Here is a 97,542-nt window from a genome sequence, read left to right on the forward strand (position 1 = left end):
ATGCCGCCTTCACCTTAAAACAGGAAAGTGTTCAAGTAACCAATGAAAAGATTTCATTGAGTAAATTCACCGTTTTAGATGCCAACAACAATCCTTTAATCCTAACTGGAGATATTCTTACTGAAAATACTTTAAATCCTTCTTTCAACCTTCAAATTCAAGCAACAAACTTTCAGCTTTTAAATGCTTCTGTTGATGACAATGATTTTGTTTATGGTAAAGCTGTTTTTGATGCCACCGCAAGTTTAACCGGAAATCTTCAAATACCTAAATTGGATGTAGATGCAACTGTTGGTAATGAGACCGACATTTCATATATCATGCCTTCGGCTTCTGTCAACATGGAGCAACGAGATGGAGTCGTTATTTTTGTAAACAAGGATCATCCAGATGCTATTCTTACACAAACTGAAGAAACAACTTCCACACTTAAAGGTTTTGATATTAATGCTCGCGTTAAGGTAAAACCAGAGGCAGCGGTGACTATTATTATCAATGAGAAAACCAATGATAATTTTAAAGTTTCAGGAGAAGGAGATTTTGTATTCAACATGAAACCCAATGGACAAATGACTCTTTCTGGAGTTTATGATGTTACGGATGGTCATTATGAGATGAGTTTATACAATCTAGTAAACCGTCGATTTGATTTAAGTCCCGGTAGTAGAGTAACCTGGTCTGGAGATCCGTTTGATGCCGCCCTTGACATCAAAGCCCTTTATGAAGTTAAAGCTTCGGCTTCGGCTTTAATGGCAACCCAAACTTCAGGATCTGACCCTTCTCTGCGTAATAAATTTAGACAGGTATTACCCTTTGAGGTGTATCTTAATATTGATGGGGAACTCATGCAACCTGTTATCTCTTTTAATATTGACATGCCAGAAAATGAACGCGGTGCTATCAATGGTCAAGTCTATGGTCGTGTACAGCAATTGAATCAACAGGAAGAAGAATTGAACAAACAAGTTTTTTCCCTGTTGGTGCTGAACCGTTTTTATCCCGAACCGGGCAGTGATGGTAGTAAAGGTGGTATGGCCTCAGTGGCCCGTGACAACCTCAATGACGCTGTTTCTGATCAACTTAATATGTTTTCTGATAAACTACTAGGAAAAACAGGCTTTGAATTGGATTTCGGACTCGATAGTTTTACCGATTATCAAGGAAATACCCCTCAAGACCGAACCCAGCTTGAGGTCGCTGCTAAGAAAAAACTGTTTAACGATCGTTTGACCGTTAGTGTTGGAAGTGAAGTGGACATTCAGGGAAGCAATCAAACAGAGGAAGAAACTCCGGTTATAGGAAACGTTACATTAGAGTATTTATTGACCAAAAATGGGAGGTATCGTATCAAGGGATTTAGAAGAAATGAATTTGAAAATGTTATTGATGGCCAAACAATGGTCAGTGGTATTGCTCTAATTTTCACCATGGAATTTAATAAATTTAGTGAGTTTTGGCATGCTATATTTCATCCTGAAGATGACACGCAAGAAAATGAATCGCAGCAAAATCAAGTAAAAGAACAGGAGGCAGATGAGAATAACTAATAATTCATACAACATATATTTTAGATGTCTCAATCTTGTGATTCTATTGCTTATTACCTCTTGTGGTGTGGAAAAATTTATCCCAGAGGATGAACGCCTTTATACTGGGGCAACATTGAGCATGTCCTCAGATACGACCATTGTTAATAAGGATTTATTAAAAAATGAATTGGAGCAGGTCTTAATGCCAGAACCCAATTCTAAATTCTTAGGAATGTACGTGGGGCTATATTATTATTATAAAAATCAGAAAAAACATCCTGGATTTATTAATAAATGGCTCTATAAAAATTTGGGGGAAGAACCTGTTTATCAATCAGATGTTGAACCACATGAAGTGAGGGATCTTTTGGTCAACAGACTTGAAAACAGAGGTTTTTTTTACAGTACATCTGGTTCGCAGGTAAATGAAAAGGACAAAGAAGCATCGGTTGATTATACCGTAAATATTACGAGTCCCTATACCATGGCTACCTACCAATTAGACTCCATTCCAAGTCCATTTTATCAGGAAGTGAAAACAAGTCTTGAGGAAACACCATTTAAGGAAGGCATGCGCTTTGATTTGGGAAATTTTGAATTGGAACGCCAGCGTATTGAACGTCAGCTAAAACTAAAAGGTTACTTTAATTTCAACAATCAGTTTTTAATTTTTGAAGCCGATACCAACAGATATAAAAACAAGCGCTATGATCTATATTTAAGCTTGAAGTCCCACGTGCCGAACAAAGCCTTAATTCCCTATAAAATTGCAAAAGTTAATGTGTATTCCAATTACGAATTGAATCAAGATTCACTTCAAATTCAAACCACACGATACAATGAAAAAAACTATCTAGAAGAGCAACCTTTTTTTAAACCTAAGTATTTAGATCCCTTCATTCTGATTAAAGAAGGTGAATTCTACCATCCTGAAAAATCTAGAAATACCGCTCGACGTCTATCTTCCATTGGGTCCTATAAATACGTGAATATTCAATATAAGGAGTTGGATACCCTGGAAAATGACAATTTGGGATTGTTGCAGGCAGATATTTACCTATCGCCTTTAAATAAACGCTCATTAAGAACCGAACTACAGGCGGTATCCAAATCCAACAATTTTGCTGGACCAGCTTTAGGGGTTACTTATACCAACCGCAACTTATTTGGTGGAGGTGAATCCTTTAGTGTAGGAGCTAAAGTAGGTTATGAAAAGCAAATTGCTAGTGGTAGCAGTAGTTCTTTGAGCAGTACCCAATTGGGTTTAGAAACGGAACTATTGGTTCCTAGAATGGTTTTTCCAATTAAGTTTGATAATGATTATTTTGAATATGCTATTCCTAAAACCAAAATTGGTTTCGGTATTGACTATTTAAATCGTACCCAGCTGTATGCCCTACTTTCTGGAAACGCCAAGTATGGTTATGTTTGGAATGCCAATAGGTATGTCACTCATGAGATCAATCCAGTAACGATCACTTATACCCAACTAACCAATACCACACCTGAATTTGAACAAATTCTTGATGACAACCCTTATTTGAGAGAAAGTTTTGAACAAGAATTCATTGCTGGACTCACTTATTCTTTTACTTATAACGGCATGGTAGATGCAGCTAACACTCACCAATTCTATTTTAATACCACCTTTGATATGGCGGGTAACATCATTAGCTTGTTTGGAAAAGAGCAAGAGCCTGGACAACCCGAAAGCTTTTTAGGTTTAGAATATGCACAATATGCCAAATTGGATGTGGATTTCCATTATCATTTTAATTTTGGAAAAGAACAAAAAATCGCCACGAGGCTTTTTGCTGGATACGGACTACCCTATGGTAATTCAAACGTTCTACCTTTTGTAAAACAATATTATGCAGGTGGACCATATAGTGTAAGAGCCTTTAGAATTCGTTCCTTAGGTCCCGGTACCTTTCAACAAGAAACTGACAATGACGATATTTACTTTGACCAAAGTGGAAACATCAGGTTAGAAGCCAATATTGAATACCGCTTCCCTATTGTTTCATTTTTAAAAGGAGCCCTTTTTGTAGATGCTGGGAATATTTGGAACAGTAAATCCAATGAAATTCTACCAGGCGGCACCTTTAGTAGCAATTTTTATAAAGAATTAGGAATGGGTGCTGGTGTGGGTGCTCGTGTTGATGTTCAAGGATTTGTCATTCGTTTTGATTTTGCCACCCCATTTCATGATCCGTCTTTACCTGAAGGCGAACGCTACAACTTTGATGTCAATGACACCATTTTTAATTTTGCTATTGGCTATCCGTTTTAGTACTTAATTCTTGACACTTTCAAATATGACATTGAATTGCCTATATTAGTTCCCAATAAGAATATATCATAAAAGCATTCATGAGACATTGTCTTACCTTAGACCTAAAACCAGACTTAGAACTTATTCAGAAATATGAAGATTGGCATCAAACTAACAACATTCCGATGGACATTCCAAAAGGCATAAAGGCCATTGGTATTTTAAACATGGAAATCTTTAGATGGGAAAACCGGTTATTTATGATTGTTGATACGGAAGATTCGTTTGATTGGGATGTTCAAATGTCTAAACTAGGTGATATGCCCGGGCAAAAAGAATGGGAACTACTTATGGATGCCTACCAACAAAGACTGGACTCCTCTTCAGACAAGTGGAAGAAAATGGAGCGTATCTTTTCACTTTCTGATTGCTTCTAATTCTATGAATACTAACATAAGTCACTCAATATTACCCAAGAAAAACAGATTCGTATTTTTTCTTCTGGCCCTATGTTTTATGGGATGGGGATTAGCAAACAACATTACGGATCCGCTAGTGAAGGTCTTTAAAAATGTCTTCGGCGAACTAAGCACCTTTCAAGCATCTTTAATTCAATTTACATTTTACTTTGGCTATTTTTGTATGGCTATACCAGGAGCACTGATATCGAAGAGGTATTCTTTTAAAATAGGTGTATTAGTCGGTTTAGGTCTTTACATCGCTGGGTGCTTTTTACTGTATCCTGCTACCCTCGCCCAAAACTTCCTTTACTTTTGTCTATCCTTTTACATTCTTGCCTGTGGTTTGGGTATTTTAGAAACAAATGCCAACCCTTTTGTTTTGCTTCTTGGCCCAAAAGAAACAGCAACAGAGCGATTGAATTTAGCCCAGTCCTTCAACCCTGTGGGTTCCATCTTAGGTGTGTTTATGTGTCAAATTCTAATTATGGCCCAGTTACCTACCAATACCCAAGGAGATTTAGCCATCCCTGCTCATGAAATAAAAGAAACACTCGGTGTTATTATTTATCCTTATTTAATTGTTGGTAGTGTGCTCATATTGGTTTGGGTATTAATTGCTATTACAAAAATGCCTGATTTAAAAAAAGCGACAACGGCTTTAAATATGAAGCAAACGGTTGGTCAATTGTTGCGTAAAAGTAATTACCGCTTTGCCGTATTGGCCCAATTTTTTTATGTAGGGGCACAGATTTCTGTTTGGACATACACTAATTTCTATCTACCCGAACAGATAGGTGCTTCACAGGAATTAACCTTACAATATCATACCGTTGCCTTGATTTGCTTTGGTATATTTCGATGGATTTTCACTTCGTTAATGCATAAAATTGCTGCTAGTAAACTCTTGTTTGTAGTGGCTATAGTGGCTATTTTACTCAGTTTGAATGTTATTCTAATTGGAGGCATGGTAGGTGCAATCTCATTAATTGCCATTTCAGCCTGCATGTCTTTAATGTTCCCTACTATATTCGGAATGGGCTGTGAAGAATTAAACGAAGAAGAGACCAAAGTAGGAGCTTCTGGTCTTATAATGGCCATCCTTGGTGGTGCTATACTAACACCGCTGCAAGGTTCATTAATAGATTTTAAAAATGTGTCTTTTTCATATGTAGTTCCTCTGATATGTTTTTTAGTTATAGCCCTTTATGCTGCTTACCATAAGAAACTTCTAAAAAAGAATGTATTATAGGTGGGAATCTTTCCTTCTGATATGGATTCGCATGGTTCCGGGTATGGGTTCCTTAGATACCATTATCAAATACCCACCACCGCCCGCACCGGCCAGTTTCCAAGCTAAGGCTTGATCTTTATACTTGGCAATCTCTTGTTCGATACGTTCATTCAACATGTTAGGAAACATCGTAGTTTGGGCTTTAAAGGAATCTAAAAATCCTTGAGCAAACCTATCTAAATCTTGAGCTAATATGGCATCCCAAACTTGATCTGCAGCCTGTGCTAATGCCTTCACATTGGTTTCGTTGATATAGGTGTCTGACAGAAGATCTAATCCCTTTTCTCGCGGCCATAATAAGGTCATGCAAAGGTGAGCTTCCAACCAAGACAAAATAGATTCTGAGTGAATGGATTGAAATTTCTTGGGCCAATAATCATTGTCATAGTAATGCCTAACCAATCCAGGCATGCATATACCAATTGCATCCTGAGCCCCTGATATGATGGAAGACCCGGGATCATTCTCAAACTTAAACAGGATTTCAGCTAACTTTTCTGGTTTTTCCAAAGGAAGATAATATGGCCATATATTTTTGGCCGCATTTCTTGTGGAGGTTGACATGCCGCACCTCTCATTGTATTCTATGGTAGGTTCCAGTGAAATTGTAAGTGCCCATCCTGGGTGAAATTTTGAGACATAAGGTTGATCGATCCATGTGCCTGCCAAATCTATTCGGTAAGGCAACGTACAATTTCCCTCAGTTCTAATGGCGGTGGTAGAACGCTCTGGTAAGCCGGCATCAGGTATACGCTTTAAAACTTTAAAATCAATACCTAAAGAATCACAAAGCTCTTTTTTTGCAGGTGAATAGCCATCTTCATTTACCACAAAAATATCTGGTTGCAGGTCCTTTAAATCCTCATCAAAATCCAAAATACCTGAACCTTTATTGACAAAGACTTTTTTGACGTGCTTGATGGCATCTATAACATACATTCTTTCTTGTTCAGAATTAATAGTATGTCTGCCCTTAAGTTCCAAAACGGTGGCATCTGAACCGATACCAACATATAGATCTCCATAAGAAGCAGCCTCTTTAAAGAAAGCGATGTGTCCGCTATGCAACATATCAAAACAACCTGATACAAATACTTTTTTTGCCATGTACTGAATTTAAAACCGTGAAGATATTCGTTTTTTGGTTCAATGCCAACCCTAGAACGTAATTGTTATAGTAAGTATCAAGGGATATTTTGAAAAATAGGAAAGTCCTTTTAGCGAATTATATTTTTTTAAATTGGACATGATAACCATGGCTAATTTATAATTCAATTTAATTCACCTACTAGCTTTATTATTATTTGTGTGACCACTTCTAAAAAAAACTATTGTAACAAATTGTAGGACTTATCGTCTCATTTTTAAAGTAAGTAATTACATACCAAAGTCTTTCCAATTATTTATCAGACTTCCCATAAATTACTTGACGACATAACCTTAAAATATATACGGATGAGATACCTAAACGCTTTAATTTTTTTATTGATACTTACAACCTGTCAGGCACAGGAAACCAATCTTCTCTTAAAACAGAACTTAATTTCTGACTTCTCCCAAACACCTATTTATTCAAGGCTTACCGAGAACATCAACGGAAAAACAGAATGGAAAGAAGCTTTTAAATACATTGATAGTATTGATATTTATAGTATTACTTACCTAAGTGACGGTCTAAAAGTAAACGGCCTATTAGTAAAGCCCAAAAAACAAGGAAATTATCCTTGTGTAATCTATAATCGAGGTGGAAACAGGGATTTTGGTTCTTTAGTATTAGCACATGGAATTATGACATTAGGCCAAATCGCCAGGGAAGGTTACGTGGTCATTGCAAGTCAGTACAGAGGTAACGGCGGTAGCGAGGGACAAGAAGAATTTGGCGGCAGTGATGTCAACGACATCACCATTTTACCCGAAGTATTAAAAGAAGTTGAAGGGGCCGATATTGAGAATATTGGCATGTATGGCTGGAGTCGAGGTGGTATGATGACCTACATAGCCCTTACCAAAATGAACAATATAAAGGCGGCAGCCGTTGGAGGGGCTGTTTCCAATAACTTCTCCACCATAAAGGACAGACCAGACATGGAGTCTGGAGTTTTAGCTGAATTGATACCAAACTATAAAACTAATAAAGAGGCCGAGTTAGAAAAACGATCAGCTGTTAAGTGGGCTGACAAATTCTCTAAAGAAGTCCCTATTTTAATGCTACATGGTAATGCCGATTGGCGTGTCAAGCCAGAACAAAGCCTCATGCTTGCCTTAGAATTTGAAAAATATCGCATCCCCTACAGATTGATTATGTTTGAGGGAGGTGACCACGGTATCTCAGAACATAGAGATGAAGTCAACGAACAAGTTTTAAGTTGGTTTGATACTTATTTAAAGAATCATACTCCTCTACCAAACATGGAATACCATGGAAAATAATCCTAAAATTTAATCCAAGGATTTCAACAATTTGATAGTCATTTCCTAACTTTCGTGAAAAAGTAAATAACATGAAACGAGTGTCTGTATTTTGTGGTTCCAGTTTAGGAAATGATGCCATTTATAAACAAGAAGCCTTCCAATTAGGTAAAACCCTCGCCCAAAAAGGGATTGGTTTAGTCTATGGTGGTGCCCATATCGGATTAATGGGAGCCGTTGCAGATGGTGCGCTTTCTGAAAGCGGCGAAGTCATTGGGGTGATTCCAAATTTTTTGAGATCTAAAGAAATTGCTCATGAGGGTATTTCAGAATTGATCTTAACCGATACTATGCACCAAAGAAAATCGAAAATGAATGATTTATGTGATGGTGTTATTGTCTTGCCAGGAGGTTTCGGAACTTTGGACGAATACTTTGAAATGCTCACTTGGGGCCAATTAGGACTTCATCAAAAACCTTTAGGTATTTTAAATACCAATGGCTATTACAATCACTTAATAAACCATGTAGAAACCATGGCTCAAGAGGGTTTTCTATCTGAAGACAATAAATCTATGGTGATAATTGAAAGTGAAATCAACATGTTACTTGAAACCATGGCTTCATACCAATCTCCAAAAACTGGCAAATGGGTTGATGAACAAAAAATTTAGATTTCAATGGTTTTCAAATCAATTTAAAACTATTTAAAGAGGGAAATTATTTTTACGTATCTTCAAGAACCTAAAAACCAACCATCTATGAAGATTCAAGTTTATATTTCCCTGCTCCTAGGCATCAGTCTCCTGTCCTGTCAACAAGAAAAACAAAATGCTATAACCTCTCTTTCCAACCATCAAGGAAACGAAGCTTATTCCGTCATAAATTACGGCGCCAAAATTGGATATTTAAAAACCGAGACTTTGGGCGATACCATCCATGTTGATTTTGACTATAAAAATAATGGTCGTGGACCCTCTCTCAAAGAATCCCTTATTTTAAATACCGAAGGCCTACCTCTTTCTTGGCATATTGAAGGTAATACCACCTTTGGCAATCAGGTAAATGAGCAGTTTGAGTATGAAAATAAATGGGCCAGATGGACAGACGCCACTGGTTCAGATAGCTTGAAAACGACTTCTCCACCATTCTATTCAAATCAAAATGGCAGCCCCTACTCCATGCTTTTGATGGCAAGACATCTATTACGTCAAAAAGATCAAAAAGCACCTGTCTTACCCCAAGGTACAATTTCTCTCCAAAAAATAGAACCCATTCAATTGGAAGGAGATACCACACACTTAAAATTGGCGTCCTATTCCATTTCAGGAAACAGCATGAACCCAAGTTATTTTGTGATGGATGACCAACAAAATTTATTTGCTACTATTTCTTCCCATACGGTCATCATTAAAAAAGGCTATGAGGACTACACACAAAAAATGATTGATCTTTCAGAAACCTACGAAGCCCAACGGTTTACAGATTTACAAAAATCTTACGCCCATAACTATCCTAAAAAGGTTAGGATTAAACAAGTGAAGATTTTTGATCCGCAAACTTTAAATTTATCCAATTTAGTGTCGGTTGTAGTTGATGGTGACAAAATCTTGAGTATTGATGCTCCTGATACAGTTAGGGAAAATGAAGTTGTTATAGATGGTAATGGTGGAACCCTCATTCCCGGTATGTATGACATGCATGCCCACACAGGTGAAAGACAAGGCCTTCTTAACCTATTGGCAGGCGTGACTTCCTTTAGAGATATGGGAAACCATAATGACGTTCTTACAAATTTGATGGTAAAAATTGATTCTGGATTATTGGCCGGACCAAGAATTCACAGATTGGGTTTTATTGAAGGTAAAAGTCCTTATAATAGTAATGGGGGAATTTTGGTATCTTCTTTGGAAGAAGCCTTGGAGGCTATTGATACCTATCACAACCAAGGGTTTTACGGTATCAAATTATACAACAGTATGAATGGTGATTGGGCGCCAGAATTAGTTAAAAAAGCCCATGAATATGACATGTTTGTATGCGGTCACGTCCCAGCGTTCTCAAATGCCAACGCTATGCTTAATGCAGGTTTTGATGAAATGACCCATATCAACCAAACCATGTTAGGTTGGGTTTTAGAACCAGATGAGGACACACGAACGTTACTCAGGCTCACCGCTATGAAGCGATTTCCGCAAATTGATTTAAACAGTGAGCAAGTGCGAGAAACCATCGGCTTGTTTATCAAAAACAATACAGCCATAGATCCTACTTTGGCTATTCATGAAGCCTTACTACTGGGAAGAAATGGTTCCATCTCTCCTGGTACCGTTGACTTTATATCTCATTTACCTCCAGCAGAACAAAGAAGCTATAAAGTTGCTTGGTCTGAAGTTGCCAACAGCGAGGATGATGAAGCTTATAAAGGGGCGTTCAAAAAAATTATTGAGACCCTTACTCTTATGAAAGATAAAGGCATACAAATAATACCTGGAACAGACATGGGTGGCTCTTTCTTTTTCCATCGGGAATTGGAATTATACCAACAGTTAGGGTTTACACCAGCCGAATTGTTAAAACTAGCAACTTATGACATGGCTGCATATCTGGGTGATAAAAATCTGGGAAGTATTAAACCAGGATATTTGGCAGACTTCTTTTTGGTTCCCGGTAATCCTGTAGAAGACCTTAAAGCCATTAAAACTGTTTCAATGGTATCAAAAGGTGGGACTTTCTATTATCCGAAAGAAATATACCCTTCTTTTGGTATTGAACCATTTACAGACATGCCTTCGGTTAAAGAATAATTTTTAATTATTTCAAGTATCTTTTTTAGTCTAAAGGTTTTAAATTTATAGGGACACTTAATACGTCTTAAATGAAAACCGAGAAAGAAAAAATGATGGCTGGTGAGCCATATGATGCACATTGTGAGGAAATGATTAGCATTAGAACCAAGGTAAAAAGGATTTTACACAAGCTGAATGTCACCGAATATTATACCGATAGATTTCAAGAAACCATTCATGAATTATGTCCAAACTCAGCTAAAAACATTCATTTAGAACCTCCTTTTTATTGCGATTATGGAGATAACATTTTTGCTAAGGAAGGTGTTTTTATCAATTTTGGAGCGGTTATTTTAGATGGTGCACGGGTAACCATAGGCAGAAAAACACTGATTGCCCCAGGAGTTCATATTTATACCGCAAGACATCCTTTAGATATTAAAGAACGTAGAGTTTGGGAAGATTGCAGCCCTGTGACCATAGGAGAAGAATGTTGGATAGGTGGGCACGCAACCCTTTGTCCTGGTGTGACAATTGGAGACCGCTCGGTTATAGGTGCTGGTTCTGTCGTAACCAAAGACATTCCCGCAGATTCTTTAGCTGTAGGTAACCCAGCAAGAGTGGTAAAAAAACTAAATTTAAAAGAATAGAAAACTTCAAATTGACATCTTAGAGAGATTCATAGAGTCCAAAAATAATTCCAGTCATTTTTTAAATTTTATTTCATATTCATTTCTTTATCTTAGTTGCATAAATACCCTATATGAAAAGATTTTTGGTTAAGTATCGAAGAAGTGCGTTCAGTCGTTTTATACAAAGGCACCAAAAATCAGCTCCCGTCATTTTCTTTATAGGTGGTTTTATATTTGACTCGCTTACATTGGGTCGTATTGACCGACTTTATGATATGATTGTTTTATGCTCCCATATGACTTTGGTGAGCATAACACTTTATCTTTTTAACGTTGCAGATGATGGCAAGTGGAAAGGTACATTTTTAGAACGTTTTGAAACCTACTTACCTTTGGCCATTCAATTTTTCTTTGGAGCGCTTTCTAGTGCCTATGTAATTTATTTTTCAAGAAGTGTCTCCCTATCAAAAACGACATCATTCTTTATTATATTAGTCATTCTACTATTTGCCAATGAGTTTTTAAAGCAACGTATTTCCAATAAAAATTTACAGTTTAGTGTTTATTTCTTTATAAGCTTTACATTCTTTACCTTCATGGTTCCCGTGTTTATCAAAGAGATGAATCCAAATGTTTTTTTGATTTCGGGAGCCATGAGTTTGGGATGCACCTTATTTCTCATTCTTTTCATTTATAAAGTTAGTCCCACCACCCGCGCCGAAGTCAAACTACCTAGATTATTGGTGTTAATTTTTGGGATTTACATAACCATCAATATCTTTTATTATTTTAAATTAATTCCACCAGTACCTTTGGCCCTAAATCATGGAATTGTAGCTCACAACATAGAAAATAAGGACCATAAGTATTTTGTGACATTCGAAAAAAGGAAAGCCCAACACATCTTTTGGCGAGAACACCGCTTGACTTATGCTCATAGGCCGGGTGAACGAGTTTACGTGTTTTCATCTGTTTTTGCACCAACCGAATTGGAAAAATATATTATCCACCGCTGGAAGTGGTACAATCCCAAAACTGAGGAATGGGAAATTGTAGAAGATATTGGATATGATATCCAAGGAGGGCGTGATGAAGGCTTTAGAGGTTATACCTACAAAGCCAATGTAAAAGAAGGAGAATGGAAAGTGGAAGTGATCACAAATGAAGAATTGATCTTAGGTGTCATCGATTTTGTTATTGTTAATGATGGATCTCAACCCAAACATTTAGTCACCAAAAAGTTTTAAAAAAAGCGACCCGAGGGTCGCTTTTCAATTAAGATTCAAATTTTTTAAGAGTTTCAATAATAATACTAACGCAATCCAATAATTGCTCTTCCGTCATAACTAACGGAGGTGCAAAACGAATAATATTACCATGGGTAGGTTTAGCCAGAAGTCCGTTATCACGAAGTTTCAAACAAATGTTCCATGCTGTCTCGCTTTCCTCATCATCATTGATGACAATTGCGTTTAACAACCCTTTACCTCTAACCAAATTCACAATTTGACTGGTTTGAATGTATTTGTCTAATTCACTTCTGAACAAATCACCCAAGCGTTCAGCATTCTCTGCCAATTGTTCATCCTGAACAACTTCCAAGGCAGCCATGGCTACAGCAGCAGCCAAAGGATTCCCTCCAAAAGTACTTCCGTGAGTTCCCGGCTTAATTACTTTCATAACGTCATCATTAGCCAAAACAGCACTCACAGGATAGACACCACCGCTCATAGCTTTCCCCAAAATCAAGATATCTGGGGTAACATTCTCATGATTTACAGCCAATAATTTCCCAGTACGGGCAACTCCTGTCTGCACCTCATCAGCTATAAACAAAACACCATATGCTTCACAAAGAGCTTTAGCTTTACTTAAATAACCTTCTGATGGTACATAAACGCCTGCTTCACCTTGAATAGGTTCTACCAAAAATCCAGCAACCTTAGGATTTGACTTTAAAGTTTCTTCTAGTGCTTCCAGATTATCATAATCTATTTTGATAAATCCGTCCGTATAAGGTCCAAAGTTTTTTCTAGCTACAGGGTCGTTTGAAAAGGATATAATCGTTGTGGTACGTCCGTGAAAATTGTTTTTACAAACTACAATTTCTGCTTCATTCTCAGCAATACCCTTAACCTCATAAGCCCATTTTCTACATATTTTAAGGGCCGTTTCAACAGCTTCGGCACCGGTATTCATCGGTAATAATTTATCAAAACCGAAATAATTGCAAGCAAACTCTTCATAACGTCCTAACATGTCATTATAGAAAGCCCTTGAAGTTAAGGTTAGCTTCTGTGCTTGCTCGGTTAAAGCTCCTACAATACGTGGGTGACAATGCCCCTGATTTACGGCCGAATAGGCACTTAAAAAATCATAATACTTTTTACCTTCTACGTCCCAAACATATACCCCTTCTCCTCTACTTAATACTACAGGTAGCGGATGGTAATTGTGGGCGCCGTATTGGTCTTCTAATGCTATCGCTTGTTGCGAAGTCAATTGGTCTAAAACAGCCATTTTAATAAAATTTTAGTATGAAAAAAATAACCATTCCTTCTCTACCTTTATTCCTTCGAAGTTTCGAAAATTCAGCGTGGGAGAGAAATCATCCCTAAGAGGTTCGCAAATTAAGGAATCTTGAATGATTTTTAGAGAAAATCCTATCAATTATTCTATTTTTGCCCCATGGCCAGAAAAAACAAAAGACACATATTTACTGAAGTTGAAGTAATTGATGCAGGAGCCAAAGGTAAGGCTGTCGCTAAAGCTTCAGACGGAAAGGTGATTTTCCTTTCAAATGCGGTTCCCGGTGATGTGGTAGACATCCAAACTTTTAAAAAACGTCGTGCCTATTACGAGGGTAAGGCCATCCATTTTCATAAATATTCGCCTAAACGCACCGAACCCGTTTGTGAGCATTTTGGTGTTTGTGGCGGTTGTAAATGGCAAAACATGGATTACCAATACCAACTGGAATTCAAACAAAATGAGGTGGAAAACAACCTCAAAAGAATCGGTCATCTCGAATTACCCGAAACTACCAAAATATTAGGCTCTAAGGACGTCTATTTTTATAGAAATAAAATGGAATTTTCATTCAGTGATAGTCGCTGGCTAACTGAAAAAGAAATCAATTCTGAAAAGGATTTTGACAATAAAAATGCTTTAGGTTTTCATATCCCAGGTATGTGGGACAAGATTTTGGATATCAAAAAATGTTGGCTTCAAGAAGATCCCTCCAATGATATAAGAAACAGTATCAAATCCTTTGCAACTGAGCATGGATTGGAATTTTTCAATACTCGAAACCAAACCGGACTGCTTAGAACATTAATGATCAGAACTTCTTCCATAGGAGAAATTATGGTGCTTGTTCAATTCTTTGAGGACCAAAAAGAACAAAGAGAAGCATTGCTAAACCATATAGCAGCAAGCTTTCCACAGATTACATCATTGCTCTATGTGATAAACCAAAAAGCTAACGACACCCTTTACGATCAAAAAGTCATTTGCTACCAAGGTAGAGATCATATTTTTGAGGAAATGGAAGGGCTACGGTTTAAAATTAATGCAAAATCCTTTTACCAAACCAATTCCAATCAGGCCTACGAGCTTTATAAAGTAACCCGAGACTTTGCACAACTAACGGGAGAAGAATTGGTTTATGATTTATACACAGGAACCGGAACTATTGCTCAGTTTGTAGCTAAACAAGCTAAAAAAGTTATTGGTGTTGAAGCGGTACCAGATGCTATAACTGCAGCTAAAGCCAATGCACAATTTAACGGCATAGAAAACGTTGACTTTTTTGTTGGCGATATGAAGGAGGTATTCAACGCCCAATTTTTTAAAACCCATGGCAAGCCTGATGTCATCATAACCGATCCTCCTAGAGACGGGATGCACAAAGATGTGGTTGCCCAAATTTTAAAAATAGCACCCAAACGCGTCGTGTATGTAAGTTGCAACAGTGCTACACAGGCAAGAGATTTGGCTCTTATGGCTGAAGATTATAAAGTGATCAAGGTACAACCAGTAGATATGTTTCCTCAAACACATCACGTTGAAAATGTCGTACTTTTAGAACGAATAAAATAACTATGAAAAAACTCTTTTTACTTCTTCTTTTGATGGTGGTTTCGTCTAATTGCGAGCGAGATGACATCTGTGATGAAGGCAAAGTAACTACTCCAAGGCTTTATATAGGTTTTTACGATATCGATTTGATCAACTCCGATACGCCAAAAAATGTTGTTGGGTTGCGCGTTCAAGGTATTGGCAATGATGATTATTTGGCAACCTATTCAGGAAGTAGTCCACTAAACGAAATTTACCTTCCCTTGAAAACCACAGAGGATCAAACGCAATATAGTTTGATCAGGGATTACTCGGTAAATGATAATGATACACCTGATGACCCTAGTGATGATTTCATTGAGGGAAATGAAGACATTATTACTATTTCCTACCAAAGAGAAACAGAATATGTTTCAAGGGCTTGTGGCTATAAAACCAATTTTGCCTTTTTGACTGTAACCCCTGTAAGCGATGGGGATAACTGGATACAAGCCATCCAATATGCCGAGGACAATATGACAATAGAAAACGAACAAGACATTCATGTTAAGATATATCACTAATATTTTTTGTATTGCTTTAGCTTCATTTTCAATGTTTGCGCAAAATGACAGTCTAGTCGGACAACAAGTTCAAGGAAATGTTTTGATTGTCGAGGAGCCCAAATCTGATTCGCTTAAGATAAAAGAAACTTATGGGTTGCGATTGGGAGTTGATGTAAGCAAGTTTATAAGACCATTTGTTGAGGATGACTACACTGGTTTTGAGGTTATGGGAGATTACCGACTTACCAGAAAATGGTACTTGGCAGGAGAAATAGGCGCTGAAGACAAGCGTACCCAAGACAATGATTATTTAGATGTCACGACTCAAGGGACCTATTTTAAAGCTGGAGCCGACTGGAATGCCTACGAGAATTGGTATGGCATGGAAAACATGATTTACCTTGGCTTTCGTGTTGGAGCTAGTTCATTTAGACAAACGCTACATTCTTATGGGGTGTATTCCACAGATCAATATTGGCAACCTCAATTTACCAATAATGAAGAACAAGAGTTCAAGGGACTTTCTGCTATTTGGGGAGAAGTTATTGCAGGACTTAAAGTAGAAGTGTTTAATAACATCTATATGGGCGTCAATGTACAATTCAAATATCTGGTTACCCAAGATGAGCCATCTGGTTTTGAAAACCTATACATTCCGGGATATCAGCGTACTTATGACAGTAGTAACTTCGGGTTTGGTTTTGGGTACAACGTATCGTATCTCATACCTTTCTTTAAAAAAGACAAAAAGAAAGTAGCCGAAGAGGAATAGTTGTATATTATCGGGAACATTTTGCGTCGAGATACATGCTCAAGCTTCCCATTCTGGATTGCCAAATTACCATGATAATTTACAACTAAGAACCGAATTGCAGTCTTTTAACTTAAAGAATGATTAATCTTGGTATTTTGCCTTTTTACTGCCCTCGTAGATTTCATATTTCACCAATTTCGACTCCAGTTTGGCATTAAAAACCTTAATCTTTCTTGATGGTCTTAACCCAACATGTTTTAAAGCATCTAAGTTGGAGGTTATGAACCAAGCTTCTGTACCAGGATAACTTTGTTTAAGGGTATCACCAATATTCTTGTAGAAATTTTCCATGTCGATATCCAAACGTTCTCCATAAGGCGGATTAAAAACCATATGAAGTTTTCCATCCATAGGTTTTTCAGTTTTGAAAAAATCTTGGTGTTCAATGGTTATAAACTCATCCAGATGGGCATTTTTAATATTATCGATAGCCTTTCTAACTGCTGAAGGCGATTTATCATACCCAATCATTTTATGGTGAAAATCTCTTGTTTTCTTTAATAAGGACTCTTCAATCATTTCAAACAAATCAACATCCCAATCCTGCCAACGTTCAAAAGCAAATTCCTTACGCATTAAATTTGGGGGAATGTTACAAGCAATCATAGCCGCTTCTGCCAACATGGTTCCACTTCCACACATGGGGTCCATAAAATTGGATTGTCCATCCCAACCAGACATCATAATCAGTCCAGCAGCCAAAACTTCATTGATGGGTGCAATGTTAGTAGCTGTTTTATATCCTCTTCTATGTAACGATTCCCCGGAAGAATCTAAAGAAATGGTACAAAGGTTTCTGTCAATATGAACATTAATTTTTAAATCAGGGAATCTTAAATCGATATTGGGTCTATCCCCAGATTGGTTTCTAAATCGATCCACAATAGCATCTTTGGTTTTAAGCGCTATAAATTTGGAATGCGTAAAAACTTTAGAGTGTACTGTTGCATCAATAGCCAAAGTTCCCGTCGGCTTTAAATAGCGTTCCCAGGGCATTTTATATACCGCATCATAAAGATCCTGTTCACTTCTTATGTGAAATGTCTTTAGGGGTTTTAATATTTTGATAGCGGTTCTAAGCGCCAAGTTCGCCTTATACATAAAGCCCTTGTCCCCTACAAAGCTTACATTCCTCACACCCTTCTCAATATCCATCGCTCCTAACTGCAGTAACTCTTTGGCTAGTAAATCTTCAAAACCAAATAAGGTTTTGGCCACCATTTTAAAATTATTATCCATATTGGGTTTTTAATTGCTAGCAAAAATACCATATTTTTGTGGCTTAGTTAATCTTTTTTAGTCGGGTTAAGGATTGAACACTTGTTGGAGCTTTTTTTTGGCGGAATTTCTGCCTAAAAAAGCGACTTGTGAAAGCCTGATTCAAAATTCTTTAGAATTTTGAAAACCCCATTATACTATGGCAGAACATACACAACAATGGTACGCTTCTTGGTTTGACACCCCATTCTACCACATACTCTATAAAGATAGGGATCATCATGAGGCTCAGCTTTTTATGGATAATCTTACCGGATACCTTAATTTACCGGAGCAAGCAGATATTTTGGATTTGGCCTGCGGACGTGGAAGGCATTCAGTGTATTTGAATAATTTAGGATATCAAGTAACGGGAATTGACTTATCTGAAAAAAGTATTGCTTATGCCAAACAGTTTGAAACGGACTCTTTGAAGTTTGAAGTTCATGATATGTGTGACCCTTATCCTAAAAAATTTGATGCTGTTTTTAATTTATTTACAAGCTTTGGGTATTTTGATCAGGAAGAGGACAATCTTAAAACCATCAAAGCCATCAAGCAAGATTTAAACGACTATGGTTTTGGTGTGATTGATTTCATGAATGTTTCTTTTGTTGCAAATCATTTAATTACTGAAGACAAAAAAACGGTTAATGGTATTGATTTTTATCTAAAAAGATATGTCAAGGACGGACATATTTTCAAAGACATTGAATTTGAATTTGAAAATAAGAACTACCATTTCCAGGAACGCGTCAAGGCCCTTACACTAAAGGATTTTGAAGCCCTATTTGAAGAAGCTGGTTGTTATTTATTGGATGTTTTTGGTGATTATAAACTAAGAAAGTACTATGAAGCTAGCTCTGAACGACTAATCATGATATTTAAATGATAGAATATTTTTTACCCATTTTGGCCGTTTTTATGGGCGTAGGTATTGTATTGGCTACCAATCATAAAAAAACAACATTCTCAAAATTATTGTTGTCTTTTAGTGGTGCCTTTTTATTGGCTGTCACTTTGTTCAACTTGTTACCCGAGGTTTATGAGCATTTAGATAAGGTCGTGGTAGGAACTTGTATTATGGGAGGGATTTTGATTCAGATCATTTTAGAATTTTTCTCAAAAGGTGCCGAACATGGACATATCCACCTACATGGTGATCATCACCAATTTCCATGGATGCTCTTTTTAAGTTTGTGTTTGCATAGCTTTTTGGAAGGCTTTCCCATTCACCATCATGAAACCATGGTCTATGGGGTATTTATCCATAAAATACCTATCGCCATGTTGATTACAACCTTTTTGTTGCATGCAGAATACAGTCGTTTCCAAATTATTATTTTTCTAAGTGTTTTTGCCGTCATGACACCTCTTGGAACCCTTGTATCATATAGTGGTTTGATTCCTCTTGGAGCCATCAATTATATTAATGCCCTAGTGATTGGTATCTTCCTTCATATCTCAACGACTATTTTGTTTGAAAGCAATCAAGGCCATTCTTTTAATCTTACTAAATTGTTATCCATTATCTTTGGATTTGCTATAGCTTATTTTGTGTAATGTTCAGTAAAGAAGAATCCAGATATTTAAGAGAAACCTTTTGGACCAGTTTTGGAAAGTCCTTCCCTAGAAAATGGATTTTGTACAATACCAAAATTAAAGGATTGAGTTTTAAATTCTATTTTGATACCAAATCAGCATTTGTTTCCCTGGATTTGGAAGATGATTTGGAAAACCGAATTGAATGCTGGGAGAAACTAGTCGCTCTAAAGAGTATCTTAACAGAAGATTATCTACCCGATGCCATATATGAAGAGGTCTTTTATCTTGAAAACGGAAAAGAAATATCTCGGATTTATGTTCCTCTGGAAGCTAAAGTTTCGATTCACAATAAAAATACTTGGCAACAGGTGATGGAATTTTTCAATGAAAAAATGACTTTGTTTGAAGCCTTTTTTGAAGAGTATAAAGACGTGATAAAACCTTAAATCGCGTATAACAATATCATGAAGTAATGGCTTATAGCCCCACCCAGAACAAACAAATGCCAAATCACATGGTTGTATGGTATTTTCTCTATGGCATAAAACACGATTCCAACGGTATAAAACAGACCTCCTGAAAATAAAAGCAATAATCCATTATAGCTTAGAGCCTCCGATAAAAAACCATAGTCCAATACAACAAGCCACCCCATAACTAAATATAAAATGAGTGAAATCGCTTCATACTTTCCAGTGAAGAAGATTTTTAAGATGCTCCCGAGAGCCACTATGATCCATTCTATGATAAAAAGAGTCCAGCCTTTACTCGTTTCCAAAGTAATCAAACAAATGGGCGTATAAGTACCTGCAATCAAAAGGTAGATACTTATATGGTCTAAAATGCGATAATAATGCTTTTTGGATTCATGCTGAACGGCATGATACAAAGTTGATGAAGAAAATAAAACAATGAGGGTGATGCCATAAACAATCACACTAAACAAACTATATTCTGTTTTGTGGTTATCAAAAACTATGAGCAATATCAAACCGACTATTCCCAGTAAAGCTCCTATTCCATGAGTATAGGCATTGAACTTTTCTTCTAATGGAGATTGGATACGCATGCTTATTTGGTCGCCTTTTTAACCCATTTATTTGTTAGTTCAAAATAATCAAAATCCAAAGCAGACTCTTGATATTCTAACACCCCATTTTGAAAACTACGTTGCAAAATATCCTCAATATAGTAGTCTTCTTTACTATCTACAGGATTAAACTCTTCCTTCAAAGAAATACTAAACAAATTGGCTGTGCTGTTATACCAAAAGGCTCTCCAACCACTTCGCAAACTCTTTACCAACTCAAACGTCGTTTCTCCTGTTTGCCGATGAATTAGCTTTACTAAAATTTGACCTTCTGTACGGGTAAGGTTTTTTAATTCTTCGGTAAATTCCTCCTCGAGATATTTTTGAATAAGCTTGGTATACTTTCTCTTGTCCTTTTTGGAAGTCATCATTTCCAAGCGTTCATTGAGTGTTTGTAACCTTTCAGAAGCCATTTTGGCATATGGATAGACCTTTATGGTTTTTCTTCTAAGTATCAAATAAGCCCGTCTGTCTTCCCTACTATCAAATTTCAATTTTTGAAGTAAAAGAACTTCCTCCAAATCTATGGCTGTTCTAGGAATGGAATCCCCCTGAATAATAATGTATTCTACCTCCTCAGAATCCTTATCATCAGAAAGTTCTTGGGCGTGTAACCATATTGGTAAAAACAAACAAATTAGGGGCCATTTTTTCATAACTGAAGGTTTATCTAAAACCGTTCCAAACATAGGTAAAATTAAGAATTTACTCTTCCAATCCCCTTAAAAATCTTATAATATTATTATTTTAGTGCAAAACTTAAAACCGTATGGCAAAGAAGCAAGTTCTCAATAAAAAATCATTAGATTTTCTTGAAAAATACTTAAATAATGCCGCTCCTACTGGCTATGAATGGGACGGACAAAAACTGTGGATGGAATACGTAAAACCCTATGTGGATACGTTTATTACTGATACTTACGGCACCGCTGTTGGTGTCATTAATCCAGATGCTAAATACAAAGTCGTGATTGAAGGTCATGCTGATGAAATTTCTTGGTATGTCAATTACATCACAGACAATGGTCTTATCTATGTCATAAGAAATGGCGGAAGTGATCACCAAATTGCCCCAAGTAAAATCGTAAATATTCACACCAAAAAAGGCATTGTAAAAGGTGTTTTTGGTTGGCCTGCTATTCATACTAGGGATAAATCAAAAGAACAAACTCCTAGCCTAGAAAACATCTTTATTGATGTAGGAGCCAAAGATAAAGCAGAGGTGGAAAAAATGGGTGTTCACGTAGGTTGCGTTATCACCTATCCTGATGAATTTCATATCTTAAATGGTGACAAATTTGTTTGTAGAGCCCTTGACAACCGTATGGGTGGTTTTATGATTGCTGAAGTTGCTAGATTACTTCATGAAAATAAAAAGAAATTACCTTTTGGTTTATACATTACCAATTCAGTACAAGAGGAAATTGGTCTACGTGGTGCTGAAATGATTACCCAAACGATTAAACCCAATGTGGCAATTGTTACAGATGTAACCCATGACACCACCACCCCAATGATTGAAAAGAAAAAAGAAGGTCATTTGGAGTTGGGTCTTGGCCCAGTGGTAGCCTATGCTCCTGCTGTTCAGCAAAAATTACGTGATCTAATTACTGATACTGCTGAAGAAAATAAAATTCCTTTTCAACGTTCTGCCCTTTCAAGAGCAACCGGAACAGACACAGATGCCTTTGCATATAGTAATGGCGGAGTTGCTTCTGCCCTAATTTCATTGCCATTAAGGTATATGCATACTACGGTAGAAATGGTACATAAAGAGGATGTAGAAAATGTTATCCGATTGATTTATGAAAGCCTTTTGAAAATAAAGGATGGCGAATCTTTTAGTTACTTTGATTAAATATTAACAAGTCCGCTTTACATTTTCAGAATGCTAAAGCGGCTTTTTTTTTATGACAGACGAATTCATAGATATTGTTACCCAAGATGGCAAGCCTACTGGTAAAAAAGCCCTAAAATCTGAAATCCATGCCAAAGGTTTTTACCACAACACGGCACATGTATGGTTATACAATGAAAATCATGAAATTTTACTACAACAAAGGTCTGTGCAAAAAGTTATTTGTCCAGGTATGTGGGACGTTTCTGTAGCAGGCCATGTAGACGCGGGTGAAACACTCACCGAAGGAGCTGTGCGGGAAACTAAAGAAGAACTTGGGTTGAATCTCCATGAAAGTGACCTAAAAAAAATTGGTGTTTTTGAATGCTTTCAAGCGTATGATAATGGTATAAAGGATAATGAATTTCATCACACTTTTATAGCCAAATTAAACGCAAAACTTCAAGATTTAACTCCGCAAATTGAAGAAGTAGAAGCTTTAAAATTGGTTACTTTTGATGAATTTGAATCGCTTCTTAAAGAAAGCGGGACTAATGATCATTTTGTGCCCACTAATAGAGCTTATTACCAAAAAGTACTTCAAGCTATTAAACAGGAAACAGCCAACTCTTGAGTATTTTAAATTTGATACTAGCTGCATTAGCCCCTGTGGTGGCTATTATCGTCTATATTTATGCCAAAGACAAGCATGAAAAGGAGCCTAGGCGTTTAATGTTTTATACATTTCTATTTGGTGCTTTTCTGAGTATTTTTATTACTACCGTTCTGTATGTGATTTTTGATTATATACTTCCCATAAACAAAGACACGGTACTTCAACAATTTATAAAGGCCTTTTTTATAGTAGGACTTACCGAGGAATTCAGTAAGTATATCATTGTAAGATATTATTCCCAACGTCGATCAGAATTTAATGAGCCATTTGACGGTATTGTCTATGCCGTTATGGTTTCCATGGGCTTTGCCGCTACTGAAAATATCCTGTATGTTTTAGAAGGCGGATATGAAGTGGCCCTCCTGAGAGCTTTCACAGCAATTCCAGCTCATGCCACCTTCGCCGTAATCATGGGCTTCTTTATGGGGCGAGCTAAATTTTCAAAAAATAGAATTAAATGGAACTTAATTGGCTTATTAGGAGCCATTATTTTTCATGGCGCCTATGATTTTTTCCTTTTCATCCACTTTATTCCAGGAATTTGGATTGGTGCTTTTGCCTCTTTAATCCTTGGTCTATTCTTATCCTTAAAAGCGATTAAAATTCATCAAGAAGGTTCTTTTTTTAAAAACACCTAATCCATTTCTTAATAGCCTAGGATTGCTTAAATTAGCATAGATAAATACTTCTTGATACCATGAAGAATACTATTGCTGAACGGATTGCTGACTTTATAAAGCGCTTTCCTCCTTTCGACCTATTAAGAAAACCCCAACTTCAAGAAATTTCGCAACAGGTAAAAATTATCTATTTAGAAAAAGGCGAAACCATATATAAAGAACATGATCCGCCACAAGATCGTTTTTACATCATCCATAAAGGAGCGGTTTCCCTCATGAAAAAAATGGATCAAGACAAAGAGGAAGTGATCGATAAATTTGATGAAGGTGATGTTTTTGGTTTAAGACCCTTGTTTGCTCATGAGAACTATGCCATTACCGCTGTAACCGCCGAAGAATGCATTTTATATGGTATTCCCATTGACATTTTTCAACCAATGGCTTCCAAAAACAAGAACATAGGAAATTATTTGATTGAAAGCTTCGCTTCAAATACCGAAAATCCGTTTACCAAAGAACATCACGTTCAGTTCTTTTCTGATGCTGAAATCATTTTAAATCCAACGGATAACCACTTTGAATTACAACCTGTCAACTATATTAAAAAGATTATTCTTGCCGAACCAAGCTCCAAAATAAGAACCATTGCCAAGACAATGAGTGAAAAAAACATTGGTTCTATTATTATAGCTGATTTGGAAGATAAAATTCCAATAGGGATTGTGACAGATAAAGATCTACGGAATAAAGTGGCCACTGGGCTTCATTCCATCAACGAGCAAGTCACCAAAATCATGAGCAGTCCGGTGTTGTGTTATCCCAAAAACATTACCATCGCCCAAGCCCAAATAACCATGTTAAAACATAAAATTGGGCATTTGTGCATCACACAAGATGGGACACCCAATAGCCGAATAATTGGTTTGGCTTCAGAACACGACCTCATTGTCATGAAAGGGACCAACCCTTCTGTGTTGATGAAAGCCATTAAAAGAAGCAATACCACTAAGGATCTCAAACGAATTAGAGAAAAAATCATGGTGCTTCTTAAGGGCTATATCATGCAAAATATCCCGCTTACCCATACCAGCAAGATTATTTTTGAACTTAATGATGCCACTGTAAAAAGAGTCGTCGAACGCTGCTTGGTGAAGATGAAAGAAGATCCGCCAGTCAATTTTGCTTGGATGTCACTAGGAAGCCAAGGAAGAAAAGAGCAATTACTGCATACCGATCAAGATAATGCCATAGTTTTTGAAAATGTTCCCCCTGAAAAACTGGAAGAAACTCGAGCCTATTTTTTAAAACTGGCAAAAAAAATAAATAAGAGACTCAACACCATTGGTTTTGACTACTGTCCTGCCGATATGATGGCCAAAAACCCTCGATGGTGTCTAAGCTTGGATGAATGGAAAGACCAGTTTAAACATTGGACTACCAATACCGGCAACGACGAGCTGCTTTTATGTAATATCTTTTTTGATTTTGACATTAGTTATGGCGATTCTAGACTAACAAACGAATTGGCAGATCATGTACTTCATATTGTAAAAGATAATACCATTTTCCTATCCAAACTCGCGGCAAATGCGCTTAGCAACGCCTCCCCTTTAGGCTTCTTTAGGCAATTTTTGGTGGAATCTAATGGTGAGCATAAAGATCAATTTGATTTGAAAAAACGAGCATTAATGCCCATAGTGGACGCGGGAAGATTACTAACCTTGAAATTTCAAGTCAAAAATATAAATAATACCGCTGAGCGCTTTGAAAAGTTAGCCGAAATCTTCCCAGAGAATGAGGAACTTTATTTGGGGTGCTCCTATGCCTTTAAAGCCATTTCAAAATTCAGAACCAAACACGGGTTACAAAATAATGACAATGGTCGATTTATTGAATTGGAACATCTGACCAAAGAGGAAAAAATGAAATTAAAACGCTGTTTTAAAACCATTGCTCAGGTTCAAGAATTTATAAAAGTAAGGTTCAATGTAAGCACGCTTCTCTAATGTTTGATTGGTTTAAAAAAAATACAAAAAGATTAAGTCTACCGGAATTCTGGAACCATTATGAAGATTCCTTTAAGGACGATGAGAATCTGACCTTAAAATCGGCTCGTTTTGTAGTGTTAGATACTGAAACAACCGGATTTGATTACCATATTGATCGGGTTTTGTGCATTGGTGCCGTAGATATCATAAGCTATGAAATCCAAGTTGCCAACTCATTTGAAGTTTATATACAGCAGGAGCGCTTTAACGAGAAAACGGTCCCTATACACGGAATCATAAAAAATGAAAGAATCTCAACGCTTACAGAAATTGAAGCCATCGAACGATTTTTAGATTATTTGGGAAATGCGATTATTGTAGCACATCATGCCAAATTTGATGTCACAATGATTAATAACATGCTACAAAGACATGGATTTCCCAAATTAAAGAACAAAGTTCTAGATACCGTCAATCTTTACAGAGAAACCAAAATAAGAACCAATTTCAACCAAAATGAAACCCTTTCCTTAGATCACATTGCCGATAAGTATTTATTAGACGTTTCAGATCGACATACGGCAGCAGGTGACGCACTTCTCACAGCTCTTATTTTCCTTAAAACGACAACCATACTACAAAATAAAAAGGACTGGACATTGAAAGACATGTTAAAGCTATAGTAAATTACCAATAATATGGTTTCTTAGTTACGAAAACGTTATAGATTGGTTATCTTTATCGCATTAAAAAATCAATCTATGAGTCATTTCAAAGTGTCAGTTAATGAAAATGAGCCCATCACCCTTACTTCTAAGGAACTAATGGGTTTAGACATTCATCCAATTACTGAAAACGAGCAACACGTTCTGTATCAAAACAAAGGATATCATGCTCAAATAAAAACTAAAGATTTCAACCACAAAGAATTTGAAGTAAAAATTAACAACAACTTATACAATGTTAAGATTTTCAACGAATTAGATGTTTTAATTAAGGATATGGGCTTTGAAGTTGGAGCTTCAAAATTTGTAAATGATATTAAAGCTCCCATGCCAGGTTTAATTTTAGATATTCAAGTTACCGAGGGAAATGAAGTTCAAGAAGGCTCCCCATTACTTATTCTAGAAGCCATGAAAATGGAAAATGTATTAACCTCTCCCCGATCAGGTATTATTAAATCCATAAAGATTAATAAAGGTGATGCTGTTGATAAAAACCAGCTCCTTATTGAATTTGAATAATCCAAAACGATCTCAAAACTAAAAGTTTCTTTCATGAAAAAAATACTAGTTGCCAATCGTGGTGAAATAGCCCTAAGGGTTATGAAAACCATTAAAAAAATGGGCATTAAAACGGTGGCCATTTATTCCACTGTTGACAGGCAATCTCCTCATGTAACCTTTGCTGATGAAGCCATTTGCGTGGGTGAAGCCCCGTCCAATCAATCCTATTTGCTTGGAGACAAAATTGTAAATATTGCAAAAGAATTAGAAGTGGATGCCATACACCCAGGTTATGGCTTTCTAAGTGAGAATGCTGATTTCGCTGAATTATGTGAAGCTAATGACATTGTTTTCATTGGTCCCAAATCCAAAGCGATAAAAGTGATGGGTAGCAAACTTGCTGCCAAGGATGCGGTTAAAGCCTATGACATTCCTATGGTACCTGGAATTGATGAAGCCATTACCGATGTTGAAAAGGCCAAAAGCATTGCCAATGATATTGGGTTTCCCATACTTATCAAAGCCTCGGCAGGTGGTGGTGGAAAAGGGATGCGAGTGGTGGAAAAGGCCAGTGATCTGGAATCCCAAATGAACCGTGCCATCAGTGAAGCTACTTCTGCTTTTGGAGATGGCTCCGTTTTTATTGAAAAATATGTTGCTTCTCCAAGGCACATAGAAATACAAGTAATGGCCGATACCCATGGCAATATCATTCACCTTTTTGAAAGGGAGTGTAGCATTCAAAGAAGGCATCAAAAGGTGATTGAAGAAGCACCTTCTTCGGTATTGACTCCAGAATTAAGACAGGAAATGGGACAGGCGGCCGTAAAAGTGGCAAAAGCTTGTGACTATGTAGGTGCAGGTACGGTAGAGTTTCTTTTAGATGAAAACATGAATTTTTATTTCTTGGAAATGAATACCAGACTTCAAGTAGAACATCCTGTAACAGAGCTGATAACAGGCACGGATTTGGTAGAAATACAAATTCGTGTAGCTCGTGGGGAAGAGCTACCCATAAAACAAGAGGACCTACAGATTAATGGTCACGCATTGGAATTAAGGGTGTATGCAGAAGATCCGCTAAATGACTTTCTTCCTAGTGTAGGGACCTTGGAAAAGTACCGTTTACCCAAAGGAGAACATATCAGGGTAGACAACGGCTTTGAAGAAGGTATGGATATTCCTATTTATTACGATCCCATGCTGTCCAAATTGATTACCTATGGCAAAAATCGTGAAGAAGCTATTCAATTAATGAAAGAGGCTATTTCTGATTATCAAGTGAAAGGCGTTGAAACAACCTTACCGTTCGGAACCTTTGTTTGTAACCATGAAGCCTTTATTTCAGGAAATTTTGACACCCATTTCGTCAAAAAATACTATTCGCCAGAGGCCATTCAAAACGAATGGAATCAAGAAGCTAAAATTGCTGCCCTTTTGGCCATAAAACAATTTGAAAAGGAAAAAACCATACTAAAACTACCTAAATAGGAAGTTCTAACAAGAAGAAAAAGATCCTATGGAAGATAAAATCAAAGATTTACAAGATAAATTAAGTTTAGCCTATTCTGGTGGCGGACAAAAACGAATTGACAAACAGCATGAAAACAAAAAACTAACCGCTCGTGAGCGTGTTGAGTATCTGTTGGATGAAGGCTCCTTTGAAGAAATTGGCGCCTTGGTAACCCATAGAACCAAAGATTTTGGCATGGACAAACAACAGTTTTATGGAGATGGTGTTGTTACCGGTTATGGTACCATTGATGGCCGATTGGTTTATGTGTTTGCCCAAGATTTTACAGTATTTGGTGGCTCGTTATCAGAAACCCATGCAGAAAAGATTTGTAAAATAATGGACTTGGCCTTAAAAGTGGGTGCTCCCGTCATCGGACTCAATGATTCTGGTGGTGCGCGTATTCAGGAAGGAGTTCGTTCTTTAGGTGGTTATGCCGATATTTTTTATAGAAATGTTCAGTCCTCTGGGGTTATTCCTCAAATTTCTGCCATTATGGGTCCATGTGCAGGAGGTGCCGTTTATTCTCCAGCAATGACCGATTTCACCTTAATGGTAGAAAATACAAGCTATATGTTTGTGACGGGACCTAATGTGGTTAAAACCGTGACGAATGAAACGGTAACCTCTGAAGAATTGGGAGGTGCTTCTACACATGCCACAAAATCAGGGGTTGCCCATAAGACCTCCTCTAATGATGTGGAGTGCTTGGAAGATGTTCGGAAGTTATTGAGCTATTTACCTCAAAACAACCAAGAAACACCACCCAAGCTGGAATATGTTCTTACCGATGAAATACGAGAACAATTATCTGATATTGTTCCTGACAACGCCAACAAGCCCTATGACATGCACGATGTTATTTCGGGGATCATAGATCCGGATTCGTTTTATGAAATCCATAAAGATCATGCAGAAAACATTATTGTAGGGTTTGCAAGATTAGGTGGCAAAAGCATCGGAATCGTTGCCAACCAGCCCATGTTTTTAGCTGGTGTTTTAGATGTCAACAGTTCGAAAAAAGCCGCAAGGTTTGTGCGTTTTTGCGATAGTTTTAATATCCCATTACTAGTTCTGGAAGACGTACCTGGATTTTTACCCGGTACCGATCAAGAGTGGAACGGTATCATTGTTCATGGAGCCAAATTACTCTATGCCTTTAGTGAAGCGACGGTTCCAAGAGTTACGGTTATTACCAGAAAAGCCTATGGAGGTGCTTATGACGTGATGAACTCCAAACATATTGGTGCTGATATGAATTTTGCCTGGCCAAGTGCAGAAATTGCCGTAATGGGTGCCAAAGGTGCTGCCGAAATTATTTTTAAGAAAGAAATCAAGGAAGCTGAAGACCATGATGCCAAATTGAAAGAAAAGGAAGCAGAATATGCTGAGAAATTTGCTAACCCTTATAGCGCTACCGAACGTGGATTCATTGATGAAGTCATCTTACCAAAAGATACCCGTCGCAAACTAATTAAAGCTTTTGCTATGTTGGAGGACAAAAAAATTGAAAGACCAACACGAAAACATGGTAATATTCCATTGTAAAAATCTGTATCTTTAGGGACAACAACAATTAAAGAAAACTAACATGAGAAACCCTTTATTTTTAATGATTGCCCTATTTATTTCTTTTTCAAGTTTTTCTCAATCGCCAGAGGAAATGAAAGCTTGGGAAAGTTACATGACTCCTGGAGAAGAGCATAAATGGTTGGCAAGTATGAATGGTCAATGGACTGCTACTGTGAAACAATGGATGGATCCTTCAAAACCACCAGTAGAGTCTAAAGCAACTACAGAAAACCGCATGCTTATGAATGGTTTGTATCAAGAATCAACCCATCGAGGAAACATGATGAATATGGCATTTGAGGGTCGAAGCATCACAGGTTTTGACAATTCAAAGAAAATGTTTGTTTCCACCTGGATTGACAACTTCGGAAGTGGCATTATGGTGATGGAAGGTATTTTTGTGGAGCCATATCGTGTACTTGTTTTAGAAGGAACCATGGTTGACCCTACTACAGGAAAAGATTTAAAGGTGAAAGAAGTCATGACGTTTGTCTCTAAAAACTCCTATAAGTTTGAAATGTATATGGATATGGGAGGCGCTCAGATAAAAACCATGGAAATAAATTATACAAGGGAGAAATAAAATCCCATTTTAATATTTAGAAGCTCCTATTTTCTGAAGAATTTAGGAGCTTTTTTATTTAAGCTTCCCTTTAAATGCCAAATAAACCCCATTACTCCATCCAAAACCGTCTTGCAACGGATACTCTCCCCCTCCTGCTTCAATATCCAGATTTTCAACATGGTACTTTTCAACAAACTTCCCCGAAGTTCTAAAAACCTTTTCGTTTAAATTTACCCACCGACTCATAATCTCGTTGGCCAACTCTTGATGCCCATAATTTTCTAAACCAATAACCGTAATCCATTGTAATGGTGCCCAACCATTTGGTGCATCCCATTGCTGCCCTGTGTGTTTTAATGTGGTCACCAAACCTCCCTCCTTTAAAAAATGAGCCTCTATAAAACGTGCTACCCTATCTGCTTGATTTTGATTTGCCATTTTAGAAAACAAAGGATACACCATGGCTAGTGATAAGCGTCCTGTCTTTTCCTGGGTTTTCCAATAAACATCTTCAAACACTCCTAGGGAGTCATTCCATGAAACCTCGTTCAAATACCTTAGTCTATTGGCTTGGTTGGTTTTTAATTGATTGATGAATTCTGCATCTTCACTTTCATAAGCTGAGCATAAAATGGTTTCCATTTTAAACATCAAAGCATTCAAATCAACTGGTAAAATTTCTAATATTTCTATAGTTTGCAACTCTTGATTGTCTTGAAACCATCTGGAACTATAGTCCCATCCTGATTCTGCTCCCGCTCGCAACTGTCTGTAAAGGTCTCGATTAGGGAAGTCCTTTTGTAATGAATAATCTTCCCTGAATGATTCTTGTCTGGGTTTGTTATAAATATCATAATAACGATTCATCAACCCATATTCTGTCTTGACGACATGCTGATATGTTTTTTGTACCGAGTCATGTGCCATCCAAAATTGATATTCCTTTTTAAGAGCTTTTCTATATTTCTTATAAACTGACGCTCCGTTTTTTTGAGCCAATAATTCTACCATGCAAGCAAAAAAAGGAGGCTGTGACCTAGATAGGTAATACGTTCGGTTGCCATTAGGTATAAACCCAAATCGGTTAATGAGATAACTAAAATTATCCAATATATCTTCTATCAAATCCCAATGACCACTTTCTACTAATCCCAGCATGGTAAAATAGGAATCCCAATAATACACTTCCCTAAACCTTCCTCCCGGAACAATGTAAGCATTAGGTAAAGGAATCAGACTGTTTCTTAAACCAACTGAGTCTTTCACTTTTGTCAAAACAGGCCATAATCTTTCAATATGCTCTGAGGCTGAATTTGTAGTGTCTGTTTTAAAATGAAGGTCATTGACTTTTGGAACCTCAAAATATCTAGCTACAAAGGATTCTAAATTAAAATGGCTATTAGTCTTTTCCTCTTGGTACGCCTTAAGAATAGCATCATAAGAATCAAGCGCTGTGGCGTCAACAAAGGTTTTACTGTCGGGAAATATTTCGGCTAATTGTATTTCTACAAACAAATCCCCCAATTGTTGTTCTGGAAAAACCAATTCGGCGGAAGGACTAGTTGCCTTTTTGGATATGTTTTGTTCCTCCTTGCAGCTCAGAAAAAGAAAAAAGGGAATCCAGATGAGGTATTTCATGATCTTAATTTCTTTGAAATTACGGTTTTTTGTTAAACAACTGTGAAATTTACTGTTCGTACTTTAACTACAACGTTTTCTCTGAATTGGTTGCTTTACTTTTGTGGCATGCAAAAGCTTACCCAGAAACTCTCAGAAAAGAATATTAACATCGAATTTATTGGCTTAATGGCTTCCTTGATGGCCATTGTAGCCTTAAGTATCGATGCCTTATTACCGGCGTTGCCAGATATTGCTTCAGATTTAAACGTCCACGACCCTACTCAAAACCAAAAGCTTATTACCATGATTTTTTTGGGTTTGGGGTTTGGCCAACTTATTTTTGGACCGCTCTCTGATAGCTTTGGAAGGAAACCCATCATTTACACCGGGTTCACCATTTTTGTTTTGGCGAGTATTTTATGCGTCACCACCAATAGTTTTGAGTGGATGGTCGTGGGAAGAATATTTCAAGGGGTGGGATTGTCTGCTCCTCGTACGATCAGTATCGCTATGATTAGAGACACTTACCGGGGTGATTTTATGGCTCAAGTGATGTCTTTTGTGACCATGATATTTATTCTTGTTCCGGTAGTAGCGCCAACCATAGGGCAATTAATGATTACCTTTTTTGATTGGCATTCCATATTCAACCTCAATTTAATTTATGGTTGTTTGGTCATTTTCTGGTTTTGGAAGAAACAACCAGAAACCTTAGCTCGGGAAAAACGCATTAAACTGTCACCCAAACTATTTTTGAACGGGACACGCGAATTCTTTAGATACAAAGATGCCGTGGCCTACACTTTTGTTTCTGGGTTGATTACGGGATCCTTTATGGTGTACTTAAGTACCTCTCAGCAAATTTTTGAAGAACAATATCACACGGCTGAATTGTTCCCTTATATTTTTGCCAGTTTGGCTATTTCCATAGGGTTTTCAACCTTTTTCAATAGCGCCTTGGTTCTAAAATTTGGAATGAAACGTCTAGCTACCGTTTCTACGATAGGGTTTAGTGTTATATCGCTCTTGTTTGTTCTGATCTTTCACTCTGGAGTGAATCCTCCCCTAGCTGTGCTGGTGCCGTTTTTTGGACTGCAGTTCTTTGCTATTGGTTTTATATTTGGGAACCTACGTTCTATGGCGATGGAACCTATCGGACATATTGCAGGTATTGGAGCAGCCATCAATGGTTTTATTTCAACTATTATGGCGGTGCCCATTGCTAACTACATAGGGAGTTTTGTGAATGATAGTGTGCTTCCGCTTTTTATTGGTTTTTCCATTTCGGGGGTACTTTCCCTGGTGTTAATGTACATGGTAAGGCATGTAAAACATCCTGAACCTGAAGCATAAAAAAGTCGGTTGACTTTATAAGGAATCAACCGACTTGAAACTAACTAATACTTAAACTTAGGGATTTAAAAGATTAGAATTGTAAATCTGCAACGATATCAAACTCATCGTAGATTACTTTGTCTTTTAAGTTTCCGAAAAAGCTAGAAGAACCATATCTTACATCATACTTACTTCTATCTACTTTAACGCTAGCACTTGCTTTGCTTCCGTAAACAGATAAGTCAAAAGTAATGGGATGTGTGGTTCCTTTTATGGTTAAGTCACCAGTTACTTCGTAAGAGTTTTTACCTGTAGAAGTCACTTCGGTGAAAGTTAAAGAAGAGGTTGGGTACTTTTCTACACCAAAGAAATCATCACTCTTTAAGTGACCATCTAATTGGTCTTTGTATTCTCCAGACAAATCAGTTGATCCGATAGAAGTCATATCCATTACAAAGCTTCCTCCAACCAATTCTTCACCATTGAATTCTAAGTTACCAGATTTTACGGCAATGGTACCTTCATGAGCTCCGGCTACTTTATAACCTTTCCATACTACTTTACTTTCTTCTGCTTTAATCATCTTTTTTTCTTTTTTAATAGGATTTGTAATTACTGCTAAAACTAAAACTGCTGTTGCTATTAATTTCATGGTTATCTTTTTTGTTTGTTATTGATGGTACAAAGATCCCGCAGATGCCCCTATTTAAAAATGAAGTAGATTATGAAATGAAGTTAAACTAGTTTAACCTGTGAGGTGTTTTTGGTCAAACTTGTTTGGAATATGTTGGTTTAAGCACCTCTTTTTGAACCTATTGTATAGACAACTAGGTTTCCGACTCTATTTCTTGTTCTCGATACTCCTTTTGCTTATTTCAATCGCAAAATGCACTCGAACTGACAGCAGGTTATCAAAATACACGCTACTTGATCCATTGCGTATCGATGCTTTAAAAAGGGTTTTGACCCTAACTCACCCGAACTCACCCGAATATGACCCGACGATGACCTGGTGTAAAATGGGTAAATAAGTTTGGCTTTGTAAGTAGTGAAATAGATTGTTTATTGGCTTTTAACTTAGGACTTTGTTGTAATTGGTATCTATTTAAGGTTTTTTAATTTTATTTCTTGATTGATTCGGAAAGTTAAAATATCTGATAATTCATTTTTGTCCAACTTTCCTTTTACAAAAAATGTTAAATCAGTCTGTTGATTTAAAAACACTCCTTTATTATTATCAAATTGAAAAATAGTATTCCCGTTAACAAAGACTGTCAAAGATTCTACATTAGGGTTTTCAATGGAATGTTTTTTAGAATTAATTGTACCTGAATAAGTATTAAGTCCATTTTCAGATTTAGTTTTGACAATAACATTTTCCACTTCCAACTCTATAATATCATTAATCAAATTAAAGGGGATTTTGAATTTTTTAGTAATTGATTCACCTGTTTTAATTTCTTCCAAAATTACTGGGAAGAGAATATCTTTTATGGAGGTAGCCTCCTCTGAAATTTTACCTTCTATTTTTCCTTGATTAGTGTAGTTTTCAAAAATAACATCATCTTTCAAATCAATTTCGTCAAATGTAGTAACAGAGTCATTTACTTTTTCAATAATCTTTTTATTTATAATAACTAAGTCTGCATGTGTACTATCGATAATATCAACGATAAGGCTTGCAGAAACTTTCACTCCATTTTTTTGATTTAAATAGTTCACTTCATTTGTAGCTGACATCGAAAAATCATATTCGATTTTATCATATTTCTTGAAATTCCATTTATTATCTTTTTTAGATAGTTTAGTTCCTGAAACTAGGATCAAAAAAATTAAAGGGTAAAAATATATTTTATTCATATTTGGGTATTAAATACAAAGGTTCGTAGAACCTCCAGTTATCGGTTTAGTTTACTTTGTTTTTCAATTTAGAACTAGCGAAGCATTCCAATCGGAATTACTGTTATTGATTGTTCTCAGGTGTTTTTCATTCACATTTATGCAATTCGGAATAGTATTTAAACGGATTGTGTTTAACATATTCTTTTCCACTTATCGATGCGCAGAACTTTTCTTTATCCATTTCTATTATTAATTCCAAATATTCAATAAATTCCTCAGCAAATTCTCCATCTGCAAAACTGATTAATTTTAAACTCGGCAAATAAAAATTGTTATTTTTTTCGGAAGACACTTTCTCAAAAATTAGACGAGTAGTGTCATAGAAAAAGTCAGTTTTAGCCAATTTGTGGTCAGGTCCAGTTGTTCCGTAATAAATGTGAAATTCAGCATTATTTTCAGGAACTAATTTTATTAAAATGGAATCAGGTATTTCCTTTTTCTGTAAATAATATTCTGAAGCAGTATTTAAATTTTTTTCATAATCAGTTTGACTCCATTTTTTTAATTCAGTCATATTATTAAAAGTCAGAAGTGAAAGAATGATTGCAATTTTCAAAGTCAATATTTTACTCATAGGTTTTTCTCAAATGTGCTAAAACGTTCATGGCTAAAGCAAGTATGGTGAAAATTTCCGCTTAGCTGTGGGTCGTGATAAAGGGAATAGAAAGTATGGATGTGTCAAATTAAACGCCAAAACGTGTTGGATCTAGTCTTTGTTATAGGTCCTTTTTAATTTTTCAGTTTGCATGTGAATACAATCTGAAATTGTTAAGTTGAGAATGGAAACTCTATTTTTCCCTTTTTTGAATGCCAAATAAAAGCTGCGCCACTGTTTTGGAAAGAGTATTCCTGAAAGGGCAAAGAGTAGGCAATAAATGCTATAATTTCCATTTCCAAGTAAATACATTTGCATTCTGATTTCCTCAAGTGGAGACATTCCGTATCCCAGTATTAAATGTTTTAAATCATGGTTTTCAAACTTTGGTATTACATTTAAATGGTACTTCTTAAGCATCCCATAAATATCATAACCGACTGTACCTTCCTTACAACTTTGTAACTCTACCATATGTTTTTCCATCTCATTTTTGAATAAGAATTGAAGAGGTTTAATAACTAACCATATCTTTAAACCTTCAACACAGTTTTCACGAATATTTAAAGGAGGTAACTTTTGGTTCTGCGCAACATTAATACTAATCATATTTTCTTTTTTTAATTATATACAACGATGATAGATAGGTTTCGTTTTGGAAAAATCCGCAGGATCTTTTCCTCTGTGGAAGAAAGATAACAAAATGCGGTGAATTCAGTTTAGGAATTCAGCTGTAACGAACCATGGATATTGTTAAACACAGGTTTTCAATAATTTTCAGTCACGAATTCTAATTGGTCAGAATCCATTAAATAATTGTATGTTCCGTTTATTAATTCCGCTTTATGTATGTCAAAGTCAGGATTTTTAATCCTAAATACTCTTACACGTCCACCGTTTCCTTTAAAAGCCCATTCATATAGATGTATTTTAATCGTGTTTTGATTGTCCCATACATAAACTTTATTCCAAGATTCATCTATGATTCCATATTCATCAAAATCGGTTGTTTGTCCTAATTCGCTAGTATCTTTACAACGAAAAATAATGTCTCCATCCTCGACTTTTTGATGGAAATAAATCAAATCTCCATATCTATCTTCCTCGTCCATTAGAAAGAGTCCAAACGTTATTAGTCCTAAAATTGCGACAATGACTATTCCTAAAACTCCTAGAATAATTTTTAGTGTTCTACTCATTCCAAACTATTATTTTTAATGAGCGAGTCCATTTCGGCTTCATATTTTTCTCGCCAATCTTTGCCATTTCTATTATTCAGATATTTTTCAATTTCAGTGTTGTATGCCTCAATTCCATGTAATTGAGGTGCCGTTACAACACAACCAACATTTGATTCATGAAATCCGTATTTTTCTTTAAGTCCAATGCAAGGAACTCCACAAGGATATGAAGATATTCCAACCATAGCAATTCTTGGAGATTCACGCCAAATGTCAATTTTTGCGGTCAAATAATTAAATCGGTAAAAAAATCCTAATTTCCAAAATAAAATTGCGACTAATAAAATTCCAATTCTGATTGTTATTTTCTTTTTGCTTTTCATTGGTCAAGCTTGTGTACAAGGGTTTATGTATAGTTATTGCCTGAATAAGCAAATTTATTATACACCTTGTTAGCCAACGTTATTAATCTATGTGGACTATTTTACTATGTCTTGATTTTTTAGCATCGATAGACTCATCCTTTGGACTATGTAGTACTCTTAAAGTTACCTCATCGCTTGGTTTAATGGTTAGAATAAACTCTTTACTTTCCACTAAATATGTAGAAATCAAAGTTCCATCCGAATTTAAGTTTGATAAAAACTTTTTAGATTCCATTTGTTGAATTAACTTATCTAAATCTCTTTTTTTTGCAATGACAAAAATCTCCTTGGTTTTATTAAAATAATATAACCACATTGGAGCAGTATTCAATTCAGCATTAAAGTCATATGTGTAAATTGATGCGTCATATTTTTCGTTTAACTGGAAAAATGTAAAATCATTTTCTTTTGTTAGCCAGGTATTTGCTTCCTCTTTTGGTAAATCTGATAAAAATTTTAAGCCATCAATTGTTAAAGCATTAGAAACATTATTTTGAGCTGTTAAATTGATAGTCAAAAAAGAAACAATTATTAGAATTATTGATTTTTTCATGTTGGTTTTTTTAGGTTTCCTAACGGTCTCTTCTAACCGTAAGTTTTGGGTTTAGTTAATTTTTTTTTCGGTTTAGCACTAGCGAAGCAATCATTTCGGAATTGTTGTTTTACATTGTTGCCATTAGTGTTTTTATTTCCATCTCCAATTCAGTTCGTCAATATATTCTGCTCCTAACTCGGTCACACGTTTTTTAAATTCCGTTTGATTTTCAATTGAGTGTTTTGGGACGATCAGAGATAAATCAGTTGTTAATTTTATGAAGAAATGTTCTTTTGTTTCTATCAGTTCTTTGATTTCAGTTCCGTTTAATTTGGTTTCAGATGTAAAATCTTTGGCATTGATAGAATTTTCATTAATGTCAATTTGCACAGGCTTATTTATCCGGTTTTTATAATTTTCCTCAACGTGTTTTTTAAAATGATTTTTATATCTCCTTTTGGAATATTTTGGATAGAATATAAACCACAGAATTGCTGTAATTCCAAAAACTATAATTCCAATGTAATTTTCATCCCTTTTGGTTAAGTATAATCCATATACTAAAAAAAGAATTGGTCCTATAATTCTATAATTCCTGTGTTTCTTTTTATGTGATTCAGACTTTGAAGACGCATATAGCTGATATTCTAAAAAATCTGAGTTTGTAAGTTCGTATTTTATGTTCATTAAGGTATTAATGGTTTGTGCATAAAAAATTTCGGTTTTGTGCGCGAGGATTTTGCTACGCCAGTTCGCACTTTGTGCTCGTGTCAGAATTAGGCGAAAACAAGGAATTACTTATCCGTTGTTCTGCATATTTTTTATTCCTTTTTAAAGAATGTTTTCACTTCTGAATAATAATCCTCCCCGTATTGTTGATAGAATTCTCCATTAGGTTTTATTATTAAAAATCCGGCACAGTTTTGATGCTCTGTAAAAACATTCTTATAGAAAAAACCAGAATCCAATATAAATTCATCCATTTGTTCATAAATTTCTCTATTGTAAGAATCATTCGTATAAACAAAAAAGTCAATTGCATTATAATCAGAACTCATTCTTGATGAAATACTAATTCTGTTTTTGGTCACTTTTCTATTGTCATTTTTGTTGAATCTAACATTTATACAATTTGGCGCTTTTTGGTTATAATTTATAAGAATAGATTTATTATCAGGAATTGTGGTTTTTAATTCTTCTTCCAGATTTTTAATCAATTTATCGTATTCAGTTCGGTTTAGTGTTCCAGAGTAAGCTACTCTACTTTTTTTGTATTTAGAATTGGAATGAGTATTTACTTTTGTGTTATTTTGATCTTTATTAGCTCCACAGGAGGATACTAAAATTAAGAAAATAATATAAGCTCCTTTTTTTAATATTTCATTCATAGATTTTTGTTTGGTCAAATTATGCACAACGTTTTTTTATTGGCTTTTTTCAGTTAAGCTTTTGAGGATTTTGCTACGCCAGTTCGCACTTCGTGCTCGTATTGGACGTAGTCGAATCCGCCGTAATTGCGGTTATACATTGTTAGCATACGTTTTTTATTTCGTTCAGTTCATTTATTATTCTCGGAAAAGTGGTTGGGTCAATTTCAAATTCCACTTTTATTAAATCAGAATAGTCGTTTTGATATGGACTTGATTTCCTTATTTTTAATTCAACGGCTAAATGTCCAAGATTGTCAATATTCCGAAATCTTATGTAAAATTCGTCGGGACTCATACTTTCAAGTTTTTCGTCGCCAATTCTGGTTTTTTCCAATTCAGTCAACTTTTGAGTAAAAGATTCCAAATCCGTTAACGCAATCCAAATTGGACGAGTGAATTCCGCATTAAGCTCTTCAGTCAGAATATTAATGTTCAAAAGATAACTCGGATAATTTACAAGTTCTGAATCAGATATATTCAGTTCTATTTTTCGAGTTCCTATTTCGTTTTGTATCGTCATTTCTCAAATGTATGCTAACGGTGTGGCTATGCGCAGTGTCCCGCAGGGCATTGCGTATAGGTTTTGTTGGCAGTTGTATTTTTATTTTTCTTCTTCTCCTTCATCAGGTTCTTCCTCAACAAAAATTTCGGATACTTCATTGAGCATTTTCTTTAAACTTTCTTCTTCTTCCTCTGTCATATTATTGAACTCTGTATCTTCAACAGAATTATTTTGAAGCAACTGCTTAATCATTTCTGAATAAGTGAAATCTATGGCAACAGTACCTTGTTGAATCTTTACAGTAATTTCATTGTTTTCTTCTTTGTTGAATATTAATTTCATGCTTCACTAAATTTTTTAAGGTTATATTTTTTCACCCTCTTTTTTATCGAAGATTTTCCTCCATCTGTTATTGCTGCAATATGATCTACTACTGGAATTCCTTCTATGTGACCTTCTAAAGGACTAGACTTGATAATTAGTTTATTGCTTTGATTTCTGCAAAGTATAACGTTTTGAGCATCTGCGAGCATAGGAATCGTTGCATTATGTGAGACAAGGATAATCTGCTTCTTCATCTTTATTTTTTTTACTGCTTCAACTAATCCTTTGTTAATATAATTGGTGGCTAGATTATCCTCAGGTTGATCAATAATTATTGGAGCACTGTCTTTGTCATACCCTAGAATAATGTCTAGTATAACTGAAGTTTTCCATCCCGGGCTTAACTTATCAAACTCTCTTCCGTCTTTGGTGATTATTTTATATTTCTTTTTATTCAATTCCTCAAAACTTGAGTATATTTTATTTTCAAAATCATCATAATCATAAACCTTTGGTTTTCTTTTCATGAAATTTGATTCAAAAAGTAGTTCAGGTGTGAGAGATTTGAAATCTGAAACTTTTGTTCTCAAATAACGATTAAGAGACTCCACAAACTTCTCTTTATTGAGAACAAAATCATTTTCGATATATAGCTTATGCCCCATTGATTCAATTTCCTCTGAATCAAAATTTAAAGAGTAAGTAGCAATAATATTTAATGTTTTGTGAAATTTACGATAAGCTCTAACGTACTTTTTAAGGGACTCTTTAAGTTTGACAAAGTTTTGGCTTTTCGATTGTTCTTCTTGATTACTATGCTTTAATAGTCGATTGTAATCCTCTTGGTTTTGCTCCAAAATGGATCTAACCAATTTTTCCTTTTTAGATATTTTTAGAGCACTTGTTAATTCAGATTTTAAAACTTGAATGCTATCTGAGTCATGTTGAATGAATGGAAATCCACTTAGAAATTTATCAATATTATCAAGACTTTGAATAAATTCGTCATATTCACCTTTTGAAAACTGTATTTTTTCTAATTCTAATTCAGTGGGCTGAAGATTGTTATAAATATTCGTTTCTAAATTGTCACGAGTTATAAGTCTAGATATTATTGGAATAGTAAGCAATGTTTTGCTTTCCTCTTCAATAGTTTTGACATTTTTAATTAATTCCTGAATGTTTGATTTGAATCCTCTTAAGCCATTATTGATGCTCTTTTTAATTTCATCATCACCAGGAAATACCCGTTTGATAATATCAATGTTTTCGATTTTATCCTCACTGATATTATTAACAACACTCATTATGTAATTTTGAGATAGATAGTGGGGAGTCATTCCAGAAGGATTGACAATATTTATTTTATCAATTTCATATTGGTCATAAACCGATTCTTCTGTGTTGTTATTCAAAGATTTCACTATCGATTCGACTAATAATGTTTTACCGCTAGATGAACCTCCAATTATAACATTAAGTCCTGATGAAAACTCGACATCAATCTCAATGTTTTCTCTACTATGGTTAACTGATTGTATATTCTCTGAAAAGTATTTAGGTTTAGTAGGCGAGTAAATTAATCTTGATCTTTCCGATAAAGAAAGTCGAAGACCATTAAAAGTAGGTTTTGCAAGCATCCAAGTTGGATTGAATGGTTGTTTGTCTTTTCCGTTTGGATAAATAGATGGATTATAGTTGTCACTGCATGTTACAAGATTTACAAAATCATTAATTCCAAGTTTTTTGAAATATTCTTGAGTTTTCTCTAATCCATTATCACCTCTTGCGGTAAAACCTTCAAAATGATTGTAATAAACACTTTTCTCTAATGTACTATCTAATTTTGTTTCTTTCGATATGGATGTATTGAAGGTTGCATGAGATTGTCCACCATGTGGTAATAGCATGAATTCATATGAATCGAACTTGTTAATTACGTCTTGAATTGAAGGGATATTTGGGTCAAGTTTTTCTACAACTTTATTTGGATATAATGCATCCAATCTTTTGTTAATATCATCAATAATTTCCCCATTGATTTCTTTTAGGTCAAAATAAATGTGACAATGATAGGCTGGTCTTTCAGGGTAATTTTTAATGTGTAATTCAACTCCAAGAATCAAATTGATGCCCTTTTCAACAGCGTTAAGGTAAACAGGTTTGTTAACTACATTGTGATCAGTAATTGAAATCAAAAACTCTGATTTTCCATTAAACTCATAGATTTTTTGAACCAATAAGTCTAAGTCATAATCTTTATTCAAGTTATTAGGGTCTTCAGAAGTATGAATATGTGTATCTAGATATATTGGGTTCATTTATTTAGTTGTTTTTCAATGTGTTTTATGGCATTCCGAATAAATCCCACCCTTCGTTATATTCTGGTATTATTTCTTCAGTTTTTAATGTTTCAGTGCGGATTTTGGACGATATTTCAAACATGTCAATTAGGTCATTAAAGTCCTTTAATTGCAAATCAATTTTTCCAATTTCGACAATTTCATTCTGAGAAATCAATTTAGCTTCTTTAATTGCTGTAGCAGAGAATTTTTTTCTTGTTGAAATAATAAGCCCATTTGGAATTTGCCTAGCAAGTAATGTTCCACCAACTTCTCGAACGACAGAAACAGCTTCAGAACCTTTTTTCTTTTCTCTCCATTTAACTTGAATAAGAACTTTTTCATTTTCGCTTCTTAAAGCCAATGCATCAATACCTCCATCTTTTACTCCTCCAATTACTTTTACATCACAATCAAGGTAATCCTTCAAAACACTTGGCAAAAGCTTCTCAGCTTGAGAAGGAGTCAAATTATAAAGCCTTTCAATGTTCTGATTCAAATGATTTATTAAAAGTTCTAATCTTACTTCATCAGGATTTTGTAAAAAACTCAGTCGCCCTAGATTTGCACGAGTATTTGTTGGACCTCCCGGTCGTGTTCCTCGTCCTCCCCAATAAAAACAGTTTCTACATACATAAACAATTCCTAAGTCATATTTCAGTTTCAATTCATCCATTTTCGTTCTACAAAAAGGACAACTTTTGAATTTTAATAAACGGAAAACTTCCTGTTCAGCAATGGAGTCATATTGACCACCTACAAACTGACTTTTAATCTCTGGTTCCCAGTTCTGATCAATCCATTTAAAATTTGGCTCATCTTTTATAGGGTCAATTTCATTCCTGATATTGAATAAAAACTCTTGTTCAAATACTGGAATTCGTAATTTATCTCTCATTTATTTGTATTACTGCCAACGGTCTCGGCTATGAGTAGTTGCGTGGGTTAGCACTTAACTTTGCAAATACACACAAAACTGAAAATCCGCGAGGATTTTCAGAAGTAGGCGAGAACAAGCAATTACTTATAGCCATTGTTGTGTGTTGCCTTTTATATTACAGGTTCTCTATCCAGGTCGCTATATGGATAAACTCCTTTTTCTTTTAATATTTTAAATAACTCATCACTTCCGTTCTGTCTAGCAAAGTCCATTTCACTTCTAAATAGTTGCATGCAAAGTAAAAGATGATGTTCTCTATTTCCGATTTTGAATTTCTTTCCATCAGGTTCGTATAAGTCAAAAACTAAACAAGTGTTTTCTTCATTCTCTCCATTAGGAACTTCTATTGTCTCTTTTGGATTCAAAACTGCTTGTGAGGAATACATTCCAATTGCTGTTAAAAATCCACAAGCTTTTCTTTCTATTAAATTGAATGGTGTTTGGGTTTCCTCACTTTCATTATAGTCATGCTTTGTGAAAGCAACTAATTCATAAGTTCCTATTCGGTTTTTCTTGGGACCATTTCCGTCAGGGTCTAATAATTCCATTGTTGCAAATCCAGTTCCTTTTATGTGGTTTGGAAAGTAATACATGTCAACTGCTCCTCCAATGGCGAAAGGAATTATTGCGTGTCCAACTAAGTTGTGCATTTTTCCAAGAACATTTTCAAGCCCTTCAGATTTTAATTCATAATCTTTTTCGTGTTCTTCTTCGGTAAATTCCTTTTCAACTGGAGTTTCTTTTTTGCCAAATAGTCTTTTTAAAAATCCCATATTTTAATTTCAGTTCGTTTTTTTTAGGTTACACACAACTCGTTATATCCTTACTAAAATAGTCTTTTACCCCTCTTTTAGTCGGGATATCGTTACTTTTTTGTGTGGGTTTACGAGTCTTATTATTGTTTGTTGTTATCGTTTTAAAATACATTAAAAAATAGGCTTATTTCAATTAATAAACCGCACGAGCTAGCAACTAGTCGTAACAACTTAAGGAGAGCCACTAATTTATAAATTTCAATGAAAATGTAGGTGTTTTTTTGTTAAAAAAAAGAAGGTTTTTTGTGGGGTGGTGGAATAAGAGATGCTGGAGCTAGGGGTGATGAAGTTAAAGAAAACAAAAGATGCTGAAACAAGTTCAGCATGACAGGGTTTGGGGTTCAGCAGGACAAGGCTAGGGTTCTGCGTGATAGGAAATGCTGAAACAAGTTCAGCATGACAAGGAAAAAAACAACCGTCTTAATCTTCTAACAGCAGTTGGCTTTTTATCTTACTCAAAAACTCTTTGGTGATACCCAAATAGGAGGCAATCATGTACTGAGGAATCCGTTGGTCCATAGAAGGATATTTGTTTCTGAAAGAGGTGTAACGCTCCTTGGCAGTCATACTAAAATTACGGATGATTCTTTTCTGGGAAGCTACAAAGGCCTTTTCAATGATCTTTCTGAAAAAGCGTTCCATTTTAGGAATGCGTTCAAAAATGTCTTCAATGGTATCGTGGGAGAATTGAATGAGTTCGGTATCCTCTAAACATTGTACATTAAAATCGGAAGGTGTTTGGGTGCTAAAACTTCCTAAATCAGACGTCCACCAATCTTCAATAGAAAACATAATGATGTGTTCCTGCCCCGAATCATCTACAAAAAACATTTTGGTGCATCCTTTTACTATAAAGCACTCTACCCTACTTATATCTCCCTGTTGCAGCACGTATTGCCCTTTAAGATATTTACGGTAACTCAATTTACTCAATAAAAAGGTTTCCTCTTCTTTGGTCAAGGAAACATACTGGGCGATATAATCAAGTAAAGGTTGGTAGTTCATCATTCCTAAAAATCCTTTTCAAAAATATTAATTTTAGAAGAAACGGGAGCTCGAAAAAGCAAGCAAACTGATAAAAAAATAAGGCATTTAAAATTCAAGAATATTATATTGCAAGCTTAAGTACTAACACTAACCCAAACTAACCATGAAAAACCAACTGTTTTCATTATTTATTATTTTTTCAATTTTCTCTGTTTCTGCACAGGAATCAGCTGACACCTTATCGTTTGATCTTGCCACCTATCAAAAAGCTATGGATAGCATCAACAACAGCTTTAAATATGAGCATGGTGATGTCACCCTTGGTGATGATTTGGCAATCATTCACATACCAAACGGCTATAAGTTTTTAAATTCTGAGCAAACCGAGTATGTTTTGACTGAATTATGGAACAATCCGCCCAGTGAATCTTTAGGTATGTTGCTTCCAGAGAATGTCTCTCCATTGGATGACGACTTTTCCTATTGCATCGAAATTTCCTATTCAGAGGATGGCTACATCGATGATGAAGATGCCGAAGATTTGGATTATGATGATCTTTTGGAAGACATGCAAAAGGATGTTCTAGAAGCCAATCCACAGCGAGAAACTATGGGCTATGAAAAAATCGAGTTGGTAGGATGGGCAGCCCCACCTTATTATGATCACGAAAACAAAAAATTACATTGGGCCAAAGAGCTTAAGTTTGAAAACTATGATGTGAATACCTTAAACTATGAAATAAGAGTCCTGGGAAGAAAAGGTTATTTAAGCTTAACGGCTATTGGCGACGTTTCTGTTTTAGATGAATTCAACCAAGACAAGGACTATGTGATTCGAAGTGTGGAGTTTAACAAAGGGCATCGCTATGAGGATTTCAATCCTGATATTGACCAAGTGGCTGCCTACGGTATCGGAGGACTTATTGCTGGAAAAATACTAGCCAAAGCAGGCTTTTTTGCATTACTTATAAAGTTTTGGAAGTTTATTGCCATAGGGGCCATTGGTTTGTTTAGTGCTTTCAAGAAGAAAATATTTAGAAGCTCATCAAACCAAGAGGAGGACGTATAATCACATAAAAAAAGAGGGTTTAAAAACCCTCTTTTTCACATAACACTAATTATGACATTATAGAGCATTATCTATAATTTCTTGAACCACTTCAGGGTTTAATAACGTACTGGTGTCTCCTAAGTTTGACGTGTCCTTGCTCGCTATTTTTCTTAAAATACGACGCATGATTTTACCACTACGTGTTTTAGGCAACCCTTGTGTGAACTGGATTTTATCTAACTTGGCGATAGGGCCAATTTGTTCTGTAATCAATTGGTTTATCTCTTTACGCAGGTTATCATGTCTACGATATTCACCTGTATCTTTTAAGATCACATAACCATAAAGGGCATTTCCTTTAATGTCATGAGGGAATCCTACGATAGCACTTTCTGCCACCGCTGGGTGCTCATTTATGGCATCTTCTATAGGCGCTGTTCCTAAGTTATGGCCGGAAACAATGATAACATCATCTACCCTACCAGTAATTCTATAATAACCTACTTCATCCCTTAAAGCGCCATCACCTGTAAAGTACATGTTTTCAAAAGCAGAAAAATAGGTGTCCTTATATCTCTGGTGGTCGCCCCAAATGGTTCGAGCCATAGATGGCCAAGGGAATTTAATACAGAGTCTACCATCTACCTGATTTCCTTTGATTTCCTTACCGTTTTCATCCATTAATGCGGGTTGGATACCAATAAATGGCAAGGTCGCATAGGTAGGCTTGGTAGGTGTTGCAAATGGAATGGGTGAAATCATAATCCCCCCTGTTTCTGTTTGCCACCAAGTATCTACAATAGGTGATTTCTTTTTACCTACATTGTCATCATACCAGTGCCAAGCTTCCTCATTGATAGGTTCACCAACGGTTCCCAACACTTTTAATGATGATAAATCATATTTCTCAACATAGTCAACCCCTTCTTTGGCCAAAGCACGAATAGCCGTAGGCGCTGTATAAAATTGGTTGACTTGGTGCTTGTCTACTATTTCCCAAAAGCGACCAAAATCTGGGTAACTTGGAACGCCTTCAAACATCACCGTTGTAGCACCATTTGCCAATGGCCCATAAACGATGTAACTGTGTCCCGTAATCCATCCAATATCTGCCGTACACCAATACACATCATTCTCCCGATATTGGAATACATTTTTGAAGGTATAGGCTGTATATACCATATACCCACCTGACGAATGCACCATACCTTTAGGTTTCCCAGTGGAACCTGAGGTGTATAGAATGAAAAGCGGGTCTTCTGAATCCATAATCTCTGGTTCGCAATCGTGATAAGCTTCATCCAATAAAGGTTGTAACCAATGGTCTCTACCTTCTTTCATTTGGATATCAGAGTTGATTCTTTTCACTACCAAGACACTTTGAATGCTTGGACAATCTTCTAACGCTTCATCTACAATACCTTTTAAGTCAATCGTTTTGGAGCCGCGATAAGACCCATCAGAAGTGATGACCATTTTACAGTCACTATCATTGATTCTGGTGCTTAAAGCCGTTGAAGAAAAACCAGCAAACACCACCGAATGAATCGCTCCTATTCGGGCACATGCCAAGACTGAAATAGCCAATTCTGGAATCATGGGAAGATAGATACAAACACGATCTCCTTTTTGGATTCCCTGTTCCTTAAGTACATTGGCAAATCTACACACCCTATCATGTAACTGTTTGTAGGTAATGTGTTGCGCCGCTTCATTAGGGTCATTGGGTTCAAAAATAATCGCTGTTTTATCTCCTCGAGTATTTAAATGTCTATCAATACAGTTCTCTGTGATATTTAATTTGGCGCCTTCAAACCATTTTACCTCAGGCTTGGAAAAGTCCCAACTTAGGGCATTATCCCATCGCTTTCTCCATAAAAAATGTTCTTCAGCAACCTCTTCCCAAAAACTTTCAGGGTTTCTAACTGATTTTCTATAAACCTGAAAGTACTCTTCTAAATGTTTAATGTGATAATTACTCATAATAATTAATGTATGTTTTAATAATTAGTGTTTGTGTATTCCTATTTCATTTTCTTTATAAACCGATTGGATTTCGGGAATGATATCCATATCATCTATGGTTGATGGGATGTTAAAAGATAAATCATCAGCCATTTGTCGTAACAATTTACGAAGAATTTTTCCCGATCTCGTCTTTGGAAGGCGTTTTACAACCAAGACATCCTTAAACGATGCCACCGCACCTATTTCCTTTCTCACATCATGAATGACCTCTGATTTTAGAACTTCCTCATCACTAGTTTGACCGGATTTTAAGACGACCAATCCTAGTGGTTTTTGTCCCTTGATTTCACAATGGATTCCAAAAACGGCACATTCTGCCACATCTTTATGGGAAGCGACAATTTCTTCCATTTCGGCGGTTGATAACCTGTGGCCAGCCACATTGATAATATCATCTACTCTACCCGTGATAAAGACATAGCCATCTTCATCCTTATAGCCTCCATCACCAGAAAAATAATATCCTGGAAATCTTTTTAAGTATCCTGCCTTAAATCGTTCAGGATTTCCCCAAAGACTGCTTAACGTTCCTGGTGGCAATGGTAATTTCACGGTCACATAACCTTCTACACCATCGGAAACTTCTTCCCCGTGTTCATCAAGGATTCTGATATCATAACCACAAACTGGTAACCCCGCTGAACCTGGTTTGATTTCCTGTAATCCCACACCAACCATATTGGCTAACATAGGCCAACCAGATTCAGTTTGCCACCAATGGTCAATGACCGGTATATGTAAATGTTGCTGAGTCCAAGAAAGGGTAGCCACATCACATCTCTCTCCAGCAAGGAATTGATATTTCAAACTGGATAAATCATACTTTTCAATAAATTCACCATCATGATCCTCTTTTTTAATGGCCCTAATAGCTGTAGGTGCTGTAAACATGACTTTGACTCGATGTTCACTTATCACTCGCCAAAACGTGGAAGCATCTGGTGTTTTAATAGGTTTACCTTCAAAAAGGATGGTGGTATTTCTATTTAACAAAGGACCATAAACAATGTAACTATGTCCTACAACCCAACCTACATCACTGGCTGCCCAAAACACATCGCCTTCATCAACCCCATAGATATATTTCATTGAAAATTTTAGGGCTGTGGCATAACCACCCGTGTCTCTAATAATACCTTTAGGTTTTCCTGTGGTTCCTGAGGTATATAAAATATAAGAGGGATGGTTTGAATTCACATCCACTGGATTTACGGAATCTGATTCAGCAACCAATTCACTATAATCGACGTCATAGGTTTTTTGTGGTCTCTCCACATCGATTCCACGATCAAAGATGACGACATGATTAGGTTTATGCTCTGCCTGATTGATGGCCTCATCTACAAACGGTTTGTAGGGGATGATTCTTTTTATCTCTATACCACAAGTAGCTGTTATGATGGCTTTGGGCTTACAGTCGTCAATCCGGATAGCCAACTCATGTGGTGCAAATCCCCCGAATACTACGGAGTGAATTGCTCCTATTCTAACACAGGCTAACATGGCGTAGACCGCTTGAGGAATCATGGGCATGTAAATAACTACGGTATCCCCTTTACCAATTCCCAATTTCTGTAGCCCACCAGCCAATTTGGACACCTCTGAATGAAGCTCGTTGTAGGTGATTTTTTGAATGGTATTGGTTACTGGGGAATCATAAATAATCGCATTTTGCTCACCATATCCGTCGGCTATATGCTTATCTATGCATAAATAGCTAAGGTTTAAAGTGCCATCTGCAAACCATTGGTTATAATCTTCATCATTTTTTGAAGTAATGGTTTTAGGAAGTTGGCTCCAATCTAACTGTTTCGCTTGCTTTAACCAAAATACTTCAGGTTCTGCAATACTTTGGTTGTAAAAATCCATGTAGTCCATTATTGAGCCTTTTTAGAATTAAACAAACCAAACCAATTTGGATTGAGGACCTTTAATTTGATTAAAGCCCAAATAACCACAACAAAACACACCCCCATAACAATGGAGTTTAAAGGACTAATAGGAGTTTGACTTTCAAACTTAAAACGAAGATATAGGGACCCTATGGCATATATGGATATCAATATATCCGATGCTAACGGTCCTAGTCGAAATTTCATAACAACTTACTTTAATTACACATTGGTTTAATTTGCACACAAAACCAATTGTTAATCAAGTAAATCCTGTATTTCGGAGATAATTTTCTTTATCGAAAACGGCTTGGTTAAATATTTATCTGCTCCAAGTTTTAAGCCTTTTTCAATATCTGAAGCCTTATGTTTTGCAGTTAGAAACACGACTTTCACCTGTTCTAAACCTGACTTTTCTTTTATGAACTTAAGGGTCTCATACCCATCTACTTCTGGCATCATAATATCCAGTAAAACAACATCTGGAATATTACTTTCTAAAATTTGTAATGCTTCACCTCCATCTCGCGCTATAAACACCTCAAAGCCTTGTTTTTTGAAGGCATATTCCAGGGTCATCACTATATTCGGTTCGTCATCTACAATTAAAATTTTCCTCGTCATACTTTCGGTAGGCAATTTAATCAAAAGGCAGTTTAAAAACAAGCTTAGCCCCTTTTTTATAAGATTTATCAATCCATATGGTTCCTTGGTGTTGCTCCACAATTTGCTTACAAATGGCTAGCCCCAATCCACTCCCTTCTGGCTTTTTAGTATTCTGGTGTTTTGATTGGTAAAATTTATCAAAAATAAAGTCAAAATCTTCTGGTGGAATTCCCTTGCCATTATCAGTAACAGATAATTCTATGCTTTGATTTGACAACTTATAATCCATTGTAACCACACCGGTTTCTGCAGGTGAAAACTTTATGGCATTTGATAATAAATTTGTCAAGACCTGAAGGATTCTATCTGCATCATACCTTAAGGAAAGTTTGTGAGGGTTTTTATTAACCAAGGCTACCTGTTTTTTGGCCGCCATATGTTTCACAACTTCCATCGCTTTTTTGATGGTTTGCTGAATGTCATTTTGAGCCAAATCTAACGTAGTCTTGCCTTTTGAGAGTTTTTCAAAATCTAAAATATTATTGATCAACCTAGAGAGTCTGTCGCTATCCTGAAGCACATTCTTTAAGAACTGCTCCCTTATTGGATCGGGCATTTCTTTATCTTCCAGCACCAATTCGGTAGACGCTCTTATTCCTGTAATAGGCGTTTTTAATTCATGGGCAACGGTATCCAAGAATTCATCTTTTTGTTTGTCCTTGTCCAATAAATCCAAATTGGCTTGTCTTAGCTGGTCTGTCAGTAAGGTTAATGTTTCTGACTTTTCTCTAAGCATTTTATTTCTTGCAATGGTTTCCTTTGATTCTTCTAAAATTTTCAAGACTTCCAACAAGCTAATCTCCTCCTCTTTCACCACACTTGCAATAAGGATTTTGGCCGATGCGCTTCCAATGCTTCCCGTTAAAAGCTTTTCAGAAAAATTAATCAATCGGGCATCTGCGACCTGGGTGTCCTGAGGTAGGTCATATTTTGTAAAAAATATCCGTAGGGCTCTAGTGGTTTCCTTTTCTCCTAAAAACTTGGCCAACACATTTTTAATGTCGGCTACATAAGCCTCTCCTTTCCATACCAAGGCACTGTCTTGTAAAGAAGAATAGTTTTTACTATCAATAAACATTTCTGCATAGTTTCTTTCTCGATAGTTTCCTTTGTAAATAAGGGATAAAACCAAATAAACCAGAATATTGAAGGTCAAACTCCAAAACATGGCATGAGCATAGGGATTCAAAAAGTCAATTCCGAAAAGTGCATAAGGCTTTAACAGGGAAATACCGAATAATCCATGCTCAGCTAAATTATTATTACCCGAAACTATATTGGTAGTAAACGGCAGGATTAAAGTATAAACCGTAATGGCAAATCCAATTATGATCCCAGCGATAGACCCTCTCGCCGATCCTCTATTCCAATACAACCCTATAAAAAAGGAAGGTGCTAATTGTGATACAATTACAAATGATACCAGTCCTATAGAAATCAAAGACCGTTCTATAGAAAAGTGGTAGTAAAAAACATAGGCTAGAATAATGATCGAAAAAATGGATATACGGCGTATGTTTTTAATATAGTAGGCATTTTTATCAGGATGGTTCTCAATAAACTTGTCCAAAAACCCATAGGGTATAATCAAGTTATTACTTACCATGGTTGACAAGGCCAGGGTGGAAACAACAACCATGGAGATTACCGCCGAGAAACCTCCCAAGAACACCAATAACGTTAAAAACAAATGACCTTCACTCAAGGGAAGCAGCAGAGTATAATACTCTGCATTGGCTGTATCACCAAAAACCAATTTTCCGCCAAAGGCAATAAAAATCACAAACAAATTGAACAGCAACAAATACAACGGGAAAGCCCAAATAGCTGTTTTTAAATGCTTTTCCCGGTTATTTTCTATCACTGCCATTTGAAACTGTCGCGGCAATAAAAATATAGCGAAGAATGACAGGGCTACCATAAAGAACCAATTAATACCGCCCTCTAAGCCTTGAATGGTTGTGAGTCGCTCTACATCTCCAATTTGCGAAAATTGGTCAAAAATATCCTGTGTACCATCAAAGATGAAAAAGGTTACATATATCCCTACTAAAAGGAAAAATCCGATTTTCAAAATGGACTCTAGAGCTACGGTAGTAACAATTCCTCGGTGTTTTTCAGAAGCATCTGTAGCCTGTGTCCCAAAAAAAGTAGCAAATAAGGCTAATAAAACCGCAATATAAAAGGTGGAGTCATCCCAAATACTTTTTGAGACATAGCTCGTTTCATCTGAAATAATTTCAAACCCTTCAGAGACCGCTTTTAGTTGAAGTGAGATATAAGGTAGAATGGCCAGAAAGCAAATGACGGTAATCAAAGCTCCTAGAAACCGATTGTTTCCATAGCGCAAAGAAATAAAATCGGCAATGGAAGAAATTTTGTGTTGTTTAGAAATACGGATGATTTTACGCAGCAATACAATCCAAAGTGGTGCTGCTATTACCGGTCCGATATAAATAGGCAAAAAATCGACACCCGAATTGGCCGCTATCCCAATACTCCCGTAATACGTCCAAGCTGAACAATAAACAGCTAGCGATAAAGAATACACATACGGATTGTTCACCCAGCGGCTCTTGGCATTTTTTTCAGCTTTGAAAGCCAAAAAAAACAAGACTGCCAAATAGAACATGATGATGGCAATTAATATATAATTACTCATAATGCCTTTTTAAAACAATGTATGCAATCACAATGGAGACCAACCAAAAAGAAAAAATAACGAAGTAAAAAACAGGAATGCCTAGGATGGCTCCTTCCAAACTATAAATAAGCAAAAACGGAATATTAAACAACAGCAACAAGGCTATTGAAACGACAACCAATTTTTGTTCATGTCTTTTTTTCATACTCATGGATAGAACCATAAATGTAACAAAAAACAGTGTCAAAAAACCCTTTGACACTGTTTAAAGCTAACTAATAAACCTAAAATACAGCCTAGTGATGAGTGGCTTCTCCTGCTCCACTAGGTATTCTTATATGCTCAACAATTTCTTGTACCTCATGAGGAGGTGCTGGCGTCATTCTAGAAACGACCACAGAAATAATCACGTTGACAATCATAGCTACCGTTCCAAAACCTTCTGGGGAAGTTCCAAACCACCATTCAGATGCTGGTCTTGGGTCCATAACCCCAATCAAACCTGTTTTGTAACGAATCATGTAAAACAACATAAGCGTAATTCCGACGATCATACCAGAAACAGCACCCTGTTTGTTCATACGCTTATCAAATATTCCGAGGATAATAGCAGGGAAAAAGGATGCCGCTGCCAATCCGAAGGCAAGTGCTACTACCGCCGCTACAAATCCTGGAGGATAAATACCGAACAATCCAGCGATAATAATGGCTACTAAAATGGCAATTCTAGCTGCCCAAAGCTCACCTCTTTCAGAAATATCTGGTTTGATTTGCTTTTTAATCAAGTCATGGGAAATGGAGGTAGAGATTACTAAAAGAAGTCCAGCTGCCGTTGATAAAGCTGCTGCCAATCCCCCTGCTGCTACTAAGGCAATAACCCAGTTTGGCAACTTGGCAATTTCTGGATTTGCCAATACCATAATATCCCTATCTACATAAAGCTCATTTTTGGATTCGGCATTCACATTGGTTACCATACGTTCCCCATGCTCGCCACGGGTATCAGAAAACAATGGTTTTTTTCCATCTATGGCACTACCGGCCACATATTGGATTTTTCCATCGTTGTTTTTATCGCTCCAAGCGATAAGACCTGTATTCTCCCAATTTTTGAACCACTCTGGCATTTGTGCATATTCTTGCTCACTAACAGTATCAATAAGATTCGTTCTAGCAAAAACGGCAATCGCTGGTGCTGTGGTATATAGTATACCAATGAACAACAAGGCCAAACCTGCTGATTTTCTAGCATCCTTCACTTTAGGCACCGTAAAGAATCTCACGATCACGTGAGGCAATCCAGCCGTACCAACCATTAGAGCTAAAGTAATTGCAAAAACATCCCAAGTTGATTTAGTACCATCTGTATATTCGTTAAAACCTAATTGTGTGTGTAATGCGTCCAATTTATCCAATAAATAGGCACCACCTTCTAGTTTCCCTCCCATTCCAATCTGAGGAATTGGGTTTCCAGTCATTTGCATGGAGATAAAGAAAGCAGGTACCATAAAGGCAAAAATCAAAACACAATATTGTGCTACCTGCGTATAAGTGATACCCTTCATTCCACCCAAAAAGGCGAAAACCAACACAACGGCCATTCCTATGATGACACCTGTATTAATATCAACTTGAAGGAATTGGGAAAATACGATTCCCACACCACGCATTTGTCCGGCAACATAGGTAAAAGAAACAATTAAGGCACAGATTACAGCAACCGTTCTAGCCGCATTGGAGTAATAACGATCACCAATAAAATCTGGCACCGTAAATTTTCCAAATTTCCGGAGATAAGGCGCCAATAATAAGGCTAAGAGCACATAGCCTCCAGTCCAGCCCATCAAATATACCGATCCGTCATATCCGGCAAAGGAAATAATCCCCGCCATGGAAATAAAGGAAGCAGCACTCATCCAATCAGCAGCCGTAGCCATACCGTTGGCCAAAGGAGATACGCCTCCTCCAGCAACATAAAACTCTTTGGTTGAGCCTGCTCTAGCCCAAATAGCAATTCCAAAATATAGGGCGAAAGTGATCCCTACTAGTATCCAAGTCCACGTTTGTACACTCATAATTTTAATATGTTTTTATTGGTTTACTCGTCGAAACCATATTTTTTATCCAATTTGTTCATTAGTCTTACGTAAACGAAAATCAACACGATAAATACGTAAATAGACCCTTGTTGTGCGAACCAAAATCCTAGTTTAAATCCACCCAATCTAACTTCATTCAAAGCATCTTTGAATAAAATCCCTGCCCCATAGGAAACCAAAAACCAGATCACTAACAAGATGATTAGATATTTCAGGTTTTCTTTCCAATAAGCAGTTGCATGTTTTTGTTTTTCAGTCATTATCTTAAATTTTATAAATAAATCATTGCTTGTAATGTGACGGACCCAACGTTTGAATCTCCAAATTTTTGATTTTTATATTCCAAGGTCAGTTTGGAATTATGTCCGCTGAAATAGGCATTAGCGCCAATTCCCAGAATATTGCGATTGTCATCCACAGCATCATAACTATTAGAAGCATAGGACACATAGGGCTGAAATCTCGCTTTGGTCTTATCACCAGGAATTAGGAAACCAAAGTGGCCATAAACCATAGATCCTGTTCCATAAGCGCTGTATAAATAATCTTCACCATAGTCATTGGATTGAAACGTAGCGTAGGCTGTAATAGCACTACCACTCTCCCCTAGCGGCGCATCATAAAAGGCATCCACTGCAAAAATGGCCACATCTTCACCAGCTAATTCAGTTCCTTCCATTCTTACCGCACCATTGGGATGCAAGAAGAAACCAGCTCCAACATTGAATACCTTTTTAGTACCTACATAGGAACCTACTTTAAAAGGCAGAAAATTGGATTCCTGATCAAAAAAGTTATAATCAAAATAGCCTGAATATGCTTTTCCAGCGTCTTTAGTTCCTAATAGTTTTCTACCGGCATAATAAGTGGTGTTTTCAGCAATATCTAAATTTCCATCGCCATCATATGCTACTCTATTCTGAACATCTAATGAATTGGTAATCGCATCATTTACTGCAACACGGTATTGCAATCTGCCAAACTTACCTTTAGCAAAGATTCCTATATGTCTTGCAAACTGATCAGAAAGCCCTAGAGTAGACCAAGACTGTCTGTTATTATCCAACGTTAGAAAATTTAAAGTACTTTGATTATTCAATCTAGAAATCCCATTGAAATAGTGTAAACCACCACCAATGGTGTGATTTTTAGCTATATTATATTGTGCCCAAACATCATGAAAGAACAATTGGGAATTGTTACCAGTTCCCACTGGAGTCATGTTTGAAGCATTTAGACTATTAAGTCCGAAATGGGTTAGAATTAAAAATTTCTCATTGATTTGGGCATACATTAAAACCCTAGCACGTCGCAGATTAAAGTTAAGCTTACTTGATTCGTCAGGTACGTCATCACTGTAAGCCGCTTGAACTTGTGCCCATGAGATAATACGGAAGTATTTTTTCCCTTCTTCATCCAGTTTTACCTTGAGTCCGCCAGTATAATCAGGCGATCCTTGGGCAAATAAAAAATGGCAGGACGCAAAAAGAAATCCTGCCATTATGAATAGTGTTTTTCTCATAAAATTTAAAAAGATTAGTTAATTTACAATTAGTTTTGTGTGCATTGCTAATCTCTTTAAATTCTTTTGTTAACAAAAAATTAATATATTTTTATGTTTATTAGGTATAGTTAATCTTTAAACCGCTCCCATTTAATCAACATAAACTTATCTCCAAGCTCGGTTACCAGGACACCGGCACCCGATAAATTATTAGAATTGGAAAAATATTTCCCCAATTCCTCGGCATTTAAAATCTTATAAGTTGGATGATAATCTGTTTTATAAGGGCGTTTGACATTATACTTCTTAACCCAATTCATGATACTCACATGCGAAATTCCTAAAATTCGTTCGATTTCACGATAGGTCAATCCTTCTAAATATAATTGCAAAGCCTTATTGACATAATAGTCGTCGATGCGCTTTCCAAGCTTGTTAACAGTAAAGAAATAACCGCATGATTTACATTTATAACGTTGGCGATCGTTAACAATACCACTCTTTATATAATGGTCTGAACCGCAATTGGGACACAAGTCAATCTTCATATATATTAATTTTGCATAAATATAGTAATTTAGCAACATTAAAATATCAATTCATTAATATTTTCACTTAAATAATTGGATATACCTATATTTTACAGCTGCAAATTGAAAAATTATCACAAAATGACATTTTACTCTATTATTCCGCTTTTGCATTAAAATAGGCTTCCTCCTCTGGAGTTAACATTCTAGAATGGATAATAAACCTGACTCCCATAGGAATCTCCAACGAAAAACTGGCGCCTCTGCCTTCTGTAATATCCACAGTTAAATGGGTATGTTTCCAATATTCAAATTGATCTTTGTTCATATAAAAATTAACGCCCAACAAATTACCCATTAGAATATCACTTTCATCCAGATACATGTCTTCCTTTTCAAAAATCATGGGTGATGACCCATCACAGCATCCTCCACTTTGATGAAAAATGAGTTCCCCAAATTTTTCTTTAAGTTCTTCAACCACCTTTGCGGCATTTTCTGTAATTGCTACTCTTTCCATAAACTTAAATTTAAAAAAAAAGGCTGGAACCACCCAGCCTCAAACTAACTAACTAAACTCCTAAAAGAATCCAAGTTTATTTTTATCATATGAGATAAGCATATTCTTGGTTTGACGATAGTGATCCATCATCATTAGGTGATTCTCTCTTCCGAAACCGGATTTCTTGTATCCTCCAAACGGTGCGTGTGCTGGATAGGCATGGTAACAATTTACCCAAACACGACCTGCCTTAATGGCGCGAGGAATTTGATATAACTGATGGGCATCCCTGGTCCAGACACCTGCTCCCAATCCATATAATGTATCATTTGCTATTTCTATAGCTTCGGCTTCATCCTTAAACTTGGTTACACAAACGACCGGCCCAAAAATCTCTTCCTGGAAAACCCGCATCTTATTGTGTCCCTCAAGAATGGTTGGTTTGATATAATAACCATTGGCAAATTCTCCTTCCAATTTGTTTGCTTCACCACCACATAACACTTTTGCTCCTTCGTCCTTACCTATTTTAATGTAAGACTGAATTTTTTCAAATTGATCATTTGAAGCCTGAGCCCCTACCATTGTGGACGTATCATAAGGATTGGTTTGAACAATGGCTTCTGTTCTTTTAACAACACGCTCCATGAATTTGTCGTAAATATCTTCTTGAACTAAAATTCTGGATGGACAGGTGCATACCTCGCCTTGATTGAATGCAAATAGCACAGCACCCTCAATGGCTTTATCCAGGAAGGCATCATCTTCATCCATGACACTATTAAAGAATATGTTTGGTGACTTACCACCTAACTCCATCGTAACAGGATTTAGATTCTTTGAAGCGTACTGCATGATCAACTGTCCTGTTGTAGTTTCACCTGTAAAGGCCACCTTGTCCACTCTTGAGCTTGAAGCCAATGGTTTTCCAGCTTCCGGACCAAATCCGTGTACCACATTTATAACCCCTGGAGGAAAAACATCGGCTATTTTTTCCATAAGCAAGGTTGCTGATGAAGGGGTTTGTTCCGCAGGTTTAAGAACCACGCAATTACCTGTTGCCAATGCTGGTGGTAATTTCCATGATAACATCAATAACGGAAAATTCCAAGGAATGATTTGTCCAACAACGCCAAGGGGTTCTTTGATGTTCATGGAAAGGGTATTGGAATCCAATTCCGTTGCTGTTCCCTCCTCTGCTCTAATACACGCCGCAAAATAACGCCAATGATCCACAGATAAAGGAACATCAGCATTTAAAGTCTCTCTGATAGGCTTCCCGTTATCACAAGTCTCAACAAGAGCAAACTCCTCTAAATTAGCCTCAATAATATCTGCCACCTTATTTAGAAGAGTAGCTCTTTCAGTTGCAGAAGTATTGCCCCAGCTTTCCTTAGCCGCATTGGCAGCGTCTAAAGCTAAATCAACATCTTCCTTTTGCGATCTGGGATACTTCGCTATTAATGTTCCATCAACTGGCGATCGATTTTCAAAATAATCTCCACCCACTGGGTCTACAAATTTCCCATTGATGAAGTTGCCATAGGCTTGTTTGAATTTTGGTTTTGAATAACTCATTATTATTAAATTAGTGTGTGATTAAATAATTATAATAAACGAATAAAAAGGTTAATGTTTTACATTTTTAACAATTTAACCTAGTAAATTTTAACTCTTTTATCATTTTTATAAAGTTATTTTGTCTTATTCTAAAAAAATTGAACATATTTATTATATTGTTGTACAATTCTATTATCTCCCAATTCCAACATTAGAATTTTGTATCATTGGACATGAATCAACTTTTAAAGCATCATAATACGCATCGAAAAATCACCACTTTGGTTGAAAACAGAACGACCTATAATTCAAACTATGCCGAGTTAAACATTTATGAAACTCATGCCTATGCTGAAAAAGTGTCTTTAAAATTTGATTTTCCTATCATTGCCAGCATGCTAACGGGTAAAAAAGTGATGCACATTGACGGCTTGCCTTCCTTTGATTTTTTCCCTGGTGAATCTGTGGTGATGCCAACTAACAAGGAAATGGTTATTGATTTCCCTTTAGCAAAAGCAGATGATCCTACCCAGTGTTTGGCTTTGGGAATCGACACTGATAAAATTGAAGAAGTGGTTGAAAAGTTCAATAACCATGTTTCTATTGAAGAAGAGAACAACCAATGGAAACTGGATAATAATGCCTCCCACCTTATAAATAATTTAGATGTCAACCATTTAATAGAAAGACTGGTTCTTACATTCACCAATAGTAACAAATCTAAAGACGTCCTATTAGACCTAATGATTCAGGAACTAATTGTTAGGTTGCTTCAAACAAAAGCGAAAGCTTTTCTATTAAATGATACTGAAGGTATATTTAATGACACCCGCATTGGAATGGTTATCAAATACATCAAGAAAAATTTAACCAACAAGGATATAACCGTAGATCTTCTTGCTGAAAAGGCTTGTATGAGTACTTCCCATTTCCATAAAAAATTTAAAAACACTTTGGGAATTTCTCCTATAGATTATATCAATTCTGAAAAAATCAAGTTTTCCAAAAAACTCATCAAGGAATCTGCTGATTTACGTATTTCTGAAATCGCTTTTAAATCTGGATTCAACAATACCAGCTATTTTAACCGACAGTTTAAAAAGCTCGAACTAATGACACCTCAACAATTCAAGAATTCCTTCGAGAAGTAAGATTAATTCTTTCTACATACGCTTTAAATTCTTGAAGTACCTTGGGTGCCAATATCAGTGTGGAAATCATCGTTGGAATAGCCATCAGGGCAAACGCGCCATCCACTAAATTAATCATCATGCTTAGCGGTGTTGCAGCACCTAGTAAAATACTCACTACATAAATATAGTTGTAGTATTTCTTGTTATGCGCTCCGAATAAAAAAGACAAACATTTTGAACCGTAATAAGAAAACGAAAACAGGGAAGACAAACTAAATACCGCCACACAAAGCAACAGCAAGTAACTTCCATAAATAGGTATGGCCTTCTCAAAAGCAGAGGCCGTTAAACTAACCCCATTATCATTGGAGGTTTGCCAAACACCTGTCACCAAGATAGACAATGCTGTCAAGGTACAAACAACAATCGTATCAATAAAAGGACCTAACATGGCCACCAACCCTTCCCTAACGGGCTCTTTGGTTTTCGCAGCTCCATGAGCCATAGGTGCCGTACCAATACCCGCCTCATTTGAAAAAGCGCCTCGTCTTATTCCTAATAAGATAAGGCCTCCTACCATTCCACCTAAAAACTCATCGCCCAAATAGTTTTTGGCTGAAAAGGCATCTGTAAAAATCATTTTGAGATATTTTGGGACTTCGGAAGCGTTAACAAATAAGATAATAAGCACCAAAATAAAATACAGTAAAACCATACTTGGGACCATTCTGGATGCAATTTTTCCAATGCGTTTCAGTCCGCCCAAAATAACCATAGCCGTCAGCACAACCAAAACACCCCCAATCATCAAATTAGTCGTGTCATTTACTCTAATCCCGTTCGGAACCAAGAGAATATCCCCAATGGCTTGAATCAATTGATTGGCATTAAAAACGGGTAGTGCTCCAACCATCCCACAAAAGCTGAAAAGTACCGCTAAAAATTTCCATCGTTTGCCAAGGCCTTCCATAATGACATACATAGGACCACCTTGTAGCTCACCATTAGAATCCTTACCCCGATACATGACAGCCAAAGTGGATGTGAAAAATTTGGTCGCCATTCCTATAAAGGCACTTACCCACATCCAAAAAACAGCCCCAGGACCACCAATGGAAATCGCTACAGCTACTCCCGCAATATTTCCCATTCCAATGGTGGAAGACAAGGCCGTACTTAAGGCTTGAAAGTGACTAATTTCCCCTGGATCATTTGGATCATCATACTTGCCTCTTAAAACGTTGATGGCATGTCCAAAATATATAAATGGAAGCAATCTTGATCGAATCAACAAATACAATCCTCCTCCTATTAACAATATAAGCAAGGGCAGTCCCCAAGCCAGAGAAGCAAATTCAGAAACTATATCATTTAGTCTATCCATTTAATGTTCATTGTAAAAATGCCAAAGGGAAGGCGTTTTAGTAATTATGGCATAAGATAGTAGATTTCATCTGCAAATTACCAATCGGCCATTGACGGATAAAAAAAATCGTCCCAAAAGACGATTTTTTTTATCTGTAACTTGATTAATTAGTGGTCATGACCCGAATGATCTTCCGCTTTAACCTCACCTGTTTGATTCATAGCCATCTCATGATCGTAATGACAACACCCTGGTAATTTCTCATAAGCTTCTAAATCGCCCACCACTTTTTCAGTATCGTATCCAGAGGCAGCGATAGCCTGATGGATCGCCATCAAATCTGTTTTAGATTCATCAAAGGTGACATCGATTTTTTTCTTATCAACATCCCAATTGGCACTGGCAACACCTTCTACACCATTAGCTGCTGTTTCAATGGTACTTTTACACATACCACAATTCCCTCTTACTCCAAAAGTAGCATCGGTCATTGCAATTTCTTCGCTTGCAACAGTAGTGGTATCAGCCACATCCTCGGCTTGTTTCGTTTCATTCTTACAACTTGTGAAAATCATGGCAGCGACAACTGCCAAACTTAAAATTACTCGCTTCATGTTTAAAATTTATTTGTTATAGATTGTTTCTTTTACTTCCCCACATTTCAGCATTTTATCACCAAAATATGGATTCAATATTTCTTTTTCCTTACTCAACCAGTAGGCTCCTTTATCGCTATCTGCCATGGGACAATACTGCTTATAGGTCGTTTCTCCAATTCCAAAGGTTTGGATCGCTTTAATGAGGTTTTCAGACAAAGTTTTAAACCCCATGCGCGCTTCATCTATTTGATTTGTTTGTTTAATCGTCTGGGTACTTGATTTCAAGGCTTTTAAAATCTCCATCCACTCTAGATGAGCCTTATCATTGGTTAACAATTCCATATCAACCGCCTGTGTTTTCTCCTCAAGTTGAGATGCACTGGATTTGGCCAAGTTTAAATCTGTTTGAACCAAAGCATCCTTTAATTCTATATAAGCTTCATAAACTTGTTGCAATTCGTTTTTAAAGGCCTGTGGCACTTCAAATCCGACTTGTGATCGATTACCATTCATCATTGATTTCTTCCCTTGCAATTGTGCCGCAGCATCTACTGTAAAGGTTCCATTTGTTACAATTTCATCTCCCCACGAAAGACCATTCAAAATCTCATAACTATCTCCCTGTTTATTACCTAAAGTCACTTCCCGCATTTCAAAAACAGGTTCATTGGGATTGGTTTTCAAGTAAACGACTGAGCGTTCCCCCGTCCAAAGAATAGCTGATGACGGAACCGTTAAAACTTCATTTGAATTATTATTGACACCTTCAACTTCTGCTGACACAAACATACCAGGTTTAAAAACCGAATCTTTGTTATTTAAAACGACTCTTAAAGTAACCGTACGTGTTTTTGTGTTTAAAATTGGATCAATAAAATCTACTGTTCCTTTGAACGCTTTATTAGGATAGGCATTTGTTGTAACCTTCACCTCCTGACCCTCTTTAAATTGCTCTATTTGGTTTTCATACACATCAAAATGAGCCCAAACAGAATTCAGATTGGCAATTTTCAATAAAGCCTGTCCTTGCTTTACATAATCTCCTGCTTCAACCAATTTATCGGTAACGGTTCCTGAAACATTAGCATATACAGGAAAATTTTCTTTGACCTTCCCTGTTTCTTCTATTTGATTGATTTGACTTTCAGAAAGCTTCCATAATTTTAATTTATTACGAACTGCTTTATATAATTCTGGCTGGGATTCCTTTAGAGATAGTGCTGTGATTAATTCCTGTTGTGCTGCATATAGCTCAGGTGAATAAATGGTAGCAAGAATCTGCCCCTTATTGACCTTTTCACCAGTAAAACTCACATATAATTGTTCTATGCGCCCAGAAAAATAACTGGCTTGCACCTTATTAGCTTCTTCATTTTCTACAAGTTTACCAGATAATTTAGAGGAAAGATTTTCCTTACCTACCCCAACAACACTTGTCTGAATATCGGCTAGGGCCATGGCATTAGGTGTTAACCTAAATTGGTCGGCTGTTAATCCATCAGCTCCGGCTTCAGCAGGAATTAAATCCATTCCACATATGGGGCAATCACCGGGCTCGGGCTGCATAATTTGAGGGTGCATTGAGCAAGTCCACATTTGATTTGATTCTGCTACTTCATCGTGTTTATGGTTTGTGTCCTGTTTTGATGAACCTCCAAAAAGAAACCAACCTATCAATACCCCAGCCAAAAGGAGACCAACGTAAATAATTACTTTGCTATTTTTCATTTTCTAATCGTTTAATCATTGCTTTCATTTCTTCAATTTCCTTCCTTTGAGCTTCAATGATATCATTTGCCAATTTCTTAACCTCCGGATCCTTAATATCGGCTCTTTCACTTGTCAAAATAGCAATGGAATGATGGGGAATCATAGCTTTCATCCAAAGCAAATCACCAATTATAGGTTTCTGCGATCTTACTAGGCCAAAGGCACCTAAAAAAAGTACCAAACTCCCAATCAAAATAACAGCATTCATCCTTTTGTCTTGATACATTTTTCGCATGAAGAACCACATAATAATGGCCATTGTAGAAATTCCCAAACAGGTCATATAAAAACGTGTCAAACTAAAATATACATGATCTATGGAATAGGTATTAAGATACATAGTGATGTACATCGCCACAAATGAGCAAGCCAACATGATAAAAAATACTTTATAATTTCCTTTACCTGATTTTTGATTTGAACTTTCCATAAGACTTTGATTTAATTTTAAATTTTAATATTTCTCAATCGTAACGCGTTAGCAATTACAGAAACGGAACTAAAGCTCATAGCTAAGGCTGCTATCATAGGTGATAATAATATTCCGAAAAACGGAAACAAGATACCTGCTGCCACCGGAACCCCAACCGTATTATAGATCAAAGCAAAAAACAAGTTTTGTTTAATATTGCTCATCACGGCTTCACTTAAATGTCTCGCCTTAACAATTCCATGCAAATCTCCCTTTACAAGAGTAATCATGGCGCTTTCTATAGCTACATCAGTTCCTGTTCCCATGGCGATACCCACATCGCTTTTAGCCAATGCTGGGGCATCATTGATTCCGTCTCCCGCCATAGCCACTACTTTCCCTTCTTTTTGCAATCTTTCCACTTCTTTAAGCTTATCTTCAGGAAGCATCCCAGCCTTAAAACTAGCCAGTTGCAATTCGGATGCCACGGCTTGAGCCGTTTCCTTGTTATCCCCGGTAAGCATGACTACATCAACACCGGAATCCTGAAGTTCTTTTATAGCTTTACTACTAGTCTCTTTTATTTGATCCCCTATAACCACATAGCCAACAACAGATCCATCAACCGCTAAATAAGATACTGTCTTACCTTTTTGTTGGTAGCTTTTAACCACCTCTTCCATTTCTGAAGTTATTTTTGCCTGAGCTTCATCCATCATTTTCGGGTTTCCTAAAGCTACCTTTGAATTTTGAATGTCAGCTTTAACACCTTTACCAGTTACAGCACTAAAATTACTAGCCTTTAGAATATCGGCGCCGTTTGACTTGCCATACTTTACAGTTGCATCTGCTAGAGGATGTTCACTATGGCTGTTTATCGAGACGATGTAATCAAGAACTTGTTTGTCATCAAAACCATACCTAAAGGCCCCTACCTTTTCCACAGTAGGTTTGCCTTCTGTAATGGTTCCAGTTTTATCAATTATAAGGGTGGTTACCTGATTCATTTTTTCAAGTGCCTCAGCATTTTTGATCAAAACACCATGTTGAGCTCCTTTCCCAACGCCAACCATCACAGACATAGGAGTGGCTAATCCAAGAGCACAAGGACAAGCTATAATCAAAACGGCAATGGCATTTACCAATGCAAACACATAAGCGGGATCTGGACCAAAAATGGCCCATACAATGAAGGTAATTACAGAAATCAACACTACAATTGGAACAAAATAAGATGATATTCTATCGGCCAACCTCTGAATAGGTGCTCTACTTCTACTGGCATCATTTACCAATTTGATAATTTGGGACAATAGTGTATCACTACCTATTTTTTCGGCCTTCATCAAAAACATTTGATTACCGTTTATGGTTCCACTACTTACATGATCACCTTCCGCTTTATTGACCGGGATTGGCTCCCCTGTGATCATGGATTCGTCAATACTACTGTCACCCTCGGTAATGACACCGTCAACAGGAATTTTATCCCCTGGTTTAACTTTCAAAACATCTCCAACTTCGATAGCATCTATTGACACCTCAACCTCATCTCCATCTACTACTTTAATGGCTTTATTCGGGGCCAACTTAAGTAATTCCTTCACCGCTGCGTTGGTCTTACTGTGCGCTCTTGCTTCCAAAACCTGCCCTAAGAGTACCAAGGTTAGAATAACGGTAGCAGCCTCAAAATATACATGAACCGTCCCCGTTTCAGTTTTGAACTGAGCTGGAAAAAAATCGGGGAATAACAAACCAAATACACTAAAGATCCATGCAACACCTGCACCGATCCCTATGAGTGTAAACATGTTTAAATTCCAAGTTTTGATACTGCGATATGCGCGCTCAAAGAACATCCATGTGGCGTAAAAAACCACTGGTATTGAAAGTCCTAACTGTATCCAATTCCAATACTCTTGTTCTAAAATGTCATACAATGGATTGTTGTTAAGCATTTCGCTCATGGCAATCAAGAATACCGGCAACGTAAAGGCTACAGCAATCCATAATTTTCTTAAAAGCTTTTTATAATTTTTCTCTTCAGCAGAAAGGTCAGGTTTCTTTGGTACCAAATCCATTCCGCAAATGGGACATGAACCAGCTTCATCTTTGACAATTTCTGGATGCATGGGGCAGGTCCATTGTTCTGATTCTGTATTTGAAAAACACTGCTCTTCTACCAAATCCATCCCACAAACAGGACAATCGCCAGGCTTGTCGTAAGTTTTGTCACCTTCACAATGCATGGGACAATAAAATGTGCCGGTGCCTATGCCTTTAGGTGTATTATCAGCTTCAACTTTTGATTGATGATGATGTTCACCTTGATTATGGATACTATATCTATCACCTTCATCTTTTAATGCCTTTTGAAATGTTTCTAAAGGAATATGCTGCTCCATTTCTATAATGGCTTCAGATTTTTCTAAATTAACCGTTGCCTTTGAAACACCTTGGACTTTTAAAAGTGTTTCCTCTACGTGACTGCGACAACCGTTACAGGTCATTCCGTGTATATGATAGATATATGTCATTGTTTTGGCAATTTCAAGGTTATTGAACTGCTTGTATTTAAGTCATCAATATGACCAGCCAACTTATTATCATTCGTTTTAAAATGCATATGCATATTTGTTGTATGATGCGTAAAGATGGTCTTATGCTTCGTTGAATAAAATCCTATTATTTGAACCTCTTCGTTTTGAAGCGTTCCATTTAAACCAGAATTCTTGTGCTTCTCATGGCTATGAACGGTATCTCCATCCTCCCAATCTATAACGTGCCAATCCAATGAACCTATGGCGCCTTCCAATAGGAACGAAAATGGCTTTTCAACATTTATAGCTTGTTCCTTTGCCAATTCATATATGAGAGCTTCTAATTCTTTTTTATTTAAATTCCCATCTATCCTTTGTTCTTCCCATTCCTTTACACAGGCATAAACCAACAATGAGCCTCCTTGGTCAAAAGAATCTGAAATAACTATGCTTCCATTCTTCACAGAACTATTGCTTGGTTGCCCATTGAATATTTGTATTTCACCTTTTAAGTTTTCAGCAGCACCAAGGGCATAAAGGTTATCTAGTTTTGAAAGACTATCCAATTCAATGACAGATTGAATATCACCAGACATAATAGTCTTCAAGGCTCCTGAATACCTTACCTCAACTACTTTTGAATCTTCCTTATTTCCTCTGCAAGAAATAATGAATAATCCAATCAACAGAAATAGGTATGTGAAAATAGATTTATTCATGACGGTTTGTTAAATAATTTATGATGGTACTCTGCACATAATAGGCTTTTACAGCCTCAATTTGATTCACCTCAAACTTGAATTGCAATTCTTGGATATCCAAAAGATCATTAAAATCAATTGTTCCGGTTTCATAGTTCTTTATTAAAATGTCTTCGGCATTATTGGCCTGTTTTAAGTTTTTGGATTGGGTATCAAAGCTTATTCTTGCAGCATGACGTTCATTTATGGCTTGATCCAAACGCGTTTCCAATACATTTAGACGCTCTTGCTTTTGATAATTTATTTGTTGTTGCTGAAATTCATTTTGTTTGGAAACCGATTTGTATCTATTATTAAATATGGGTATCGAAAGGGATACCATAGGCATAATAATATCCTTACCATTATCAGAGAAGGTCATATCTGGACGTTTTTCAACATTGATATAATCCAAGCCAAAACCAATCATAGGACTACTCTCTTTTTGATTGAGCAACTCGGACTGTTCCACAGATTGGAACAACTTATCGTACTTTATCAGCTCTGGGTGTACCTTTAAATCTTCCGTGTTGACATCTACCTCTTCCGAAGGAATAAAAAGTACTGATACCACATTTATTTCTTCATTCTTTTCTTTATTAAGAAGTTTATTAAAAGTGGTTTGCTCAGATACATATTGCTGCTGAAGGACTTCTATTAATTGTTGCATATCGTTTTTACGCATTTGAAGCTTCAAAACATCAACCGCCGACGCTTTGCCAACCTCAACGAATGTTAAGGCCATGGTTTCATAGGTTTCCAAAAGGTCAATGTTTTCCAATAGTATACTTTGTTTCGCTTTATTGGCATATAACCTGTAATAAGATTGAGCTACTGAAGCCATTAATTGGCGTTTGGCAATGACTACATCTTCATACTTAGCATCTGCCAATAAATTCATATAAGTTTCTCGAGAAGTAATGGTTCCAAACCATGGCAACATTTGTTTGGCCGACACCTTAAAACGTTGGGCTCCCGTACGGGTTTCTGGTTCGCTTACAAAGTACCCCACACCAAACTCGGTATTTGGAACTACATTTACTTCGTTCACCTTTTCGGAAACAATCTGATATTGCACTTCAAACTTTGCAATTTCTGGATTGTTAGTCCATGCCTCATCTATATAAGACTGTAATTGTTGGGCCCTTCCTTTTGAGGAAAAGAGCATTGTGACCAAAATAAATAATGTAATTAATTGTTTCATTTGATTGATCTTTTAAGTTGTATTTCCGCTTTCCAACTGTACAGAACAGGAACAACAAACAACGTAATTAAAGCGATAAGCATACCTCCAAAACTTGGGATGGCCATGGGAATCATAATATCACTCCCACGACCTGTAGAAGTCAAAACTGGTAATAAAGCCAAAAGTGTTGTAGCTGTAGTCATTAAACACGGACGAATACGTTTCTCACCCGCTTCAACTACTGAAGCTCTTATTCCTTTTTTACTTTCAGGAGTATTTCTTTGAAAGGTCTGGGTCAAGTAGGTAGCCATCACAACGCCATCATCGGTTGCAATTCCAAAAAGGGCAATAAATCCAACCCAAACAGCCACACTTAAATTAATAGGGTGCATTTGGAACAAGTCTCTAAGATTTTCTCCAAAAAAACTAAAGTTCAAAAACCACGACTGTCCATATAGCCAAATCATTAAAAATCCACCTGCAAATGCTACGGCAATACCCGTAAATACCATTAATGAAGTTGCAACAGAACGGAATTGGAAATACAGGATTAAAAAGATAATCAGTAATGCCAAGGGAACAACAACAGACAAGGTCTTTTCGGCTCGCAATTGATTTTCATAGCTTCCTGTAAATTGGTAATTGATACCTTTTGGAACAATGAGGTCACCGGAATCTATTTTACTTTGAATCAAAGCTTGAGCATTCTCAACAACATCAACCTCAGCAAACCCATCTTGCTTATCAAACAACACATAGCCTACCAAAAAAGTGTCCTCGCTTTTAATCACCTGTGGCCCTTGCTCATATCTTATTGTTGCCAATTCCGCCAGTGGAACAGGACTCCCACTTTCAACAGGAATATAAATTTGCTCTAAATCGGTTGGATTAGCCCGTAATTCCCGTGGGTAACGCACACGTACGCCATAGCGCTCACGACCTTCAACGGTTTGAGTTAAAGACATGCCACCAACGGCCACTTTTAAAACATTTTGCACTTCCTCTATGCTAACGCCATAACGTGCAATCTTTTCTCTATCGATATCAATAAGTAAATAAGGCTTTCCTACAATTCTATCTGCAAAAACTGCCTCTTCTTTCACACCTTCCGCTTGTTTTAAAATGGTTTCCAATTGCACCCCAAAGGCTTCAATTTGTTTTAAATCTTGCCCTTTTACTTTAATTCCCATAGGAGCACGCATCCCTGTTTGCAGCATGACCAAGCGAGTTTCAATAGGTTGCAATTTTGGCGCCGAGGTTACCCCAGGCAACTTAGTAACTTTTACAATCTCATTCCATATGTCATCAGGCGATTGAATTTCTGGTCGCCAGTTTCGAAAAAATTCGCCTTCATTGTCTGGAATAAGCATTGCAGATGTCACATCGAGCGCAGTCGAGATGTCGCTTCTGTTCTCGACTGCGCTCGAACTGACAGCATTGTTAGGATTTGCAATAAAACGACCATCTTTCAGCTCATACAATCCATCACTGTTGACTCTATAGCGTTGGCGTTCTCCCTTCTCATTCAACATGTATTCTGGTTTATATTGAATGATATTTTCATACATAGATAATGGAGCTGGATCCAATGCCGATTCCGTTCTACCCGCTTTACCTACAACCGTTTCAATATCAGGAATACTAGCTACGGCCATATCCAATTGCTGCAACACACGTTTGTTTTCCTCGACACCAGAATGTGGCATAGACGTTGGCATTAAAAGAAAAGAACCTTCATTTAGGGAAGGCATAAACTCCTTTCCTGTGTTTTTCATAATGAAAAATCCAGCAATGACTATAGCCGTGGGAATAGACAGAAATAGTAATTTATTGTCTAAACACCATCTTAAAATACGTATGTAATATGTAATGAACAATGAGAAAACCCCTAACAAACCAAAACAAATAATGGCTACGAAAATGAGATTTAAAAAGATGCTTTCATTGACACCCAATGGTCGCCAATACTCCGCCAACAAGAACACGATTGCCGAAGCTGAAATAATAATATTGGCCAAGTTGGCCTGCTTTTCTGTAATCCTATTTTGAAGATTTAAAAAGGCCGTAACACCAAATGCGATTAGAACAACTCCCAACCAATATCCATAAAAAATAGCCAAGACACCTAAAGCAATTAAAACACCATTTAAAACATATTTAAATTGTTTTTGAAGGCTCTTTTTTCGGAATAAAAAAGCTGCAAAAGGCGGGATTAAAAATAAGGCTACGATGATAGAAGCCGTTAAAGCAAAGGTCTTGGTAAATGCTAAGGGACGAAATAATTTACCCTCAGCACCAATCATGGTAAATACAGGAATGAAACTAATAATAGTCGTCATAACTGCGGTTACAATAGCCCCAGAAACTTCCGCAGTCGCATTGTATACAATTTGATTGCTACTTTGTACACTAGAAGTTAGAGGTTGGAGGGTAGATGGCTCCTTCTTGGAAGTTGGATTCCATACTTCTAATATCGAGTCTCCAGCTTCCAATTTTCCGGCTTCATCAAAATGGCGTATAATATTTTCTGAAAGAATAACACCTACATCCACCATGGTACCAATAGCAATTGCTATACCTGATAATGCTACGATATTGGCATCGACTCCAAAGAGTTTCATCGCAATGAAAACCAACAAAACGGCAACCGGCAATAACCCTGAAATAAGCACCGAGGCACGTAGATTAAATACCATTATGATAATGACCAAAATGGTAATTAATATTTCTAAGGTTAATGCTTCATTAAGTGTTCCTAAAGTCTCTTGAATAAGTTCTGTTCTATCGTAGAATGGAACGATGGTAACTTGAGAGGCTCTACCATCTGCCAATGTTTTGGTTGGTAGGCCAGCACTTAGCTCATTGATTTTAGCTTTTACATTGTTAATGACCTCCATAGGGTTTGCACCATAACGCGCTACGATAACACCACCAACTACCTCAGCTCCTTCCTTATCCAAAATACCCCGTCTTGCTGCAGGACCTAGAGATACCTTGGCCACATCTTTAATCTTGATAGCTGTGTAATTTTCTGAAGTCACTACAGCATTCTCAATGTCTGATATGGATTTAACATAACCCAAACCACGCACCAAATATTCAGCTTGATTGATTTCTAAAGTCTGTGCCCCAATATCTCTGTTACTTTCCTTGACCGCCGTTACAATTTGGCCAAGACCAATTTGGTATTGTCGCATCAATTCTGGATTGACATCAATCTGATATTCTTGCTCATATCCTCCAATGGAAGCTACTTCTGAAACACCAATTGCCGAGGATAAAGCGTATTTTACATAGTAGTCTTGAATGCTACGTAACTCGTGCAAGTCCCAACCACCTGTGACATTTCCATTTTCATCCCGACCTTCCAAGGTATACCAAAATATTTGTCCGAGACCAGTTGCATCTGGACCAAGAGTGGGATTGACATCCTCTGGTAACAAACCACTTGGCAACGAATTGAGTTTTTCAAGTATCCGACTTCTACTCCAATAAAATTCCACATCCTCTTCAAAGATGATATAGATACTAGAAAACCCAAACATGGAGGAGCTACGAATGGTTTTTACGCCAGGAATACCTAATAACGATGTCATTAACGGATACGTAATTTGGTCTTCAATATCTTGTGGTGAGCGACCATCCCATTTGGTAAATACAATTTGTTGGTTCTCACCAATATCTGGGATAGCATCTACCGCAACTGGATCATTAGGAAGAAATCCTGTATCCCAATTAAAAGGTGCATGTACGGTTCCCCATCCTACAAAAAGGACGAGTAACAGGACTGCGACAAGTTTATTCTCGATTAAAAATTTGATGCTTTTATTTAGCATATTTTCTGATTGTTAAACCGTGAGACATTGGCGTTACAACAACACCGGATACAACAAATTATCCTTACAACCATTCGGTTAAAAGATAATCTAGTCTAAAGTTTAAAATCAAATTAAATAGGTCTCGTCAATCTTGAAGATTTGCCTGACAACGAGAGGTGGTTTGTATGCTTCGTAGGAAGTAACATTTTCATCTATCCCTTCAAAAAGATTGATATATGAATATACAAATGAGGTGATAAAAACTTGTTGATCAAATGAAACTTTGTCTATAGTTTGCAGTTCGTCTTGCCCATCAACTACCAATTGTTTATCGTTACAACAACTTTTTTTGCTAATGGCACAACCATCGCTTGCTGGTTTTTCCATCTCCATGCCACAACCTTTTGCCTTGTGGAATACAGCAGTCTCAACAAGCTTATCGCCACAATGATGCATATTTACAGTAAATGACATGGTAGAGAAAAGCACCACCATAGCCATTACAAAAGATACTGTTTTATGCAATAATTGTTTCATAAGTAGTACGAAATTACAAAAAATTAAGAAACCGGTGCCTTGTTTAACAAATGTTAGGCAATTTTCAACCCTAATCTGAGTGGAAATTTTAACTCAAATTTTTAATCATCTCCATCAAGGCACTTATTTTTGATAACAAAAACTTCGTCTTTTGGCGTGGAAAGATTGATAAACCCATCAAGATAATAACCATCTGTTGGGTTGCCCTCTACATAGTCAACATAAATTTCTACACATGCTTCTTCACCTCCATCATAAATTTCGTTAAGCCTGGTATATTCATCAGAATCTATTTGGACTTCATCTGGTTCATCCGAACAGTCAATAAAATGTAGCTTCACATAATACTCATTAGGACAAGCAGATGCCATATCAGATAAATATGTTCCAAGTCCATCAAAGAGATCTATTTCAGTGCTTTTTGATGAACAATTTGAAAAAAGCGCTATGACTATAAATAATACAATATACCTTTTCATGACTATAAGTTTTGATTCAACTTGAATGTTTACCTACATTCTTACAACACCAAAGGAAATAAATCCTTAAAAGACCTTTATCCTATTTTATAGTTCAAGCATGAAATGGGATGTCTTGGATAAATTAGGACGTCTTATTAAGTCCTTAAATTTTATTAAAACAACAAAAAACACCAAATAAAAAAACCCTTATAAAATAAGGGCTTTCTGTGTTTTGTTTTGTGATATTTTGTGTATTTACTTTCCGATACAGAAGTTAGCAAAGATATTCCCTAGTAGTTCGTCATTGGTGACCTGCCCTGTAATCTCTCCAAAGTGATACAAAGCCTCCCGAATATCTATAGCCATTAAATCTCCCGACAGTCCAGAATCCAAGCCATACTTTACCTTTTGCATCTCTTCCATAGCCTTTAACAAGGCATCATAGTGACGGGTATTGGTGACAATCGTTTCGTTGTTTCTTAAAGCACCAGTGTTAATTAGGTTGAGTAACTTATCGGTTAAGGCCTCTACCCCAAATCCAGTCTTAGCAGAAAGTAAGTGCAACTGCTCAATTTCAGAAGTTATAGATTCTATTTCTGTTTCAGAAAGCATATCCACCTTATTCGCTATGATGATAATAGGCTTCTGTGGATACTTATTTTTTATCTTTTCGATTTCAACCTGAAAACCTTTCAAGTAATTGGCTTTTTTTAATTGTAGGCCATCTGCTAGAAATATGACGACTTGTGCTTGTTCAATTTTTTCAAAGGTTTTTTTGATACCGATGCTCTCAACCACATCTTCCGTTTCCCTAATCCCAGCCGTATCAATAAATCGAAAGCCTATTCCTCCTATGGAAATTTCATCCTCAATAGTGTCTCTCGTCGTCCCAGCTATATCACTAACAATGGCTCGTTCCTCATTTAAGAGCGCATTCAACAACGTTGATTTCCCAACATTGGGCTCTCCCACTATAGCCACAGGAATCCCATTTTTAATCACATTACCAACTGCAAAGGAGTCTATCAATCGCTTTAAAACAAAAAGAATGCGTTCCACCAAATCTTTAAATTGCGTACGGTCTGCAAACTCCACATCCTCTTCTGCAAAATCCAATTCCAACTCAATAAGCGATGCAAAATTCAAAAGCTCTTCTCTTAGTTTGGCGATTTCATTTGAAAACCCACCCCGCATTTGCGACATGGCCAATTTATGGGACGCTTCATTATCACTCGCTATCAAGTCGGCTACCGCCTCGGCTTGGCTTAAATCCAGTTTACCATTTAAAAAAGCTCTAAGGGTAAACTCACCAGGTTGGGCCATTCGGCATCCGCGACGCAAAAAAAGTTGCAAAATTTCCTGCTGAATAAAACTAGAACCGTGACAACTTATTTCAACCACATTCTCACCAGTGTAAGAGTGTGGATTTTTAAAAACAGTAACCAAAACCTCATCGATAACCCTTTCAGAATCCAAAATGTGGCCTAGATGCACCGTGTGTGTTTTTTGATCTGTCAACTGTTTACCATGAATGGATTTAAAAACACCCGAAGCCATTTCTATAGCCTGCTTACCTGAAATTCTTAAAACTGCAATGGCCCCTACACCAGATGCCGTAGCGAGCGCAATGATGTTGTCATCTTGTACCATACAGCAAAAGTACTAAATGGCTTTTAATAAGCATCTTCATTATTAGGCAGATATTAACAAACATTATTTAGAAGAACCGTTATATTTGTGCCAAACTTTAATAAAAAATAGATTATGTCTAGAAATTTATTTGCCATTATGGCAATAACTACCATGTTTTTATCCTGTAAGAATGAAAAACAGGATGGCTACAGTATTAAGGGTACGATAGATGCATCAGCCAATGGTAAAAAAGTGCTTTTGGTTAAGAATGAAAGAATGCAAAAAATAACAGTTGATTCTACTACTGTTCAAGATGGAAAGATTCTGATGCAAGGAAAAGTGGAGTCTCCAGATTTTTATTTGGTGACCATTGATGGATTAAATATGGGATTGCCTTTAGTGGTTGAAAACACAGAAATGGATATTGAATTCTACAAAGATAGCCTTCCTAAATCTAAGGTTACTGGTAGTAAAGAAAATGACTTATTAGGTGAGTTTAGATTAAACAGCGAGCCAGCAAGAAAGGTGAATGCTGAATTAGGACAAAAATATGCCATCGCTCAACAAAAGCAAGATACCATCACGATGGATCAGGTGAAAGCCACTTATGATAGTGTGATTGCCATCATGAATGAAAAGAACGTAAAGCTTGTAAAAGAAAATACTGATTTAGTAACTAGTATGGCTTTCTTAGATAATTTATCTTCTTCAGGTGTTGTAAAAACCAATGAAGCAAAATCCATCTTTGACAGTTTTACTGAAGAAGTTAAAGAAAGTCGTGTTGGAAAAGAAGTAGGTGAAAAAATAGAAGCTGCTATGGTTACTGCCGAAGGAAGTATGGCTCCTGATTTTAGTGCACCAACTCCTGCTGGTGATACCTTAGCATTGAAAGATGTGATGGGAAAAGTAACTATCATTGATTTTTGGGCAGCATGGTGTGGACCATGTAGAAAAGAAAATCCGCATGTAGTGGAGATCTATAACAAATACCATGAACAAGGTCTTGAAATCATTGGTGTTTCACTGGATGGTACGCCTAGACAAAAAGACGCAAAACAAGAATGGTTAGACGCCATTGAAAAGGATGGACTTACATGGCATCAAGTTTCCAACCTATCTTATTTTAATGATCCTATTGCTAAACAATATAATATCCAAGCTATCCCTGCAACTTTTGTATTGGACAGTGAAGGTAAAATCGTTGCTAAAAATTTAAGAGGTGAAGAGCTTGACAAAAAAGTAGCCGAATTACTTCAGTAATTTAAAGTAAGACACAGAATAAAAAAGCCCTCCAAGTTTGGAGGGCTTTTTTCATATTTAGATTTTATTCATTTTCTTCAAAACAAACAATAGCACTATTGGAATCAATAATAAAATAATCATGGTTAAATGGGTTTCAAAGAGCCACGAAGCTAGCATCAATGTTATGACATAACCACCAATTGCTCCGCCAAAATGGGCATCATGACCAATATTACCTACTCTACTTTTCATACCATATATGGTATAAAGCAGATATGCAATCCCGAAAATATAAGCAGGAATCGGAATTACTAAAAACAAGTAAATTGTTAAATCTGGACGAAGCAAAATTGCAGAATAAATGACTCCCATAACGGCTCCACTGGCCCCTACTGCACTGTAATAATATTCATTTTTATGAAAGTATAAAGACAATAAATTACCCAATAGCAAACTTCCTACATAGACAATTATAAAATTGATATTACCTAAATAGGCCAATACCACATTTGCAAAAAAGTAAAGCGTAAACATATTAAAAACCAAATGGGCTACATCCACATGTAAAAAACCAGAACTAAACATTCTAATTTGCTCCCCCCTTCTAATGGCTCCCACATTAAATTTATATTTTTCAAAGAAACCAAAATCACCAAACCCTTTATAGGATATTAGCACATTGGCCGCGATTATAATAATGGTCACGATACTTAAATTGCCCATAAATACATTAAATTATCAATAAAAATAAAGGTTATATTTGCCAATGCAAATCTAATATTTATTCATGCAATTTATTGCTTACATTTTAATTTATCCAATACTTTGGATAATCTCTATAATGCCTTTTAGGATTCTATATGCCATATCCGATGGTGTTTATTTATTGTTATACTATGTCATTGGCTATCGCAAAAATATTGTCAGGGACAACATTAAATTGGTCTTCCCAGAAAAATCTGATCAGGAAATTAAATCGATTACAAAGAAATTCTACCACCACATGTGCGATTTGTTTCTTGAGATGATTAAAACACTTACAGCCTCAAGAAGGGAGCTTGCAAAGCGATTTGTACTTAAAAATCCTGAAACCTTAAAAAAACTGGAAGCAACCGACAATAGTATTGTTGTTATGTATGGCCATTATGCTAGTTACGAATGGTCGATCATATTACAAGCCATCGCTAATAATCCAGCACTAGGGATTTACAAGACTATTGCAAACAAATATTTCGATAAATTGGTAAGACGTATTCGTTCAAAATACAATTCTACCTTAGTGGATTCTAAACAAGCATTAAAGCGTATTGAAGAACTTCACGAAAAAAAAGAAGCCAAACTGATTGCTTTTATAAGCGATCAATCTCCGAAATTAAAACCAAATAACTATTGGGGAGAATTTATGGGAGTTACTATCCCGTGTTTTATTGGGGCTGAGCTCACATCTAAAAAATACGATTACCCCATCACCTATCTAAAAATTGATAAAGTTAAAAGGGGTTATTATGAATCTGAGCTCATCGTATTATCTGAAAACCCAAGAGAAGTTCCTGATTTTGAAATCACCGAAAGTTTTAACCGTATTTTAGAAAAACAAATAAAAGAAGCCCCTGAGTTTTACTTATGGACTCACAAGCGATGGAAACATCGTCATGAGGCTCCTGCTTTAAAAAATAATTAGGAATCAGCTATTTTCTTTAATTCAGAAATAAATCTATCGGCTAATTCATCAGCTTCATTCTGTGATTTAGCTTCGGTGTATATACGGATAATCGGCTCAGTGTTACTTTTTCTTAGGTGCACCCAGTTTTCAGGAAAATCAATTTTAACACCATCGATAGTTGTTAGGTTTTCTTCAGAGTAATTCGCTTCAATGGTTTTTAAAATACCATCCACGTCTAAATCAGGAGTCAACTCAATTTTCTTCTTGCTCATAAAATAGCTAGGATATGTTTTTCTTAAGTCACTCACCGCCATTTTACGTTCTGCCAAAAGACTTAAAAACAAAGCAACCCCTACCAAGGCATCTCTACCGTAATGAAGCTCAGGGTAAATAATTCCTCCATTTCCTTCGCCTCCAATAACGACTTGATTCTTCTTCATGAGAGTAACCACATTTACTTCTCCTACGGCACTGGCTTCATAAGTCCCTCCGTGTTTTTCGGTTACATCTCTTAGAGCCCTAGTAGAACTCATATTACTTACGGTGTTACCAGGATGTTTGTCCAAAACGTAATCGGCACAAGCCACTAAGGTATACTCCTCGCCAAACATATGACCATTTTCATCCATAAATGCTAATCTATCAACATCTGGATCTACCACGATTCCCAAATCAGCATGTTCTTTTACTACTGCTTGAGACAAATCGGTTAAATGCTCTTTTAAAGGTTCGGGATTGTGAGGAAATTGACCATTAGGCTCACAATATAATTCCACAACATCTACACCCAATCGTTCCAATAATCTAGGAATGGCAATCCCTCCCGTGGAATTCACACCATCAACAACCACTTTAAATTTAGCCTTTTCTATGGCTGATTTATTAACCAACTTGAGGTTTAATACCTCATCAATATGTAAATCGATATAAGCATCATTTTTGGTGATTTTTCCAAGCGCATCCACTTCTGAAAACGACATAGCCTGACTTTCTGCAATTTTTAAAATTTGCTCGCCATCTGCCCCATTTAAAAACTCACCCTTTTCATTCAAAAGTTTTAGAGCATTCCATTGTTTTGGGTTATGGCTTGCCGTTAATATAATGCCTCCATCAGCATGCTCCATAGGAACAGCAACTTCAACGGTGGGTGTTGTAGATAATCCCAAATCAACAACGTGAATTCCCATACCTACCAAGGTATTCATCACCAAACTCTGTATCATTTCTCCTGATATTCTGGCATCTCTCCCCACTACTACCTTATAATTCTCCTTTTGTCGGTATTGCTTAAGCCATGTTCCGTAAGCAGCGGCAAAAGTTACTGTGTCAATAGGCGTTAAATTAGTTCCCACTTCACCTCCAATAGTCCCACGAATTCCTGAAATTGATTTTATAAGAGTCATTATCTGAATTTATTTTTAATTTTTAAAAATTTTAGCTCAAAATATTTATATGATAAATGTGCCATAATTATTGTTAGTACAAAAGTCATAATATAAATAAGAACAATCGTTAAATTGTCATTTAAATTTTTATTCTCATAGACCTTCAATATTAAAAACACACTAAAGTTTAGAGCAATGATGTGATACATATAGATTCCATAAGATATCCGCCCTAAATAATTTAAAATAGAATTTTTAATCTGTTTACCTATATTATTATAAGCTAATGTATGTATAAGCAAACAAAACAGTAACGTGCTCAAGAGGTTATAAAGAAATCTGTTTTCTAATACAAACCAATTGGTAGTAAAGTAAATAACATTCAAAATAACAATGAATACAGGTAGTATCTTATTTGAATAAAGAAATTTAAGTCTCTTTTCCTCTTCCAAGATAGCCACCACACCTCCTGCTATTAGAAAAAAGTAAACAAACCTATATATTTTCAAAAAAGGAATTAATTCGGAATGAAATAAAATGAAATAGCCAAAAAATATAAGGCCCAGACCTTTTAAAATTCTATTAACTGGTATTATAAAGAGAATCGGTGCTATCAAAATGTAAAATTGTTCCTCAATTCCTATAGACCAGAGGACAGCCAAAATTCCTCCAGGATCATAAATTTTCTCAAAAACATTAGCTAAAAAAAAGACATTGTAAAACAAAGCTTGTTCAATCGAATATTTAATTTCAAAATTTATCCCTAAAAAAGGCAACAAGGCATGGTAAAAAAAAATTCCAAAAAGAAAAATTAGATAATATAAAGGGAAAATTCTAAGTATCCGTCTCATATAAAATTTTCGAATTGAAAATTGGCCAACTTGCCTCTTAAAATAAATAAGTCTAATAATCAGGAAACCACTTAGCACAAAAAAAACATAAACCGCTTCGGTTCCCTTTTGGAATAATGGAATACCTTCCAAATAAGGCAACCCTTGATTTTCACTTAATTGCGGAATGTGAAACAAGACGACAATTGATGCTAAAACAAATCTTAGAGGATCTAAATTTGGAAGTCTTTTCAAAGAGGAAATTTTTAAACTTTAAAAATACATATATTTATTAAATGAATTACTTGGCCCACATCTATTTATCGGGAAACAATGAAATGGTTACCATTGGAAATTTTATTGCCGATAGTATTAAAGGAAAGCAATATTTAGACTACCCTAAGGAGGTTCAAATAGGTATCCTCCTCCATAGAGAAATTGACACATTTACTGATGCTCACCCGATAGTAAGACAAAGTTCCAAACGATTACATGCCAAGTACAGTCATTACAGTGGGGTAATTGTAGATATTTTATATGATCACTTTCTAGCAAAAAATTGGTCAGATTACAGCACAGTTCCTTTAAAGCAATTTACCACGAATTTTTATCAAATCATGGAAGAAAACTTTGATTGGCTCCCTGCAAATACCCAAAGAATGCTTCCCTTTATGAAAGCCGAAGATTGGCTCCTTAATTATGCGCAAATTGAAGGTATCCAAAACGTTTTAAACGGCATGAATCGCAGAACAAACTACAAATCTGGCATGCATCAAGCAATCAATGAATTGCGCCTATACTATTTTGATTTTGAAATCGAATTCACTCACTTCTTTGCCGAACTTATCAACTTTACCAAAACTAAACTTCCTGAAATTGAGAATAAGATATCTTAACACAATCCTTGCCATTTTTCTCGTAAACCTTATTTCATGCAATAAACCAAAAAATATTGTTGAAAGAGGTTTGATTACAAAAAAGGCTATGGTGGTTTCAGCTAGAAAAGAAGCCTCTAAAATAGGATCAGACATCATGAAAAAAGGCGGTAATGCCTTTGACGCCATGTTTGCCACCCATCTTGCTTTAGCAGTTGCTTACCCCTATGCAGGTAATTTGGGAGGCGGTGGTTTCCTTGTTTATAGACTAAGCAATGGCGAAGTAGGAAGTTTGGATTTTCGGGAAAAAGCTCCCATGAATGCCAGTGAAACTATGTATCTAGATGAATTTGGAGAAATCATACCTAATAAAAGTACCTTAGGAATTTATGCCGTGGGCGTACCTGGAAGTATGGCTGGACTTTTTGAAGCCCATGAAAGATTTGGTAGTATTCCAATCAAAGAACTTATCAAACCCGTTATTGAACTTGCAAGAAAAGGTGTAGTAATTACAAAACATCAAGAAGGACAATTTAAAAAATATGATAGCCTTATTTACTTGGTAAACGGCAAAAACACTTTAATATCTAAAAGCTTAGTCCAAGGCGATACCTTAAAAAATCTAGCCTTAGCCAAAACCTTGGAACGGATCGCTCGCAATGGAAAGGAAGAATTCTATCATGGTCAAACAGCTGAAATTTTGATTAATTACATTCAAAAAGAGGGAGGAATTTTAACCAGGGAAGATTTATCCAAATATGAAGCTAAATGGAGAAATCCCATAATCTTTGGCTATAAAGATTTAAAAATAATTTCCATGGCGCCTCCGGCAAGTGGTGGAATATGTTTAGCCCAAATGATGAAGATGGTAGAATCGTTTCCATTAAAGCAATATGGTCATAATTCATTAGAAGCTATACAAGTTATGACAGAAGCAGAAAGAAGAAGTTTTGCAGATAGAAGTTATTATTTAGGAGATCCAGATTTTGTAAATATCCCTACAGACTCCTTGATTGCTAGCTCCTACTTAGGAGGTAGAATGGCTTCCTTTTCATTTGACCAAGCGACTTCATCCTCAGCTATCTCTCATGGTAATATCCTTCCAAATGAAAGTGACGAAACCACCCACTACTCTATTGTTGACCCCTTTGGAAATGCTATTGCAGTTACAACCACTTTAAATGGTGCCTACGGATCTAAGGTTTATGTTGATGAACTTGGTTTTTTCCTAAACAATGAAATGGATGACTTTAGTAGCAAGCCAGGACAGCCCAACATGTTTGGTTTGATTGGAGCCGAGGCCAATAAAATTGAACCCGAAAAACGGATGCTAAGCTCAATGACCCCTACGATTGTTGAAAAGAACAAGGAACTTTATTTGACCCTAGGGACCCCAGGCGGCTCTACCATTATCACCTCTGTATTTCAAACCATTTTAAATGTTTACGAATTTGAAATGCCTATACAGCAAGCTGTTAATGCACCACGATTTCATCACCAATGGTTACCAGACGAAATTGTTATGGAACCCAATGAGTTTAGTCCTAAACTTATTAATAAACTAGAAGTAAAGGGTTATAAAACAAACCAAGTAAGAACACCGGTTATTGGAAAAGTTGATGGCATTTTAAAATTGGATAATGGCTCCTATGAAGGAGGCGCCGACTCGAGAGGTGACGACACTGCCATTGGCTTTTAATTTGATAATAAAAATAACTAAAAATTGAATAAGTGTAATTTTAAATGCTTTATTTGAATATTAATTCAATTCTAACAACAATTTAATAGTTCCCCTACGAAATAGGAGATTTTTTAATTATAATTAATTAAAACCTAAAATTATTTATTACTAATTAGCGCATGAGGTTCATCCAGTTTTTAATTTTATTTTTTATATCTACTTTACTTTGCAATGCCCAAAACATCAAACACATCTCTGTAAATGAAGGCCTTCCTCAGTCCTTTGTTTCAGATTTATTGGAAGACCATAATGGTTTTATCTGGATAAGTACCAGAAATGGATTGGCACGTTATGAAGGCCATAAACTTGAAATCTTACAACACGTTCCTGGAGAAGTTAATTCACTGGCTTCAAATATCATATCCAAACTTCAAAAAGGGGAAGGCAACACCATATGGATCCAGTATGAAACGGACGAATTAGATTTACTGGACTTAAATACGGGTAAGATAACCCATATACCGGGAGTTGAAAATTATTATCAAACAGGGAATGGCTACATAGATAAGAAAAGTAAACTATGGTACTATTATGAAAATAATGTCTATAGTCTAAACTTAAATGCTACTGATAAAGCATTAGACAAAAAAACATATACCCCCGACGAAGATAAAATAAGCAACATTTTTATTGACCGTAGTAACAACATTTGGGTTCTTGGCCTTAAGGGGATAAATAAATTTAATACGTCCCTGAATAAATTTGAGCTCATAGTCAACCCTTATGCTTCAAATTCTATAGAAAATGAGCCCGCTACAAACTTATTTGAGAGAGATAACGGGGAATTCATGTGGCTAGGTGAAGAGTATCTTAACTTTTTTGACCCTAAGAATAACTCATTTAAAAGGTTGCCATTGCCCAAACATGAAACTAAAGGATTTAAACAAATTCAAACAAATTCAAATGGGGAAGACTACATAATCATTAATAGAAATATTTATACATACGAAGATGTTAAAGGCATAACACTCTTAGGTCAGTTGCCCTTTGACGATGACAATATTAAAAAGAAACCTTTATTTTATGATTTTCTAGTGGACCAATCTGGCCTGATTTGGCTTGCGGCCAATACAGATGGTGTATATCAAGTCGATTTTAGCCTAAATTTTAAAGACTTTAGTTATGAAGATGATTTTGCAATGACTCTTTTTAAAAATCAATTTAATATTTCTCTAGAGGATTATTTTAATTTCAACACCAGTAATAAATTACTTTTACTACCTAGTTACTATCTAAGATCTGTAAAATACAACGATAAAATATGGGTTGCTTTACATAGAACTGTTGCCTACTACAAGCCAGGTGGGAACAAGCTATCCAAACTCAAGAATTTGCCAGTTCCCACCATAGATGATTTTGTACCAATAAAGGGAATAACTATTAATAGGAATGGTAATCCATTGGTTATTGATGAAAGTTGCAACATATTTAGCTATAATGATAATGAGCAGCAATGGTATTTAGAACCCTATTCAAAATTACTTAAGGCTAGTTTTAAAAATAAACTAAGCCCAAGTTCCATCCTATTAGATGATAATTACATTTGGATTACAACTGAATACAGTGGGCTAATTCGTATTGATACCAAAACAAGTAAAATATCCCAGTTTAAAGCTGAAAATACCACAAATGGTTTACCTACCAACAACTTAATTAGCATTATTTCGGACAGCAAAGAGAAAAACATATTATGGATAGCCAGTTATTATGGATTGCTGAAATTCAACAAAAATACTTTTAAAAATAAATTATTCACTATAGAAGATGGACTCCCAGATAATACCATTTATACCCTACTAGAAGACAATAAAGGATTTTTATGGCTGGGAACCAATAAAGGTCTCTGTAGATTCAATAGCAAAACTTTAAACCATAGGACTTTTTCATCGTCTCACGGATTAACAGCTCTAGAATATAATAGATATCACCAGTTCATAATGCCCAATGGAGACTTTGCTTTTGGAGGAATAAATGGAGGTACCATTTTTAATCCTTTAAGTATAAGTGATGACAAATTCAACCCCTCCGTTGTTATAACTCAAATTAAAATAAACAATGAATCATATTTAAAAGAAGGCGATAACTTTTTAATATACAGTGATTTAAAAACTTTAGACTTGCCCCATTTTAAAAACAACTTAATTATTGAGTTTTCGGCTTTAGAGTTCTCTCAGTCGGATGATATTAAATATAGATATCGATTAAAAGGATATGACGACGAATGGGTAGTTTTAAAAGGAAAAAATGAAGCTGTTTATACAAAAATACCCTTTGGTGATTATACTTTAGAAGTAAATGCAACAAATACTTCTGGGGTATGGAGTACTGATATTGAAACATTAGATATAAATATTTCTCCTGCTTGGTGGGAGACCACCTGGGCTATTTTTTTATATATCATGGCATTTTCTGCCATAATATTCCTTTTCATCAAAAGATCCATAAAGCAAAAAGTGATTAATAAAGAAATAGAACTTAAAAGAAAAGAAGCTGATCACTTTAGGGAGATTAACAATCTTAAAACAAGGTTTTTCACAAACCTAACCCATGAATTGCGTACGCCTCTATCTCTTATAATAGCCCCTGTAGAGCAACTTAAGAAAACCAAAAAGAAAAAAAATAGAAAAAGATTACTGTCTATCATTAAAAAAAACGCCAATAACCTATTAAATCTTTCCGATCAGCTATTGGACATTTCAAAAATAGAGGCTGGTGTTTTGGAAGCCAACTATTTCCCAGGCGATATGGTATTATCCATAAAGAAAAGTATAGAAGCATTTAAGGAAGAAGCCAAAGAAAAAATCATAACAATTGATTTAATTTCTCCGCTAACTGCAAATTATATTTTCTCTCCATACTTGCTTGAAAGAATTATAAACAACCTAATCTCCAATTCCATTAAATATGGTAAAAGAGGAGGCAAAATACTTTTGAGCCTATCAGAAGAAAAAGACGGCGTAATCGTAAAGATTGAAGATGACGGTATTGGAATTTCTAAAAAAGACTTACCTCATATCTTTGAAAGGTTTTATCAATCAGAAAATTCCAAGAACAACCAAAATATTGTCACTGGCAGTGGTATAGGTCTATCCTTAGTGAACGAGCTTGTACAAATGCAAAATGGCAAAATAAATGTAGAAAGTAGTATTGGAGACGACTCGGGCACCATTTTTAAAATTTATTTACCTTATAAGAAAGTTGAGTCCCTAGCTAAGCTTCCGAAAGTAAAAAATGAAGAGCTAGTTAGTGCAACATTAATTAAAGATGATGAATCTCCTACCATTCTATTGGTAGAAGATAATGAAGAAATGCTAGATTTCCTATCCATTAGTTTAAAACCCCACTATAATATTATTAAGTCAGATAATGCTATAAAAGGACTAAAATTAGCCAATGAAATCATTCCAGATATCATAATAAGTGATGTTATGATGTCCAAAATGGATGGTCTCGAGCTTTGTAAACAAGTCAAAGAAAATATGGTAACAAACCACATTCCAGTTATCCTATTAACAGCCAAAACCGATTTAAAGAGCAGATTAGAAGGATTAACTCTTGGAGCTGATGATTATGTATCAAAACCATTTAATGTTTCAGAATTACTACTTAGGATTAAAAATAGACTTGAATTACAAAAGAGTCAACGAGAGACTATCTTTGAAGAACTCAAACTATTACCTAATTACAGTGAAGAAAAAAACAATAAGGAAAAGAGTGATCCTTTCTTATTACAAGTAGAACAGATACTTGAAAACAATTTAAGTAATGAACAATTTGGCGTGAACGATTTAGCTTCAAGTTTGAACATGAGCAGAACCAGTCTTCATAGAAAAATTAAAGCTTTAACAAATATGACAACAGGCAAGATTATACAAGTCTATAAATTAAAAAGAGCCTCTACGCTCTTAAAAGAAAATTACAATATCGCCGAAGTGTCATACAAGACTGGCTTTGGAAGTCCTTCATACTTCTCAAAGTGTTTTAAAGAAACCTATGGTTTGACGCCTACAGAGTATTTAGAGAACAAGGGTTTAAAACAATAGATCGCAAGTTCCTAAAAATATAAAATAACCTATTAAACTATAAGAATTTACTTTCCTAAAATACAACAACCAAAGCCTGCCTATTAATAAATAATGAGAAGAAAAAATCAGCCACTACTCATTTGTGATCGATCGTCCTGAAAACATTTTGATAAAAAATAAAGCCTTTTCCATATATCCATTGGCAATAATCAGATAATTATATTATGATCATTTAATTATCTTTTCTTATTATCTTATTGTTAAAAAAATGCACATTATCAGGTGTTTCAAAGAAAATGAAACAAAAATGATACTATTTGAAACACATCTTATAGTGCTCCTCTTCAACAAAAAATATATTAGTCACGTTAATTTTAACTCTATTTTTTAAACTAAAATTTTATGAGAAAAAACTACTTTAGGGTGGCTAAGAGATTTGCTTCTGCTGCTTTTCTAACAACTGTTTTTGGTTTGGCAACATTTGCCTCCAAAAATCCCTCACCTAAAAAATCAGAGATGAGTCCAATCATGGATCCTGCTGATTTTGTCACCTTCACGATTACAGGTCTTAATGCCGATGTTATTGCTAACGGTGTTGGAGCTGCGGTTGATGTTACTACAAATGATGTAGATGGCGCTAATTATTGTTTCCTAGAAATAGGCTATGAAGTAAATGCAGGAGATGGAGGTACGACTTATGGTCTTCCTGTTGGAGGCCTTATTTCTAGCCCTAACACAACCGATTTATCTTTTCAACTAGCCAGTTACGACGAAGACAACTCTTTACGTATTCCCGCTTCTGGAGATGTAGATTCTTCAATTACTTTCGCCGAAACGGGAAGTTACGAAACCATCTATTTTGCAGCAACCTCAGGTAGTGGCCCTTCAACTTTTAGTGGTACTATCGATTTTCAGGATGGAACCACTCAAGCCTTTTCAGGTTTAAGTGTTTCTGATTGGTATGGAGGAAGCAATTATATCATTAATGGAATAGGTCGTGTTAATATGACTGACAATGGTTTGTCTAATGGTGGTGGAACGAATCCAAGAATATATGAACTTTCTGTTGATATAGACCCAGCCAATCAAGCAAAAACCGTTACTGGATTAACCGTAACCAATGTTACACCAAATGGTGGTTCAGCTAATATCACTTTAAACATTTTTGCTGTTTCAGGGAAATTAGCTGCAGATTGCCCTACGCCATCAAACCTTGCTTTAGGAACTGTAGGCGCGTATGATGCTGAAATTTCTTGGACTCCTTACGATGTTAATGACACTTTTGAAGTTGCCGTTGTTTTGGATGGTGCAGGTGAGCCAGTTACTGGTGATGACACTACCGATCAATCAACTTATACTTTTACAGATTTAACACCTGAAACAGCTTACGATGCTTATATTAGAACTGTTTGCCAAACAACAGGATATAGCTACTGGGTGGGACCATTAAGCTTTACAACCACTATTGCATGTCCAGCACCTACCAACTTAAGTGCTGCTGCAACTTCAACAACAGAAGGTTCTGCGTCCTGGGATATGGGAACAGCTTCTGCTTGGGAAGTAGCCTATGTTTTAAACGGAGATCCAGCACCAACTTCTGGAGAACCAACAGACACCAATTCCTTTGATTTTTCAAGTTTAGATCCTGCAACCACTTACACCGTATATGTAAGAGCTAATTGTGGTGTAGACGGGTTTAGTTCCTGGACAACCACTAACTTTACAACTTGGTGCGATGCCCTTCCTGGAATTGACGAAGGTTTTGAAGGGGATGGTATTCCTGACTGTTGGACCATTATTAATGGTGGTGATAATAATACATGGGTACAATATGACTATAGTACATATGCCCATACCGGAACCAAATCCATGAGAATTCAATACACTTGGAATGCAGCACATAATGATTATTTAATTACACCTGCATTTACTGTGACAGAACATGTTTCTGATATGATAAGCTTCTGGTCTAGAAATTACAGTTCCTCATATATAGATGAATTTGATGTATTAGTATCAACCACAGGAAATTCAGAATCTGATTTTACAGAGGTTTTAGCAACCAATGTTGGGCCTGGAACAACTTACACAGAGTATAACTATGATTTATCCGCTTATGTAGGAGAAACAATCTATTTTGCTATCAAAGCCATTTCTACAAATGAATGGTATTTATATGTTGATGATGTTTTGACATATGGAACTCCATATTGTGATGCGCCTTCAGATTTGGATGCAGTCGTTACCCCTAACTCAGCTACTTTGAGTTGGTCTGGTCCTTCTGAGGATGGATATGAAATTGCTGTTCAAGCAACGGGATCTGGAGAACCATCATCGGGAATGGTTGTTTCTGAGGCTTCTTATGAAGAATCCTTGACCTATGGCGAAATTAAAGAGTATTACGTCAGAACGATATGTACTGGTGGTGGTTATAGCCCTTGGTCTGGACCATTTACATTTGGAAGCTATACGACTCTTGAAACTTCAGGATATACAGATGATGTTATTGCTAACGGTGTTGGTGCATCAGCTTCTTCGACAACAAATGATATTGATGGTGGAGATTATGCATATTTTTCAAAAGATTTTGATCCAACTGGCTCTAACTTAGTTTCGGTAGGATTACCTTTAAATGGTGTTTTGAATAGCCCAAATACCTCTGGTTTGAGTTTTGAACTTCAATCATATGGAGACAACAATTCTTTAAGAATGCCAACTGCCAGTGAAGGTGGTACTTTAACCGTTACCAATGCCTATCCAGCTGAGACCTTATATTTAAGCGTCGTTTCTGGAGGTGGTTCAGGTAGCATGTCTGGAACTATCCACTTTAATGATGGGTCTACACAAGCCATCCCGACTACTGCAGTATCAGATTGGTACAATGGAGGTAACTATGTGATTGCTGGAATTGGACGTGTAAATACTACAAGTGATAACGTTGAGACCCCAAGTAACAATCCAAGAATTTACGAAATGGCTATTGCTCTAGAGGAAGGCAATTATACAAAGACTATAACCTCAATTGATTTTCAGAAAGAAACAGGAGGCGTAATTAACGTGTTTGCTGCAAGTATTAAGTTCTCTGAAGAAGCAGGATTATCTGTGAACGAACAAACTTTGGTAAATGTGACTATGTATCCAAACCCTGTTAAGGATCAATTGTTTGTTAAAGGTATGAATGTACAATCAGTTGATGTCTTTACCGTTCTTGGACAAAAAGTTGCCGTTGATTTCAATGAAAACACGATCTATGCAAGCAACCTTTCTCAAGGTGTTTATTTTGTAACAGTTAATTCTACAGAGGGTTCTAAAACATTTAGAATTATCAAGCAATAAGAAAAATTACCCTTTTAATAGCCCTTTACTTTTTAAATTTGAAAATCCCTGGCATCGACGTGTCAGGGATTTTTTTTCAACACTCGATTCGGTCATTAAATTATAAACTAAACTTAGGCCCTAGCTCTAAAAAAAGTATCTAGGGCAATTACTTCCCAAAAACCAATTCACAGGATAAAAACATTAAACAAAAATCTTTTTAAACCACAGAATAGTTCCAAAGTGCATAGCTATAGCTGTCTACATACCATATTTTAACTTGAGTTCAACAGAAAACATTAATATAGTTGTTCCTTAAATGAAGTAAATTGTACCATTGTCCCCTTGAGCAATATCGAGAACAAAATGTATTTTGTTTGAAGATAGTTTACAAAGTAAGCCGAAAGGTCTGAAAATCGTTCTATTTTATTAGGTTTCACTGCGCTCAACCAGATAGCTATTTACAATTAATCCCATTCAGTTCTTTATAAAAAACAATTAAATCGAACTCACTTTATTTTAACTTAATTACTTGCCCACTATATCTTAAAAACCACATGAAACTTCTCTAAATCAAACCATTAGAAACAAAAAAAAAGACCATTATAAAATGGTCTTTCTAAAATATTCAGTATCGTTTGACTATTAGTAAGTCATGTATACCCAGCCTGTCAGAGATTCTCTTTGGTCTGCGAAATTTAAAACATAGAAATAGGTTCCTACTGGCAACGTTTTAGAGCTACCCTTTTCTTGACCATGCCATTGGTTGGTATAATTGACTTCAGAAAATACTTCAGTTCCATATCTATTGAAAATTTTAATATCACTTACATTCAATCCGGTAAGATCAAACGAATCATTAAAACCATCACTATTAGGTGTAATAACTTCTGGTATGGTACAGAACGTACTTTCAACAGTAAAAGCACCTGTATATTCGCAACCATTTACTGAAACTGCAGTTACTTCATATACACCAGAATCTACAATCTCAATAATATCTCCACTATCAGAAAATGAATTTGGACCTGTCCATGTAATAGCCATATCATTTACATCCAAATCATTTAAACTCTCCACGCTCAAATAATAAGAAAGTCCGTCGCATGCTCCAGAAATTTCTAGGGCGACTCCTTCATAGATAGAAAATTCTACTTCATAAGAATCCTCGCAGCCTAAAACATCGGCTGGTAAATTATAGGTTACCATATACATTCCAGGACTACTATTAGTCACATCAATTATTCCTGTGGATGCATCCAAGGCCAAACCTGTTTGAGCCGTAAAAGTTCCTCCGGTAGTAAAGCCATCTCCCAAAACAGGGCTTACCGTTGTTACATCAAAGCAAATACCCGCAAACTCATAACTAAACTCAACAACTGGAGCAACTATGGAAATCGATATACTATAAGAAGCACCGCAACCAAGGACTGATTCGTCCAAAGTATAAGTCACTACATAGTCTCCAATTGCACTGTTTTCAGAATTAATTTCTCCCGTAGCCGCATTAAGATCCAATCCAGCTATATCTGCTGAAAATATACCACCTTCACTAAAACCATCGGCCAAAATTGGAGCCACCAAACCAACATCACCACAAATGGGGTCTTGATCATAAGAGAATTCTGCAACCGGATTTACTATGGAAATGGACGTACTATAGGTATTATCACAATCCCCAGCTTGGCTCGGGTCAATGGTATATGTTATTTCATAAGATCCTGGAATACTGTTTTGAACATCAATAGTTCCAGTAGAAGAATCAATCGATAAACCTTCTGCAGACGAAAATACCCCTCCAGTCTCAAAACCATCTGTTAAAATTGGAGAAACAAAATCTTGATCAAAACAAATCGTATCAAATTCAAATGAAAACTCTAAAACGGGTGCTGTGAAAACAACTTCCAATATATCTGAACAATATAGGGTTTCCCATTCAAAGTAATAAGTTCCAGGAGCCGAAAAACCAGAAATGACAGTTTCATTAGAGGATGGATCTGCTATCACGGTTTCCGATGGATTTCCTTCCAAAATAGTCCATGATCCAATTCCTGCAGCAGATACTGTAATTTCCTCTTCATCACATGCCATATTAAGCGGATTATCAGTTAAAATTCCATTATTGGCTGTAAAACTGATAGCATCCAAAAAGTTACCAACACTATTATCTCCTGTAGCCGTTGAAACCGCCTGAAATATAAATCGGGTCACTGGTTGCCCATTTGGAACAACATAACTACCTGTATTATAACTCCATGTAGAATTCCCCGTACTTACTTGTTGAACACTTATATATGGACCTCCCGGAGGTCCTGCCAATAACTCACAGGTATCAACACCACTTCGTCCTCTATGAGCAAAACCATAATTAAAGGTAGTTGTAACCGGTGTATCAAAATCTTGGTAAACACCTCCCTCTAAATTCGCATTCAATTCAATAAACTGATCACCTGAATAGGATGGGACATCTTGAAAATTTGGCACTGGCCACACTTCGATAAAGCCATCAGCAGCTGTAGTACTCCAACCCAATACCGCATCCTGATCGATAAGTGGAGGGAAAATACCATTCACGACTGGATATGAAAAGTCACTATTTACTGTATTTATCAAACAATCTACACTGGAACCATCCTCATTGGGTTCTGGTGTTTTGACACAAATATCAAAACCTAAATCAATATCTCCCGCTGTATAGATATACAATATCTTTAAAAAATAGGTACTGCCAGGAGTTAGTCCATAGGCAGTAATACTATTATTTGTACTGCAATACATTTGATTCAATGCATCACATTCAGTTCCTTCATAAAGGGTTAAAATAACCGTGGAAACATATTGGTCTGATTGATAATCAAAATTTACCAAATCAATGATATGGGTATTTTCCACAGCAGTAAATTGATACCAAATATCACCACTATTAGCCGTCGCACAATCACTTGCTTGAGAAGATTCCGTAGCACCCGTAAAATCAGCTGAAACTACTGAAACACAATCCTCATCAGGATTTACTGGAATATCCAAAGCTCCAGAACATTCATCATTTCCTACTGGAGTAAGAAATGAAAATGGACCAATCCAAGGCCCTTCATCACCTTCTCCACAGTTACTGCGTATCCAAAAATAATACGTAGTAACGGGATTAAAACCATCTAAATCTATTGAAGTATCTGTAGTATTTCCAGTTGGTTCTGTTACATCGATAGGAGCTGTATTCGAATCACTAAAATAATAATCATAAGATGTGGGCTCAACAACCGGAACTTCCCAAGAGGCTATAGCTCCTTCCAAAGAAATAGAAGAAAATGTCACAGCCTCTGGTGACGGACAGGTACTTAACAGATTAGCCGATACAGCAAAAGCATTAAAAACTCCTGTTGTTGATATTTTAGAAAATTGCACACTTTCAATAAGTTTTGTTTGATCTTCAGGTGCGATTTCAACATCAATTCTGTAAATTCTAGGATTATTGAAAGGTGTTTCAATGTTGTTGTTATTCCTATTTACTCTACCTACACCTTGCAAAGCAATCGGCAAGGTATTACTGTTATACCAATCTGGCGCTGTGTGTATGGATGACGCACTGGTTCCGTCCGTAAAGTTGACTTGTAAAAATATGGTGGATGCACCACTTCCAGATGTAACCAGTACATAGAGGTCAGTTGCGGAAACTTGATTAGAAAACACTAAAGTTTCTGTTTGGTCCAAATTTTCAAGTCTTAACGAATTATTAGATGAGTAATCCCCTAATTGAAATGTGAGACCAGATATATTACTGCTAGAAATCAATCCATTTACAGGCAATGCTGTAGCAGGGGCACTGACACCTGATGGATTAACAAAATCGGTTGACATATAGGCGTAATTGGCATTATCAACTCCAATAGATGTTAACGTCATGGCATCACCTGAACCATTTGCTATAACATCATCATTATATCCCGAAGCAACACTTAAAACCTCATAGTCTTGTGCTGATAAACGAGTTATAATCAATATTAAAAATAGAAGAAGTAATTTTTGTTTCATTGTTAATTATTTAATCAAAATTATTAAAATGTAAAGTTACATCTTTTCATTATTACAATAATAAAAAAACAGATGTGTAACTAAAGAAATATCAATTCGTTAATTTAAGTTAAGTATTTTAACTTTTTATCAAAAATCCTCTATATGTAGTACTAATTAACTACATACGGTTTTTTTTGATTATTTTAGACGCCCAAATTACACCCTAATGATTAAAAAAATAGCTCTTTCAATATTAGTTTGGATAACAATTCTTTCTACTGCATTCAGCTACTCTAAAGTTACTATAAAAATTGTTAACGAGAACCCTATAATATCTTTTATCCATAATATGGATAAAAATAAAACTTGGTCTAAAAAAGGACCATTTATTAAAATTTCCTCGAAAGAGCTTAAACTTTTTAATGAACACTTAAAAAATGTTTCTGAGTATGTAAATAAAGATTTAATTGTTACTCTTTACAACATTAAAGGAGAAGTTCTTTTTAAAAATTCTAATTTTTCTGAAAAATCAATTGATTTATCTTCTAAAGAAATTTACTGGTTAAATATTGACCTGCAAAATTCAGATTTTTACTTCTCAAAAAATATAAATAATAGTAGCCTCCTAGATGCCGAAGATTGTATTGTAACTACTGAAAATGCCGATTTTGAACAACCATCTATTACAGGTACTTATCCAACTTTTTTAAACCAAACATATGTCCCTGGATGGAGTACCACGGCATCAGATGGTCAAATAGAAATGTGGAACGATCCCAACTATCAAAGTATTCCTGCCTATTCAGGTGACCAATTTGTTGAACTAAATGCCAATGTAGTCTCCGGATTATATCAAGACTATGACTCTCCAACGGGCACTATTTTTAATTATGGATTTGCCCATAGAGGAAGAATGGGTACAGATACCTGCCAACTTATGGCTGGTCCTCCTGGAGGCCCCTATATTAATGTTGGGCCTCCTGTATCTACCGGAACTACTGCTTGGAGTTATAACACTGGATCATATACGGTGCCTGCGGGTCAACCAACCACCAGATTTATATTCCAATCGGTTAGTAGTGTCGGTGGCGCCAGTGTTGGTAATTTTCTAGATGCCATTAGTTTCACGGCGAATCTTGGAATATTAACTGAGGGCCCCATTAACGTTTATTGTGATCAGGAAGCTATTATTGAAAGTATTGGTGGCGGTACTTGGATTGAAGATGCCAGCAATCCTGCTTCTACAAATATTAGTGATGTCAATGGAAATTACATTACTGTTTCAGGATTTACAGAACCAGGAGAATATATCTATGAATGGTCTTCTGTTTACTGTACTTCTTCCATTTCAATTATATATAGCGAAGATGATGTAGAAGAACCAGTTACTGAAGATGTATTTTATTGCCAAGGAAGTACTGCTGAATCCTTAGAAATAACACCAATTGAAGACCATACTATTCATTGGTTTGAAGATGCTGATGGTACGTTACCACTTTCAGACACACCAACCATAGACACAAATATTGTTGGAGAAATAACCTATTATGTATCTCAAGAAAATAGTAATGGTTGTATGAGTGATTTGGTACCTTTAACGGTCACCATTTACACAGCTCCCATCATTAACCCTGTTGAAGACATGATTCAATGTGATGACGAAAGCAATGACGGTGTAGCCGATTTTGATTTGGAATCACAAACCTCTAATATCCTTGGAGCCCAAAATCCTTCTGATTTTCTTGTTACTTATTACACGAGTTTTGAGAATGCTGATACTGAAACTGGAAACTTAACAAGTCCATATACAGTTACATCATCCCCGCAACCTATATGGGTGCGTATCGAGCCCACCGACCCAAATTCAGAATGTATTAGCATAAGCCCCGACCCAGTATTCAATTTGATCATCGAGCCATTTGCCGATACGAGTTTTACGGTAGACCCTACCTGTGACGGAGCGGTGGTGACCCTTACGGGCGAACCCGGCGGGACCTTCAGTTTTGGCGATCCCCAGCCACCGGTTGCGGTGATTGACCCAACCACGGGAGAAGTGACCGGAGCCTCCCCATCCGAGGAGATCACCATCATATACGCCCTAGACAACGAATGTAGCGCTTCCTCTGAAGTGACCT

81 protein-coding genes and 1 pseudogene (1 of these 82 cut by a window edge) are annotated in these 97,542 nt (G+C 36.3%); 34 read left to right on the forward strand and 48 right to left on the reverse strand.

The features are described 5' to 3' along the window. The 4 genes from ZA07_RS01940 to fucP form a co-directional block, all read left to right on the forward strand. A protein-coding gene (locus ZA07_RS01940) for a translocation/assembly module TamB domain-containing protein (RefSeq protein WP_157492027.1) crosses the window boundary here: on the forward strand, positions 1–1,547 show its end. 3,490 nt of this gene lie to the left of the window's left edge; only the last 1,547 of its 5,037 coding nucleotides appear in the window; its start codon lies beyond the left edge, outside the window; it ends in the stop codon at positions 1,545–1,547. Then, on the forward strand, positions 1,534–3,822 hold the full coding sequence (locus ZA07_RS01945) for a BamA/TamA family outer membrane protein (protein WP_053970050.1): 2,289 nt from the start codon (positions 1,534–1,536) through the stop codon (positions 3,820–3,822). The genes ZA07_RS01940 and ZA07_RS01945 overlap by 14 nt, the downstream gene beginning before the upstream one ends. 80 nt (positions 3,823–3,902) lie before the next feature. After that, entirely contained in the window at positions 3,903–4,241 is a 339-nt protein-coding gene (locus ZA07_RS01950; protein ID WP_053970051.1) for an L-rhamnose mutarotase, read from the forward strand. Between the two features lie 4 nt (positions 4,242–4,245). Beyond that, positions 4,246–5,514 (forward strand): L-fucose:H+ symporter permease, encoded by a 1,269-nt coding sequence (gene fucP / locus ZA07_RS01955; protein ID WP_255349983.1) that lies wholly within the window; start codon positions 4,246–4,248, stop codon positions 5,512–5,514. Here the strand turns inward: fucP and ZA07_RS01960 are convergent. Further along, complete coding sequence (locus tag ZA07_RS01960; RefSeq protein ID WP_053970053.1) at positions 5,509–6,663, reverse strand: adenylyltransferase/cytidyltransferase family protein; 1,155 nt, start codon at positions 6,661–6,663, stop codon at positions 5,509–5,511. The two genes, fucP and ZA07_RS01960, sit on opposite strands and share 6 nt — an antisense overlap. A gap of 348 nt (positions 6,664–7,011) precedes the next feature. On the opposite strand from ZA07_RS01960, the gene ZA07_RS01965 reads away from it, so the two are divergent. The 5 genes from ZA07_RS01965 to ZA07_RS01985 all read left to right on the forward strand — a co-directional run bounded on the left by ZA07_RS01965 (position 7,012) and on the right by ZA07_RS01985 (position 12,633). Continuing rightward, on the forward strand, positions 7,012–7,986 hold the full coding sequence (locus ZA07_RS01965; protein ID WP_082316489.1) for a S9 family peptidase: 975 nt from the start codon (positions 7,012–7,014) through the stop codon (positions 7,984–7,986). A 71-nt stretch (positions 7,987–8,057) separates the two neighbouring features. Beyond that, positions 8,058–8,639 carry a TIGR00730 family Rossman fold protein gene (locus ZA07_RS01970; RefSeq protein ID WP_053970055.1) on the forward strand — a complete coding sequence of 194 codons (582 nt, stop codon included), beginning with the start codon at positions 8,058–8,060 and terminating at the stop codon, positions 8,637–8,639. An 87-nt stretch (positions 8,640–8,726) separates the two neighbouring features. Further along, positions 8,727–10,772 carry an amidohydrolase family protein gene (locus ZA07_RS01975; protein WP_053970056.1) on the forward strand — a complete coding sequence of 682 codons (2,046 nt, stop codon included), beginning with the start codon at positions 8,727–8,729 and terminating at the stop codon, positions 10,770–10,772. 71 nt (positions 10,773–10,843) lie between these two features. Beyond that, positions 10,844–11,404: a sugar O-acetyltransferase gene (locus tag ZA07_RS01980; RefSeq protein ID WP_053970057.1), complete on the forward strand. Its 561-nt coding sequence runs from the start codon at positions 10,844–10,846 to the stop codon at positions 11,402–11,404. 113 nt (positions 11,405–11,517) lie between these two features. Then, positions 11,518–12,633, forward strand: coding sequence for a DUF2914 domain-containing protein (locus ZA07_RS01985; RefSeq protein ID WP_053970058.1), 1,116 nt, complete (start codon positions 11,518–11,520; stop codon positions 12,631–12,633). Between the two features lie 28 nt (positions 12,634–12,661). On the opposite strand, the gene rocD is transcribed toward ZA07_RS01985, so the two are convergent. After that, positions 12,662–13,906: an ornithine--oxo-acid transaminase gene (gene rocD / locus ZA07_RS01990; RefSeq protein ID WP_053970059.1), complete on the reverse strand. Its 1,245-nt coding sequence runs from the start codon at positions 13,904–13,906 to the stop codon at positions 12,662–12,664. A 168-nt stretch (positions 13,907–14,074) separates the two neighbouring features. On the opposite strand from rocD, the gene rlmD reads away from it, so the two are divergent. From rlmD to ZA07_RS02005, 3 genes are read left to right on the forward strand one after another with little or no spacing between them, the layout of a single operon-like run. Continuing rightward, positions 14,075–15,487, forward strand: a complete 1,413-nt coding sequence (gene rlmD, locus ZA07_RS01995) for a 23S rRNA (uracil(1939)-C(5))-methyltransferase RlmD (RefSeq protein WP_053970060.1) — start codon at positions 14,075–14,077, stop codon at positions 15,485–15,487. A gap of 2 nt (positions 15,488–15,489) precedes the next feature. Continuing rightward, positions 15,490–16,029: a DUF6452 family protein gene (locus ZA07_RS02000; RefSeq protein ID WP_053970061.1), complete on the forward strand. Its 540-nt coding sequence runs from the start codon at positions 15,490–15,492 to the stop codon at positions 16,027–16,029. Next, a complete protein-coding gene (locus ZA07_RS02005; RefSeq protein ID WP_053970062.1) occupies positions 16,010–16,783 on the forward strand; it encodes a DUF6048 family protein in 774 nt (257 codons plus the stop codon). Before ZA07_RS02000 ends, ZA07_RS02005 begins: the two co-directional genes overlap by 20 nt. Before the next feature lie 123 nt (positions 16,784–16,906). Here ZA07_RS02005 and ZA07_RS02010 read toward each other — a convergent pair whose 3' ends face one another. Beyond that, positions 16,907–18,064: a class I SAM-dependent RNA methyltransferase gene (locus tag ZA07_RS02010; protein ID WP_053970063.1), complete on the reverse strand. Its 1,158-nt coding sequence runs from the start codon at positions 18,062–18,064 to the stop codon at positions 16,907–16,909. Between the two features lie 178 nt (positions 18,065–18,242). Between ZA07_RS02010 and ZA07_RS02015 the strand changes: the two genes are divergently transcribed. Genes ZA07_RS02015 through ZA07_RS02025 form a run of 3 tightly spaced genes read left to right on the forward strand, consistent with a single transcriptional unit; the run spans position 18,243 to position 20,073 of the window. Further along, positions 18,243–18,974 carry a bifunctional 2-polyprenyl-6-hydroxyphenol methylase/3-demethylubiquinol 3-O-methyltransferase UbiG gene (locus tag ZA07_RS02015; protein WP_053970064.1) on the forward strand — a complete coding sequence of 244 codons (732 nt, stop codon included), beginning with the start codon at positions 18,243–18,245 and terminating at the stop codon, positions 18,972–18,974. Further along, positions 18,971–19,645: a ZIP family metal transporter gene (locus tag ZA07_RS02020; RefSeq protein WP_053970065.1), complete on the forward strand. Its 675-nt coding sequence runs from the start codon at positions 18,971–18,973 to the stop codon at positions 19,643–19,645. Before ZA07_RS02015 ends, ZA07_RS02020 begins: the two co-directional genes overlap by 4 nt. Further along, positions 19,645–20,073, forward strand: coding sequence for a DUF4268 domain-containing protein (locus ZA07_RS02025; protein ID WP_053970066.1), 429 nt, complete (start codon positions 19,645–19,647; stop codon positions 20,071–20,073). The genes ZA07_RS02020 and ZA07_RS02025 overlap by 1 nt, the downstream gene beginning before the upstream one ends. Here the strand turns inward: ZA07_RS02025 and ZA07_RS02030 are convergent. Together ZA07_RS02030 and ZA07_RS02035 are read right to left on the reverse strand one after the other, a co-directional pair. Beyond that, positions 20,070–20,696, reverse strand: a complete 627-nt coding sequence (locus ZA07_RS02030; RefSeq protein ID WP_053970067.1) for a hemolysin III family protein — start codon at positions 20,694–20,696, stop codon at positions 20,070–20,072. The two genes, ZA07_RS02025 and ZA07_RS02030, sit on opposite strands and share 4 nt — an antisense overlap. A 2-nt stretch (positions 20,697–20,698) precedes the next feature. Beyond that, positions 20,699–21,373, reverse strand: a complete 675-nt coding sequence (locus ZA07_RS02035; RefSeq protein WP_053970131.1) for a DUF4294 domain-containing protein — start codon at positions 21,371–21,373, stop codon at positions 20,699–20,701. Between the two features lie 113 nt (positions 21,374–21,486). Between ZA07_RS02035 and ZA07_RS02040 the strand changes: the two genes are divergently transcribed. The 9 genes from ZA07_RS02040 to ZA07_RS02080 all read left to right on the forward strand — a co-directional run bounded on the left by ZA07_RS02040 (position 21,487) and on the right by ZA07_RS02080 (position 30,732). After that, positions 21,487–22,575 carry a M42 family metallopeptidase gene (locus ZA07_RS02040; protein ID WP_053970068.1) on the forward strand — a complete coding sequence of 363 codons (1,089 nt, stop codon included), beginning with the start codon at positions 21,487–21,489 and terminating at the stop codon, positions 22,573–22,575. Positions 22,576–22,627: 52 nt separating this feature from the next. Beyond that, a complete protein-coding gene (locus tag ZA07_RS02045; RefSeq protein ID WP_053970069.1) occupies positions 22,628–23,188 on the forward strand; it encodes an NUDIX domain-containing protein in 561 nt (186 codons plus the stop codon). Then, the gene (locus ZA07_RS02050; protein WP_231628612.1) at positions 23,185–23,868 is read left to right on the forward strand and encodes a PrsW family intramembrane metalloprotease; all 684 of its coding nucleotides are present in this window, start codon (positions 23,185–23,187) and stop codon (positions 23,866–23,868) included. Before ZA07_RS02045 ends, ZA07_RS02050 begins: the two co-directional genes overlap by 4 nt. A 59-nt stretch (positions 23,869–23,927) precedes the next feature. Next, entirely contained in the window at positions 23,928–25,856 is a 1,929-nt protein-coding gene (locus ZA07_RS02055; RefSeq protein WP_053970070.1) for a DUF294 nucleotidyltransferase-like domain-containing protein, read from the forward strand. Further along, on the forward strand, positions 25,856–26,521 hold the full coding sequence (locus ZA07_RS02060; RefSeq protein WP_053970071.1) for a PolC-type DNA polymerase III: 666 nt from the start codon (positions 25,856–25,858) through the stop codon (positions 26,519–26,521). Before ZA07_RS02055 ends, ZA07_RS02060 begins: the two co-directional genes overlap by 1 nt. Positions 26,522–26,599: 78 nt before the next feature. After that, positions 26,600–27,082, forward strand: a complete 483-nt coding sequence (locus ZA07_RS02065; protein WP_053970072.1) for an acetyl-CoA carboxylase biotin carboxyl carrier protein subunit — start codon at positions 26,600–26,602, stop codon at positions 27,080–27,082. A 33-nt stretch (positions 27,083–27,115) separates the two neighbouring features. Beyond that, entirely contained in the window at positions 27,116–28,555 is a 1,440-nt protein-coding gene (accC, locus tag ZA07_RS02070; RefSeq protein WP_053970073.1) for an acetyl-CoA carboxylase biotin carboxylase subunit, read from the forward strand. Between the two features lie 28 nt (positions 28,556–28,583). Continuing rightward, the gene (locus ZA07_RS02075; RefSeq protein WP_053970074.1) at positions 28,584–30,125 is read left to right on the forward strand and encodes an acyl-CoA carboxylase subunit beta; all 1,542 of its coding nucleotides are present in this window, start codon (positions 28,584–28,586) and stop codon (positions 30,123–30,125) included. Between the two features lie 43 nt (positions 30,126–30,168). Beyond that, positions 30,169–30,732, forward strand: coding sequence for a DUF1579 domain-containing protein (locus ZA07_RS02080; protein WP_053970075.1), 564 nt, complete (start codon positions 30,169–30,171; stop codon positions 30,730–30,732). A gap of 54 nt (positions 30,733–30,786) precedes the next feature. On the opposite strand, the gene treF is transcribed toward ZA07_RS02080, so the two are convergent. After that, on the reverse strand, positions 30,787–32,352 hold the full coding sequence (gene treF / locus ZA07_RS02085; RefSeq protein WP_053970076.1) for an alpha,alpha-trehalase TreF: 1,566 nt from the start codon (positions 32,350–32,352) through the stop codon (positions 30,787–30,789). A gap of 108 nt (positions 32,353–32,460) precedes the next feature. On the opposite strand from treF, the gene ZA07_RS02090 reads away from it, so the two are divergent. Continuing rightward, positions 32,461–33,687, forward strand: a complete 1,227-nt coding sequence (locus ZA07_RS02090) for a multidrug effflux MFS transporter (RefSeq protein WP_053970077.1) — start codon at positions 32,461–32,463, stop codon at positions 33,685–33,687. 73 nt (positions 33,688–33,760) lie between these two features. Here the strand turns inward: ZA07_RS02090 and ZA07_RS02095 are convergent, their stop codons facing one another. The 15 genes from ZA07_RS02095 to ZA07_RS02165 form a co-directional block, all read right to left on the reverse strand. Continuing rightward, complete coding sequence (locus tag ZA07_RS02095; protein WP_053970078.1) at positions 33,761–34,321, reverse strand: YceI family protein; 561 nt, start codon at positions 34,319–34,321, stop codon at positions 33,761–33,763. Between the two features lie 449 nt (positions 34,322–34,770). Continuing rightward, entirely contained in the window at positions 34,771–35,529 is a 759-nt protein-coding gene (locus tag ZA07_RS02100) for a hypothetical protein (RefSeq protein WP_053970079.1), read from the reverse strand. Between the two features lie 127 nt (positions 35,530–35,656). Next, positions 35,657–36,085, reverse strand: a complete 429-nt coding sequence (locus ZA07_RS02105) for a hypothetical protein (RefSeq protein WP_197276687.1) — start codon at positions 36,083–36,085, stop codon at positions 35,657–35,659. Between the two features lie 192 nt (positions 36,086–36,277). Next, positions 36,278–36,775 carry a hypothetical protein gene (locus ZA07_RS02110; protein ID WP_053970081.1) on the reverse strand — a complete coding sequence of 166 codons (498 nt, stop codon included), beginning with the start codon at positions 36,773–36,775 and terminating at the stop codon, positions 36,278–36,280. Positions 36,776–36,933: 158 nt separating this feature from the next. Beyond that, positions 36,934–37,365, reverse strand: coding sequence for a hypothetical protein (locus ZA07_RS02115; protein ID WP_053970082.1), 432 nt, complete (start codon positions 37,363–37,365; stop codon positions 36,934–36,936). Beyond that, entirely contained in the window at positions 37,362–37,730 is a 369-nt protein-coding gene (locus ZA07_RS02120) for a hypothetical protein (protein ID WP_053970083.1), read from the reverse strand. Before ZA07_RS02120 ends, ZA07_RS02115 begins: the two co-directional genes overlap by 4 nt. Before the next feature lie 82 nt (positions 37,731–37,812). Then, a complete protein-coding gene (locus ZA07_RS02125; protein ID WP_053970084.1) occupies positions 37,813–38,325 on the reverse strand; it encodes a hypothetical protein in 513 nt (170 codons plus the stop codon). Between the two features lie 132 nt (positions 38,326–38,457). Further along, positions 38,458–38,994, reverse strand: coding sequence for a YcxB family protein (locus tag ZA07_RS02130; protein ID WP_053970085.1), 537 nt, complete (start codon positions 38,992–38,994; stop codon positions 38,458–38,460). Positions 38,995–39,128: 134 nt separating this feature from the next. Then, on the reverse strand, positions 39,129–39,695 hold the full coding sequence (locus ZA07_RS02135) for a hypothetical protein (RefSeq protein WP_053970086.1): 567 nt from the start codon (positions 39,693–39,695) through the stop codon (positions 39,129–39,131). 142 nt (positions 39,696–39,837) lie between these two features. After that, positions 39,838–40,257, reverse strand: coding sequence for a hypothetical protein (locus tag ZA07_RS02140; protein ID WP_053970087.1), 420 nt, complete (start codon positions 40,255–40,257; stop codon positions 39,838–39,840). Positions 40,258–40,338: 81 nt separating this feature from the next. Further along, complete coding sequence (locus tag ZA07_RS02145) at positions 40,339–40,581, reverse strand: hypothetical protein (protein ID WP_053970088.1); 243 nt, start codon at positions 40,579–40,581, stop codon at positions 40,339–40,341. After that, positions 40,578–42,884, reverse strand: a complete 2,307-nt coding sequence (locus tag ZA07_RS02150; protein WP_053970089.1) for an ATPase — start codon at positions 42,882–42,884, stop codon at positions 40,578–40,580. Before ZA07_RS02150 ends, ZA07_RS02145 begins: the two co-directional genes overlap by 4 nt. A gap of 25 nt (positions 42,885–42,909) precedes the next feature. Continuing rightward, complete coding sequence (locus tag ZA07_RS02155; protein ID WP_053970090.1) at positions 42,910–43,803, reverse strand: restriction endonuclease; 894 nt, start codon at positions 43,801–43,803, stop codon at positions 42,910–42,912. A gap of 152 nt (positions 43,804–43,955) precedes the next feature. Beyond that, the gene (locus ZA07_RS02160) at positions 43,956–44,618 is read right to left on the reverse strand and encodes a suppressor of fused domain protein (RefSeq protein WP_053970091.1); all 663 of its coding nucleotides are present in this window, start codon (positions 44,616–44,618) and stop codon (positions 43,956–43,958) included. A gap of 462 nt (positions 44,619–45,080) precedes the next feature. Next, positions 45,081–45,668: a Crp/Fnr family transcriptional regulator gene (locus ZA07_RS02165; RefSeq protein WP_231628613.1), complete on the reverse strand. Its 588-nt coding sequence runs from the start codon at positions 45,666–45,668 to the stop codon at positions 45,081–45,083. A 142-nt stretch (positions 45,669–45,810) separates the two neighbouring features. On the opposite strand from ZA07_RS02165, the gene ZA07_RS02170 reads away from it, so the two are divergent. Continuing rightward, positions 45,811–46,716 (forward strand): DUF2167 domain-containing protein, encoded by a 906-nt coding sequence (locus tag ZA07_RS02170; RefSeq protein WP_053970093.1) that lies wholly within the window; start codon positions 45,811–45,813, stop codon positions 46,714–46,716. Positions 46,717–46,773: 57 nt separating this feature from the next. Here ZA07_RS02170 and acs read toward each other — a convergent pair whose 3' ends face one another. The 12 genes from acs to ZA07_RS02230 form a co-directional block, all read right to left on the reverse strand. Beyond that, on the reverse strand, positions 46,774–48,681 hold the full coding sequence (gene acs / locus ZA07_RS02175; RefSeq protein ID WP_053970094.1) for an acetate--CoA ligase: 1,908 nt from the start codon (positions 48,679–48,681) through the stop codon (positions 46,774–46,776). Between the two features lie 24 nt (positions 48,682–48,705). Beyond that, entirely contained in the window at positions 48,706–50,604 is a 1,899-nt protein-coding gene (locus tag ZA07_RS02180) for an acetate--CoA ligase (protein ID WP_053970095.1), read from the reverse strand. Beyond that, positions 50,604–50,825, reverse strand: a complete 222-nt coding sequence (locus tag ZA07_RS02185; protein ID WP_053970096.1) for a hypothetical protein — start codon at positions 50,823–50,825, stop codon at positions 50,604–50,606. The genes ZA07_RS02180 and ZA07_RS02185 overlap by 1 nt, the downstream gene beginning before the upstream one ends. Positions 50,826–50,876: 51 nt before the next feature. Next, the gene (locus ZA07_RS02190) at positions 50,877–51,242 is read right to left on the reverse strand and encodes a response regulator transcription factor (protein WP_053970097.1); all 366 of its coding nucleotides are present in this window, start codon (positions 51,240–51,242) and stop codon (positions 50,877–50,879) included. 16 nt (positions 51,243–51,258) lie between these two features. After that, a complete protein-coding gene (locus ZA07_RS02195) occupies positions 51,259–53,946 on the reverse strand; it encodes a sensor histidine kinase (RefSeq protein ID WP_053970098.1) in 2,688 nt (895 codons plus the stop codon). After that, positions 53,939–54,133, reverse strand: a complete 195-nt coding sequence (locus ZA07_RS02200; RefSeq protein ID WP_053970133.1) for a hypothetical protein — start codon at positions 54,131–54,133, stop codon at positions 53,939–53,941. Before ZA07_RS02200 ends, ZA07_RS02195 begins: the two co-directional genes overlap by 8 nt. Before the next feature lie 91 nt (positions 54,134–54,224). Next, complete coding sequence (locus ZA07_RS02205; RefSeq protein WP_053970099.1) at positions 54,225–56,003, reverse strand: sodium:solute symporter family protein; 1,779 nt, start codon at positions 56,001–56,003, stop codon at positions 54,225–54,227. A gap of 23 nt (positions 56,004–56,026) precedes the next feature. Beyond that, positions 56,027–56,287, reverse strand: coding sequence for a DUF4212 domain-containing protein (locus tag ZA07_RS02210; RefSeq protein ID WP_053970100.1), 261 nt, complete (start codon positions 56,285–56,287; stop codon positions 56,027–56,029). 11 nt (positions 56,288–56,298) lie between these two features. Then, entirely contained in the window at positions 56,299–57,549 is a 1,251-nt protein-coding gene (locus tag ZA07_RS02215; RefSeq protein WP_053970101.1) for a hypothetical protein, read from the reverse strand. A gap of 110 nt (positions 57,550–57,659) precedes the next feature. Next, the gene (locus ZA07_RS02220) at positions 57,660–58,079 is read right to left on the reverse strand and encodes a helix-turn-helix domain-containing protein (protein WP_053970134.1); all 420 of its coding nucleotides are present in this window, start codon (positions 58,077–58,079) and stop codon (positions 57,660–57,662) included. A 139-nt stretch (positions 58,080–58,218) separates the two neighbouring features. Beyond that, positions 58,219–58,581: a DUF779 domain-containing protein gene (locus tag ZA07_RS02225; protein WP_053970135.1), complete on the reverse strand. Its 363-nt coding sequence runs from the start codon at positions 58,579–58,581 to the stop codon at positions 58,219–58,221. Between the two features lie 60 nt (positions 58,582–58,641). Beyond that, positions 58,642–60,141, reverse strand: coding sequence for an aldehyde dehydrogenase family protein (locus ZA07_RS02230; protein WP_053970102.1), 1,500 nt, complete (start codon positions 60,139–60,141; stop codon positions 58,642–58,644). 215 nt (positions 60,142–60,356) lie between these two features. On the opposite strand from ZA07_RS02230, the gene ZA07_RS02235 reads away from it, so the two are divergent. Then, the gene (locus tag ZA07_RS02235) at positions 60,357–61,274 is read left to right on the forward strand and encodes an AraC family transcriptional regulator (RefSeq protein ID WP_053970103.1); all 918 of its coding nucleotides are present in this window, start codon (positions 60,357–60,359) and stop codon (positions 61,272–61,274) included. Here the strand turns inward: ZA07_RS02235 and ZA07_RS02240 are convergent. From ZA07_RS02240 to mnmE, 11 genes are all read right to left on the reverse strand, one after another. After that, positions 61,252–62,640, reverse strand: coding sequence for a sodium:alanine symporter family protein (locus ZA07_RS02240; RefSeq protein WP_053970104.1), 1,389 nt, complete (start codon positions 62,638–62,640; stop codon positions 61,252–61,254). The genes ZA07_RS02235 and ZA07_RS02240 overlap by 23 nt on opposite strands. Before the next feature lie 149 nt (positions 62,641–62,789). Then, complete coding sequence (locus tag ZA07_RS02245; protein WP_053970105.1) at positions 62,790–63,236, reverse strand: heavy-metal-associated domain-containing protein; 447 nt, start codon at positions 63,234–63,236, stop codon at positions 62,790–62,792. A 9-nt stretch (positions 63,237–63,245) separates the two neighbouring features. Next, positions 63,246–64,949, reverse strand: coding sequence for an efflux RND transporter periplasmic adaptor subunit (locus ZA07_RS02250; RefSeq protein ID WP_053970106.1), 1,704 nt, complete (start codon positions 64,947–64,949; stop codon positions 63,246–63,248). Then, entirely contained in the window at positions 64,939–65,421 is a 483-nt protein-coding gene (locus ZA07_RS02255) for a DUF305 domain-containing protein (protein ID WP_053970107.1), read from the reverse strand. The genes ZA07_RS02250 and ZA07_RS02255 overlap by 11 nt, the downstream gene beginning before the upstream one ends. Positions 65,422–65,438: 17 nt before the next feature. Beyond that, a complete protein-coding gene (locus tag ZA07_RS02260) occupies positions 65,439–67,940 on the reverse strand; it encodes a heavy metal translocating P-type ATPase (RefSeq protein ID WP_053970108.1) in 2,502 nt (833 codons plus the stop codon). Then, a complete protein-coding gene (locus ZA07_RS02265; RefSeq protein ID WP_053970109.1) occupies positions 67,937–68,662 on the reverse strand; it encodes an acetolactate decarboxylase in 726 nt (241 codons plus the stop codon). Before ZA07_RS02265 ends, ZA07_RS02260 begins: the two co-directional genes overlap by 4 nt. After that, positions 68,655–69,887 carry a TolC family protein gene (locus ZA07_RS02270; protein WP_053970110.1) on the reverse strand — a complete coding sequence of 411 codons (1,233 nt, stop codon included), beginning with the start codon at positions 69,885–69,887 and terminating at the stop codon, positions 68,655–68,657. The genes ZA07_RS02265 and ZA07_RS02270 overlap by 8 nt, the downstream gene beginning before the upstream one ends. Further along, positions 69,884–73,705 (reverse strand): efflux RND transporter permease subunit, encoded by a 3,822-nt coding sequence (locus ZA07_RS02275; protein ID WP_053970111.1) that lies wholly within the window; start codon positions 73,703–73,705, stop codon positions 69,884–69,886. Before ZA07_RS02275 ends, ZA07_RS02270 begins: the two co-directional genes overlap by 4 nt. A 108-nt stretch (positions 73,706–73,813) precedes the next feature. Beyond that, positions 73,814–74,224, reverse strand: coding sequence for a hypothetical protein (locus ZA07_RS02280; protein ID WP_231628614.1), 411 nt, complete (start codon positions 74,222–74,224; stop codon positions 73,814–73,816). Between the two features lie 101 nt (positions 74,225–74,325). Next, positions 74,326–74,703: a hypothetical protein gene (locus ZA07_RS02285; protein ID WP_157492031.1), complete on the reverse strand. Its 378-nt coding sequence runs from the start codon at positions 74,701–74,703 to the stop codon at positions 74,326–74,328. A 237-nt stretch (positions 74,704–74,940) separates the two neighbouring features. Next, positions 74,941–76,335 (reverse strand): tRNA uridine-5-carboxymethylaminomethyl(34) synthesis GTPase MnmE, encoded by a 1,395-nt coding sequence (gene mnmE / locus ZA07_RS02290; RefSeq protein WP_053970113.1) that lies wholly within the window; start codon positions 76,333–76,335, stop codon positions 74,941–74,943. 114 nt (positions 76,336–76,449) lie between these two features. Here mnmE and ZA07_RS02295 point away from each other — a divergent pair, with 114 nt between their 5' ends. After that, positions 76,450–77,577 (forward strand): TlpA disulfide reductase family protein, encoded by a 1,128-nt coding sequence (locus tag ZA07_RS02295; RefSeq protein WP_053970114.1) that lies wholly within the window; start codon positions 76,450–76,452, stop codon positions 77,575–77,577. A gap of 57 nt (positions 77,578–77,634) precedes the next feature. Here the strand turns inward: ZA07_RS02295 and ZA07_RS02300 are convergent, their stop codons facing one another. Next, positions 77,635–78,282, reverse strand: coding sequence for a rhomboid family intramembrane serine protease (locus tag ZA07_RS02300; RefSeq protein WP_053970115.1), 648 nt, complete (start codon positions 78,280–78,282; stop codon positions 77,635–77,637). 64 nt (positions 78,283–78,346) lie between these two features. Here ZA07_RS02300 and ZA07_RS02305 point away from each other — a divergent pair, with 64 nt between their 5' ends. Further along, positions 78,347–79,240, forward strand: coding sequence for a lysophospholipid acyltransferase family protein (locus ZA07_RS02305; protein WP_053970116.1), 894 nt, complete (start codon positions 78,347–78,349; stop codon positions 79,238–79,240). On the opposite strand, the gene glmM is transcribed toward ZA07_RS02305, so the two are convergent. Together glmM and ZA07_RS02315 are read right to left on the reverse strand one after the other, a co-directional pair. Continuing rightward, positions 79,237–80,625 (reverse strand): phosphoglucosamine mutase, encoded by a 1,389-nt coding sequence (glmM, locus tag ZA07_RS02310; protein ID WP_053970117.1) that lies wholly within the window; start codon positions 80,623–80,625, stop codon positions 79,237–79,239. The genes ZA07_RS02305 and glmM overlap by 4 nt on opposite strands. Continuing rightward, positions 80,625–81,692, reverse strand: coding sequence for an acyltransferase (locus ZA07_RS02315; RefSeq protein WP_053970118.1), 1,068 nt, complete (start codon positions 81,690–81,692; stop codon positions 80,625–80,627). Before ZA07_RS02315 ends, glmM begins: the two co-directional genes overlap by 1 nt. A gap of 41 nt (positions 81,693–81,733) precedes the next feature. On the opposite strand from ZA07_RS02315, the gene ZA07_RS02320 reads away from it, so the two are divergent. From ZA07_RS02320 to ZA07_RS02335, 4 genes are all read left to right on the forward strand, one after another. Continuing rightward, on the forward strand, positions 81,734–82,333 hold the full coding sequence (locus ZA07_RS02320) for an ACP phosphodiesterase (RefSeq protein ID WP_053970119.1): 600 nt from the start codon (positions 81,734–81,736) through the stop codon (positions 82,331–82,333). Then, positions 82,314–84,011: a gamma-glutamyltransferase gene (ggt, locus tag ZA07_RS02325; protein WP_053970120.1), complete on the forward strand. Its 1,698-nt coding sequence runs from the start codon at positions 82,314–82,316 to the stop codon at positions 84,009–84,011. The genes ZA07_RS02320 and ggt overlap by 20 nt, the downstream gene beginning before the upstream one ends. A 161-nt stretch (positions 84,012–84,172) precedes the next feature. Then, positions 84,173–88,096, forward strand: coding sequence for a hybrid sensor histidine kinase/response regulator transcription factor (locus ZA07_RS02330; protein WP_053970121.1), 3,924 nt, complete (start codon positions 84,173–84,175; stop codon positions 88,094–88,096). Positions 88,097–88,480: 384 nt separating this feature from the next. Continuing rightward, positions 88,481–91,414, forward strand: coding sequence for a choice-of-anchor J domain-containing protein (locus ZA07_RS02335; protein WP_053970122.1), 2,934 nt, complete (start codon positions 88,481–88,483; stop codon positions 91,412–91,414). 624 nt (positions 91,415–92,038) lie between these two features. On the opposite strand, the gene ZA07_RS02340 is transcribed toward ZA07_RS02335, so the two are convergent. Further along, positions 92,039–95,425, reverse strand: a complete 3,387-nt coding sequence (locus ZA07_RS02340; protein WP_053970123.1) for a gliding motility-associated C-terminal domain-containing protein — start codon at positions 95,423–95,425, stop codon at positions 92,039–92,041. 331 nt (positions 95,426–95,756) lie between these two features. Between ZA07_RS02340 and ZA07_RS02345 the strand changes: the two are divergent. After that, positions 95,757–97,542, forward strand: a pseudogene (locus tag ZA07_RS02345) (hypothetical protein); the annotation flags it as partial.

Origin of the sequence: Mangrovimonas sp. ST2L15 (assembly GCF_001280515.1) — a bacterium.
Classification (GTDB): domain Bacteria; phylum Bacteroidota; class Bacteroidia; order Flavobacteriales; family Flavobacteriaceae; genus Mangrovimonas; species Mangrovimonas futianensis.

Coding starts and splice junctions, on each gene's coding strand:
- ZA07_RS02030 (WP_053970067.1), bottom strand. CDS start 20,696: ATGCGTATCCAATCTCCATTAGAAGAAAAGTTCAATGCCTATACTCAT.
- ZA07_RS02045 (WP_053970069.1), top strand. CDS start 22,628: ATGACAGACGAATTCATAGATATTGTTACCCAAGATGGCAAGCCTACT.
- ZA07_RS02195 (WP_053970098.1), bottom strand. CDS start 53,946: ATGAGTAATTATATATTAATTGCCATCATCATGTTCTATTTGGCAGTC.
- fucP (WP_255349983.1), top strand. CDS start 4,246: ATGAATACTAACATAAGTCACTCAATATTACCCAAGAAAAACAGATTC.
- ZA07_RS02255 (WP_053970107.1), bottom strand. CDS start 65,421: ATGGAAAGTTCAAATCAAAAATCAGGTAAAGGAAATTATAAAGTATTT.
- ZA07_RS02270 (WP_053970110.1), bottom strand. CDS start 69,887: ATGAAACAATTAATTACATTATTTATTTTGGTCACAATGCTCTTTTCC.
- ZA07_RS01975 (WP_053970056.1), top strand. CDS start 8,727: ATGAAGATTCAAGTTTATATTTCCCTGCTCCTAGGCATCAGTCTCCTG.
- ZA07_RS02300 (WP_053970115.1), bottom strand. CDS start 78,282: ATGGGCAATTTAAGTATCGTGACCATTATTATAATCGCGGCCAATGTG.
- ZA07_RS02000 (WP_053970061.1), top strand. CDS start 15,490: ATGAAAAAACTCTTTTTACTTCTTCTTTTGATGGTGGTTTCGTCTAAT.
- ZA07_RS02060 (WP_053970071.1), top strand. CDS start 25,856: ATGTTTGATTGGTTTAAAAAAAATACAAAAAGATTAAGTCTACCGGAA.
- ZA07_RS02160 (WP_053970091.1), bottom strand. CDS start 44,618: ATGGGATTTTTAAAAAGACTATTTGGCAAAAAAGAAACTCCAGTTGAA.
- ZA07_RS02245 (WP_053970105.1), bottom strand. CDS start 63,236: ATGAAGCGAGTAATTTTAAGTTTGGCAGTTGTCGCTGCCATGATTTTC.
- ZA07_RS02285 (WP_157492031.1), bottom strand. CDS start 74,703: ATGAAAAGGTATATTGTATTATTTATAGTCATAGCGCTTTTTTCAAAT.
- ZA07_RS02250 (WP_053970106.1), bottom strand. CDS start 64,949: ATGAAAAATAGCAAAGTAATTATTTACGTTGGTCTCCTTTTGGCTGGG.
- ZA07_RS02170 (WP_053970093.1), top strand. CDS start 45,811: ATGAAAAACCAACTGTTTTCATTATTTATTATTTTTTCAATTTTCTCT.
- ZA07_RS02065 (WP_053970072.1), top strand. CDS start 26,600: ATGAGTCATTTCAAAGTGTCAGTTAATGAAAATGAGCCCATCACCCTT.
- glmM (WP_053970117.1), bottom strand. CDS start 80,625: ATGACTCTTATAAAATCAATTTCAGGAATTCGTGGGACTATTGGAGGT.
- ZA07_RS02055 (WP_053970070.1), top strand. CDS start 23,928: ATGAAGAATACTATTGCTGAACGGATTGCTGACTTTATAAAGCGCTTT.
- ZA07_RS01960 (WP_053970053.1), bottom strand. CDS start 6,663: ATGGCAAAAAAAGTATTTGTATCAGGTTGTTTTGATATGTTGCATAGC.
- ZA07_RS02105 (WP_197276687.1), bottom strand. CDS start 36,085: ATGACTGAATTAAAAAAATGGAGTCAAACTGATTATGAAAAAAATTTA.
- acs (WP_053970094.1), bottom strand. CDS start 48,681: ATGAGTAATTATCACATTAAACATTTAGAAGAGTACTTTCAGGTTTAT.
- ZA07_RS02235 (WP_053970103.1), top strand. CDS start 60,357: ATGAATCAACTTTTAAAGCATCATAATACGCATCGAAAAATCACCACT.
- ZA07_RS02145 (WP_053970088.1), bottom strand. CDS start 40,581: ATGAAATTAATATTCAACAAAGAAGAAAACAATGAAATTACTGTAAAG.
- mnmE (WP_053970113.1), bottom strand. CDS start 76,335: ATGGTACAAGATGACAACATCATTGCGCTCGCTACGGCATCTGGTGTA.
- ZA07_RS02230 (WP_053970102.1), bottom strand. CDS start 60,141: ATGAGTTATTCAAAACCAAAATTCAAACAAGCCTATGGCAACTTCATC.
- ZA07_RS02190 (WP_053970097.1), bottom strand. CDS start 51,242: ATGACGAGGAAAATTTTAATTGTAGATGACGAACCGAATATAGTGATG.
- ZA07_RS02210 (WP_053970100.1), bottom strand. CDS start 56,287: ATGACTGAAAAACAAAAACATGCAACTGCTTATTGGAAAGAAAACCTG.
- ZA07_RS02120 (WP_053970083.1), bottom strand. CDS start 37,730: ATGAAAAGCAAAAAGAAAATAACAATCAGAATTGGAATTTTATTAGTC.
- rlmD (WP_053970060.1), top strand. CDS start 14,075: ATGGCCAGAAAAAACAAAAGACACATATTTACTGAAGTTGAAGTAATT.
- treF (WP_053970076.1), bottom strand. CDS start 32,352: ATGAAATACCTCATCTGGATTCCCTTTTTTCTTTTTCTGAGCTGCAAG.
- ZA07_RS02240 (WP_053970104.1), bottom strand. CDS start 62,640: ATGGATAGACTAAATGATATAGTTTCTGAATTTGCTTCTCTGGCTTGG.
- ZA07_RS02320 (WP_053970119.1), top strand. CDS start 81,734: ATGAATTACTTGGCCCACATCTATTTATCGGGAAACAATGAAATGGTT.
- ZA07_RS02015 (WP_053970064.1), top strand. CDS start 18,243: ATGGCAGAACATACACAACAATGGTACGCTTCTTGGTTTGACACCCCA.
- ZA07_RS02005 (WP_053970062.1), top strand. CDS start 16,010: ATGTTAAGATATATCACTAATATTTTTTGTATTGCTTTAGCTTCATTT.
- ZA07_RS02115 (WP_053970082.1), bottom strand. CDS start 37,365: ATGAGTAGAACACTAAAAATTATTCTAGGAGTTTTAGGAATAGTCATT.
- ZA07_RS02305 (WP_053970116.1), top strand. CDS start 78,347: ATGCAATTTATTGCTTACATTTTAATTTATCCAATACTTTGGATAATC.
- ZA07_RS02155 (WP_053970090.1), bottom strand. CDS start 43,803: ATGAGAGATAAATTACGAATTCCAGTATTTGAACAAGAGTTTTTATTC.
- ZA07_RS02075 (WP_053970074.1), top strand. CDS start 28,584: ATGGAAGATAAAATCAAAGATTTACAAGATAAATTAAGTTTAGCCTAT.
- ZA07_RS01945 (WP_053970050.1), top strand. CDS start 1,534: ATGAGAATAACTAATAATTCATACAACATATATTTTAGATGTCTCAAT.
- ZA07_RS02265 (WP_053970109.1), bottom strand. CDS start 68,662: ATGAATAAATCTATTTTCACATACCTATTTCTGTTGATTGGATTATTC.
- rocD (WP_053970059.1), bottom strand. CDS start 13,906: ATGGCTGTTTTAGACCAATTGACTTCGCAACAAGCGATAGCATTAGAA.
- ZA07_RS02205 (WP_053970099.1), bottom strand. CDS start 56,003: ATGAGTGTACAAACGTGGACTTGGATACTAGTAGGGATCACTTTCGCC.
- ZA07_RS02010 (WP_053970063.1), bottom strand. CDS start 18,064: ATGGATAATAATTTTAAAATGGTGGCCAAAACCTTATTTGGTTTTGAA.
- ZA07_RS02020 (WP_053970065.1), top strand. CDS start 18,971: ATGATAGAATATTTTTTACCCATTTTGGCCGTTTTTATGGGCGTAGGT.
- ZA07_RS02095 (WP_053970078.1), bottom strand. CDS start 34,321: ATGAAATTAATAGCAACAGCAGTTTTAGTTTTAGCAGTAATTACAAAT.
- ZA07_RS02280 (WP_231628614.1), bottom strand. CDS start 74,224: ATGAAACAATTATTGCATAAAACAGTATCTTTTGTAATGGCTATGGTG.
- ZA07_RS01970 (WP_053970055.1), top strand. CDS start 8,058: ATGAAACGAGTGTCTGTATTTTGTGGTTCCAGTTTAGGAAATGATGCC.
- ZA07_RS01980 (WP_053970057.1), top strand. CDS start 10,844: ATGAAAACCGAGAAAGAAAAAATGATGGCTGGTGAGCCATATGATGCA.
- ZA07_RS02220 (WP_053970134.1), bottom strand. CDS start 58,079: ATGAAGATTGACTTGTGTCCCAATTGCGGTTCAGACCATTATATAAAG.
- ZA07_RS02035 (WP_053970131.1), bottom strand. CDS start 21,373: ATGAAAAAATGGCCCCTAATTTGTTTGTTTTTACCAATATGGTTACAC.
- ZA07_RS01950 (WP_053970051.1), top strand. CDS start 3,903: ATGAGACATTGTCTTACCTTAGACCTAAAACCAGACTTAGAACTTATT.
- ZA07_RS02135 (WP_053970086.1), bottom strand. CDS start 39,695: ATGAATGAAATATTAAAAAAAGGAGCTTATATTATTTTCTTAATTTTA.
- ZA07_RS02090 (WP_053970077.1), top strand. CDS start 32,461: ATGCAAAAGCTTACCCAGAAACTCTCAGAAAAGAATATTAACATCGAA.
- ZA07_RS02215 (WP_053970101.1), bottom strand. CDS start 57,549: ATGAGAAAAACACTATTCATAATGGCAGGATTTCTTTTTGCGTCCTGC.
- ZA07_RS02080 (WP_053970075.1), top strand. CDS start 30,169: ATGAGAAACCCTTTATTTTTAATGATTGCCCTATTTATTTCTTTTTCA.
- ZA07_RS02185 (WP_053970096.1), bottom strand. CDS start 50,825: ATGAAATTTCGACTAGGACCGTTAGCATCGGATATATTGATATCCATA.
- ZA07_RS02180 (WP_053970095.1), bottom strand. CDS start 50,604: ATGGACTACATGGATTTTTACAACCAAAGTATTGCAGAACCTGAAGTA.
- ZA07_RS02260 (WP_053970108.1), bottom strand. CDS start 67,940: ATGACATATATCTATCATATACACGGAATGACCTGTAACGGTTGTCGC.
- ZA07_RS02025 (WP_053970066.1), top strand. CDS start 19,645: ATGTTCAGTAAAGAAGAATCCAGATATTTAAGAGAAACCTTTTGGACC.
- ZA07_RS02335 (WP_053970122.1), top strand. CDS start 88,481: ATGAGAAAAAACTACTTTAGGGTGGCTAAGAGATTTGCTTCTGCTGCT.
- ZA07_RS01985 (WP_053970058.1), top strand. CDS start 11,518: ATGAAAAGATTTTTGGTTAAGTATCGAAGAAGTGCGTTCAGTCGTTTT.
- ZA07_RS02340 (WP_053970123.1), bottom strand. CDS start 95,425: ATGAAACAAAAATTACTTCTTCTATTTTTAATATTGATTATAACTCGT.
- ZA07_RS02130 (WP_053970085.1), bottom strand. CDS start 38,994: ATGAACATAAAATACGAACTTACAAACTCAGATTTTTTAGAATATCAG.
- ZA07_RS02150 (WP_053970089.1), bottom strand. CDS start 42,884: ATGAACCCAATATATCTAGATACACATATTCATACTTCTGAAGACCCT.
- ZA07_RS02165 (WP_231628613.1), bottom strand. CDS start 45,668: ATGATGAACTACCAACCTTTACTTGATTATATCGCCCAGTATGTTTCC.
- ZA07_RS02275 (WP_053970111.1), bottom strand. CDS start 73,705: ATGCTAAATAAAAGCATCAAATTTTTAATCGAGAATAAACTTGTCGCA.
- ZA07_RS02040 (WP_053970068.1), top strand. CDS start 21,487: ATGGCAAAGAAGCAAGTTCTCAATAAAAAATCATTAGATTTTCTTGAA.
- ZA07_RS02125 (WP_053970084.1), bottom strand. CDS start 38,325: ATGAAAAAATCAATAATTCTAATAATTGTTTCTTTTTTGACTATCAAT.
- ZA07_RS02330 (WP_053970121.1), top strand. CDS start 84,173: ATGAGGTTCATCCAGTTTTTAATTTTATTTTTTATATCTACTTTACTT.
- ZA07_RS02225 (WP_053970135.1), bottom strand. CDS start 58,581: ATGGAAAGAGTAGCAATTACAGAAAATGCCGCAAAGGTGGTTGAAGAA.
- ZA07_RS02200 (WP_053970133.1), bottom strand. CDS start 54,133: ATGAAAAAAAGACATGAACAAAAATTGGTTGTCGTTTCAATAGCCTTG.
- ZA07_RS02295 (WP_053970114.1), top strand. CDS start 76,450: ATGTCTAGAAATTTATTTGCCATTATGGCAATAACTACCATGTTTTTA.
- ZA07_RS02140 (WP_053970087.1), bottom strand. CDS start 40,257: ATGACGATACAAAACGAAATAGGAACTCGAAAAATAGAACTGAATATA.
- accC (WP_053970073.1), top strand. CDS start 27,116: ATGAAAAAAATACTAGTTGCCAATCGTGGTGAAATAGCCCTAAGGGTT.
- ZA07_RS01965 (WP_082316489.1), top strand. CDS start 7,012: ATGAGATACCTAAACGCTTTAATTTTTTTATTGATACTTACAACCTGT.
- ZA07_RS02110 (WP_053970081.1), bottom strand. CDS start 36,775: ATGATTAGTATTAATGTTGCGCAGAACCAAAAGTTACCTCCTTTAAAT.
- ZA07_RS02100 (WP_053970079.1), bottom strand. CDS start 35,529: ATGAATAAAATATATTTTTACCCTTTAATTTTTTTGATCCTAGTTTCA.